The 112144-nt window shown below is 71.0% G+C and carries 106 protein-coding genes, 3 pseudogenes and 2 riboswitches (1 of these 111 only partly in view); of the genes and pseudogenes, 69 read left to right on the top strand and 40 right to left on the bottom strand.

From position 1 onward, the window contains the following. Window positions 1-72 precede the first annotated feature (72 nt). The gene (locus tag ACZ7OO_RS02930) at window positions 73-1227 is read left to right on the top strand and encodes a hypothetical protein (protein WP_471500851.1); all 1155 of its coding nucleotides are present in this window, start codon (window positions 73-75) and stop codon (window positions 1225-1227) included. A gap of 688 nt (window positions 1228-1915) precedes the next feature. Here ACZ7OO_RS02930 and ACZ7OO_RS02925 read toward each other — a convergent pair. Then, window positions 1916-2203, bottom strand: a complete 288-nt coding sequence (locus tag ACZ7OO_RS02925) for a chorismate mutase (protein WP_471500849.1) — start codon at window positions 2201-2203, stop codon at window positions 1916-1918. 286 nt (window positions 2204-2489) lie between these two features. On the opposite strand from ACZ7OO_RS02925, the gene guaA reads away from it, so the two are divergent. Continuing rightward, window positions 2490-4070, top strand: a complete 1581-nt coding sequence (gene guaA / locus ACZ7OO_RS02920) for a glutamine-hydrolyzing GMP synthase (RefSeq protein WP_471500847.1) — start codon at window positions 2490-2492, stop codon at window positions 4068-4070. A gap of 11 nt (window positions 4071-4081) precedes the next feature. On the opposite strand, the gene ACZ7OO_RS02915 is transcribed toward guaA, so the two are convergent. Then, entirely contained in the window at window positions 4082-4585 is a 504-nt protein-coding gene (locus ACZ7OO_RS02915) for a pyridoxamine 5'-phosphate oxidase family protein (protein ID WP_471500845.1), read from the bottom strand. A 139-nt stretch (window positions 4586-4724) separates the two neighbouring features. Here ACZ7OO_RS02915 and ACZ7OO_RS02910 point away from each other — a divergent pair, with 139 nt between their 5' ends. Further along, the gene (locus ACZ7OO_RS02910; protein WP_471500843.1) at window positions 4725-5519 is read left to right on the top strand and encodes a class II aldolase/adducin family protein; all 795 of its coding nucleotides are present in this window, start codon (window positions 4725-4727) and stop codon (window positions 5517-5519) included. A gap of 5 nt (window positions 5520-5524) precedes the next feature. Here ACZ7OO_RS02910 and ACZ7OO_RS02905 read toward each other — a convergent pair whose 3' ends face one another. Next, window positions 5525-6412 carry a DUF4429 domain-containing protein gene (locus tag ACZ7OO_RS02905; protein ID WP_471500841.1) on the bottom strand — a complete coding sequence of 296 codons (888 nt, stop codon included), beginning with the start codon at window positions 6410-6412 and terminating at the stop codon, window positions 5525-5527. A 188-nt stretch (window positions 6413-6600) separates the two neighbouring features. On the opposite strand from ACZ7OO_RS02905, the gene ACZ7OO_RS02900 reads away from it, so the two are divergent. Continuing rightward, window positions 6601-7878 carry a hypothetical protein gene (locus ACZ7OO_RS02900; RefSeq protein ID WP_471500839.1) on the top strand — a complete coding sequence of 426 codons (1278 nt, stop codon included), beginning with the start codon at window positions 6601-6603 and terminating at the stop codon, window positions 7876-7878. 153 nt (window positions 7879-8031) lie between these two features. Continuing rightward, window positions 8032-8562, top strand: a complete 531-nt coding sequence (locus ACZ7OO_RS02895) for a DoxX family protein (RefSeq protein WP_471500837.1) — start codon at window positions 8032-8034, stop codon at window positions 8560-8562. A 19-nt stretch (window positions 8563-8581) separates the two neighbouring features. Here ACZ7OO_RS02895 and ACZ7OO_RS02890 read toward each other — a convergent pair whose 3' ends face one another. Further along, on the bottom strand, window positions 8582-8791 hold the full coding sequence (locus ACZ7OO_RS02890) for a hypothetical protein (RefSeq protein WP_471500835.1): 210 nt from the start codon (window positions 8789-8791) through the stop codon (window positions 8582-8584). Further along, window positions 8778-10187 carry a PspC domain-containing protein gene (locus ACZ7OO_RS02885; protein ID WP_471500833.1) on the bottom strand — a complete coding sequence of 470 codons (1410 nt, stop codon included), beginning with the start codon at window positions 10185-10187 and terminating at the stop codon, window positions 8778-8780. Before ACZ7OO_RS02885 ends, ACZ7OO_RS02890 begins: the two co-directional genes overlap by 14 nt. Before the next feature lie 724 nt (window positions 10188-10911). Between ACZ7OO_RS02885 and ACZ7OO_RS02880 the strand changes: the two genes are divergently transcribed. After that, window positions 10912-12204: an ATP-binding protein gene (locus tag ACZ7OO_RS02880; RefSeq protein WP_471500831.1), complete on the top strand. Its 1293-nt coding sequence runs from the start codon at window positions 10912-10914 to the stop codon at window positions 12202-12204. Beyond that, window positions 12201-12914 carry a LuxR C-terminal-related transcriptional regulator gene (locus ACZ7OO_RS02875; RefSeq protein WP_471500829.1) on the top strand — a complete coding sequence of 238 codons (714 nt, stop codon included), beginning with the start codon at window positions 12201-12203 and terminating at the stop codon, window positions 12912-12914. Before ACZ7OO_RS02880 ends, ACZ7OO_RS02875 begins: the two co-directional genes overlap by 4 nt. A gap of 166 nt (window positions 12915-13080) precedes the next feature. Here the strand turns inward: ACZ7OO_RS02875 and ACZ7OO_RS02870 are convergent, their stop codons facing one another. Further along, complete coding sequence (locus tag ACZ7OO_RS02870; RefSeq protein WP_471500827.1) at window positions 13081-14139, bottom strand: C40 family peptidase; 1059 nt, start codon at window positions 14137-14139, stop codon at window positions 13081-13083. A 473-nt stretch (window positions 14140-14612) separates the two neighbouring features. On the opposite strand from ACZ7OO_RS02870, the gene ACZ7OO_RS02865 reads away from it, so the two are divergent. Next, window positions 14613-14966, top strand: coding sequence for a hypothetical protein (locus ACZ7OO_RS02865; RefSeq protein WP_471500825.1), 354 nt, complete (start codon window positions 14613-14615; stop codon window positions 14964-14966). Window positions 14967-15217: 251 nt separating this feature from the next. Here the strand turns inward: ACZ7OO_RS02865 and ACZ7OO_RS02860 are convergent, their stop codons facing one another. Further along, window positions 15218-16369, bottom strand: a complete 1152-nt coding sequence (locus ACZ7OO_RS02860) for a C40 family peptidase (RefSeq protein WP_471500823.1) — start codon at window positions 16367-16369, stop codon at window positions 15218-15220. An 8-nt stretch (window positions 16370-16377) separates the two neighbouring features. Continuing rightward, window positions 16378-16549, bottom strand: a riboswitch (cyclic di-AMP (ydaO/yuaA leader). Between the two features lie 323 nt (window positions 16550-16872). Here ACZ7OO_RS02860 and pcrA point away from each other — a divergent pair. After that, window positions 16873-19359 carry a DNA helicase PcrA gene (gene pcrA, locus ACZ7OO_RS02855; RefSeq protein WP_471500821.1) on the top strand — a complete coding sequence of 829 codons (2487 nt, stop codon included), beginning with the start codon at window positions 16873-16875 and terminating at the stop codon, window positions 19357-19359. A gap of 52 nt (window positions 19360-19411) precedes the next feature. Here pcrA and ACZ7OO_RS02850 read toward each other — a convergent pair whose 3' ends face one another. Then, window positions 19412-20884 carry a M23 family metallopeptidase gene (locus ACZ7OO_RS02850; RefSeq protein ID WP_471500819.1) on the bottom strand — a complete coding sequence of 491 codons (1473 nt, stop codon included), beginning with the start codon at window positions 20882-20884 and terminating at the stop codon, window positions 19412-19414. A 267-nt stretch (window positions 20885-21151) separates the two neighbouring features. Continuing rightward, complete coding sequence (locus ACZ7OO_RS02845; protein WP_471500818.1) at window positions 21152-22006, bottom strand: esterase/lipase family protein; 855 nt, start codon at window positions 22004-22006, stop codon at window positions 21152-21154. Window positions 22007-22322: 316 nt separating this feature from the next. Here ACZ7OO_RS02845 and ACZ7OO_RS02840 point away from each other — a divergent pair, with 316 nt between their 5' ends. Continuing rightward, window positions 22323-22739, top strand: a complete 417-nt coding sequence (locus tag ACZ7OO_RS02840; protein WP_471500816.1) for a cobalamin B12-binding domain-containing protein — start codon at window positions 22323-22325, stop codon at window positions 22737-22739. A gap of 165 nt (window positions 22740-22904) precedes the next feature. Here the strand turns inward: ACZ7OO_RS02840 and ACZ7OO_RS02835 are convergent, their stop codons facing one another. Both ACZ7OO_RS02835 and ACZ7OO_RS02830 read right to left on the bottom strand, forming a co-directional pair. Then, on the bottom strand, window positions 22905-24497 hold the full coding sequence (locus tag ACZ7OO_RS02835; protein WP_471500814.1) for a DUF5691 domain-containing protein: 1593 nt from the start codon (window positions 24495-24497) through the stop codon (window positions 22905-22907). A 100-nt stretch (window positions 24498-24597) separates the two neighbouring features. Further along, on the bottom strand, window positions 24598-25953 hold the full coding sequence (locus ACZ7OO_RS02830; protein WP_471500812.1) for an SWIM zinc finger family protein: 1356 nt from the start codon (window positions 25951-25953) through the stop codon (window positions 24598-24600). Window positions 25954-26085: 132 nt separating this feature from the next. Between ACZ7OO_RS02830 and ACZ7OO_RS02825 the strand changes: the two genes are divergently transcribed. From ACZ7OO_RS02825 to sucD, 7 genes are all read left to right on the top strand, one after another. Continuing rightward, the gene (locus ACZ7OO_RS02825; protein ID WP_471500810.1) at window positions 26086-27267 is read left to right on the top strand and encodes an ATP-binding protein; all 1182 of its coding nucleotides are present in this window, start codon (window positions 26086-26088) and stop codon (window positions 27265-27267) included. An 8-nt stretch (window positions 27268-27275) separates the two neighbouring features. Beyond that, window positions 27276-29885 carry a DUF5682 family protein gene (locus ACZ7OO_RS02820; protein WP_471501245.1) on the top strand — a complete coding sequence of 870 codons (2610 nt, stop codon included), beginning with the start codon at window positions 27276-27278 and terminating at the stop codon, window positions 29883-29885. After that, the gene (locus ACZ7OO_RS02815; RefSeq protein ID WP_471500808.1) at window positions 29882-31075 is read left to right on the top strand and encodes a VWA domain-containing protein; all 1194 of its coding nucleotides are present in this window, start codon (window positions 29882-29884) and stop codon (window positions 31073-31075) included. The genes ACZ7OO_RS02820 and ACZ7OO_RS02815 overlap by 4 nt, the downstream gene beginning before the upstream one ends. Window positions 31076-31233: 158 nt before the next feature. After that, window positions 31234-32238, top strand: coding sequence for a hypothetical protein (locus ACZ7OO_RS02810; RefSeq protein WP_471500806.1), 1005 nt, complete (start codon window positions 31234-31236; stop codon window positions 32236-32238). Window positions 32239-32494: 256 nt separating this feature from the next. Continuing rightward, entirely contained in the window at window positions 32495-32830 is a 336-nt protein-coding gene (locus ACZ7OO_RS02805; RefSeq protein WP_471500805.1) for a hypothetical protein, read from the top strand. Window positions 32831-33246: 416 nt separating this feature from the next. Next, window positions 33247-34425, top strand: a complete 1179-nt coding sequence (gene sucC / locus ACZ7OO_RS02800; protein WP_351693433.1) for an ADP-forming succinate--CoA ligase subunit beta — start codon at window positions 33247-33249, stop codon at window positions 34423-34425. Window positions 34426-34452: 27 nt separating this feature from the next. Continuing rightward, a complete protein-coding gene (gene sucD / locus ACZ7OO_RS02795; protein ID WP_352222980.1) occupies window positions 34453-35337 on the top strand; it encodes a succinate--CoA ligase subunit alpha in 885 nt (294 codons plus the stop codon). A gap of 109 nt (window positions 35338-35446) precedes the next feature. On the opposite strand, the gene ACZ7OO_RS02790 is transcribed toward sucD, so the two are convergent. Continuing rightward, window positions 35447-36289, bottom strand: coding sequence for an RNA polymerase sigma factor (locus ACZ7OO_RS02790; protein ID WP_471500803.1), 843 nt, complete (start codon window positions 36287-36289; stop codon window positions 35447-35449). Between the two features lie 96 nt (window positions 36290-36385). Between ACZ7OO_RS02790 and ACZ7OO_RS02785 the strand changes: the two genes are divergently transcribed. Then, on the top strand, window positions 36386-38005 hold the full coding sequence (locus tag ACZ7OO_RS02785) for a cell division protein PerM (RefSeq protein ID WP_471500801.1): 1620 nt from the start codon (window positions 36386-36388) through the stop codon (window positions 38003-38005). A 29-nt stretch (window positions 38006-38034) separates the two neighbouring features. Here ACZ7OO_RS02785 and ACZ7OO_RS02780 read toward each other — a convergent pair whose 3' ends face one another. Beyond that, on the bottom strand, window positions 38035-38775 hold the full coding sequence (locus tag ACZ7OO_RS02780; protein ID WP_471500799.1) for a hypothetical protein: 741 nt from the start codon (window positions 38773-38775) through the stop codon (window positions 38035-38037). A 371-nt stretch (window positions 38776-39146) separates the two neighbouring features. Here ACZ7OO_RS02780 and purN point away from each other — a divergent pair, with 371 nt between their 5' ends. Together purN and purH are read left to right on the top strand one after the other, a co-directional pair. Beyond that, complete coding sequence (gene purN, locus ACZ7OO_RS02775) at window positions 39147-39776, top strand: phosphoribosylglycinamide formyltransferase (RefSeq protein WP_471500797.1); 630 nt, start codon at window positions 39147-39149, stop codon at window positions 39774-39776. Continuing rightward, window positions 39773-41338, top strand: coding sequence for a bifunctional phosphoribosylaminoimidazolecarboxamide formyltransferase/IMP cyclohydrolase (purH, locus tag ACZ7OO_RS02770; protein WP_471500795.1), 1566 nt, complete (start codon window positions 39773-39775; stop codon window positions 41336-41338). Before purN ends, purH begins: the two co-directional genes overlap by 4 nt. Before the next feature lie 127 nt (window positions 41339-41465). On the opposite strand, the gene ACZ7OO_RS02765 is transcribed toward purH, so the two are convergent. Beyond that, on the bottom strand, window positions 41466-42065 hold the full coding sequence (locus ACZ7OO_RS02765) for an RDD family protein (RefSeq protein WP_471500793.1): 600 nt from the start codon (window positions 42063-42065) through the stop codon (window positions 41466-41468). A gap of 229 nt (window positions 42066-42294) precedes the next feature. On the opposite strand from ACZ7OO_RS02765, the gene ACZ7OO_RS02760 reads away from it, so the two are divergent. The 22 genes and pseudogenes from ACZ7OO_RS02760 to ACZ7OO_RS02655 all read left to right on the top strand — a co-directional run bounded on the left by ACZ7OO_RS02760 (window position 42295) and on the right by ACZ7OO_RS02655 (window position 63607). Further along, window positions 42295-43149, top strand: a complete 855-nt coding sequence (locus tag ACZ7OO_RS02760; RefSeq protein WP_471500792.1) for a bifunctional methylenetetrahydrofolate dehydrogenase/methenyltetrahydrofolate cyclohydrolase — start codon at window positions 42295-42297, stop codon at window positions 43147-43149. Beyond that, window positions 43139-43567 (top strand): DUF3017 domain-containing protein, encoded by a 429-nt coding sequence (locus tag ACZ7OO_RS02755; RefSeq protein WP_471500790.1) that lies wholly within the window; start codon window positions 43139-43141, stop codon window positions 43565-43567. Before ACZ7OO_RS02760 ends, ACZ7OO_RS02755 begins: the two co-directional genes overlap by 11 nt. A gap of 197 nt (window positions 43568-43764) precedes the next feature. After that, on the top strand, window positions 43765-44016 hold the full coding sequence (locus ACZ7OO_RS02750; RefSeq protein WP_471501259.1) for a hypothetical protein: 252 nt from the start codon (window positions 43765-43767) through the stop codon (window positions 44014-44016). Next, a pseudogene (locus ACZ7OO_RS02745) lies at window positions 43992-44105 on the top strand (DNA-binding response regulator); the annotation flags it as partial. The gene ACZ7OO_RS02750 and the pseudogene ACZ7OO_RS02745, both read left to right, overlap by 25 nt. Window positions 44106-44390: 285 nt before the next feature. After that, window positions 44391-44849 (top strand): helix-turn-helix domain-containing protein, encoded by a 459-nt coding sequence (locus ACZ7OO_RS02740; protein ID WP_471500788.1) that lies wholly within the window; start codon window positions 44391-44393, stop codon window positions 44847-44849. A 345-nt stretch (window positions 44850-45194) separates the two neighbouring features. After that, the gene (locus tag ACZ7OO_RS02735; RefSeq protein WP_471500786.1) at window positions 45195-46244 is read left to right on the top strand and encodes a helix-turn-helix domain-containing protein; all 1050 of its coding nucleotides are present in this window, start codon (window positions 45195-45197) and stop codon (window positions 46242-46244) included. Between the two features lie 327 nt (window positions 46245-46571). After that, complete coding sequence (locus ACZ7OO_RS02730) at window positions 46572-47561, top strand: malate dehydrogenase (protein ID WP_352222970.1); 990 nt, start codon at window positions 46572-46574, stop codon at window positions 47559-47561. Window positions 47562-48186: 625 nt separating this feature from the next. Next, on the top strand, window positions 48187-49947 hold the full coding sequence (locus tag ACZ7OO_RS02725) for a hypothetical protein (RefSeq protein ID WP_471500784.1): 1761 nt from the start codon (window positions 48187-48189) through the stop codon (window positions 49945-49947). Beyond that, window positions 49937-50287, top strand: a complete 351-nt coding sequence (locus ACZ7OO_RS02720) for a hypothetical protein (protein ID WP_471500782.1) — start codon at window positions 49937-49939, stop codon at window positions 50285-50287. Before ACZ7OO_RS02725 ends, ACZ7OO_RS02720 begins: the two co-directional genes overlap by 11 nt. A 511-nt stretch (window positions 50288-50798) precedes the next feature. Beyond that, a complete protein-coding gene (locus tag ACZ7OO_RS02715; RefSeq protein ID WP_471500780.1) occupies window positions 50799-51653 on the top strand; it encodes a hypothetical protein in 855 nt (284 codons plus the stop codon). 201 nt (window positions 51654-51854) lie between these two features. Next, complete coding sequence (locus ACZ7OO_RS02710) at window positions 51855-52019, top strand: hypothetical protein (protein ID WP_352222965.1); 165 nt, start codon at window positions 51855-51857, stop codon at window positions 52017-52019. A 23-nt stretch (window positions 52020-52042) separates the two neighbouring features. Beyond that, a complete protein-coding gene (locus ACZ7OO_RS02705; protein WP_471500778.1) occupies window positions 52043-52765 on the top strand; it encodes a DUF2637 domain-containing protein in 723 nt (240 codons plus the stop codon). Window positions 52766-52927: 162 nt separating this feature from the next. Beyond that, the gene (locus ACZ7OO_RS02700; RefSeq protein ID WP_471500776.1) at window positions 52928-54439 is read left to right on the top strand and encodes an aldehyde dehydrogenase family protein; all 1512 of its coding nucleotides are present in this window, start codon (window positions 52928-52930) and stop codon (window positions 54437-54439) included. An 84-nt stretch (window positions 54440-54523) separates the two neighbouring features. Then, on the top strand, window positions 54524-56050 hold the full coding sequence (locus ACZ7OO_RS02695) for a GMC family oxidoreductase (RefSeq protein WP_471500774.1): 1527 nt from the start codon (window positions 54524-54526) through the stop codon (window positions 56048-56050). Further along, window positions 56050-57285 (top strand): quaternary amine ABC transporter ATP-binding protein, encoded by a 1236-nt coding sequence (locus tag ACZ7OO_RS02690; protein ID WP_471500772.1) that lies wholly within the window; start codon window positions 56050-56052, stop codon window positions 57283-57285. Before ACZ7OO_RS02695 ends, ACZ7OO_RS02690 begins: the two co-directional genes overlap by 1 nt. Beyond that, the gene (locus ACZ7OO_RS02685; protein WP_471500770.1) at window positions 57285-59219 is read left to right on the top strand and encodes an ABC transporter permease; all 1935 of its coding nucleotides are present in this window, start codon (window positions 57285-57287) and stop codon (window positions 59217-59219) included. The genes ACZ7OO_RS02690 and ACZ7OO_RS02685 overlap by 1 nt, the downstream gene beginning before the upstream one ends. A gap of 2 nt (window positions 59220-59221) precedes the next feature. Then, window positions 59222-60172: an ABC transporter substrate-binding protein gene (locus ACZ7OO_RS02680; protein ID WP_471500768.1), complete on the top strand. Its 951-nt coding sequence runs from the start codon at window positions 59222-59224 to the stop codon at window positions 60170-60172. A 124-nt stretch (window positions 60173-60296) separates the two neighbouring features. After that, window positions 60297-61709 carry a condensation domain-containing protein gene (locus tag ACZ7OO_RS02675; protein ID WP_471500766.1) on the top strand — a complete coding sequence of 471 codons (1413 nt, stop codon included), beginning with the start codon at window positions 60297-60299 and terminating at the stop codon, window positions 61707-61709. A gap of 229 nt (window positions 61710-61938) precedes the next feature. Continuing rightward, window positions 61939-62187, top strand: a complete 249-nt coding sequence (locus ACZ7OO_RS02670; RefSeq protein WP_352222957.1) for a hypothetical protein — start codon at window positions 61939-61941, stop codon at window positions 62185-62187. A gap of 7 nt (window positions 62188-62194) precedes the next feature. Continuing rightward, window positions 62195-62560, top strand: coding sequence for a hypothetical protein (locus tag ACZ7OO_RS02665; protein ID WP_471500764.1), 366 nt, complete (start codon window positions 62195-62197; stop codon window positions 62558-62560). A gap of 96 nt (window positions 62561-62656) precedes the next feature. Continuing rightward, a complete protein-coding gene (locus tag ACZ7OO_RS02660) occupies window positions 62657-62962 on the top strand; it encodes a hypothetical protein (protein WP_471500762.1) in 306 nt (101 codons plus the stop codon). A 297-nt stretch (window positions 62963-63259) separates the two neighbouring features. Further along, complete coding sequence (locus ACZ7OO_RS02655) at window positions 63260-63607, top strand: hypothetical protein (RefSeq protein WP_471500760.1); 348 nt, start codon at window positions 63260-63262, stop codon at window positions 63605-63607. Window positions 63608-63692: 85 nt separating this feature from the next. Here the strand turns inward: ACZ7OO_RS02655 and ACZ7OO_RS02650 are convergent, their stop codons facing one another. The 3 genes from ACZ7OO_RS02650 to ACZ7OO_RS02640 all read right to left on the bottom strand — a co-directional run bounded on the left by ACZ7OO_RS02650 (window position 63693) and on the right by ACZ7OO_RS02640 (window position 65177). Then, window positions 63693-63974, bottom strand: coding sequence for a hypothetical protein (locus tag ACZ7OO_RS02650; RefSeq protein WP_471500758.1), 282 nt, complete (start codon window positions 63972-63974; stop codon window positions 63693-63695). 220 nt (window positions 63975-64194) lie between these two features. Further along, entirely contained in the window at window positions 64195-64485 is a 291-nt protein-coding gene (locus tag ACZ7OO_RS02645) for a hypothetical protein (protein WP_471500756.1), read from the bottom strand. A gap of 206 nt (window positions 64486-64691) precedes the next feature. Continuing rightward, a complete protein-coding gene (locus ACZ7OO_RS02640) occupies window positions 64692-65177 on the bottom strand; it encodes a hypothetical protein (protein WP_471500754.1) in 486 nt (161 codons plus the stop codon). A 464-nt stretch (window positions 65178-65641) separates the two neighbouring features. Here ACZ7OO_RS02640 and ACZ7OO_RS02635 point away from each other — a divergent pair, with 464 nt between their 5' ends. The 3 genes from ACZ7OO_RS02635 (at window position 65642) to ACZ7OO_RS02625 (ending at window position 67628) form a co-directional block, all read left to right on the top strand. Beyond that, window positions 65642-66367, top strand: a complete 726-nt coding sequence (locus ACZ7OO_RS02635) for a hypothetical protein (RefSeq protein WP_471500752.1) — start codon at window positions 65642-65644, stop codon at window positions 66365-66367. An 81-nt stretch (window positions 66368-66448) separates the two neighbouring features. Beyond that, window positions 66449-66724, top strand: coding sequence for a hypothetical protein (locus ACZ7OO_RS02630; RefSeq protein ID WP_352222949.1), 276 nt, complete (start codon window positions 66449-66451; stop codon window positions 66722-66724). Window positions 66725-66962: 238 nt separating this feature from the next. Continuing rightward, window positions 66963-67628 carry a chaplin gene (locus tag ACZ7OO_RS02625; protein WP_471500749.1) on the top strand — a complete coding sequence of 222 codons (666 nt, stop codon included), beginning with the start codon at window positions 66963-66965 and terminating at the stop codon, window positions 67626-67628. A 97-nt stretch (window positions 67629-67725) separates the two neighbouring features. On the opposite strand, the gene ACZ7OO_RS02620 is transcribed toward ACZ7OO_RS02625, so the two are convergent. Then, entirely contained in the window at window positions 67726-68223 is a 498-nt protein-coding gene (locus tag ACZ7OO_RS02620) for a carboxymuconolactone decarboxylase family protein (protein WP_471500747.1), read from the bottom strand. Between the two features lie 46 nt (window positions 68224-68269). Here ACZ7OO_RS02620 and pdxR point away from each other — a divergent pair, with 46 nt between their 5' ends. After that, window positions 68270-69697, top strand: a complete 1428-nt coding sequence (pdxR, locus tag ACZ7OO_RS02615) for a MocR-like pyridoxine biosynthesis transcription factor PdxR (protein WP_471500745.1) — start codon at window positions 68270-68272, stop codon at window positions 69695-69697. A 208-nt stretch (window positions 69698-69905) separates the two neighbouring features. Here pdxR and ACZ7OO_RS02610 read toward each other — a convergent pair whose 3' ends face one another. Together ACZ7OO_RS02610 and rocD are read right to left on the bottom strand one after the other, a co-directional pair. Beyond that, window positions 69906-70772, bottom strand: coding sequence for a DMT family transporter (locus tag ACZ7OO_RS02610; RefSeq protein ID WP_471501243.1), 867 nt, complete (start codon window positions 70770-70772; stop codon window positions 69906-69908). Window positions 70773-70873: 101 nt separating this feature from the next. Further along, window positions 70874-72079 carry an ornithine--oxo-acid transaminase gene (gene rocD / locus ACZ7OO_RS02605; protein ID WP_471500743.1) on the bottom strand — a complete coding sequence of 402 codons (1206 nt, stop codon included), beginning with the start codon at window positions 72077-72079 and terminating at the stop codon, window positions 70874-70876. A 103-nt stretch (window positions 72080-72182) separates the two neighbouring features. Continuing rightward, window positions 72183-72272, top strand: a riboswitch (ZMP/ZTP riboswitch). On the opposite strand from rocD, the gene ACZ7OO_RS02600 reads away from it, so the two are divergent. The 3 genes from ACZ7OO_RS02600 (at window position 72254) to ACZ7OO_RS02590 (ending at window position 75662) form a co-directional block, all read left to right on the top strand. Then, window positions 72254-73750: a glycine hydroxymethyltransferase gene (locus ACZ7OO_RS02600; RefSeq protein WP_471500741.1), complete on the top strand. Its 1497-nt coding sequence runs from the start codon at window positions 72254-72256 to the stop codon at window positions 73748-73750. It overlaps the preceding riboswitch by 19 nt. A 143-nt stretch (window positions 73751-73893) precedes the next feature. Beyond that, complete coding sequence (gene trpS, locus ACZ7OO_RS02595; protein ID WP_471500739.1) at window positions 73894-74907, top strand: tryptophan--tRNA ligase; 1014 nt, start codon at window positions 73894-73896, stop codon at window positions 74905-74907. 176 nt (window positions 74908-75083) lie between these two features. After that, the gene (locus ACZ7OO_RS02590; RefSeq protein WP_471500737.1) at window positions 75084-75662 is read left to right on the top strand and encodes a 2'-5' RNA ligase family protein; all 579 of its coding nucleotides are present in this window, start codon (window positions 75084-75086) and stop codon (window positions 75660-75662) included. Between the two features lie 11 nt (window positions 75663-75673). Here ACZ7OO_RS02590 and ACZ7OO_RS02585 read toward each other — a convergent pair whose 3' ends face one another. After that, on the bottom strand, window positions 75674-76429 hold the full coding sequence (locus ACZ7OO_RS02585) for a decaprenylphospho-beta-D-erythro-pentofuranosid-2-ulose 2-reductase (RefSeq protein WP_471500735.1): 756 nt from the start codon (window positions 76427-76429) through the stop codon (window positions 75674-75676). A 15-nt stretch (window positions 76430-76444) separates the two neighbouring features. Then, complete coding sequence (locus ACZ7OO_RS02580; protein WP_471500733.1) at window positions 76445-77845, bottom strand: FAD-binding oxidoreductase; 1401 nt, start codon at window positions 77843-77845, stop codon at window positions 76445-76447. A 150-nt stretch (window positions 77846-77995) separates the two neighbouring features. Between ACZ7OO_RS02580 and ACZ7OO_RS02575 the strand changes: the two genes are divergently transcribed. From ACZ7OO_RS02575 to ACZ7OO_RS02560, 4 genes are all read left to right on the top strand, one after another. Next, window positions 77996-78520: a phosphatase PAP2 family protein gene (locus ACZ7OO_RS02575; RefSeq protein WP_471500731.1), complete on the top strand. Its 525-nt coding sequence runs from the start codon at window positions 77996-77998 to the stop codon at window positions 78518-78520. A gap of 62 nt (window positions 78521-78582) precedes the next feature. Then, window positions 78583-79554, top strand: coding sequence for a decaprenyl-phosphate phosphoribosyltransferase (locus tag ACZ7OO_RS02570; protein ID WP_471501241.1), 972 nt, complete (start codon window positions 78583-78585; stop codon window positions 79552-79554). Continuing rightward, window positions 79551-79976 carry a GtrA family protein gene (locus ACZ7OO_RS02565; protein ID WP_471500729.1) on the top strand — a complete coding sequence of 142 codons (426 nt, stop codon included), beginning with the start codon at window positions 79551-79553 and terminating at the stop codon, window positions 79974-79976. Before ACZ7OO_RS02570 ends, ACZ7OO_RS02565 begins: the two co-directional genes overlap by 4 nt. Next, entirely contained in the window at window positions 79964-80869 is a 906-nt protein-coding gene (locus tag ACZ7OO_RS02560; protein WP_471500727.1) for a YihY/virulence factor BrkB family protein, read from the top strand. Before ACZ7OO_RS02565 ends, ACZ7OO_RS02560 begins: the two co-directional genes overlap by 13 nt. Here ACZ7OO_RS02560 and ACZ7OO_RS02555 read toward each other — a convergent pair. Further along, window positions 80817-82091, bottom strand: a complete 1275-nt coding sequence (locus ACZ7OO_RS02555; RefSeq protein WP_471500725.1) for a D-alanyl-D-alanine carboxypeptidase family protein — start codon at window positions 82089-82091, stop codon at window positions 80817-80819. The genes ACZ7OO_RS02560 and ACZ7OO_RS02555 overlap by 53 nt on opposite strands. A 91-nt stretch (window positions 82092-82182) precedes the next feature. On the opposite strand from ACZ7OO_RS02555, the gene ACZ7OO_RS02550 reads away from it, so the two are divergent. The 3 genes from ACZ7OO_RS02550 (at window position 82183) to ACZ7OO_RS02540 (ending at window position 84670) form a co-directional block, all read left to right on the top strand. After that, window positions 82183-82422 carry an SCO4848 family membrane protein gene (locus ACZ7OO_RS02550; RefSeq protein ID WP_471500723.1) on the top strand — a complete coding sequence of 80 codons (240 nt, stop codon included), beginning with the start codon at window positions 82183-82185 and terminating at the stop codon, window positions 82420-82422. 230 nt (window positions 82423-82652) lie between these two features. After that, window positions 82653-84209, top strand: coding sequence for an ABC transporter substrate-binding protein (locus ACZ7OO_RS02545; protein ID WP_471500721.1), 1557 nt, complete (start codon window positions 82653-82655; stop codon window positions 84207-84209). A gap of 59 nt (window positions 84210-84268) precedes the next feature. Further along, window positions 84269-84670: an ATP-binding protein gene (locus ACZ7OO_RS02540; RefSeq protein WP_471500719.1), complete on the top strand. Its 402-nt coding sequence runs from the start codon at window positions 84269-84271 to the stop codon at window positions 84668-84670. Window positions 84671-84706: 36 nt separating this feature from the next. Here ACZ7OO_RS02540 and ACZ7OO_RS02535 read toward each other — a convergent pair whose 3' ends face one another. Both ACZ7OO_RS02535 and ACZ7OO_RS02530 read right to left on the bottom strand, forming a co-directional pair. Further along, a complete protein-coding gene (locus tag ACZ7OO_RS02535; RefSeq protein WP_471500717.1) occupies window positions 84707-86140 on the bottom strand; it encodes a sensor histidine kinase in 1434 nt (477 codons plus the stop codon). Further along, window positions 86137-86826 carry a response regulator transcription factor gene (locus ACZ7OO_RS02530; RefSeq protein WP_352225187.1) on the bottom strand — a complete coding sequence of 230 codons (690 nt, stop codon included), beginning with the start codon at window positions 86824-86826 and terminating at the stop codon, window positions 86137-86139. The genes ACZ7OO_RS02535 and ACZ7OO_RS02530 overlap by 4 nt, the downstream gene beginning before the upstream one ends. 174 nt (window positions 86827-87000) lie before the next feature. Between ACZ7OO_RS02530 and ACZ7OO_RS02525 the strand changes: the two genes are divergently transcribed. After that, entirely contained in the window at window positions 87001-89409 is a 2409-nt protein-coding gene (locus ACZ7OO_RS02525) for an MMPL family transporter (RefSeq protein WP_471501239.1), read from the top strand. A gap of 1 nt (window position 89410) precedes the next feature. Here ACZ7OO_RS02525 and ACZ7OO_RS02520 read toward each other — a convergent pair whose 3' ends face one another. From ACZ7OO_RS02520 to ACZ7OO_RS02475, 10 genes and pseudogenes are all read right to left on the bottom strand, one after another. Further along, the gene (locus ACZ7OO_RS02520) at window positions 89411-89998 is read right to left on the bottom strand and encodes a Uma2 family endonuclease (protein WP_471500715.1); all 588 of its coding nucleotides are present in this window, start codon (window positions 89996-89998) and stop codon (window positions 89411-89413) included. Window positions 89999-90087: 89 nt separating this feature from the next. Continuing rightward, window positions 90088-90831, bottom strand: coding sequence for a TetR/AcrR family transcriptional regulator (locus ACZ7OO_RS02515; RefSeq protein WP_471500713.1), 744 nt, complete (start codon window positions 90829-90831; stop codon window positions 90088-90090). A 9-nt stretch (window positions 90832-90840) separates the two neighbouring features. Continuing rightward, window positions 90841-91335, bottom strand: a complete 495-nt coding sequence (locus ACZ7OO_RS02510; protein ID WP_471500711.1) for a thiol-disulfide oxidoreductase DCC family protein — start codon at window positions 91333-91335, stop codon at window positions 90841-90843. Beyond that, entirely contained in the window at window positions 91332-91739 is a 408-nt protein-coding gene (locus ACZ7OO_RS02505; RefSeq protein ID WP_352225184.1) for a hypothetical protein, read from the bottom strand. The genes ACZ7OO_RS02510 and ACZ7OO_RS02505 overlap by 4 nt, the downstream gene beginning before the upstream one ends. A 94-nt stretch (window positions 91740-91833) precedes the next feature. Continuing rightward, on the bottom strand, window positions 91834-92244 hold the full coding sequence (locus tag ACZ7OO_RS02500) for a VOC family protein (RefSeq protein WP_471500709.1): 411 nt from the start codon (window positions 92242-92244) through the stop codon (window positions 91834-91836). A gap of 102 nt (window positions 92245-92346) precedes the next feature. Beyond that, window positions 92347-93126, bottom strand: coding sequence for a succinate dehydrogenase iron-sulfur subunit (locus ACZ7OO_RS02495; RefSeq protein ID WP_471500707.1), 780 nt, complete (start codon window positions 93124-93126; stop codon window positions 92347-92349). After that, a complete protein-coding gene (gene sdhA, locus ACZ7OO_RS02490; protein WP_471500705.1) occupies window positions 93126-94880 on the bottom strand; it encodes a succinate dehydrogenase flavoprotein subunit in 1755 nt (584 codons plus the stop codon). Before sdhA ends, ACZ7OO_RS02495 begins: the two co-directional genes overlap by 1 nt. Window positions 94881-94899: 19 nt before the next feature. After that, a complete protein-coding gene (locus tag ACZ7OO_RS02485) occupies window positions 94900-95382 on the bottom strand; it encodes a succinate dehydrogenase hydrophobic membrane anchor subunit (RefSeq protein WP_352225180.1) in 483 nt (160 codons plus the stop codon). A gap of 5 nt (window positions 95383-95387) precedes the next feature. Beyond that, a complete protein-coding gene (gene sdhC, locus ACZ7OO_RS02480) occupies window positions 95388-95768 on the bottom strand; it encodes a succinate dehydrogenase, cytochrome b556 subunit (protein WP_071659649.1) in 381 nt (126 codons plus the stop codon). Window positions 95769-95957: 189 nt separating this feature from the next. Continuing rightward, window positions 95958-96531, bottom strand: a pseudogene (locus tag ACZ7OO_RS02475) (2-oxo-4-hydroxy-4-carboxy-5-ureidoimidazoline decarboxylase). Window positions 96532-96686: 155 nt separating this feature from the next. Here ACZ7OO_RS02475 and ACZ7OO_RS02470 point away from each other — a divergent pair. The 6 genes from ACZ7OO_RS02470 to ACZ7OO_RS02445 all read left to right on the top strand — a co-directional run bounded on the left by ACZ7OO_RS02470 (window position 96687) and on the right by ACZ7OO_RS02445 (window position 102533). Then, window positions 96687-98360: a beta-N-acetylhexosaminidase gene (locus ACZ7OO_RS02470; RefSeq protein ID WP_471500703.1), complete on the top strand. Its 1674-nt coding sequence runs from the start codon at window positions 96687-96689 to the stop codon at window positions 98358-98360. 100 nt (window positions 98361-98460) lie between these two features. Next, entirely contained in the window at window positions 98461-99225 is a 765-nt protein-coding gene (locus ACZ7OO_RS02465) for a DUF4328 domain-containing protein (RefSeq protein ID WP_471500701.1), read from the top strand. Between the two features lie 76 nt (window positions 99226-99301). After that, window positions 99302-99787: a hypothetical protein gene (locus ACZ7OO_RS02460; RefSeq protein WP_471500699.1), complete on the top strand. Its 486-nt coding sequence runs from the start codon at window positions 99302-99304 to the stop codon at window positions 99785-99787. 87 nt (window positions 99788-99874) lie between these two features. Further along, window positions 99875-100426, top strand: coding sequence for a hypothetical protein (locus ACZ7OO_RS02455; RefSeq protein ID WP_471500697.1), 552 nt, complete (start codon window positions 99875-99877; stop codon window positions 100424-100426). A 157-nt stretch (window positions 100427-100583) separates the two neighbouring features. Then, a complete protein-coding gene (locus tag ACZ7OO_RS02450; protein ID WP_471500695.1) occupies window positions 100584-100964 on the top strand; it encodes a hypothetical protein in 381 nt (126 codons plus the stop codon). 96 nt (window positions 100965-101060) lie between these two features. Then, a complete protein-coding gene (locus tag ACZ7OO_RS02445; RefSeq protein ID WP_471500693.1) occupies window positions 101061-102533 on the top strand; it encodes an MFS transporter in 1473 nt (490 codons plus the stop codon). Window positions 102534-102561: 28 nt separating this feature from the next. Here ACZ7OO_RS02445 and ACZ7OO_RS02440 read toward each other — a convergent pair whose 3' ends face one another. Beyond that, window positions 102562-103416 carry a helix-turn-helix transcriptional regulator gene (locus ACZ7OO_RS02440; protein ID WP_471500691.1) on the bottom strand — a complete coding sequence of 285 codons (855 nt, stop codon included), beginning with the start codon at window positions 103414-103416 and terminating at the stop codon, window positions 102562-102564. Between the two features lie 171 nt (window positions 103417-103587). Here ACZ7OO_RS02440 and ACZ7OO_RS02435 point away from each other — a divergent pair, with 171 nt between their 5' ends. The 3 genes from ACZ7OO_RS02435 to ACZ7OO_RS02425 all read left to right on the top strand — a co-directional run bounded on the left by ACZ7OO_RS02435 (window position 103588) and on the right by ACZ7OO_RS02425 (window position 105908). Beyond that, entirely contained in the window at window positions 103588-103803 is a 216-nt protein-coding gene (locus ACZ7OO_RS02435) for a tautomerase family protein (protein ID WP_471500689.1), read from the top strand. A gap of 402 nt (window positions 103804-104205) precedes the next feature. Next, window positions 104206-104871: an RNA polymerase sigma factor gene (locus tag ACZ7OO_RS02430; RefSeq protein ID WP_471500687.1), complete on the top strand. Its 666-nt coding sequence runs from the start codon at window positions 104206-104208 to the stop codon at window positions 104869-104871. Continuing rightward, a complete protein-coding gene (locus tag ACZ7OO_RS02425) occupies window positions 104871-105908 on the top strand; it encodes a hypothetical protein (RefSeq protein WP_471500685.1) in 1038 nt (345 codons plus the stop codon). Before ACZ7OO_RS02430 ends, ACZ7OO_RS02425 begins: the two co-directional genes overlap by 1 nt. Window positions 105909-106125: 217 nt before the next feature. Here the strand turns inward: ACZ7OO_RS02425 and ACZ7OO_RS02420 are convergent, their stop codons facing one another. Next, window positions 106126-107004, bottom strand: a complete 879-nt coding sequence (locus tag ACZ7OO_RS02420; RefSeq protein WP_471500683.1) for a L,D-transpeptidase family protein — start codon at window positions 107002-107004, stop codon at window positions 106126-106128. 97 nt (window positions 107005-107101) lie between these two features. On the opposite strand from ACZ7OO_RS02420, the gene ACZ7OO_RS02415 reads away from it, so the two are divergent. Both ACZ7OO_RS02415 and leuE read left to right on the top strand, forming a co-directional pair. Next, entirely contained in the window at window positions 107102-108682 is a 1581-nt protein-coding gene (locus ACZ7OO_RS02415; protein ID WP_471500681.1) for an acyl-CoA mutase large subunit family protein, read from the top strand. A gap of 45 nt (window positions 108683-108727) precedes the next feature. Then, entirely contained in the window at window positions 108728-109381 is a 654-nt protein-coding gene (leuE, locus tag ACZ7OO_RS02410; protein ID WP_471500679.1) for a leucine efflux protein LeuE, read from the top strand. A gap of 16 nt (window positions 109382-109397) precedes the next feature. Here the strand turns inward: leuE and ACZ7OO_RS02405 are convergent. From ACZ7OO_RS02405 to ACZ7OO_RS02395, 3 genes and pseudogenes are all read right to left on the bottom strand, one after another. Beyond that, window positions 109398-109565 (bottom strand): annotated as a pseudogene (locus tag ACZ7OO_RS02405) (pentachlorophenol monooxygenase); the annotation flags it as partial. A 30-nt stretch (window positions 109566-109595) separates the two neighbouring features. Continuing rightward, on the bottom strand, window positions 109596-110501 hold the full coding sequence (locus ACZ7OO_RS02400; RefSeq protein ID WP_471500677.1) for a class I SAM-dependent methyltransferase: 906 nt from the start codon (window positions 110499-110501) through the stop codon (window positions 109596-109598). A 172-nt stretch (window positions 110502-110673) separates the two neighbouring features. Continuing rightward, the gene (locus tag ACZ7OO_RS02395; protein ID WP_471500675.1) at window positions 110674-111783 is read right to left on the bottom strand and encodes an acyltransferase family protein; all 1110 of its coding nucleotides are present in this window, start codon (window positions 111781-111783) and stop codon (window positions 110674-110676) included. A gap of 262 nt (window positions 111784-112045) precedes the next feature. On the opposite strand from ACZ7OO_RS02395, the gene ACZ7OO_RS02390 reads away from it, so the two are divergent. Further along, window positions 112046-112144: the 5' end (the start) of a glycosyltransferase family 29 protein gene (locus ACZ7OO_RS02390; RefSeq protein ID WP_471500673.1), read on the top strand. Its footprint extends 1362 nt past the window's final position; 99 of the gene's 1461 nt are visible here — the first part of the coding sequence; its start codon is at window positions 112046-112048; the stop codon falls past the right edge of the window.

Raw genomic sequence — 112144 nt, 5'->3', positions numbered from 1 at the left:
GAAGACGGGCATGTGCACAGCCGGTTCCAAGGTTATTCTCGCCCCCGTCAAACGGCCGAACGAGAGAGTGTCATGTCTGACAGACGGTCCGAGCAGTCGTCGGGGGACGAACCGTCGTCGTCCTCCTCCATACCCGATGAGGTGTGGGAGCAGTTCATTCGCGACACCGAGCGCGACATCCGCAAGTCCGCTCCGAAGGAGCCCTCCGCACGGGCACGTGAGGGAACCGAGCGGCTCAAGGAGCTGCAGGAGCCCGAGGGTTGGCGGACCGGGCCCGCCTGGCAGGAAACTGACGGGCGGGCCGCCCGGCGCCGTAAGGTCTGGGCGGTCGTCGGCCTGCCGCTGGCGATCGCCGTGGCCGTCGTGGCCATGCGGCCCTCGCTGATCCCCGGCGACCCCTTCGGCTCGTCCTCCGGTGCCTCCTCCGGTACCGACACCGCGACCTCGCCGCTCCCCGCCGAGACCGCCGCCCCGACCGCGCCGCCCTCCGCGGTCGCCGCCGACACCCCCACCCTCGACCATCCGTTCGCCGGTTCCCCGGCGCTGCGCTGGGCCGACGGCGCGGCCGGCATCGTGCTGCCGAAGGCCACCGCGCTCGGCTCGATCCCCAAGGACCGCGTCGAACTGGCCCTCCAGCAGACCAAGAAGCTCCTGGTCGACGCCAACCTCGACCCCGAGGTCGTGGCCGGCGCCCACCCCGATGCCGCCCTCGCGGTGCTCGACCCCCGGCAGCCCGGCCTGCTCGACGAGCTCAACACCGCGCTGCGCACCCCGAGCAAGACCCATGACCCGCTGTCCCTCTTCAGCCGCTTCGACCCCGAGGACGTGCACCTGGCCGGCCAGGTCGTCAAGACGCGCGGCCGGATCACCTTCGCCAAGGGCAAGTACGAGGGCGTGGCCGTGCACGCCGACTTCACCTTCGTCTACCCGGTCGTCCGTGCCGACGGCTCCGAGGTCACCCGCACCATCGTGCGCCGCGTCATCGACACCGAACTCTCCGACCCCGTGCACTACCAGGTCACCCCCGGCCGCCTGACCCTCCTGGGCTACGACGAGGACGCCGGCAACTCGGCCTGCGACATCGACGACGGCTATCTGCACCCGCAGTTCCCGTCCCAGGCGCCCACGGGCAGCGCCGCCCCGACCGGCCCGTCGATCGACCCGTACGACCGGAGCCGGAAACTCGGGAACGAGCCGGAGGGGTGCGGCACGGTGAGCCGTACCTAGCTCCACGCAACTCTGCGCCGCTCTGAGCTCTACGGCGGTCTGCAGCGGTCTGCGGCGCTCTGTCTGCGGGCAGGCGAAGGGCCCCGCGGGACGGAGCCGCGGGGCCCTTCTTCCGTCAGCACCGACGTCAGGGCAGCGTCGGTGCCGGGGAGCGGCGCCGGGGGGTTGCGCCGCTGGTCTCTGTGCCCTGCACCACCGTCCGTGCCCCGGGTCGCCGCCCCGCGTACTCGGGACGTACGGCAGGTCTCGACCTTTGACGGACGGTCGGCACACGGCAATTCCGTTGCCTGAACCGGGACTTGGGAGCTGAGAAGGCCATGGGAGCCTTCTAGGCATCGTGCTGGATGCACGAGGCCTCCGCAACCGTTTGACCCAGCCCTTGTGCATTTTTGCAGTTTTCCGCCGGTCGGCCCCGGGCGTCCCCGGAGCCGACCGTCTCTGGTGTGACCGGGCTGCTGTCCCCTGCCGTCCGGTCACGTGACTGGAGCGAGGTCCCACGACGCACAGCACGATCCGTACGTCTCATCGCCCCAGTGAGCCACGCGTGGTTCTTTCGGGCCCGCCCCTGGCTGACACGGACACCCCGTCCAACGAAGCCGTTCGCGTGCCGGTCACGCGCCGTACGGGTGAGAAGGCCCCGAACTCAGGTCCACCCGACTCAGGTCCACCCGACTCAGGTCCACCCGACTCAGATCCGGCCGCGGCACAGTTCGAGGAGGGTCATGGCGAGGGAGGTGCCCGGCCTGCCGAGCGCCTGGCTGTAGTGGCCGAGGACCTCCATCTCCCGGGACAGGTTCACCCGGCGGCCGCCGGAGGTGATCCGGGCCTCCTGGATGACGGCCGAGACCGCCATCCGTTCCTGGATCAGGCCGATGATCCGGTCGTCGAGCGTGTCGATGCGCTCCCGCGCACCGGTGATCACGTCGGCGGCCTCGGCGGTACGGGCGCCGGTCCTCTCGGCGGGGCTGACGGTCATGTCGGGGCTCCTCGTTCTCGGAAGGCGGGAGGCCCCGGACCGGCACGATCCGGAGAAACACCAGGCGCCCCGGACCTTGTCGGCCCGGGGCGCCTGGGGAAGTCGCTTGTCAGTTGCTCAAGCGGCACGACCATGGCAGCCGGCGGACCGGGTGCCATAGGTAAAGAAGAAGGTCGTCTGCGTGAGCATGGGGCGAGTATGCCACATCACCTCGTCGGGGCGTCCCGCGCCCGCCCCGTTAGAATCGGTAACCACAGACCCCTGCCCCACCGCCGGAAGGCACCCCGTGTCATCAGCGACTCCCGCTGCCGCCACCCCCGACACCGTCCTGGTCGTCGACTTCGGCGCGCAGTACGCCCAGCTCATCGCCCGTCGCGTCCGCGAGGCCCGGGTCTACAGCGAGATCGTGCCCAGCACCATGCCGGTCGCCGAGATCCTCGCCAAGAACCCGGCGGCGATCATCCTCTCCGGCGGCCCCTCGTCCGTGTACGAGGAGGGCGCCCCCCGCCTGGACCGCGCGCTCTTCGAGGCCGGCGTCCCCGTCTTCGGCATGTGCTACGGCTTCCAGCTGATGGCACAGTCCCTCGGCGGCACGGTGGACAACACCGGCGCCCGTGAGTACGGCCGTACCGACCTGCATGTCGCCAAGCCGGCCTCCACCCTCTTCGAGGGCACCCCGGCCGAGCAGCACGTGTGGATGTCGCACGGTGACGCCTGCTCCGCCGCCCCCGAGGGCTTCGCCGTCACCGCGTCCACGGACGTCGTCCCGGTCGCCGCCTTCGAGAACGACGAGAAGAAGCTCTACGGCGTCCAGTACCACCCCGAGGTCATGCACTCCACGCACGGCCAGCAGGTCCTGGAGCACTTCCTGTACCGGGGCGCGGGCCTGCAGCCGAACTGGACCACCGGCAACGTCATCGAGGAGCAGGTCACCGCGATCCGCGAGCTGGTCGGCGACAAGCGAGCCATCTGCGGTCTGTCCGGCGGCGTCGACTCCGCGGTGGCCGCAGCCCTCGTCCAGAAGGCCATCGGCTCCCAGCTGACCTGCGTGTACGTCGACCACGGCCTGATGCGCAAGGGCGAGACCGAGCAGGTCGAGAAGGACTTCGTGGCCGCGACCGGCGTCCAGCTCAAGGTCGTGGACGCGGAGGAGCGCTTCCTGAAGGCCCTCGCCGGCGTCTCCGACCCGGAGCAGAAGCGGAAGATCATCGGCCGTGAGTTCATCCGGGTCTTCGAGCAGGCGCAGGCCGAGATCATCGCGGACGAGGGTCCCGAGGTCGCGTTCCTGGTGCAGGGCACGCTCTACCCGGACGTCGTCGAGTCCGGCGGCGGCACCGGCACCGCGAACATCAAGTCCCACCACAACGTCGGCGGCCTCCCCGAAGACCTGGAGTTCAAGCTCGTCGAGCCGCTGCGCAAGCTGTTCAAGGACGAGGTCCGGATGGTCGGCCAGGAGCTCGGCCTGCCGGAGGAGATCGTCCAGCGTCAGCCGTTCCCCGGCCCCGGCCTCGGTATCCGGATCGTCGGCGAGGTGACCAAGGAGCGGCTCGACCTGCTCCGCGAGGCCGACGCGATCGCCCGCGAGGAGCTGACCGCGGCCGGCCTCGACCGCGACATCTGGCAGTGCCCGGTGGTCCTGCTCGCGGACGTCCGCTCGGTCGGCGTCCAGGGCGACGGCCGCACCTACGGTCACCCGATCGTGCTGCGTCCGGTCTCCTCCGAGGACGCCATGACGGCCGACTGGTCGCGCCTGCCGTACGACGTCCTCGCGAAGATCTCCACCCGGATCACCAACGAGGTCCGTGACGTCAACCGGGTCGTCCTCGACGTCACCTCGAAGCCCCCGGGCACGATCGAGTGGGAGTAGGCGAGTAGGCCCTATCTGCGCCTGACGGTGCGCAGGGGTTCACCGGGCTGCCAGAACTCGACGACCAGATAGGTGTCGTCCTCGACGTGGGTCCGTACGACCTCCGTCAGCTCGGTACGGAAGAGGTGGAACGGCTCCGGCGGTTCCACCTCTTGCCTGTATGCCCCCTTCACCGCCGTGTCCACGACCTCGTACGCCCGTCCGGCGAGCCGTACGTCCCCGCCGCCCATGTCGGTGCCGTCCCCCGGATTGGCCTGGAGCGCGAACCGCGGGTCGCGCAGCAGGTCGAGCGCCTTCACCGAGCCCGGCATCATGCCGAGCCAGAGCCCGCCGTCCAGGAACCGGACCTCCAGGCCCGAGGTGCGGGGGGAGCCGTCCTTGCGGAGGGTGGCCAGGACGTGGTGGCGGTGCGCGGCGAAGCGTTCCTCGACGGTCCGCGCCAGGTCGGGCGCGGCGACGGCGAAGTCCGCCCAGTCGGCACCGGCTGTTCCACCCGTAGGAGCTGTGCGTGTCATACCAGCAAGTGTGCTGCCAATACCCGACATCTTCTGTCGTGATTTGCTCGCGCGCGTCATCTTTACAGAACAGCTCTGTTTTCCTGCGCTGACCGACGGTAACTTCCGCCCGTAACACAAACCCAGTGCTGGAGGACCTATGCACGGGCCGACTCCGCCCCTGCCGCTGCCCACCGATCAGCTCCGGTTCGCGATGCCGCCGATGCACGACTCGCTCGACGACGAGCGCCGGCATCGCAAGGAACGGCTCGCGGGCGCGCTGCGGATCTTCGGCCGGGCCGGATTCGAGGACGGGGTGTCCGGGCACATCACCGCCCGCGACCCCGAGTACGCGAACTGCTTCTGGGTCAACCCGTTCGGCATGCCGTTCAAGCACGTCACCGTCAGCGACCTCGTCCTGGCCAACCAGGACGGCCAGGTGATCGAGGGCCGCTACCACGTCAACCAGGCCGCCTTCACCGTCCACGCCCAGGTGCACGCGGCCCGCCCGGACGTCGTCGCCGTCGCCCACTGCCACTCCGTGCACGGCCGCGCCCTGTCCGCCCTCGGCGACCTGCTCGACCCGATCAGCCAGGAGAGCTGCGCCTTCTACGAGGACCACGCCCTCTACGACGCCTACACCGGTGTCGCCGTCGACGCCGAGGAGGGCCGCCGGATCGCCGGCGCCCTCGGCTCCCGCAAGGCACTGGTCCTGCGCAACCACGGGCTGCTGACCGTCGGCGACTCGGTGGACGCGGCCGCCTGGTGGTTCCTGTCCATGGAGCGGTCCGCGCAGGTCCAGCTGACCGCGAAGGCGGCCGGCCGGCCGCTGCTCATCGACCACAAGATGGCCGTCGCCACCCGCGAACAGCTCGGCGGCGACCTGGTGGCCTGGATCAACTACCAGCCCCTGTGGCAGGACATCAGCCGCGCCGAACCTGACCTGCTGAGCTAGAAGCCTCAGAAACTCCTGAGCACGGCCGCCTTCGTCATCGCGAACTCCTCGTCCGTGAGCACCCCGTCCCGGTGCAGCTCGCCCAACTCCCGCAGCCTGCGCAGCAGTATGTCGTGATGGTCGGCCGACTGACGCGGTACGGCCGCCGGGGGCCGGTCCCGGTCGGCGTACTCCGCGCCCGCGCGGGTCGAAGGATGCGGCAGCCGGGCCGTGACCGCCGCCGCGACCAGCGCCGTCAGCAGATCGCGGCGGGCACTGCCCCACAGGTCCAGCGCGTAGGGGTCCCGCTCCGCCGGCAGCTTCGAGAACACCGTCTCCCGGGTCACGAACCGCAGAAACCCGTCCTCGTAGCCCGAGTTGGGCAGCCACTCCACCTGCACCAGATCGCCGATGCCGATGATCCGCGGCCCGGTCGCCCGCTTGACCCGGTCGGAGATGTCCGCCCAGTCGATCCGCACCTGCGTACCGTCGAACGACACCGTGCCGTCCGAGGACCGCACCGACACCGGCACCGGCGGCCCCGGCAGCAGGTACGCCTTCGTCGGCTCCGTGGGGATCTGGTCCAGCAGCAGCGACTGCCGGATCTCCGCCACGACGTACTCCGCCACCCCGGAACGGTCCGCGTCCACCGTCAGCCGATACGGATCCGCCGCCTCCGGCAGCCGCCCGCCCGTCGCCTGCAGCAACGGATCCGCGCCCTCGCGCAGCCGCATCCGCAGCCGCCCCCGTTTGCGCTCCGGCTCGTACACCACCCCCGACACCGCCTCCAGGGGTACGGCGATCTCCCCGTACGTCTGCCGGAACAGCGGTACGGAGCGGTGGCGTCCCGGCGTGATCCGGACCGTGCTGCCGTCGAAGGCCCAGGTCCCGTCCCGCTGGATGATCTCGGCCATGGGGGAATTCTCGCAGCCGGGTCAATCTGTCGGCCGTACCTTCACCCGTCGTGACCAACCTGCTGAACGCGAACACCGTGGCGTAGGGCACAATTCGCTCTCGACACAAGGGAGTTGCACGGCGTCGTCCGGCCCCGGGGAGGGCCCTGCGCGTCGTGCCCCGGGCGTGGGGAAGGCGGGCGTCGGGCGTGGCGGTGCAGGAGGCGAGGCAGGACGCCGGTTCGGGTGTCCACAGGGGCGGCTGCGCGTGCGGGGACTGTCCGCACGGAGCACGCGAGGGGCACCGGCGGGCGGTCGCCGAATTCCTCCTCAAACGGGACGAGTTCGCGGCCGGGCAGGGGCTGCCCGCGGCGGTGGCCCACTCCGCCTCCGCCTCCCGACAGTGGGTCTCCGAGGAACTCACCCAGTCAGCCGACGTGGTCGCCGTACGCGGCCGCGCCGAGGGCGAGGCCTGGCTCGCCCGCCTCTGGCTGCGCACCGCGTACACGGTCTGGGCAACCGTGGTGATCCTCCTCCTCGCCCAGTCCCTCACCGCGATCGGCGCGGGCTGGACCGGCGCCCGCACCGCCGGACTGGTCGCCGCCGTGGTCGTGGCCCTGGCGCTGACCGCCGCCTCCTGGTTCCACCGCTCGCGCGGCGGAGTGCTCGCCCCCGTGATCGGCGAGGACAACCGCATGTCCACCTCCCGCACCGTGGCCGCCTCCTGGGTCCTCTTCGTCGCCTACGCCGTGCTCGTCCTGGCCGGCCGCCTGGCCGCCGCCTCCTCTCCCGCCGACCGGGACGCCCTCATCTCCGGCCTCGATCTCGGCCGCGGCGCCGGTGTGGTGACCGTCCTCGCCGTGGTCTGCGGCATCGCTGTCCTGGTGCGCCGGGTGGTCGGCCTGCGCATTCTCGGCCAGCGCCTGCAGAAGTTGCGCGCCGACCGCCCCCGCGCGGCCGACCTGCTCACCGACGACTCCGGCCGGGGCACCTTCGCCGACATCCAGTACGTCCTGATCAGCGCCGTCGCCCTCGTCTTCGCCGCCGTACGCCTCGCCCGCCGCCCCGACCAGCTCCCCGACCTCCCCTGGGGTCTCGCGACGGTGGTCCTGATCTCCGCCGCGACCTACCTCGCCGGCAAGTACGCCGAGGGCGGCCGCCCGGTCATCCTCTCCGTCGTCCGCGCCCGCGAGGCCGGTGACCTGGACGCCCCCATCCGCACGGGCGACGACATCGAGATCCGCGGCACCGGCTTCGTCCCGCCCGGCGCCCAGAGCGCCGACCGCCTCTCCCGCATGGTCGTCCGCGTCGGCGCGGTCAACGTCCACGTGCCCCTGGTCCCCGTCACCGGCGGCTTCAGCAACCCCACGGACAACGTCCTCACCGTCCCCGTACCCGCCGAGGTGGAACCCGGCTGGGTGGAGATCCAGGTGGTGACAGCGGCCGGGGCGGCCACGAACCGGTGCGTGGTCGAGGTGACCGAGTAAGGGGACCTGAGGAGGCGGGAGAGCCCGCGGTCGGGTGACCAAGACCGGCCGAAATTCGGAAAAACCTCCGGAGGAGGATTGAGCGGGTCGCGGTTGTCGTACGTATCGTCTGTTGAGGGGCCTGGGTACAGCGGCGAGAGGCGGCTACTGGCGATGACTCACGGCATTCGTACGGACACGCACTCCCCTTATCTCGATGGCGCTCGCGGTCTGCGGGACACCACCTCCCGATATGCCCTCCTTCCGTTGCGGATCTTTCTCGGTGTCACCTACATCTACGCCGGCCTGGACAAACTGACCGACAGCGCCTTCCTGAAGTCCGGCGGCTCCGGTTCGATCGGTGACACCATGCGCGCGGTCCGCGACTCCGCAGCGATCCCGGCCCTGGTCGACCTGGCCCTGAAGAACCCCGTCGGTTTCGGCACCGCCATCGCCATCGGCGAGCTCGCCGTCGGTCTCGGCACCCTCTTCGGCCTGCTGGCCCGCCTGGCCGCCCTCGGCGGCGCGCTGATCTCGCTCAGCTTCTGGCTGACCGTGAGCTGGGCCACGTCCCCGTACTACTTCGGCAACGACCTCGCCTACCTGATGGCCTGGCTGCCCCTGGTCCTCGCCGGCGCCCCCTACCTCTCCCTGGACGCGATGTGGCGTGCCCGACGGCGACACCGGTCCGGAGGTCTGCGCTAGCTCCCCTCTCTGCTCTGCTCTAGCTTCCCGATGCGCGGCGGCGCCTGCGTATCGCCCGGGTCAGGGTCGCGGTCACGCCCGCCAGGAAGAGGCCGACCACCATCAGCGGGATGACCGCGAACCACTCGGTGTCCCACCAGCCGCCCGCGTCACCGGCGTAGGAGATTCCCGCCGCCGTCAGGAAGACGCCCACCACCAGCCGTCCGGGCTGGAACTCATGCCGCAGCACGACTTACCTCCACCTGTCCCGCGCGGACCTGGAGATCCAGGTCGAGCGTGCCCGTGTTCTTCGCGCCGCTCGTCGGCGGCAGCGTCACGTCCTTGTGCCTGCCCGGCTCCACGTCCACGTCCTTCTTGTTGTCACCGGGCAACTGGATGTCGCCCACCCCCACGTCGATACTCATCCGCACGGTCACGTCCGCCGGCACGACGATCTCCAGCCGGCCCGCCCCCACCTCGGCGGCCGTCGACACCGTCTGCCCCTTGGCGATGCGTATGTGCCTCAGGTCCAGGGTGGCGACGCCCGTACCCAGGTCGTACCCCGACTGCACCTGGGCCGCCGTCGCCGGGGTCCAGGACGCGCGCGTCCAGTGGGTGCTGATGTCGGACGGCAGAGCCGTCGCCGCGGCGAGCAGGGCCGCCGTGACGAGCGCCAGAAACAGTGAGCCGGCCCCCGTGTGTCCCAGGAACGAGCTGACCGCCGTACCCAGGCCGAACACGATCAGCGCGCCCGCCAGGCCGGCCTGGAGGCTGGTACCCAGCGGGTGCGTGTCCCACGTCAGGCCCGAGCCCAGGCCACCCGCCAGCAGGGCGAACAGGAACATCCAGCCGCCGATCCAGCGCGGTCCGCGCGGCCTCGGCGGCGTGCTCTGCCGGGCGCGTATGTCCTGGCCGTGGACCCACGGGGTACTCAGACGGAAGTCGAGTCCCGGGACGTCCCGGCCGCGGGCGTCGGCAGGGCCCCACAGATAGCCGGTGCCCCCGACGTGCGTGCCGTCCTTGACGATCGGGTCGCGCCACCACGAGGGGTAGGTGATCGAAATCGGCGGTGCCTGGGCCTCGGGAGGGGCGTCGGCGACGGCCTGCGCGGCCAGCGGATCGGGGTCGGGGGCGCCCCGCCGCCGCGACCAGTACCCGGCGCCCGCCAGCAGAACGGAGAGGACGACGGCGAACGCCAGCACCCCGCCGTTCCTGATCATCGTCAGCAGCACTCCGCAGCCGACCAGCGCGAACAGCACGGCCGCCAAGGCCTGCCCGTCGACCCGGCCGGTCAGCAGCTTGCGGACCTCGTTCTCCTCCTCTTCCTCGTACGGTACGAAGAGCCAGGCGAAGCCGTAGAAGAGGAGACCGATGCCGCCGGTCGCGGCCAGCACGGCCAGGGTGATGCGGAAGATCACCGGGTCCAGGTCGGTGTGACGCCCGAGCCCCGCGCACACGCCCGCGATCATCTTGTGCCGGCGGTCGCGCCGGAACCGGGGGAGCGCCTCGGCGGCCGCTTCCGCGCCGGCGCCGGTGGCGTCGGCCCCCGTCGCGGCGGGCGCGGCATCCGACGGCCCGGGGCCCGGGGCGGGCCGCGGGCCGGGGCCGGGTCCCGGACCCGTCGCGGCGTGCTCGTGATCAGTCATGAGTCAATGGTGACGGCCGAGCCGCCGCAACGGCAGTCGGGATGACCCTGGCCGAACCCTGAAATCGGCCCGGAGACCGGGCCGGGAAGCATTCGAACCGCGCGTTGGCCTTGGACTCCGGTCACTCGGCGCCGGAGGCCGTTCTTTGGTCTCGGGTTCGGGGCATTCGCCGTCGGAGGGCGTGCTTTGGTCTCGGGTTCCGGTCATTCGACGCGGGAGGCCGTGCTTTGACCTCGGCCTCGGGGTCACTCGCCGCCGGAGGCCGCGCTTCGGCCTCGGACTCCGGTCACTCGCTGCCGAAGGCCGGGCCGGGGCTGGCCCTCGCCGTCCGAAGTTCCGGCGCTCGCCGCGGGAAGTCCCGGGGACTCACCGCGGAAAGAGGGGACTTGCCGCGGGAGGGCGGGAAGCGGGGGCCTCTGCGGGAAGACGCGCGTTCTGCGGGATAGAGGACACGGGACCGCGGGATGAGGGCGCGGGGCGCGGGACAAGGGCGTGTGCTGCGGGGCGCGGGCGCGGACGTGGGGCGCGGGATCAGCGCGTGCTGCGGGACGAGGGCGCGGGAGGGTGAGAAGCGGGGGGTCCGCGGAATGGAGCGGGCGTACTCGCGGGCAGAGGGCGCGTGCGACTCGGACAACAGGCCCACCGCGGGGAAATCCGAAGATCAGGGGAGTCTCGGGGGCCGACCCTGATGCTCGGGGACTCGCGGCGTGTGAACATCGGTGGCATGCCGGATGCCGCAGCAGTGCCCCTCGACGACCCGCGGCCGCCGCGCAAGCTCTACCGCAGCAGCGACGGCCGTTGGCTCGGTGGGGTGGCGCGGGGCCTTGCGGGGCATCTCGGCCTGCCCGTCGTGTGGGTGCGGCTGGTCTTCGTCGGCCTGTTCATGGCCAACGGCCTCGGCGCGCTGCTGTATGCCGCGTTCTGGTTCTTCGTACCCCTCGGTGTGGGAGGTGTCGGCGGCCAGAAACCGCCCTCCCTGGTCACCACCGAGAACTCGGCGGACGGCCGCCGCAGACTCATCGCCCGTAAGCCCGACAGAGGCCAGATCGTCGCGCTGCTCCTCATGGTCGTCGTGTCCATGGTTTTCGTGGGCAGCGTCAACCTCACCAGCGCCGCCAAGGCCTACCTCCTGCCCGCGGTCCTGGTAGCCGCCGGTGTAGCGCTGGTCTGGCGCCAGGCGGACAACGCCCGCCGGGCCCGCTGGGTCGAGGTCGGCAGTCGGCGTCGTACGCTCTCGCTGCTGCGCGCTGGCGTAGGCGTCCTGCTCGTCACCGCAGGGGTCTCGGGCGTCTTCGTCATGCAGGGCTCGGCCGCGCACATCGGGGCGGTGCTCCAGGCATCGCTCGCCGTTCTCGTCGGCATCACGCTGCTCGCCGGGCCGTATCTCGTGCGGATGACCCAGGACCTCTCCGAGGAGCGGCTGATGCGTATCCGCGCGCAGGAGCGCGCCGAGGTCGCCGCCCATGTCCACGACTCCGTGCTGCACACCCTCACCCTGATCCAGCGCAACGCGGAGAGCGCGAACGAGGTGCGCCGCCTCGCCCGCGCCCAGGAGCGCGACCTGCGCACCTGGCTCTACAAGCCCGAGGGCACCGGCAAGGACGAGGCCGACGAACCCGCCACCCTCGCCGACGCCGTCCGGCGCAACGCGGCGGAGGTGGAGGACAAGCACGGCGTCCCCATCGAGGTCGTCGTGGTCGGGGACTGCCCGCTCGACGAGCGGACGGGCGCACAGATGCAGGCCGCGCGCGAGGCGATGGTCAACGCGGCCAAGTACGGTGGCGAGGGCGGCGCCGTCCAGGTCTACGCCGAAGTCGAGGGCAGGACGGTCTTCGTGTCCGTCCGCGATCGCGGTCCTGGCTTCGACCTCGACTCGATACCCGCCGACCGCATGGGCGTCAGAGAATCGATCATCGGCCGTATGGAGCGCCACGGCGGCACGGCACGGTTGCGGTCCGTGCCGGGCGGCGGCACGGAGGTCGAACTGGAGATGGAGAGGGCGGAGAAGACGTCATGAGCGACGCGACCGAGGCGAACGGCCCGGCGGAAGGCACGGAGAAGGCCGGGCGTCGGGTGCGCGTGGTCCTCGTCGACGACCACCGGATGTTCCGTACCGGTGTGCAGGCCGAGATCGGACAGACCGAACAGACCGGCGTCGAGGTGGTCGGCGAGGCCGCCGACGTCGACCAGGCGGTCTCGGTGATCACTGCGACCCGGCCCGAGGTGGTCCTCCTGGACGTGCACCTGCCGGGCGGCGGCGGGGTCGAAGTGCTGCGCCGGTGTGCCCCGTTGACGGCGGACGCCGACCGGCCGGTGCGCTTCCTCGCGCTCTCCGTGTCGGACGCGGCCGAGGACGTCATCGGGGTGATCCGCGGCGGCGCCCGCGGCTATGTCACCAAGACGATCACCGGCACCGACCTGGTCGACTCGATCTTCCGTGTGCAGGAGGGCGACGCCGTCTTCTCCCCGCGGCTGGCCGGGTTCGTCCTGGACGCCTTCGCCTCCACCGACGCCCCGCCGGTGGACGAGGACCTCGACCGCCTCACCCAGCGCGAGCGCGAGGTCCTGCGCCTCATCGCCCGCGGCTACGCCTACAAGGAGATCGCCAAGCAGCTGTTCATCTCCGTCAAGACGGTCGAGTCCCATGTGTCGGCGGTGCTGCGGAAGCTGCAGCTGTCGAACCGGCATGAGCTGACCCGCTGGGCGACGGCGCGCCGCCTGGTCTGACCATCCCGTAGGCGTCCCAACGATCACACCGTTACGCCGTGCCCGACGGGAGGCAACTGGACGTCTATCCGGAAAGAGCGAGCTGGACGACCTCGGCCGTTGACTGTGGCTCGGAGGTATCGACGACGGCGCGTGATACCTGCCTCACCGTCAGGCCGACGAGCTGTCACGCCACCCGTGTCGCCCCCGCGAACGGCATCTCGTCGATGGGGGCGATCCGTACCGGCGCCGACGGGTTGGGGGCGTGGATCATCTCGCCGTTGCCGATGTAGATGCCGACGTGACTGATGCCGGAGTAGAAGAACACCAGGTCGCCCGGCTGGAGTTCGGAGCGGGAGACACGGCGGCCGGCGTTGACCTGGGCGTAGGTGGTGCGGGGGATGGAGACGCCGGCGGAGCGGTAGGCGGCCTGGGCGAGTCCCGAGCAGTCGAAGGCATGGGGGCCGGTGGCGCCCCAGACATAGGGGCTGCCGAGCTTGGCGTAGGCGTACGCCACGGCGGCCGCGGCACGGGAGTCGGGGGCGGCGATGCTGCCCGGGGCCAGGGTGGCGCGGGCGCCGGAGGTCGAGCGGGAGGCGCGTGAGGAGGCGCCGTCCGCCGTGACCGCCGCCCGTTGCTGGGGCGAGAGCCGGTCCAGCAGCCGCCGGGCCTCGCCGAGCCTGCCGTTGACGGCGGTCTTCTGCCGCTTCAGTTCGGCCTGCCGGGACCGCAGCGACGTCAGCTCGACGTGCGCCGCGCCGCGCAGCTGCTCGATCTCCCGCAGTTGCCGACGCACCCGTGCCACCGCGCCGGCCTGCCGGGCACCGGCCCGTTCGGCGAACGCGGCGTCGTCCAGGTATTGGTCGGGGTCGCTGGAGAGCGCCAGTTGCCACGCCGGATCGATACCGCCGTCGCGGTACTGAGCTGCCGCTGCCGAACCGAGTGCGTCCCGCGCGGAGTTGAGCTTCTCCTGCTTGCGGGCGGTCTCGTCCTGCAGCGCCTTGAGCCGCCGCTGGGCCGCGTCGACCTTCTCCCTCGCACCGTCGTACTTCTCCGTGGCGGCCTCGGCCTCCTGGTACAGCTGGTCCACCTTGGCCTTCACCTGCGCCGGTGTCAGCTGCGGCTCGGCGTGTCCGGTCCCGTCGAAGCCCGTCGCGGTGGCCGCGCCCGCCAGGGCGAGGGTGGCGGCCGTGCGGGCCGTATTGCCGCTGAGGGAGCGCTGTCGGGGCTTGCGGTGCGCTGCCACCTGGACTGGTCACGTCCTTTCGTACGACCGCCGTGTCGCCCGTACGCACACCAGGAGGAGCGCGCATACGGCCGCAGGGGTGCGGATTAGGCGTCCGGCGGCGGCCCGCACAGGGGGAGCGGGCCGCCGCCGGACTTTCTCGGCGGTGGTGTCCGACTGCCGCCCCTGGCCCGGGCGGCGGTGGGGAGTCGGTCACCTGGGGGAGGACGCTAGGCCGGAGTGTGTCGGCTCGGTAACGCGATGCACGGAATTGGCGTGGCCGGATCGTTACCCGACGGTATGTGACCGGGATTCCGGTCCGGAGTCGTCGGCTTCGCGGGGTGGGATGACCGAAGCGGCGGTTCGGGGGCGCGCGGGAGACACGGAGTGCTATGGGGTGCATAAATGCGATGCCGTGCAAGTGAGTAGCGGCGGGCGCCGAGGGAGGGGCCGGTGCCCGGTGCCCCATGGGGCCCTGATTAGGCTCCGGGGCCATGGACGTACTCATCCATCTCTTCGTCGGCCTGCACATCATCGGCATTGCCGCGCTCCTCGGCGGCTTCCTCACCCAGATGAAGGCGATGGGTCAGGGCACGGCCCGGTTCGTCCCCGGGATGCTGCACGGCGCGTTCACCATGCTCGCGACCGGTGTGATCCTGGTCGGCCTCAACGAGGCCGACGACCACCACGTCAACACGATCAAGATCGGCGTGAAGCTCGCGCTGCTGATCGTGATCCTCGGGCTCGTCTATGTGAAACGGGACGACGAGAAGGCGGAGAAGGGCGCCTTCGGCCTGGTGGGCCTGCTGACCATGGCGAACATCTTCATCGCCGTGCTGTGGACGTGACCCTCAGGAAGCCCTCCTGAGGGCGGCGCGAGTCGCGCCGCGTCGGCGGCCGCCGCCAGTGTGGACCCCAGCACGGCCGGCCACCGCCGTCGCCGCCACGGCGTGAGTGAGCCCGGCGTCGCCGCCTTCGCCACCCACCGCGAACGGTCCTCCAGCAGCCGTACGACGCACTCCGCGGCCAGCCCCGCTCGGGCCACGCAGGCCAGAGCCAGTGCGGCCCAGGCACGCCCTTCTAGCGCGCCCACGCCCCCTCAGGCCGGTCGCACCACGCTATGGATGATCGACTCGCCCCCGTAGTAGATCGACTCCTCCCGGACGTACGCGCCGGGCTTCGGGGCGTGGATCATCATGCCGTTGCCGATGTAGATGCCGACGTGGGTGACGTCGTCGTAGAAGACCAGGTCACCGGGCTGGGCGTCGGCGAGGGAGACCGTCGTGCCGGCGTTCACCTGGTCGTACGTGGTGCGCGGCAGGGAGACGCCGGCGGCCTTCCAGGCGGCCTGGGAGAGGCCGGAGCAGTCGTAGGAGCCGGGGCCGGTGGCGCCCCAGACGTACGGCTTGCCGATCTGCGCGCGGGCGAAGGCGATCGCCTTGGTGGCCTTTGTCGCATAGGAGGCGTCGGAGGAGGAAGAGGCGGAGGAAGAGGCGGAGCCGCCGGAGGACGGCGTCGATGACGACGAACCTTCCTGCTTCGCGGCCGCCGCCTGCTGCTTCGCGAGCTCCGCCGCCTTGAGCGCCGCCTCCGCCTGCTGCCTCTTCGCGATCTCCGCCAGCCGGGCCTTCTCCTGGGCCGTCAGCTGCGACAGCAGCTCCCGCGCGGAGGCCAGCTTCGTCTGGACGGTGGTCTTGGCGGTCTTGAGGTCGTTCTGGGTCTCGGTGAGCGTCTCCAGGCTCCTGGCGGCCTCCTGCCGCTTCTTCATGGTCGCGGACTGCTGTGTGGCGTAGTCGTCGACCGCGTCCTTCTGGCGCGAGGTCAGCCGGCTCATCAGCTGCGTCTGGTCGAAGTAGTCCTGCGGGCTGTCCGCGAGCAGGAAGGTCGCCGTGTCGGGCGCACTGGCCCCGGTCCGGTACTGGGCCGCGGCGAACGAACCCAGTTCCTCACGCGCCTTGTTGAGCCGGTCCGTCCGCTCGGCGACGTCGTCGAGCAGGGTGTCGACCTGCTTGCGCTGCCTGCCGGTCTTCTCCTTGGCCGCGTTGTACTTCTCGGTCGCCGACTCCGCCTGCCGGTAGAGGGCGTCGACCTTCTTCTCGACCTCCTCCAGGCTGGGCTTGCCGTCCTCGGAGGGCGCGGCGTTGGCCGTCTGGGAGAGCAGGGCCACGGAGGTGAGAGCGGCGGTGGCCAGAGCGGGGGTGCGTATGCCTACGCGCGTTGCGGACGGACGCGACTTGCGGTGCGACGCCAACGGGGGCGACTCCTTCCATGCTCCGCCTACCGAGTTAGCTGTCGGGTTCGGGCGGGTGGTTCGGAAGGGTTGCCCTACGGTTCGCTCCCGGTGGGAAGTCGGGACCGATTCACCCCAAGGTCGGTGTGGGTCCCCGGCTCCGGGTGCGCGGTGGCACCCTGGACTCGGCGGAGGCCGTGCGGCCCGGCGACGTTCGCCGGTGGGGGTCGTACGGCCTGGTCGGCACGCTAGCCAACTCGTGTGCTCTGTGTGAAGGTTGATGTGCGATATGCCCGATACATTTTCGTGACCTTGGTGTTGCTGCCCGGCCGGATCGGTTGATCAAGCGGGGTATGGGGTGACTTGTCCGGAGCGGTCGAGTGGCCCGCGCTCCCGGTGGGTGGGCGCGCGCATGCTCACGGCGTGTGATCGCAGACCGTGAGGGGTTGATTCTGTTGGGTGACCGGGGCGAGTTTCCGGGGTGGGGACCGGTTGTCGGTGGGGCGCCCTAGACTCGGAGAGCGATGAGCAGCCTCTTTGACGACAGCTTCCTGGCGAGCCTCCAGCCCCCGCGCGGCCACGAGGAGGAGTCCCCGCCGCCGCCCGAGGACGAGCACGTACCGGAGCCGATTCCGGACGATCTGTTCGGCGGGAAGTTCGACGCGCCTCCGGACCGTGACGCCTACTACCGCGACGGCGCCGCCCGCCCGGCCCTGGACCCGGCCGCGCTCCTGGAGGGGCTGAACGACAACCAGCGGGCGGCGGTCGTGCACGCCGGCTCCCCGCTGCTCATCGTGGCCGGTGCCGGCTCCGGCAAGACGCGCGTGCTCACGCACCGCATCGCGCATCTGCTCGGCGCGCGGAGGGTGCACCCGGGCCAGATCCTCGCGATCACCTTCACCAACAAGGCCGCGGGCGAGATGAAGGAGCGAGTCGAGCACCTCGTCGGCCCGCGCGCGAACGCGATGTGGGTGATGACCTTCCACAGCGCGTGCGTGCGGATCCTGCGCAGGGAGAGCAAGAAGCTCGGCTTCACCTCCTCCTTCTCGATCTACGACGCAGCCGACTCCAAGCGCCTGATGGCCCTGGTCTGCCGCGACCTGGACCTCGACCCCAAGCACTTCCCGCCCAAGTCCTTCAGCGCCAAGATCAGCAACCTCAAGAACGAGCTGATCGACGAGGAGGACTTCGCCGCCCAGGCGAGCGACGGATTCGAGAAGACCCTCGCCCAGGCCTACGCCCTCTACCAGTCGCGGCTGCGCGAGGCGAACGCCCTGGACTTCGACGACCTGATCATGACGACGGTCAACCTGCTGCGCGCCTTCCCGGACGTCGCCGAGCACTACCGCCGCCGCTTCCGGCATGTCCTGGTCGACGAGTACCAGGACACCAACCACGCCCAGTACGCACTCGTGCGCGAGCTCGTCGGCACCTCCGAGCACCCCGTCGACGTGCCGCCGGGCGAGCACGACCTCCAGCCCGCCGAACTGTGCGTGGTGGGCGACGCCGACCAGTCGATCTACGCCTTCCGGGGCGCGACGATCCGCAACATCCTCCAGTTCGAGGAGGACTACCCGAACGCGACGACGATCCTCCTGGAGCAGAACTACCGCTCCACGCAGACGATCCTCTCCGCCGCCAACGCGGTCATCGAGCGCAACGAGTCCCGCCGCCCGAAGAACCTGTGGACCAACGCCGGCGCGGGCGCGCAGATCACCGGCTATGTCGCCGACACCGAGCACGACGAGGCGCAGTTCGTCGCCGACGAGATAGACCGTCTGACGGACGCGGGCGAGGCGAAGGCGGGCGATGTCGCCGTCTTCTACCGCACCAACGCTCAGTCCCGTGTCTTCGAGGAGATCTTCATCCGCGTCGGCCTGCCCTACAAGGTCGTCGGCGGTGTCCGCTTCTACGAGCGCAAGGAGGTCCGGGACGTCCTGGCGTATCTGCGCGTACTGGCCAACCCGGAGGACTCCGTCCCGCTGCGCCGGATCCTCAACGTCCCCAAGCGTGGTATCGGCGACCGCGCGGAGGCGATGATCGACGCCCTCGCCCAGCGCGAGAAGATCAGCTTCCCGCAGGCGCTCAAGCGCGTCGACGAGGCGTACGGCATGGCCGCGCGGTCGACCAACGCGGTCAAGCGGTTCAACACGCTGATGGAGGACCTGCGTACGGTCGTGGAGTCCGGCGCCGGACCGGCCACCGTGCTCGAAGCGATCCTCGAACGCACCGGCTACCTCGCCGAGTTGCAGGCCTCCACCGACCCGCAGGACGAGACCCGGATCGAGAACCTCCAGGAACTCGCCTCCGTGGCACTGGAGTTCGAGCAGGAGTCCGGGGAGGGCGAGGCGTCGGGCGGGCTGTCCGACTTCCTGGAGCGGGTGGCGCTGGTCGCCGACTCCGACCAGATCCCCGACGAGGACGAGGACGGCTCCGGCGTCATCACCCTGATGACCCTGCACACCGCCAAGGGCCTCGAATTCCCGGTTGTCTTCCTGACCGGCATGGAGGACGGCGTCTTCCCGCACATGCGCGCCCTCGGCCAGATCAAGGAGCTGGAGGAGGAGCGGCGCCTGGCGTACGTCGGTATCACGCGCGCGCGGGAGCGGCTGTATCTCACCCGGTCGGCGATGCGCAGCGCCTGGGGGCAGCCGTCGTACAACCCGCCCTCGCGCTTCCTGGAGGAGATCCCGGCCGGGTACCTGGAGTGGAAGCGGACCGGGGCGATGGCACCGGTGTCCTCCGGGCCCGCGTCGGGCGTCGCGGCCTCGCTCTCCTCGACCCGCTCGCGGTCCTCGGCGTCGGGCGCGTCCGGCTTCGCCACCCGGCGGACCTCGGAGAAGCCGGTGGTCTCGCTGGCCGTCGGCGACCGGGTAACCCACGACCAGTTCGGCCTCGGCACGGTCGTCGCGGTGAAGGGCGCGGGCGGGAACGAGGAGGCGACGATCGACTTCGGCGACGCCAAGCCGAAGCGGCTGCTGCTGCGATACGCGCCGGTGGAGAAGCTGTAGCCGCACAGGGCTGAGCCCCGCTCCCACGAGCGGGGCCGGCTCACTTCACTGATCAGGTCGGGTCGAGCCCGTGGCTCCGCAGCCACGGCAGCGGGTCTATGGCGGAGCCCCCCGCAGGCCTGACCTCGAAGTGCAGATGCGGGCCGGTCGAGTTGCCGGAGTTCCCGGAGTACGCGATCGGATCCCCAGCCTTGACGGTCGTACCCGAGGCGACACGGTACGACGAGAGGTGGCAGTACCAGGTCTCCGTGCCGTCCTTCGCCGTCACGATCATCATGTTGCCGTAGGCGCTGTTCCACTTGGTGGAGACGACGCCGTCGGTCGCGGCCATCACCGTCGTGCCGTAGGAGACGGGGAAGTCGATGCCCGTGTGGACGGACATCCAGTTCACGCCGGCCTGGCCGAAATAGGCGCTGAGCCCTCGCTGCGTGACCGGGAGGACGTATTTGGGGCGCAGTCGCTCCTTGCGGGCCGCCGCCGCCGCCGCCTTCTTCTTCTCGGCCTCTTGCTGGGTCCTGAGGTCGATGCGCTCCTGGGTTCGGCTGGCCCGGTCGGCGAAGTCGTCGGCGCCCGCCGAGAGCGTCCTCAGCTGGGCGTCCAGCTTGCTGTTGGCTGCGGACGGTTTCACCGACTGCGCGTCCGAGGCGGAGGCGGTGGTGTCCTGGCCGTCGCCGCCGGTCAGGGTACCGACGGAGGCGGCCGCGATCCCGGCGACCCCCATCACACACGCCGAGGGCACGGCGACGGTGAGCAGTGCGGAGCGCTTGGGGGGCGTACGACGGCGGGAACGCGACCCCGCGCGGGCGCCGGCGCGTGTCGCGGCCGGAGCGGCCGGGGTGACCTCTTCCTGGTCCTCCAGCAGCGGCGTTACTGCAGGTAGCCCACCGGTCGCGGCCAACTCCGCCGCGTCCGCGGAGTCCTCCGTGAACTCCTCGAACCCGTCATAGGGAAGCTGCTCGAACATCTGGGTCGCCGACTGGTCGAAGGCGTCGGCGGGCTGTGGCTGTGGCTCGTGCTCGGGCTCCGCCGACTGTGCCGGGGTGCCGTCGGAGTTCCACTGCGTGGCGTCGTACGCGCCGGTGTCGAAGGCCTGGGTGCCCCACTCCCACTGCTGGGTCGCGCCGGCCATGCCCGACTGGTCGGGTTGGAGCCAGGCGTTCGCGTCCCAGTGGCCGCTGCCGTCGACGGCCGTCCCCTGTGCCGGGACGGTCCAGGCGGTGCTGTCGTAGGTGCCGGAGTCGTAGGCGGCGTGGTGCTGGGCCGCGTAGGGGTCGTAGTTCAGCGTCTGGTCGCCGACCGTCTGCCACTGCGTGGCGTCGTACGTGCCGGTGGCCTGGCCGTCGCCCGGGAGGTGGCCGAAGAGGGGGTCGCTGTGAAAGGAGGTGCCGGTAGCGGTGTGGTCGCCGTACGCGGTGAAGTCGCCGTACTGGGCTTCCTGGGTGCCGTACGGCGCGTAGTGCGCCTGGTCGGCGTCGGAAGCCGGGGCCGGGGTGGTCATGGTCCCCGACGGGTGACGGTCGTTCACCAACTTCTCTTTCGCCTCGACAACAGGGGCTGCCAGAGCAGTGCGGCGACTGTACCCGGCGGTATGCGGGCGCGACAATCTTCAGCAGGTTTCGTGGTTTCGGGAAACGGGCATTCGGCCGTGTTTCGGGGGACGACGGGCGCGGGTTTGGCCTTGTGTTCGAGGAGCGTTCGAGGTTTCAGGGGGCCAAGTCGGTGATGCCGGGAAGCCGTTGCCGGCCCGAACCGGCCTGAATACCCCGACCCGCCCGGCTCACCCGGTTCGTCCTCAGGCCACCGTCAGGCCGCCCGCGATCCGCTCCTCCGGGTGCACCTCATCGAGGGCCTGCCGTATGCCGGTCGCGACCGCCGGGTGGACGGGCAGGGCGAGGTGGCCGACGCCGGTCACCTGCACATTCGTCGCCATGAGGTCCGGGTGGTCGATACGGGCCGTCTCGACCGGCTCCATCAGCGAGTCGAGGTCGCTCCAGAAGCTGACGAACCGCGTACGGCAGCCGAGCGCGGGGCGGCCCAACTCCTCGATGACCTCCGAGCCGGGGCGCATCTGCCGCACGATCGGGTGCGCGTCGGCGAACGGCGCGACCCTGGTGCCGGAGTGCGGGGTGCCGAGTGTCACCAGGGTGCGTACGCGGTAGTCGCCGCCGAGGCGCTGGACGTAGTAGCGGGCGATCAGGCCGCCGAGGCTGTGCCCGACGATGTCGACCCGGCGGCTGCCGGTGCGCTGGCAGATCTCCTCTATGTGCCGGCCCAGCAGACCGGCGGCGGTGCGGATGTCGCAGGTCAGTGGCGAGTAGTTCAGCGACTCGACGCGCTGGCCGCCATGCTGGGCGAGGGTGCGGCGCAGCAGGACGAAGACCGAGCGGTTGTCGATGAACCCGTGCAGCAGCACGACCGGCGGGGTCGTCCGGACCGGGAGCCGGGCCGTGCCGTCACTGGGTGCGGGCGGCGCGGGGGAGCGGCGCTCCGGGGTGAGGCCGGTCGGATAGAGCAGCAGATGCCCGGCCAGGATCGCGGCTTCCAGCGCGGTCGATTTCAGCAGGGCCAGCGACAGGCCGGCGATTCTGCCGGGCACGAGGCGACGGCAGAGCGGGAGGAAGGGCTCCAGTACCCCGGTGACCTTCATCGGCCGACCTCCTGTCGGCGCTCGGGGGACGGCTCTGTCCCCCGTGTGCCCTCATGGGAGGCCGAGCGGAGGTGGCGAGGGTACGACGACGGGCCGCGTCGCATGCCCCTGTTGCCCCCGCGGACCACGCTGCGGCTCCCTGACGTGTCCCACTGTGTGTGATTTCCCCCTCGGTAACCTCCGCGAAACTGCCGGTTGCGGGATGCTGGAGATAACGTTCGTTCACTGGAGACGGGTGGCGGAACGCGCCAAATGTGCGGTACTTGTCGGTACGCACAGATGCTGGCGTGTTCTTTTCATGGTCATGGAGGCAGTGATGGGTGTGGCAGCCGGCCCGATTCGTGTGGTGGTGGCCAAACCGGGGCTCGACGGCCACGACCGCGGGGCCAAGGTCATCGCGCGTGCGCTGCGTGACGCGGGCATGGAGGTCATCTACACCGGGCTCCACCAGACACCGGAGCAAATCGTGGACACGGCCATCCAGGAGGACGCCGACGCGATCGGCCTCTCCATCCTCTCCGGCGCCCACAACACCCTGTTCGCCGCGGTCATCGACCTCCTCAAGCAGCGTGACGCCGAGGACATCCTCGTCTTCGGCGGCGGCATCATCCCCGAGGACGACATCGGCCCCCTCAAGGACAAGGGCGTCGCCGAGATCTTCACGCCGGGGGCGACGACGGCGTCGATCGTGGAGTGGGTACGGGAGAACGTCCGGCAGCCCACGGAGGCGTAGCCCGCGTTCGCGTCACCGAGGCCTGGCTTGACCCGACCCTCTCCGGCCGGCCAGACCCCGGCGGCTGGGCCGGGGCGGCCGGGATGCGCCCGAGCAGGCGGCCGTTCGCATCACCGCGAGGGTTCTTCGGGCACAGCCCCCAGGAGCCGTCTCGGCACCGGACGCTCAGGCGCCGGCCGGCCCCAGCTCCTCCATCATCACCGCCCGGAGCCTCAATGTCGTCGCCAGCCGCTGGAACGCCTCCGCCCAGTACCCGCCGGCACCCGGTGACGCGTCCTCCCCTTCGTCCGGCACCGCCAGCAACGCGTCCAGCCGGCCCGCTTCCGCGGGATCCAGACAGCGTTCGGCCAGGCCCATCACCCCGCTGAAGCTCCAGGGGTAACTCCCCGCGTCCCGCGCGATGTTGAGGGCATCCACCACGGCCCGGCCGAGCGGCGCGGACCACGGTACGGCGCAGACGCCGAGCAGCTGGAACGCCTCCGACAGGCCGTGTGCCGCGATGAACCCGGCCACCCACCCGGCCCGCTCCGCATCTTCCAGCGTGCCCAGCAGCTTTGCCCGCTCGGCCAGGGACACCGCGCCCGGACCGCCCGCCTCCGGCGCCGCCGGAACCCCGAGCAGTGCTCTCGCCCACTCGCCGTCCCCCTGTCGTACGGCGGCCCGGGACCAGGCTGCGTGCAGCTCGCCCTGCCAGCCGTCCGCGACCGGCAGCGCCACGATCTCCCCGGGCGTACGGCCACCGAGCCGCGCCGACCAGGTGCTGAGCGGGGCCGCCTCCACCAACTGCCCCAGCCACCAGGACCGTTCACCGCGTCCGGTAGGCGGTTTGGCCACCACCCCGTCCCGCTCCATGGCCGGGTCGCACTCCGGCGGCGCCTCCACCGCGATCACCGGGCCGTCCCCTGTGTGGTCGACGGCCACACACGCCCCGGCCCGCACCGCCATCCGCCCCGCCAGCGCCGAGCCCGGCAGCGCGGAGAGCAGTTCCGCCGCTGTCGTTCTCACGTTACGGCTCCGGTCCGACAACGCCTGCTCCAGGAACGGCTCGTCCCCGGCGGCCAGTCCCGTGCGCAGCGAGTCGAGGAACATCAGCCGGTCCTCCGCCCGCTCCGTCGCCCAGGTCCCGGCCAGCAACTCGCGCGCCGCCTCGGGCGTACGGGCCCGCAGCGCCGCCAGCAGCGCGACCCGTTCGGCGAACAACCCCTCCTGCCACAACCGCCGTATCGCCTCCGCGTCCTCGGGGCCGGGCAGGCTCGCGCCGCCGCCCGGGGCCGCGCGCAGGGCGAACCGCCAGTCCTGGTTGAGCCGGGCCAGCCACAGGGCGCGCGGCCCGGCGAAGGCCAGGGCGGCGGGCCGCAGGTCGGTACGGCCCCGGGCGGCGTCCAGCAGCGCGGGCAGCGTCTGCGGGGGCGCAGTGAACCCGCGCGCGTTGGCCGCCGCGAGCCACTGGGGCAGCAGCTCCATGAGGTCGGGCGAGGTGCCTCGGCGACCGCCGGTCCCGGCGCCGGGGCGGCCGGACAGCAGCACCGCCAGCCTGCGCGCAGCCGCGGCCGGCAGTGCGGGGCGCGGGTCCTCGGGAGCCCGTTCGGGGCGGTGCGCGGCCCGCGCGGGCCGCAGTCCGGCCCGTCGTCGTACGGTCGCCACGGCCGCCTCGTCCAGCAGGACCACCGGAGCCTCGCGCCCGGGCCCGCCGGTCGCGGGCGGACGCCGGTCCGTGCCCAGCAGGGCCGTCGTGACGAGGTCTTCCCAAGTGGTCACGGGGTTCCCTTTCTGCGAGTCGGCCGGGTTGTATGAGCCGGTGCTGTTGCGTGAGCTGGTGGGGTTCTGCGAGTCGGTCGGGTTCCGTGAGGTGGTTGGATCAGCACAGCGGTACCGCCTCGCCTGCTTGCTCCGGCCAGGCCGTCAGTGGTGTGAAGCCGCGGTGGCCGCACTCGCCGAAAACCGTGACCGGCGCTCCGCCGGAGAGTGCGACCAGCCGCCACAGACCGGGCCGGGAACGGGCGGAAGGGGAGATCGGAAGTGCCAATTCCTCATGTTCATCTGCCAGTTGCCAGGAGTCGCCGTCCGGGACGGGCACCACCGCGCCCAGTGTCACCGGCACCGACTCCAGCCACGGGTCCTCCCGCAGCGCCTCCCCGTACCGGGCCGCCACCTGTGCCGTCGTCATGCCGGGCGGCCGTATGGAGAGGGGCGCGGGCGCGGCGAACCGCTCGCCCAGGACCGCCCGGTGCCCGCCCGCACCGGGGTAGGCGGACAACTCCGCCTCCAGGGCGAGACCGACCGGCAGCGCCAGCTCGGGGGCGCGGCCGGCCGCGCCGTAGGAGAGGAGCAGTGCCGTACGGCCCGATTCGGCGCCGTGCAGCCAGATCCGGCGGGTCGTCAGCTTCGCGTCCGCCGTGTCGTGCTGGGCGAGGACCAGCCAGCGGTCTCGCACCGGCGGGCCGTCCGCCGAAGCGGGCAGGCCGATGCGGGAGCGGACCGTGGCGGCGAGGTCCTGCGGGAGCCGGTCACGGCGCAGCCAGCCCTGGTCGAGGAGGTGCAGCAGCGCACATTCCTCCAGCAGCCGCACCGGCCAGCCGGGCCCGGAGCCCGGTATCGCACCCAACTCCCGCACCCGGGCGGCCAGCCCGGGCGCCTGGGCGTCGACCATGCGGGCCGCCGTCTCCTCCCACAGCCCGTACCCCGTCTGCTCGGCCGCGGCCAGGCCGCCGCGCAGCAGGTCGGTCAGCCGCTGCTCCAGCTCCGTGGCACCCGCCGTGACCCGCTCGGCCCGCCGCTCCGCCCGCCGCCGGGCCGCCTCGGGATCAGCGGCGGCCGGGGAACTCCCGCCGCCCGCCGTGCGTTTGTCCTCTGCGCGCTTGCGCCGGCCCGCGATCCACTGCTCGGCCCAGTCCGGCGGCTCCGCCACCGTCGGCACCGTGTCGTCCTCGCCCGCCCACAGCAAGAGCAGCCCGAGGGCGTGCTTGCAGGGGAACTTCCGGCTGGGACAACTGCACTTGTACGCGGGCCCGGCCGGGTCCGCGATGTCCACGATCGTCTGGTACGGCTTGCTGCCGCTGCCCTTGCACAGTCCCCATACCGTCCCCTCCTCGCCACTCCCCGCCTCGGACCACGGCCCCGCCGCGCCGAGCTTGCTTCCCGCCTTGCGTGACGCGGAGTCAGGTGCCAGTGCCAGCACCTGGTCCGCACTCCAGCGCACCCCCTGCTGAGTCATGTCATCGAAGGTAGATCCCACCACTGACAATCGGCCCTGCGGGCGCGTTTATGCAGGTCAGAGCGATTGTCAGTGGCGTGGTGCACGGTGGACACCAGATCCGAACCGGCCGAGCTGGAGGGGGCCTCAGCCATGACTGTGTCCGTGGAACCGACTGATCCGACGATCGCCGTACCGAGTCAGAACGACTCCGCGAGCGGGGGCGGGGACGTGACCGGGGGCGCCACCGCGGCTCCGGAAGCCCTGCGACCGCACGCCGAGCACGCCTTCGCCGCCGAACTCGCCGCGCTGGCCGCGCAGGACGACCGGCCGCGTCCGGCCCGATGGAAGATGTCGCCCTGGGCGGTGGCCACCTATCTTCTGGGTGGCACCCTGCCGGACGGCACGGTGATCACACCGAAGTACGTCGGCCCGCGCCGTATCGTCGAGGTCGCCGTCACCACCCTCGCCACCGACCGCGCCCTGCTCCTGCTCGGCGTGCCCGGCACCGCCAAGACCTGGGTCTCCGAGCACCTGGCCGCCGCCGTCAGCGGCGACTCGACCCTGCTGGTGCAGGGCACGGCCGGCACCCCGGAGGAGGCGATCCGCTACGGCTGGAACTACGCACAGCTGCTGGCCAACGGCCCGAGCCGGGACGCTCTCGTGCCGAGCCCGGTCATGCGGGCCATGGCGGAGGGGATGACGGCGAGAGTCGAGGAGCTGACCCGGATCCCGGCCGATGTGCAGGACACGCTGATCACGATCCTGTCCGAGAAGACCCTGCCGATCCCGGAGCTGGGACAGGAGGTGCAGGCGGTCCGCGGCTTCAACCTGATCGCCACCGCCAACGACCGCGACCGGGGGGTCAACGACCTCTCCAGTGCCCTGCGCCGCCGCTTCAACACCGTGGTGCTGCCGCTGCCGGAGAGCGCCGACGCCGAGGTCGACATCGTCTCGCGCCGTGTCGACCAACTCGGCCGCTCGCTGGACCTGCCGGCCGTGCCCGAGGGAATCGAGGAGATCCGCCGGGTCGTCACCGTCTTCCGTGAGCTGCGCGACGGCATCACCACCGACGGCCGCACCAAGCTGAAGTCGCCGAGCGGGACGCTCTCCACGGCCGAGGCGATCTCCGTCGTGACGAGCGGCCTCGCCCTGGCCGCCCATTTCGGGGACGGAGTGCTGCGGGCCGGCGATGTTGCGGCCGGCATCCTCGGCGCGGTCGTTCGCGACCCGGCCGCCGACCGGGTCATCTGGCAGGAGTACCTGGAGACGGTCGTCCGCGAGCGGGACGGCTGGAAGGACTTCTACCGCGCCTGCCGGGAGGTGAGCGCGTGAGCGACTCCATGCGGCAGCGCACCGGGCCGCTGCTCCTGGGAGTACGGCACCACGGGCCCGGCTCCGCGCGGGCGGTGCGGGCCGCCCTGGAGGCCGCGCAACCGAAGGCCGTGCTGATCGAGGGGCCGCCCGAGGCCGATGCGCTGATCCCGCTGGCCGCCGACCCGCAGATGCGGCCCCCGGTAGCCCTCCTCGCGCACGCCGTGGACGAGCCCGGCCGCTCGGCCTTCTGGCCGCTGGCCGACTTCAGCCCCGAGTGGGTGGCCATCCGCTGGGCTCTGGAGCACGAGGTCCCGGCCCGCTTCATCGACCTGCCGGCCTCGCACACGCTGGCGTGGGGGAAGGCGGAGGAGGAAGCGGCGGCGCCGCCCGGCACAGAGGCCGGAGAGGCCGGTGAACCCGACGCCGAGCCCGGCGCATTGGACGCCGGGCAGCGGATGCGGGTCGACCCCCTCGCCGCCCTCGCCGAGGCCGCCGGTTACGAGGACGCCGAGCGCTGGTGGGAGGACGTCGTCGAGCACCGGGGCGGGACCGGGGAGCAGGAGAGGGACGTGCTCGCACCGTTCACCGCGGTGGCGGAGGCGATGGAGGTGCTGCGGGAGACGTACGGGGTCGGCGGGCGCGACCGGGACCCGGTGCGGGAGGCGTATATGCGACTCCAGCTACGGTCGGCTCAAAGGGAGTTCGGCGAGGATGTCGCGGTGGTGTGCGGGGCGTGGCATGTGCCGGCGCTGCGCGCACGGAGCACGGTCGGGGCCGACAAGGAGCTGCTGAAGGGGCTGCCCAAGGTCAAGACGGACATGACCTGGGTGCCGTGGACCAACCGCCGGCTGGCGCGGGCTGGCGGATACGGCGCGGGCATCGACTCACCGGGCTGGTACGGGCATCTGTTCCGGGCCCCGGACCGGCCGGTGGAGCGGTGGCTCACCAAAGTGGCCGGACTGCTGCGCGAGGAGGACCGGTTGGTCTCCTCGGCCCATGTCATCGAGGCGGTACGGCTCGCCGAGACGCTCGCCGTGATGCGTGGCCGCCCGCTGCCCGGCCTGGGCGAGACGACCGACGCGGTGCGGGCGGTGCTCTGCGAGGGCTCGGACGTTCCGCTTGCGCTGGTGCACGACCGGCTGGTGGTCGGGGATGTGCTGGGGGAGGTGCCGGAGGCGGCGCCCGCGGTGCCGTTGCAGCGCGACCTGGCCCGGGAACAGCGCCGGCTCAGGCTCAAGCCGGAGGCGCTGGAGCGGGAGTTGGAGCTCGACCTGCGCAAGGAGAACGACACCGGGCGCAGCCGGCTGCTCCACCGGCTGCGGCTCCTCGGCGTCGGGTGGGGCGAGCCGGTGCAGTCGCGGGGGAGCACGGGCACGTTCCGGGAGACCTGGCGGCTGCGCTGGGAGCCGGAGCTGGCGGTGCGGATCGCCGAGGCCGGGGTGTGGGGGACGACCGTCGAGGGCGCGGCGACGGCCAAGGCCGAGGCCGACGCGGTGCACGCGACCGCCCTCGCCGACGTCACCGCGCTCGCCGAACAGTGCCTGCTCGCGGGGCTCCCGGACGCGCTGCCGGTGGTGATGCGGGCGCTCGCCGACCGGGCCGCACTGGACGCGGACGTCGGCCATCTCGCCCAGGCCCTGCCTGCCCTGGTCCGTTCCCTGCGCTACGGCGATGTACGGGGCACCGACACCCGGGCGCTCGCCGAGCTGGCCGCGGGCCTCGCCGAGCGGGTCTTCGTCGGGCTCCCACCGGCCTGCACGGCCCTCGACGCGGACGCGGCGGAGGAGATGCGGGGCCATGTGGACGCGGTGCACACGGCGGTCGGGCTGCTCGGCGAGACGGCGACGGGTGCGGAGGCCGTGACGGCGACGGGTGCGGAGGCCGTGACGGTGACGGGTGCGGAGGCCGTGACGGTGACGGGTGCGGAGGCCGTGACGGTGACGGGTGCGGAGACCGCGACGGCGACAGACACGGAGACCGGCTCTGGCTCCGCCCCCGCCCCCGCCCCCGGTGCCGGTGCCGGTGCCGGTCCTCGCGTCACCCCCACGCCCACCCCCACCCGTGCCTCCACCCCCGGCCACCGTGACCTCCGTGGCCGCTGGCGGGCGGTGCTGCGCACGCTCTCGGGGCGGGACACCGTGCCCGGGGTGTTGCGGGGGCGGGCCGTGCGGATTCTGCTGGACGAGGGGGAGTTGGGGGCGGAGGAGGCGGCCCGGCTGATGGGGCTGGTGCTCTCGCCGGGGACCCCGCCGGCGGACGCGGCGGCCTGGATCGAGGGGTTCGTCGGCGGGAGCGGCGGGGGCGGAATGCTGCTCGTGCACGACGAGCGGCTGCTCGGGCTGGTCGACGCCTGGCTGACCGGGGTGCCTGAGGAGGCGTTCACGGACGTACTGCCGCTGCTGCGGCGGACGTTCTCGGCGTATGAGCCGGGCGTGCGCAGAACGCTGGGCGAGCTGGTGCGGCGGGGCCCGGGGGAGCGGACCCAACGGGCCGGACAGGCCGGCGGGACACCAGGGTTCGGCGCCGAAGCGGACACCGAGCGTGCCGATGCCGTCATGCCGGTGCTGCGGCTGCTGCTCGGCCTGGACGACGCGACGGCGGTTGACGACAACGACCTTGTGGGGGCGGCGAGATGACAGCGGACCTGATGGACGGCGGCACCGGAGTCGACGACCCGACGCGGGAGGCGCAGGAACGGCTGCGGCGCTGGCGGCTGGTGCTCGGGGGCGAGGCCGCCGACGGGACCGGATGCACGCTGTCCGGGCGGGACGCGGCGATGGACGGAACGCTGGCCGCGCTCTACGGGAAGGGGGACAGACCGCGGTCGGGGCGGGAGCGGTCGGCAGGGCTGGGGGCGTCCGCGCCGTCGGTGGCGCGCTGGCTCGGGGACATCCGGACGTACTTCCCGTCCTCCGTCGTCCAGGTCATGCAGCGTGACGCCATCGACCGGCTGGGGCTGGCCGCGCTGCTGCTCGAACCGGAGATGCTGGAGGCGGTCGAGGCCGATGTGCACCTGGTCGGCACGCTGCTCTCGCTCAACAAGGCGATGCCGGAGACCACGAAGGAGACGGCACGGGCGGTCGTACGCAAGGTCGTCGAGGACTTGGAGAAGCGGCTGGCCACCCGCACCCGGGCCACCCTCACCGGCGCCCTGGACCGCAGCGCCCGGATCAGCCGGCCGCGCCACCACGACATCGACTGGAACCGCACGATCGCGGCCAACCTCAAGCACTACCTGCCCGAGTACCGGACGATCGTGCCGGAGCGGCTCATCGGGTACGGGCGGGCGTCACAGTCGGTGAAGAAGGAAGTGGTCCTCTGTATCGACCAGTCCGGGTCGATGGCCGCTTCGGTCGTGTATGCCTCGGTGTTCGGGGCGGTGCTGGCGTCCATGCGCTCCATCGACACCCGGCTCGTCGTCTTCGACACGGCGGTCGTCGATCTCACCGACCAGCTCGACGACCCGGTGGACGTCCTGTTCGGCACCCAGCTCGGCGGCGGTACGGACATCAACCGGGCGCTCGCGTACTGCCAGTCGCAGATCACCCGGCCGACCGAGACCGTCGTCGTGCTCATCAGCGACCTCTACGAGGGCGGGATACGGAACGAGATGCTGAAGCGGGTGGCGGCGATGAAGGCGTCGGGGGTGCAGTTCGTGGCGCTGCTCGCGCTGTCGGACGAGGGAGCGCCGGCCTACGACCGTGAACACGCGGCCGCGCTCGCGGCGCTGGGCGCACCGGCGTTCGCGTGCACGCCCGATCTCTTCCCCGAGGTGATGGCGGCGGCGATCGAGAAGCGGCCGATTCCGGTGCCGGAGGCCGTGTGAAGGAGATCGCATCAAGTCAAAGAGGCCCTGTGAACAGGACATGAGTGCCCGTCGGTAAGAGGCACTTGCGCGACCGCGGGCAGGGCGTGCGAGGATCGACGCCGCGCTCCCTGCTTCCTCGCGTCCTCGTGCCGCCGCACGGAAGGAACCTCGCCGTCTTGCCCTCGTCAGCAGTGCTGCCCGGTGTCGCCGTGCGCGTGTCGCACACGGTGGCGGGGCGGCGTGCGCTGCAACTGGCGCTGCTGCTCGGCGGACTGCTCGCGCTCGGCCTCCTCTGTGGAGGACGGGCGCAGGCGGCCGAGGGGACGCAAACGGTGCCGTCGCCGTTGTTGTCGTCCGTGGTGAGCCGACTGGGCGTGGACAAGGTGGTCCCGCACAGCGAGCCGGTGCGGGACGAGAAAGCGACGCCCCGCGAGACGGCACGCCACCCGCGCGTCACCCACTCGGCGCCCACGACACCTGTGGCACACGTGGCACCCGTGGCACACGCCGCACCCGCACTACCCGCACTGCCCGCCGTGCCGGTGGCCCGGGTCGTGCCGGTGGTGGGGGAATCGGTTCGCTCGGTGACCGCGGCCGTGACTCAGGGGCTCGGTGACGTGGCGCAGCAGGTGTCGGAGTTGCCGGCGAAGCTGACCACGCAGCCCCTGCCCGTGCAGTTGCCCACGCTTCCGGCGCTGCCGGGTACGTCCAGCACCCTGCCGGTGTCGGAACCGCCCGCCGAGTCGCCCCCGGTGCCGGTCGCCTCGGCGCCCGGCACAACCGAGGCACGGCCGGCTGTCACGGACGGCGTACGGCAGCAGACCGCGCAGCAGACCGCCCGTACGAAGAAGCCGGCGACGACCGTGACGTCGTACGGGCCGCAGGGCACCACCGTCACCCCCGCCCCGGTCTCCGGGACGGCGGCGCACAGGCACACGCACACCGGGGGCCACGGTGCCCCCCACGCCGTGGACGCTCCCGGTCACCCCGCGCCCACCGGTGACCCGGACGGCGTGCTGGGCAAGCAGGCGGTCGACGGCGGTTCCTCCAGGCACGGTGACGCGTACGCCGTGACCTTCGACGACCGGGGGCCGCTGCGGCTGGTGCCCGGTGCCGCCGCGCGCGTGGACGCGGCAGGGACCCGGGACAGGTACCGGGACATCCTCGTCTTCCCCGGCTAGGACCGGCGACCGCTTTCCCTGCTCCCCGCCCAGACCTGCCGCGCGGGGGCGGAACAGGTCTGCCCGTCCGTTCGGACCCCTGCGGATCCCGTGCCTCGGATCCCCCTCCGCGGCATCCCACTCGGCATCCCCCGTGGATTCCCCTCCCACCGCTCCGGACGGCGATGTCCCCAGCCGCGCTTCCGGCCCACCGGAAGCCTCCCGGCTCTGCAGCTGCGTGACGTACGCACCGGAGCCCCGAAGGACTGACGTACGCATGAACAAGAACATCGGCAGCTCCCTCGTCATAGCCACCGACGACTTCATAGCCACCGACGACGCCGCACGCCGGCAGGAGGCGGGCCGGGCGGCCAGGATCCGCGCTGCGCAGGCCATCCAGGGGGCCCGGGCGGCACGGGCCGCACAGGCCACGGTCAAGGCCCAGGCCACCGCGAGGGCGCACGCCCAGGCCCTGCAGAGGCGGGCGGCGACCATGCTCGCGGCCACCGGCTCCGGTTCCGGCATCGACACCGGCACCGGCATCGGCGCCGTGTCCCTGACCTCGGAGTACGTCCCCGGGCCGCAGGCCAGGAGCTACTTCTACTCCGTCTGACTCCGGGGGCGCCCGGCCCGGACGGCCGAATGCCGTCGGTCCGTCCGGTCGGAATCCCTCGGTCCGGGCCGCCCGGTCCCCATTGGGGCGGGGACCGGCCGCCCGCCCCCCAGAAGGGGGCCTGAGGCCTCACCGGGCCAACCCCAGCCCGGTGAGGCCTCGCACATTGTCCGCAAGGCGGCACGCGGTGCCACCAGAACCCGCAATACCCGGCATCATGTGACAGGTATCACCGCTCAGGTGTGACCCCTGATTTAGAGACCCCCCGCGAGCGGCGATAATCTGCGAGACGGACATGCCGCGCGCTCGGACACCGTGTGCGCCTCCCTTGTGACACATTGCGGACGTCACGTTGCCCTTCGCGGCACGCCCACGCATCCAACGAACCGCGAGATCACTGATAGGGACGGAAGCGCGTGGACCTGTTCGAGTACCAGGCGAGGGACCTCTTCGCCAAGCACGATGTACCGGTGCTGGCCGGTGAAGTCATCGACACGCCTGAGGCGGCGCGCGAGATCACCGAGCGTCTGGGCGGCAAGTCCGTCGTCAAGGCGCAGGTGAAGGTCGGTGGTCGCGGCAAGGCCGGTGGCGTCAAGCTGGCCGCCTCCGCGGACGAGGCCGTCGCCCGGGCGACGGACATTCTCGGCATGGACATCAAGGGCCACACGGTCCACAAGGTCATGATCGCCGAGACCGCCCCGGAGATCGTCGAGGAGTACTACGTCTCCTTCCTCCTCGACCGTGCCAACCGCACCTTCCTCTCCATCGCCTCCGTCGAGGGCGGCATGGAGATCGAGGAGGTGGCGGCCACCCGTCCGGAGGCCGTCGCCCAGACCCCGATCAACGCGATCGACGGTGTGGACCTGGCCAAGGCCAAGGAGATCGTCGCCGCGGCGAAGTTCCCGGCCGACGTCGCCGATCAGGTCGCCGACATCCTGGTCAAGCTGTGGGACACCTTCATCAAGTCGGACGCCCTCCTCGTCGAGGTCAACCCGCTCGCGAAGGTCGTCTCGGGTGAGGTCCTCGCCCTGGACGGCAAGGTGTCGCTCGACGACAACGCCGAGTTCCGGCACGACTGGGACGAGCTGCACGACAAGGCCGCGGCCAACCCGCTGGAGGCCGCCGCCAAGGAGAAGAACCTCAACTACGTCAAGCTCGACGGCGAGGTCGGCATCATCGGCAACGGCGCGGGTCTCGTCATGAGCACCCTGGACGTCGTCGCGTACGCCGGTGAGAAGCACGGCGGCGTCAAGCCCGCCAACTTCCTCGACATCGGCGGTGGCGCCTCCGCCCAGGTGATGGCGAACGGCCTGGAGATCATCCTCGGTGACCCGGACGTCCGGTCCGTGTTCGTCAATGTCTTCGGTGGCATCACCGCCTGCGACGAGGTCGCCAACGGCATCGTGCAGGCGCTGAAGCTCCTGGAGGACCGCGGCGAGAACGTCTCCAAGCCGCTGGTCGTCCGCCTCGACGGCAACAACGCCGAACTGGGTCGCAAGATCCTCACCGACGCCAACCACCCGCTGGTGCAGCGCGTCGACACCATGGACGGCGCGGCCGACAAGGCCGCCGAGCTGGCCCACGCCGCCAAGTAAGCACTCAGGACGAGGACAGAACACACCATGGCTATCTGGCTCAACAAGGACAGCAAGGTCATCGTCCAGGGCATGACCGGCGCCACGGGCATGAAGCACACCAAGCTCATGCTGGGCGACGGCACCAACGTCGTGGGCGGCGTCAACCCGCGCAAGGCCGGTCAGAAGGTCGACTTCGACGGCACCGAGGTACCGGTCTTCGGCACCGTCAAGGAGGCCATCGAGGCCACCGGCGCCAACGTCTCCGTCATCTTCGTGCCGGAGAAGTTCACCAAGGCCGCGGTCGACGAGGCCATCGACGCCGAGATCCCGCTGGCCGTCGTGATCACCGAGGGCATCGCCGTGCACGACTCGGCGGCCTTCTGGGCGTACGCCGGCAAGAAGGGCAACAAGACCCGGATCATCGGCCCGAACTGCCCCGGCATCATCACCCCGGGCCAGTCGAACGTCGGCATCATCCCGGGCGACATCACCAAGCCGGGCCGTATCGGCCTGGTCTCGAAGTCCGGCACGCTGACGTACCAGATGATGTACGAGCTCCGTGACATCGGCTTCTCGACCGCCGTCGGCATCGGTGGCGACCCGATCATCGGCACCACGCACATCGACGCGCTCGCCGCGTTCCAGGACGACCCCGACACCGACCTGATCGTGATGATCGGTGAGATCGGTGGCGACGCCGAGGAGCGTGCGGCCGCGTTCATCAAGGAGAACGTGACCAAGCCGGTCGTCGGTTACGTCGCGGGCTTCACCGCGCCCGAGGGCAAGACCATGGGCCACGCCGGCGCCATCGTCTCCGGTTCGTCGGGCACCGCCCAGGCGAAGAAGGAGGCCCTGGAGGCCGCGGGCGTCAAGGTCGGCAAGACCCCGACCGAGACGGCGAAGCTGGCGCGCGAGATTCTCGCCGGCTGACGCCACGTACGACAGCTGAGCGTCGGCAGGCCCGTCCCCGGGGTGGGGGCGGGCCTGCCGGCGTTTCGGGAACCCGCGACCAGCCCCACCGGCCCGCGGCCGAACCCACTCACCTCGCCGTCGGTACCAGCCGCTCCGGGCCGTTCGCCGCTTCCTGCCGCAGCTTCGCGTGCAGTGCACGCTCCCCTGCCGACAACGGCCCCAGCCCCACCTCCGCCGGTACCCCGCTGATCGCCTGTGCCGGGCCGACCGGCGCCTCGTAGTGCGTCGGTGCCGTCCGTAGCGTGAGCGTCGTCGCCGCGACGATCGTCGCCGTGAAGGCGAGGGCGGACCGCGTCCAGAAACGTGTCCTGCGTTCGGCGTAGGTCCGCACGGCGGTCGGCCGGGCCGCCCGCAGGCTTTCCGCCGAGGCCAGTTCGGCCAGCCGGCGGTTCAGCGTGGCGGGGTCCGCCAGCTCGGGAACCTCGCCGGCGACCGCCCGCCGCGCGTGGGTCAGCCGCCGCGCCGCCGCCGGTGTGCTCGCCTCCGTCTCCGCCGCCGTCTCCGGCAGGTCGAGGCCGACACCGTCGTACAGCAGGAGCGTGCGGCGGTACGACGGCGGGAGTTTGAGGAGCGCGTCCAGCAGGGCGCGGTCGGCCGCGTCGGCCGGTGGGGACTCGGGCTGGCGGTAGCGCAGCCGGAACCGGTGCCAGGGGGAGAGCGCGCACTCGTGCGCCACCGCCCGCACCCAGCCGGCCGGGTCCCGGTCGCGGGCCACCTGCGGCCAGTTCTGCCAGGCGAGTTGGAAGGCCCGCTCGACGGCTTCCCGCGCCAGCTCCCGGCGCCCGGTGAGCAGATAGGTCTGCCGTACCAGGGCCGGGGCGCAGAACGCGTACAGCGCGTCGAAGGCCTGAGTGGGCGTCAGGACAGCGGACGGTACGGCCTCGTCGGCGTGGACAGGGCTCTGCGTCACCGGGCGCACCTTCCCTCGAAAAAACACATAAACATATATTGGGCGACACTTCGGTGGTTTGCCTGTTACGACGGGAAAGCGCGTGTCGTTGGCAGCATGGCCGTCGTGATTCGGATGCCCGCACACCGACCGCCGTCGGCACCCCCGCCGCGCCCGTTGCGCCCGTCGCTTCTGTCGCTCCTGCTCACCCGGTTGCGCGACCGTTCCCCCGGACTGGGCGCGAGCCTCCTGGGCGGCGCCATCGCGGCCGGGCTCGGACTCGGCTTCTTCTCCGTGCTGGTGATGGCGCTGTGGGTCAGTTCGCCGTATCCCGACAGCGGACCGGGCGGCGCGCTGCATCTCGCGGCGGCGCTGTGGCTCCTCGCCCACGGGGTCGAACTGGTCCGCGCCCACACCCTGTCCGGGGCGCCGGCCCCGGTCGGGGTGACGCCGTTGCTGCTGCTCGTGCTGCCGGCGCTGCTGGTGTACCGGGGGGCGCGGGACGCGGTGGACGCCTCGGACGGCGACGGCGACGACATCGACGCACCGCCGCCGGTCCAGGCCCGTACGGCGTGGACCGGGGTCGTCGCCGGCTACCTCGGCGTCGGCGGCTGCGCCGCGCTGTACGCGTCCGGCGGCGAACTGCGGCCCGCCTGGGGATGGGTGGCGGTGTCCGTGCCGCTGCTCGCGACGGCCGCGGCGGGCGCCGGGGTGTGGACGGCGTACGGCCGTCCGCGCGAGCCACTGCTGAGTCTGGCGGTGGCGCTCCCGGGGCCGGTACGGCGACTGCTCGTCGGCCGGGACACCCGGGTGCGGTGGGGTACGGCCGTCCGTGCCTCCCTGGCCGGGGTGGCCGTGTTCTTCGGGGGCGGGACGCTGCTGCTCGCGGTGTCGCTGGTGGCGCACGGTGACACGGCCCGGGCGTCGTTCCTGCAACTGACGGAGGGGTGGACCGGCCGGTTCGCGGTCCTGCTCCTGTGCCTCTCGCTGATCCCGAACGCGGCGGTGTGGTCGGCGTCGTACGCGGTCGGCCCCGGCTTCGCGCTCGGCGCCGGTCATGTCGTGAACCCTTTTGCCGCCGACCCGGTCCCGCTCCTGCCGCCCTTGCCGCTGCTTGCGGCCGTGCCGGCGCACGGGCCGGGAACGCCGCTGAACCTCCTGGCCGGGACGGTGCCGATGGCGGCCGGGGTGACGATGGCGTGGTTCGTGGTGGGCAGGGCGGCCCGGCGGAGCTGGTCCGCCGGGCGCACGGCCGGGGTGATGACGCTGGCGGCACTGCTGTGCGCGCTGTTGCTCGCGGCTCTCGCCGAGTTGGCGGGTGGCCCCCTGGGTGTCGCCACGCTCACCCGCTTCGGCCCGCTCTGGTGGCAGACGGGCGCGGCGACCTGCGCCTGGCTCCTCGTGGTGGGCGTGCCGGCGGCCCTGGTGGTGCGGGCCTTGCGGGGGCTGAGCCCGGCCTCGTTTGCGGCCTGGCTCGGGTTCGGGAAACGGAAGCCCGGGGAGGAACCGGCCGCGGAGAAGGAGAGCGAGGCCCCGGCGAGCCCGGCCCCCGCCGTGGTGGTCTCGCTGCTGCCCGACCAGGGCGACGGCGACACGTACGAGGCGCTGCCCGCCGAGCCCTACGAGATGCTGTCGGCCGACCCGCCCGCCACCTGGCAGGACGACGCGGCACGCAAGGCCCGGTGGGCGGCGCTGCGAGAGGCAGCCGAGCCGCCGGACAGCCCCGACGGAACCTGATGGTCCGACGGACCCTTCCGGCCGTCCCGTCAGCTGTTCGTGGTGCTCAGGAAGGTGCGCAGCTCCTGCGGCAGCAGGTGGTCGCAGGACTGCTTGGCCTCGCTGGTGAGGGCGTCCGTGACGCACGTGTAGTAGTCGCGGTAGACCATCTGGGCCGTGAAGGTCGCCGCCACCAGGCCCAGGGCAAGCGAGGCCGTGACCAGGCCGCTGATCGCCGCCGTCGTCTGCGGGCGGCCGGTGGCGGCCGTGGCCTCCTCGGGGCTGCGCGGCTTGGCGCGGAGCGCGCTGATACCCCAGTAGATGCCCAGGGCGCCCAGCAGCAGTGCCACGTACGGCCAGCCGAAGAGGGCGAAGAGGAAGGCCCACATCCCGCACAGGAGGGCGTACCGCGCCCGGCGCTGTGCCGGGTCCGTCGGGTCGAAGCGCAGACCCGGGCCACCGGGGCCGCCCTGACCGCCGTCGCCCGGACGCTCGTCGGGACGCTCGCCGAAGCCGCCGGACTGCCGGCCGGGCTGGCGGTCGCTCCACTGGCTGCCCCAGGGCGATCCCTTGTCGCCGTCACCGGCCGGGCGGCGGGGCTGCCACGGCTTGTCCGGCGTGCCCTCCGGCGGCGGGGCGAAGGGGTTGTCGTCCTGCTGGTCGCCCTTCGGCCGGTCCGAGGGCGCCTCCGGCGGCGAGGCCGGCCGCTCCCGCAACAGCACGGCGGAACGCGGCCCTCCCTGTACCGACTGCGGGGGGAGCATACGAAGTCCCAGGCTGCGGTCCGGCATCAAAGTGAGCGTCTTCCCCTAGATCAAGATGAACAGAGCGGATGGCTGAGCTGACGGCTGTGACTGGCTTACGGATACGACTGCATGGATACAGCTGATGGATACGGCTGATCGATACAGCGGACGAAACGGCTGGTTACTTCGTGAACGCGTCGTATCCCGCACGCGTTCCCGCCTCGGTACCTCCCAGACGCTACCTTCCGGCCACGCCCCCGTCCCGTGGGGGCCGTCCGGTGTGCCGGTATCGTTGCTGACGGTCGCCCGCTTCGTAGACTTCCCCGTATCCCGGGGCGCGAAGCACTCGTACGAATGTACAAAGCGTGTGCGAGTCCGGCCGCCGTACCGACGCTCCCCCGAGAAAGGGCCAAACCGTGGCCGCCAAGCCCGTGGCCAAGCGCCTCGTCGTGCTGGTCTCCGGATCCGGCACCAACCTCCAGGCGCTCCTCGACGCGATCGCCGAGAGCGGCGTCGAGGCCTACGGCGCCGAGGTCGTCGCCGTAGGTGCCGACCGTGACGGCATCGAGGGGCTCGCGCGCGCCGAGCGCGCCGGGATCGCGACCTTCGTGACCAGGGTGAAGGACTTCGGGACGCGGCAGGAGTGGGACCGGGCGCTGACCGAGGCCGTGGCCGCGCACGAGCCCGACCTGGTGGTCTCCGCCGGGTTCATGAAGATCCTCGGCAAGGAGTTCCTGGCACGGTTCGGCGGGCGGACGGTGAACACACACCCGGCCCTGCTGCCCAGTTTCGCCGGGGCCCACGGCGTACGGGACGCGCTCGCGTACGGCGTCAAGGTCACCGGCTGCACCGTCCACTTCGTCGACGACGGCGTCGACACCGGGCCGATCATCGCTCAGGGCGTGGTGGAGGTCCGGGACGAGGACGACGAGAGCGCTCTGCACGAGCGCATCAAGGAAGTCGAGCGAAGCCTGCTCGTCGAGGTCGTGAGGCGGATCGCCCGCAACGGCCATCGCATCGAGGGACGAAAGGTAGTTATCCAGTGACCGCCGAGAGCAACAAGCGGCCCATCCGACGGGCGCTCGTCAGCGTCTACGACAAGACGGGCCTCGAAGACCTCGCGCGCGGGCTGCACGGGGCGGGTGTCGAACTCGTCTCCACCGGCTCCACCGCCTCCCGTATCGCCGCCGCCGGTGTCCCCGTGACCAGGGTCGAGGAGCTCACCGGCTTCCCGGAGTGCCTGGACGGCCGGGTCAAGACCCTGCACCCCAAGGTGCACGCCGGCATCCTCGCCGACCTGCGCCTGGAGAGCCACCGGCAGCAGCTCGAAGAGCTCGGTGTCGAGCCGTTCGACCTCGTCGTGGTCAACCTCTACCCGTTCCGTGAGACCGTCGCCTCGGGTGCCTCGCCCGACGAGTGCGTCGAGCAGATCGACATCGGCGGCCCCTCGATGGTCCGCGCCGCCGCCAAGAACCACCCCTCGGTCGCCGTGGTCACCAGCCCCGAGCGGTACGCCGACGTCCTCGCCGCCGTCGCCGAGGGCGGCTTCGACCTCGCCACCCGCAAGCGGCTCGCCGCCGAGGCCTTCCAGCACACCGCGTCGTACGACGTGGCGGTCGCCTCCTGGTTCGCCTCCGAGTACGCCCCCGTGGACGACTCCCGGTTCCCCGACTTCCTCGGCGCCACCTGGGAGCGCGAGAACACCCTGCGCTACGGCGAGAACCCGCACCAGCCCGCCGCCCTCTACGTCGACGCCGACGGCGGCGGCCTCGCGAAGGCCGAGCAGCTGCACGGCAAGGAGATGTCGTACAACAACTACACGGACACGGACGCCGCGCGCCGTGCCGCGTACGACCACGACGAGCCCTGCGTCGCGATCATCAAGCACGCCAACCCCTGTGGCATCGCGATCGGTTCGGACGTCGCCGAGGCGCACCGCAAGGCGCACGCCTGCGACCCGCTGTCGGCGTTCGGCGGGGTCATCGCCGTGAACCGGCCGGTGAGCAGGGCGATGGCCGAGCAGGTCGCGGAGATCTTCACCGAGGTCATCGTCGCCCCGGACTACGAGGAGGGGGCCCTGGAGGCCCTCGCCAAGAAGAAGAACATCCGCGTGCTGAAGGCGCCGGGCGCCCCCGCCAACCCGGTCGAGGTCAAGCCCGTCGACGGCGGTGTGCTGCTCCAGGTCACCGACCGGCTCCAGGCGGAGGGCGACGACCCGGCCAACTGGACCCTGGCCACCGGCGAGGCGCTGAGCCCCGAGGAGCTCCGGGAACTCGCCTTCGCCTGGAAGGCCTGCCGGGCCGTGAAGTCCAACGCCATCCTGCTCGCCAAGGACGGCGCCTCGGTCGGCGTCGGCATGGGCCAGGTCAACCGCGTGGACTCCGCGAAGCTCGCCGTCGAGCGGGCGGGGGAGGAGCGGGCCCGCGGCTCCTACGCCGCTTCCGACGCCTTCTTCCCCTTCCCCGACGGCCTGGAGGTCCTCACCGCGGCCGGCGTCAAGGCCGTGGCGCAGCCGGGCGGTTCGATGCGCGACGAACTGAGCATCGAGGCCGCGAAGAAGGCGGGCGTCACGATGTACTTCACGGGGACACGGCACTTCTTCCACTGAGCATGACGACTGAGGACGGCGACTGAGGGTTGCGGCTGAGGGCCGCGACCGAACACCAGGGCCGTGTCCCCCTGCGCGGGGGACACGGCCCTTGGAGTGTGCGGGAGCCGGCCGGTCGCTCAGTCGCTCAGTTGCTGCGGATCACGATCGTGCCGCACACCTTGTCGGCGAACGTCTGGCGCTTGGCGTCCCACGCCGGCCACAGCCACCCCAGGTAGCAGGCGAGGCTGTCCAGGAAGTGGGCGATACGGCGCACGAAGGCCATGCCGACGCCGATCGGCTGGCCGGTGGCCTCCTTCACCAGGCGGATGCCCAGCGCCTTCTTGCCGACCGTCTGGCCGGTGCGGCCCTCCTGGATCAGCTGCCAGATGGCGACGGCGATGATGGCCAGGAAGCCGATGAACAGCAGCGCCTTCACCTTGGCGCCGACGAGCACCAGGATGTACGGCACCAGGAAGACCAGGCCGTCGACGAGCGTGCCGAGGAAGCGCTGACCCCAGTTCGCGTACGGCGGCGTCGCGCCGTAACCCTGCTGCGGGTAGCCATAGCCACCCTGCTGCGGGTAGCCGGGCTGCTGCTGGGGGTAGCCGTACCCCTGCTGCGGCGGCACGCCCTGCGGGGCCTGCTGGTAGCCGGGCTGCTGCTGCGGGTAGCCGTAGCCGGGCTGACCCTGCTGCGGGTTCTGCGGCTGCTGACCGTAAGGGTTGTTGGGCGAGCCGAAACTCATGGCCGATTTCCTCCGTTGGATCTGCGGGGACGACGCGGATTGGGACGGAGGTACGTCATGATCTGAGCGGTTTGCCCCCCACCGGACCGCGATACTGCGCCGCTCATCGTTTAGTAACCGCGAGTTGTTGTCCAGTCCGATTCGCGAGGTGTTGTGCAAGTGCAACATCATTGATCATGACCGCACACCCGATTGGAACCGGGAGACCGGCATCCGCGAGGATGGAGCCATGACCGCCCAGATTCTCGATGGCAAGGCCACCGCAGCCGCGATCAAGTCCGATCTGACCGCCCGCGTGGCGGCGCTGAAGGAGAAGGGCGTCACGCCCGGCCTCGGCACGATCCTGGTCGGGGACGACCCCGGCAGCCAGAAGTACGTCGCCGGCAAGCACCGTGACTGTGCGCAGGTGGGCATCGGCTCCATCCAGCGCGAGCTGCCCGCCACCGCGACCCAGGAGGAGATCGAGGCCGTCGTCCGCGAGCTCAACGACGACCCGGCCTGCACCGGCTACATCGTCCAGCTCCCGCTGCCCAAGGGCATCGACGAGAACCGCATCCTGGAGCTGATGGACCCGCACAAGGACGCGGACGGCCTGCACCCGACGAACCTCGGCCGCCTCGTCCTGAACGAGCCCGCGCCGCTGCCCTGCACCCCCAACGGCGTGCTGACCCTGCTGCGCCGCTACGGCGTCGAGATCAAGGGTGCCGAGGTCGTGGTCGTCGGCCGTGGCGTCACCATCGGGCGCCCGATGCCGCTGCTGCTCACCCGGCGCAGCGAGAACGCGACGGTGACCCAGTGCCACACCGGCACGCGCGATCTGTCCGCCCACCTCAGGCGCGCCGACATCATCGTCGCCGCGGCCGGCTCCCCGCACCTGATCCGCCCCGAGGACGTCAAGCCGGGCGCGGCCGTCCTCGACATCGGTGTCTCCCGCAACGCCGACGGCAAGATCGTCGGTGATGTGCACCCCGGCGTCGCCGAGGTCGCCGGGTGGCTCTCCCCGAACCCCGGTGGTGTCGGGCCGATGACCCGGGCGCAGCTGCTCGTCAACGTGGTCGAGGCGGCGGAGCGCAGTGTCGGCTGACGGCGGTCACGGGCAGGATGCGGGGCGCCGCGCGACCCGGCGCTTCCCGCTGTTCACACGGGACACGGCGCGCCCCGAGGGGGGCGGCAGGGCAGCGTCGGGGGATCTGCCGGCGCCGGCCCGGCAGTGGCCGCTGCTGGTGGTGCTGGCGACCGTCGCGGTGGGGTTGCTGCTGACCTCGCTGGACCAGTTCCGGGTGGGTGCGCTGCTGATCGGGGCCGCGCTGCTCGCCGGGGCGGTGATGCGGTGGATACTGCCGAGCGTGGGGATGCTGGCGGTGCGGTCCCGGTTCACGGACATCGCGACGTACGGAGTGCTGGGGCTGGCGATCGTGCTGCTGGCGTTGATGGCGCAGCCCCAGCCGTGGCTGGTGATCCCGTATCTGAAGGACACGCTGCACTTCACGATGAAGAACTAGCTGAAGAACTGGCTGAAGAAGTGGCCGAAGAGTGGCCCGCACCTCCCCCGGTGGGTGCGGGCCTTCCCCTTCCCCCTGGATCAAAGTAGGGATCCGGAGTCCCCGGCGAATCCCACTCCCGATTGAAACCCCTACAACTTCCGCGGTACTCCCGGTGGTTGACTCCCGGCCCCGGACCCGGGCGTTACGCTGCGGCGATGCGACCGCGCAACCCGCCCCCTCTCGCCGTCGACACGCTGATCGCGTGCGGGACGGTCGCGACGGCCGTGTTGCTCGGGCGGGAGCCGCCCACCCAGGGCTGGCCGCAGCTCGACGCGCGGGCGTATGTGCTGATCGGGCTGGCGCAGCTGCCCGTCGCCCTGCGGGGGCGGTGGCCGGTCGTGGTCTTCGCCGTCATGCAGGGCGCCTCGATCGCCTATGTCAGAAGACCCACCTCAACCGCACGATGACCAAGCTCGACCTGGGCAGCCGGGCGCAGGCGGTGGTGGTGGCGTACGAGACGGGACTGGTGACACCGGGCGGCCCGGCCGACCGGTGAGCCGACCGGCGGACCGTTGTGCAGATCGGTGGGCCGTTCGCAAGGCCGCTGTCCGAAAGGCGGCCCGTCCCCTCCCCCGAGCAGGACGGACCGCCGTCGGGTTTCAGCCTTCCCACCGCGGGGCGGCTCTTCAACGGCTGTCCGTCGGCTGTGGCACAGAGGTGACAGTTCCGCCACGGACCGTCCGCACTGCCACGGCCTGCGGGAACCGTCGGACCGCCCACCGTCGTCACCCGGTCTGAACTGGCAACGAACTGGCAACGCGAGAAGCCGCGGAGGTGTGTGATGGGCGGCTGGCAGCCGCTGCCGGAGGGACTGCCGGCGGAGGTGCGGCACTTCGTGGAGCAGCTGCGGCTCCTCAAGGACGAGACCGGCCTCAGCCTGGTCGCGCTGGGCGCCCGCACTGCGTACAGCAAGTCCTCCTGGCAGCGCTACCTCAACGCGGTACAGCCGCCGCCGCGGCAGGCCGTCGTCGCGCTGTGCCGGGTCGCGGGCCTCACCGGCGCCGACGCCGAACGGCACACCGTGCGCTGGGAACTGGCCCTCCAGGCCTGGCCGCGCCCGGCCAACCTGCCGGAACGACCGCCCGGCGCCGGGGAGTACGAGGACGATCCCACCCTCCCCTGGTGGGACCGCCCGGAGGAGCCGGCGCCCCGCCCGCACGGCCGGCTGCTGCTTGCCGCGGTCCTGCTGCTGCTCGTACTGCTCCTTGTGACGGTCGTCGGTGCCGTGGTTCTCGGGTGAGCTGAGTGCCCTGTGACCTGCGAGGTCACGGCCGGATGACCGGTGTGCCGATGCGTTGACAAGTTCGCGGATATGTCACGAAGCCGACTCACAAGCGGGCTAACGTGTCCAATCGGGGCGAGCCGAAGGCCCGTTGGACCGCGCCGCTGTCGGCGTGCGACGGTGCACGTCGGCCGGTCAGTGCTCCTGTGCGCCCCCTGCCCGGGGACTGGGTTCCGGGGGTGCCGCGGTCCGCTGGGTAGGCCAGAACGGGGACCGGCGCGGGGCACCACGCGCAAGGGGAACGCGGGGGAAGACACGGCACCGAGCCGGGGGAAAGACGACCGGGGGAAGAGGGGGGAAGCAATGCCTCGTTGGAAGGCCCTGCCGGATGAACTCGATCCGCAGGTCAGGGAGTTCGCGACCCAGCTGCGGCGGCTCGTGGACCGCAGCGGGCTGAGTGTGGCGACACTGTCCGACCGCACCGGCTACAGCAAGACGTCCTGGGAGCGGTACCTGGGCGGGCGCCTGCTGGCGCCCAAGGGCGCGATCGTCGCGCTCGCCGAGGTCACCGGCGCCAATCCCGTCCATCTCACGACCATGTGGGAGCTGGCCGAACGGGCCTGGAGCCGTTCGGAGATGCGCCACGACATGACGATGGAGGCGATCCGGATCTCCCAGGCGCGCGCCGCGCTGGGGGAGTTCGGGGGGCCACCGGTCACGTCCACGTCCACGACCACGGCCGGGGGCAAGACGCCGCGCCGGGCGGGCAGCGCCGTCGCGACATCGGGGATCGCCGGGCCGGCGGGTGTCTCGCCCACCATTCCGCCCCAGCCGACGGCACCCGACGCCGACCGCCGGGAGGGAACGGGGTCCCGTGGGCCGGCCGCGCCCGGGGGACCGACGGCCCCCGGCGGCGGCAGGCGGCGGCTGACGATGTTCCTCGCGGGGGCCGTCGGCGTGGCCGTGATCGTCGCCGGCGTCTTCTTCTTCACCGGCAACAACGGCGGCGACGGGAAGAAGAACGGGAGTGCTGCCACCTCCTCCGCCCCGTCCACCAGCGCCGGCACCGAACTGCCGGCCGGCGTGAAGTGCGCGGGCGCCGGCTGCACCGGCAAGGACGCCGAGGCCATGGGGTGCAGCGGCGACCTCGTGACCACCGCGAGGACCGCCACGGTCGGCGCCACCACCCTGGAGGTCCGCTACAGCAGCACCTGCGGCGCCGCCTGGGGCCGGATCACGGGCGCCGCCCAGGGCGACTCGGTGCGGGTCACGGCCGGCACCGCCTCGGAGACCGGCGACATCACGGCCGTCGGCGACACGATCGCCTACACGCCGATGGTGGCGGTACGGGACGCGGCTGAGGCCAAGGCCTGCGCGACGCTGGCCTCGGGGCAGACGGGATGCACGTCGTAGAGACACACGTCGCAGAAACCCGGCGTGCCCAGGAATGCCGCGGCGTTTCCTGGGCACGCGAACCGTACCCCCCACGGGAGTCCGGATTCCGGTTCCCCCGGTTGGCGGCCGCTCCGTCTCACCTCTCCCGGACGGGCGGCCGCCTCTTCTGTCATGCCGCTTGCAGGGTCACGTCTGTGGGGTGAGCCACACCCACCCCTCCCCGTCCGGCATCCGGAATGCGCGATAGCCTGAGCGGTGGATCTCTTGATGCCGAGAGATCGATCATTTCTACGTCCGCACCCCAGGGCAAGGACGCCCACCGCCAGCTGTCATACGGAGAACGCCATGACCCGCACTCCCGTGAACGTCACCGTCACCGGCGCGGCCGGCCAGATCGGTTACGCCCTGCTCTTCCGCATCGCCTCCGGCCAGCTGCTCGGCGCGGACGTGCCGGTCCGGCTCCGCCTCCTGGAGATCACGCCCGCGCTGAAGGCCGCCGAGGGCACCGCCATGGAGCTCGACGACTGCGCCTTCCCGCTCCTCCAGGGCATCGACATCACCGACGACCCGAACGTCGCCTTCGACGGTGCCAACGTCGCTCTCCTCGTCGGCGCCCGCCCCCGCACCAAGGGCATGGAGCGCGGTGACCTCCTGGAGGCCAACGGAGGCATCTTCAAGCCGCAGGGCAAGGCCATCAACGACCACGCCGCGGACGACATCAAGGTCCTGGTCGTCGGCAACCCGGCCAACACCAACGCGCTCATCGCGCAGGCCGCCGCGCCGGACGTACCGGCCGAGCGTTTCACCGCGATGACCCGCCTCGACCACAACCGCGCGCTGACCCAGCTCGCGAAGAAGACGGGCTCCACGGTCGCCGACATCAAGCGCCTGACCATCTGGGGCAACCACTCCGCCACCCAGTACCCCGACATCTTCCACGCGACCGTCGCCGGCAAGAACGCCGCGGAGGTCGTGAACGACGAGAAGTGGCTGGCCGAGGAGTTCATCCCGACCGTTGCCAAGCGCGGCGCGGCCATCATCGAGGCCCGCGGCGCCTCCTCGGCGGCCTCCGCCGCCAACGCCGCCATCGACCACGTCCACACCTGGGTCAACGGCACCGCCGACGGCGACTGGACCTCCATGGGCATCCCGTCGGACGGCTCCTACGGCGTCCCGGAGGGCCTGATCTCCTCCTTCCCGGTCACCACCAAGGACGGCAAGTACGAGATCGTCCAGGGCCTGGAGATCAGCGACTTCTCCCGCGCCCGCATCGACGCCTCGGTGCAGGAGCTGGCGGAGGAGCGCGACGCGGTCCGCGCCCTCGGCCTCATCTGAGCCTCCCGCACCCACGGGCCCCACTCCGGTTTCGTCCGGAACGGGGCCCGTTCCCGTTTCCGCCGCTACCGTCGGAAGGAGTACGCGGTGGAGTGAATCGGGGGTTCGCGATGAGCGACAGGAACGGCGGGAACGACGAGAACGGTTGGCCCGGGAACAACACGGGGAGCGAGCCGCCGGAGGGCTCACGGCGGGCGGAAGAGCCGGGACACCAGGAGTGCTCCGCGGCTCCGGCCTGATCGGTCTGATCAGCTCCTCGAGCGTGCCCCTGGCCACCGCCCTCGGCCTGGTCCCCTTCGAGGTGCCGCTCGACCTCCCCCGATCAGCATCGGGCCGGCCTGGCACCCGCGCCATGACGCCGACCCGGCGCACGCCTGGCTCCGGCGCCGTGTACGGGAGTTGATCATCGGTGGGCGCGTGGGGGAGGGCCCGCCGGCCGAGTTCTGACCAGCGGCGTCTTCGGGTAATTCCGGTTCACCGGTCACGGCCGTCCCTCTATGCTGATGGTTTGTCAACTGGACGTCTGACAAAGCACTTCAGCACGCACTTCCAGCACGCACTTCCAGCAACGCCGTACCAGCAACTCGCGGTCGGCAACGCACTTCACACGCATCGGGGGATCGGCGTGAGCACTGCTTACGTGCCGCACCAACCACAGGCGGGGCCGCCCGCCGGGCCACCGCCCGCGCTGCCGCCCACACCGCCGTACGCCAGCGAGGCCACCCGGCTGCTGTGCGCGGGCACCTACCTGGATTCCGCGTACCGGGACCGGGTCATCGAGGAACTCCACCTCAACGAACAGCGGATCGCGGCGCCCTCGCTCGGCTTCGACGCCGCCCGGGTCCTCGCTCATGCCCTGCGCGCCCGCCGCCAGGAGCTGCTGTGGGCCGCGGCGATCCTCGGTCTGTGGGTGGTGGGGCTGCCGCTCAGCGGCGGGCTGCTCGTGTTCTTCCTGGTGCCGGGTATCGCGCTCGCCGTCGCACCGTGGATCAGGGGCCGCGCCGCCCGCCCGCCGCTGTACCGGGTGATCGCCGCCTTCATGGTCCGCTGGTGGGGCCGGTCCTTCTACGCGGTCGCCCTGATCGCGACCCTCGTCGTCGCGTTCGGCGGCGGCTCGGACAACGGCCCCTCGTACGACTCGTACGGCTCCTACGACGGCTCCTACGGCTACAGCTACTCCAACTCGACCAGCTTCGGCGATCTGCTCGCCCCGGGCGTCGGCGACTTCGGCGGCCTGGTGGAGGCCTGGCACGCCTGGCTCACACTCGCCGTGTTCGCCGGTGTCGCCCTGTGCGCGCACGCCCAGCGCACCCAGTTCAGCCGGGCGCTGGCCGGCGAACTCTCCCCGCAGCGTTTCCCGGACGCGGCGAGCGACCCCGCCGAGAAGGCGGAGAACCCCCGCTTCCAGCGGCTCAAGCAGCGCATCCGGATCGAACAACACGCACCGCTGATCATGTACAACGAGGCCGACCCGTTCTGCGGAGCGGGCGCCGCCTACGACACATGGGTGCTCGCCGTCGAACTCAAGCCCGACGAGCTGAAGAAGGAGCAGCAGCTGCTCAGCAACCGGGCGATCCTGGAGAAGGTCCGCCCGCTGCTCGAACAGCTCCGCGTCCCCGCCGAGTACGCCGGACCCGGCAACCGCGACCGGCTGCGCCAGCTGGAGATCGACGAGTGCGTGTTCCTGCCCGCCGAGGGGCTGCTCGCCCGGGACCAGGCGCCGTACACCCCGCAGGCCTTCGAGGAGCATCGGGCGCGGGCCGTCGAGGAGGGCGCCGAGAAGCGCAGGCACTTCCTGCGCATCCGCGTCGGCGGCTGGGAGGAGGAGGTGGTCGTCACGGTGTTCGTGCGCATCCACACCCAGGGCCGGATGCTCGTCCTGGAGATCGCCCCGCACGTACTGACCCCGGTCCGCGCGGACTTCAAGGGCGCCGACCGCGCCGCCCACCGGTTCCGGAACAACAACTGGGCCGGCAAGGCGGCCGTCGCGATCGCCCTGGTCCCCGGCTCGGTGGGCCGCTCCCTCGGCCAGCTCGGCCGGGGCGCGATGCATCTCTGGCGGCTGCTGACCGGCGGTCACGCGGGCGCGCTGCCCGAGGGGCCGGCGCTGTCCGTGCGCGAACTGGGTTCGGTGGACGTCGGCTCCCACTTCCAGGAGATGGACGTCGTCCGGTACCTGCGCAGCATCCAGGACCGGGTGGCGAACGGCGTACGGGCCGCGCTCGCCGAAGCCGGTTACGAGACCGGCGAGTTCGTCCAGAAGACCGTGAACAACAGCACCAACGTGAGCATCGACCGGGTCGAGGGTTCCACGTTCGCCTTCGGCAGCCATGCCACCGCCACCAGCCACACGACGCAGAAGGGGTCCGACAGCAATGGCAAGTGACGAGCCGCAGGTCACCCTGGGGAACATCTCCGGGAGCACGTTCGCCATCGGCAGCCACGCGCATGCCGAGAGCCATCACCACGGCGCCCCTGGCTCTGCGGCCGACGAGGAACTCCTCGCCGCCGTACGGGAGTTGCGCGCCGACCTGGAGCGGGTGCGGGGCACCGGGCAGACGGCGGCGCTGGGCACGGCGCTCGCCGAGACCGAGGACGAGATCGCCCGCACAGGCCAGGCGGGCCCCACCCGCCGGGAACGCCTGCGCGAGCTTCTCACCGACTCGCAGACGCTGCTGAGCGTGCTGGCCTCGGCGGGCACGCTGGCCGGGCTGCTGGGGATGTGAGAGGAAGCCGATGAGCAACGGGGGCAACGGGGGAGAACGGCACTGGAACGAGGACACGCAGCGGTGGGAGGCCGACGTCCGGCCCGCCGCCGCGGCAGCCTCACCACACCCTCCGGCGGGACCGGAGGTCCAGCCGACGCCGACGCCGGCACCGGTTCCGGAGCGGGAGTGGTGGTCGGACGGGGGCAGTGACTGGGCGGCTGCAGCACCGACGCCGCCCCAGCCGCCCGGGCCGTCCGTGCCTGGTCAGCCAGGCGGGGTGTTCGTCCCCGGCCACCCGCCCGTCGCGCCGACACCGACGCAGCCGCTCGGGGTGTCAGTGCCGACGCCCCAGCCGTCCGCAGCGTCGACGCCGGCGCAACCGTCTGTGCCCGCTGAGCCGCCCGGGCCGGCGCCTACGACGCCGGTGCCGTCGGTGGCGGACGGCGGCACGGCTTGGCCGCCCGCCCCGGGCCAGGCTTCTGCCTCCGGTGAGGTGCTCGCTGCGCCGGCGCAACCGTCCGTGGCGTCCGTGCCTGCTGAGCCGCCCGGGCCGGCGCCCACGACGCCGGTGCTGCCGGTGGCGGACGGCGGCACCGTCTGGCCGCCCGCCCCGGGCCAGGCGCCCGTCTCCGGCTGGTCGTTCGTCGAGCAGCTCCCGGCGCCCGTGCTCTCCCGGCGGCGGGACCGCAGACTCGTATGGTCCGTCGTCGTCGGGGCCGCTGTCGTCGGCGTGGCCACGAGCCTGGTTCTGACGCTGGTGGTCCACAAGGGGGACGGCCACAAGCCCGCCACGGCCGCCGCCTCCGTCACCCCGACCTCCTCCGCGCGGCCCGGGGTGGTGTCGGAGTCGCCCTCGGACACCGGCTCCCCGTCCCCGTCGGCCTCCGCGCCCCCGGCCGGATACGAGCTGCGCGACGACACCGAGGGCTTCCGGATCGCCGTTCCCGACGGCTGGTCGCGCGCCACCGTCGACTCCTCGTACGGCATGGCCGTGGTCAGCTACCGAAGCCCCGACCGCGAGCACCGGTTGCAGGTCTACCAGGTCGCGGAGGAGTCCCCGGCCGCCTCCCACGAGCTCTACCTCTCCGCCGAGACCCCCAAGCCGGACGGCTTCCGGGAACTCGGCCTGACCGACCTCGGCGACGGCCGCTTCACCGGCTCCCGCCTGGAGTACCTGGCCGGCACGATCAGCGGCGAGCCGGACATCGGCACCTGGCATGTCTTCGACGAGCGGTTCGTCGCGCCGGACGGCAACATCTACGCCGTCGCGTCCTACGGCCCCGACTCCGACGGCCGTGACGACGAGCTGGCCTACCTGACGACCGCGGTGGACTGGTTCTGCCCGCCGGACACGGTCTGCGACACGGATCCCGCCGCGGACTGAGCGCCGGTCCCCCGCCGCCCCCGCCGGTCACATCGTCGTTCATTTAATTTCCGTATTCGCGGAATGTATCCGTGCGCCTATCCACAATTTCTTCAATTGCGCGACGATGGGCATTCTATAGCTTCTCTTCCGGGTGACGTGAATCCCCCGAATGCCCCAAGTCCCGCCCCGGGTCGCGGTCGTTAGGTCACCGTGATGCGATTGGACTGGCGTGCCGCAGAAGATCATCCGACGACCGTGCTCCGCTGGCCCGGCGGTATGGATATCACCTCATGCTCGGACCTGCTCGATGATTTCCTGAAGAGAATCAACGCGATGGAAAATGAATATCGGCGGACGATGGCGGATCTGTACGGAGCGTCCTGAGGCAGGGTGCGGAGGTTTTACCGATGGACGGGATGCAGCATGACGCCGGTCTCTATGACCACACCGGTCTCTACGACCACCCTGGTCTCTACGACCACACGGGTCTTTATGACCCCCACGCGGGTCTCTACGACCACGGCTGGGGCGCCCCGGAGCCGGGTGTCCCTCCGAACGACTGGGACCCGGTCGAGGAACTGGCGCAGATGCTGTCCACACCGACCGGTGTGAGTACGGCTCCCACCCTGCTGGACGTGCCGGCCCCGCGCAGGGGCAGCCGTCGGCGGCCCCGCCAGGAACCCCATCTGCTCGACGGCGGCCGGCGCGTCACGCACATCACGTTCCTGATCGCGACGGTCTCGCTGTGCGCGGTGTGCATGCTGACCTGGTCCGTCTGCTACTCCTACGAGCAGCTGCGCGGGATCGCCTCGTCGGTACTGCCCGCGGGGCTGGCGCAGTACTGGCCGCTGACGGTGTACGGGCCCTGGTTCGTGGCGGCGCTCTCCGTCCTGCGGGCCACCGCTCAGCGCCGCAGTGCACGCCGGTCCTGGTGCGTGGTGCTGGCTGCCTCCGTCCTCGCTGTGGCGTTGTGCGCCAGCCACTCGTCACATGCGCTGTTGTCGTTAGTGATCTTCGGGATTCCGCCGGTGACCGCCCTGGTGTGCTTCTGGGAACTCGTCGGTCAGATCTCGACCAAGAGCAGGCCGCGGCACGCCACGCGCACCGAACCGTCGAGTTCCACGCCGTGAGAGTGGCTTTTGTCCCCTTCCGTCCGACTGTTCAGTGATGCAGCACACTTTCGGCCATCGATTGCGCATGCAATCCGAGAACGAGGGCATGCGCTGACGGTCCCCGAGTGTGACTCCTCTGTCACACAGGGCACTGAACAGGAACGGAAGGCAATACCGATCATGGCGGACCGAAAGGCAGAAGCGACCATCCATGCCGGAGGCGAGTGGCTGGAAGCCGTCTCCGGCGTGACACGCGAGATCATCGACCCCGCGGACGGCCTGCCCTTCGCCGTGGCCGCCGAGGGCGACGAGAAGGACGCGGAGACGGCGGTGGCCGCCGCCCGGCGCGCCTTCGACACCGGCGACTGGCCCCGCACCCCCGTCGCCGAGCGGGCCGCCCTGCTCCGCCGGGTGGCCGACCTGCTCGTACGCGACCGTGAAGAGCTCGGCCTCCTGGAGAGCCGGGACGCGGGCAAGACCGTTGAGGAGGGCCGTGTCGACATCGACTGTGTCGCCGATGCCTTCCGCTACTTCGCCGACCTGGTGGCGGCGGAGGGCGCGGGCCGGGTGGTCGACGCGGGCTCGCCCGACATCCACAGCGTCGTCGTCCACGAGCCCGTCGGCGTCTGCGCCCTGATCACCCCCTGGAACTACCCCCTGCTCCAGGCGAGTTGGAAGATCGCCCCGGCGCTGGCGGCCGGCAACACCTTCGTGATCAAACCGAGTGAGATCACCCCGCTGACGACCGTCGCGCTGGTCGAGTTGCTGGTCGAGGCCGGGCTGCCCGCGGGGGTCGCCAACCTCGTCACCGGCCCCGGGCACAGCGTCGGCGCCCGGCTCGCCGAGCACCCCGACGTCGACCTGGTCTCCTTCACCGGTGGCCTGGTCAGCGGCACCAAGGTCGCCCAGGCGGCCGCCGTGTCCGTCAAGAAGGTCGCCCTCGAACTCGGCGGCAAGAACCCCAACGTCGTCTTCGCCGACGCCTGCGCCACCGAAGAGGGCTTCGACACCGCCGTCGACCAGGCCCTCAACGCCGCCTTCATCCACAGCGGCCAGGTCTGCTCGGCCGGCGCCCGGCTGATCATCGAGGAGCCGCTCAGGGAACGGTTCGTCGCCGAACTCGCCCGCCGGGCCGCCCGGATCCGCCTCGGACGCGGCACCGCGGACGGCGTCGAGTGCGGCCCGCTGGTCTCCGAGCAGCAGCGCGCCAAGACCGAGGCGTATGTGGCGTCGGCGCTCGCGGAGGGCGCGGTGCTGCGCTCGGGCGGCAAGCGCCCCGAACCCTCCGCCGACCGGCCCGCCGCCGGCTACTTCTACGAGCCGACCGTCCTCGACCAGTGCCACCGGGAGATGAAGGTCGTACGCGAGGAGGTCTTCGGGCCGGTCCTCACCGTCGAGACCTTCCGCACCGAGGACGAGGCGGTCGCCCTCGCCAACGACACCGAGTACGGCCTGGCCGGTGCCGTCTGGACCGCCGACGCGGGACGCGCCCGTCGGGTCGCGGGGCGGCTGCGGCACGGCACCGTCTGGATCAACGACTTCCACCCCTACCTCCCGCAGGCGGAGTGGGGCGGCTTCGGAAAGAGCGGAACCGGCCGCGAGCTGGGACCCGCCGGACTCGCCGAGTACCGCGAGACCAAGCACGTCTACCAGAACCTCGCACCGCGCCCGGTGCGCTGGTTCGCCGGCTGAGCCCCACCCGGCCGCCGTCCGCGAGAAGTCGCTACGCGAGGAGCCTCACAGAGGTCTTCGGAAGCCTTTTGGAGCACCCCCCTCATGTCCCACTCCCACATCTACGACTACGTCGTCATAGGCGGCGGAACAGCGGGTTCCGTCATAGCCTCCCGTCTCACCGAGAACCCCGATGTCACGGTCGCCGTGATCGAGGGCGGCCCCAGCGACGTCGGCCGCGACGACGTCCTCACCCTGCGCCGATGGATGGGTCTGCTCGGCGGCGAGCTGGACTACGACTACCCGACCACCGAGCAGCCACGCGGCAACTCGAACATCCGGCACAGCCGGGCCCGCGTCCTCGGCGGCTGCTCGTCCCACAACACGCTCATCGCCTTCAAGCCGCTGCCCTCCGACTGGGACGAGTGGGAGGCGGCCGGCGCCAAGGGCTGGGGCGCGGTCCCGATGGAGGCGTACTACGCCCGCCTCCTCAACAACATCGTCCCGGTCGACGAGAAGGACCGGAACGCCATCGCCCGAGACTTCGTCGACGCGGTGCAGGAGGCGCTGGGCGTCCCGCGCGTGGAGGGCTTCAACGACAAGCCGTTCACCGAGGGCGTCGGCTTCTTCGACCTCGCCTACCACCCCGAGGACAACAAGCGGTCCAGCGCGTCGGTGGCCTACCTCCACCCGGTGATGGACGAGCGGTCCAATCTGACGATCCTGCTGGAGACCTGGGCGTACCGGCTGGAGCTGAACGGCACCCGCGCCGAGGGCGTCCATGTCCGCACCAAGGACGGCGAGGACCTGCTGATACGGGCCCGCAACGAGGTCGTGCTGAGCGCGGGCGCCGTCGACTCCCCGCGTCTGCTGCTCCACTCGGGCATAGGCCCGGCCCAGGATCTCGAAGCGCTCGGCATCCCGGTCGTGCTCGACCTCCCGGGCGTCGGCGAGAACCTCCTCGACCACCCCGAGTCGGTGATCGTCTGGGAGACGAACGGCCCGATCCCCGAGAACTCCGCGATGGACTCCGACGCGGGCCTGTTCGTGCGCCGCGACCCCGATCACGCGGGCCCGGACCTGATGTTCCACTTCTACCAGATCCCGTTCACGGACAACCCGGAGCGACTGGGCTACCGGCGGCCGGAGTTCGGCGTGTCGATGACCCCGAACATCCCCAAGCCCCGCAGCCGCGGCCGCCTGTACCTCACCAGCGCCGACCCGTCCGCGAAGCCCGCGCTGGACTTCCGCTACTTCACCGACGAGGACGACTACGACGGCCGCACTCTCGTCGACGGCATCCGTATCGCCCGGGAGATCGCGAAGACCGAGCCGCTGGCCGGCTGGCTGAAGCGCGAGGTGTGCCCCGGGCCGGAGATCCTGGGCGACGCCGAACTCAGCGAGTACGCCCGCAAGGTCGCGCACACCGTGTACCACCCGGCGGGCACCTGCCGGATGGGCTCGGCAGACGACCAACAGGCCGTGGTGGACCCCGAGTTGCGGATCCGCGGTCTGGACGGAATCCGTGTCGCCGACGCGTCCGTCTTCCCGACCATGCCGGCCGTGAACCCGATGATCGGAGTGCTGATGGTCGGCGAGAGGGCCGTGGACCTACTGAAAGGCGGTGCGTGATGAGTAGTACGACCCCTGTGACGACCCCTGTGACGACCCCTGTGACGACCCCTGTGACGACCTCTGCCGAGACCCCTGTCTTCTCCGTCGACGGTCTGTGGAAGGTCTTCGGTCCGAAGGCCGGACGCGTCCCCGCGGACCCCGAGCTGACCGGGCTCGCTCCCGCCGACCTGCGGTCCCGTACCGGCTGTACGGCCGCCGTCCGCGACGTCTCCTTCGACGTGCGCAAGGGCGAGGTCTTCGTCGTGATGGGCCTGTCGGGTTCCGGGAAGTCGACGCTGGTCCGCTGCCTGACACGCCTCATCGAGCCCACTTCCGGCACGATCGTCATCGACGGCGAGGACGTCCGTGCGATGGACAAGGGCCGACTGCGTGAACTGCGCCGCCACCGTGCGGCGATGGTCTTCCAGCACTTCGGGCTCCTGCCGCACCGGTCCGTCCTCGACAACGTGGCGTACGGCCTGGAGATCCAGGGCGTCGGCAGGTCCGAACGACGCAGGCGGGCCGCCGAAGTCGTCGCCAAGGTCGGCCTGGAGGGCATGGAGCAGCGCCGCCCCGGCCAGCTGTCCGGCGGCCAGCGGCAGCGGGTCGGCCTGGCGCGGGCGCTCGCCGTCGACCCCGAGGTCCTCCTCTTCGACGAGCCGTTCAGTGCGCTCGACCCGCTGATCAGGCGGGACATGCAGGAGGAGGTGGTCCGCCTGCATCAGGAGGAGGGCCGCACGATGGTCTTCATCACCCACGACCTGAACGAGGCGCTCAAGCTCGGCGACCGTATCGCGCTGATGCGGGACGGGCGGGTGGTGCAGCTCGGTACGCCGGAGGAGATCGTCGGTTCCCCGGCCGACGACTACGTCCGCGAGTTCGTGCGGGACGTGCCGCGCGAGCAGGTGCTGACGGTCGGCTCCGCGATGCGGGCGGTCGAGGAGGGCGACTCCGGGACAGGGCCCGTGGTCAGCCCGCGGGCGACGGTCGCCGAGGCGATCGACGTGGTGGCGGGCTCCGGTGTCCCGGCAAGGGTAGTGGAGGGGGAGCGGTGCGTCGGGGTCGTGGACGCGGACGCGTTGCTCGGTGTCGTGGCGAAGGCGGATGCGGGCGGTCGTCCGGCCGCGGGCGGTAGCGGGCCGGTCGCGCCCACGCGGCGGAGCCGCACATCTCAGAGCCCCGCACCCCTGGGTGGAGATCAGCACCGTCCAGTGAAGCCCCCGGCCCCCCGTACCAGTTCGGAGGGCATCTGATGGCGACGATCACTGTCCCGAGCCCCCGCCGAGCAGCCCTGCCCGCCAGCCAGGCCGTACGCAAGCTTCTGGTGCTGGCCATGGCCGCCGCGATCCTCGTCCCCCTCGCCAACTCCCACTGGACCACCTCCGCCTGGCCCCACAACCTCACCGTCGACCTGACCTCACCCCTCACCTCCGCCAGCAACTGGGTCATCGACAACCGCGACACCCACCCCCTCTTCCTGTACTTCCTCGGCTACATCAGCAACGCCGTCGTCCTCACCGTCCGCGCCGTCTACCTCACCCTCCTCGCCGCGGGCTGGCCCGGCGTCACCGTGCTCGCCGCCGTCGTCGCGCACCGCGTCGCCGGTGTCCGGCTCGCCGTCGGTACGGCCGCCGCCTTCCTCGCCTGCGGTGCCCTCGGCATGTGGGTGCCGACGATGCAGACCCTCGCGCTGATGGTCGTGGCCGTCCTCGCGTCCGTCGCCGTCGGCCTCGTCCTCGGCCTCGGTGCCGGTCTCTCCGACCGGCTGAACCGCGCCCTGCGCCCGGTCCTCGACACCATGCAGGTGCTCCCCGCCTTCGCCTATCTTCTCCCCGTCGTCCTGGTCTTCGGGATCGGCGTCCCCGCGGCCGTCCTCGCCACCGTCGTCTACGCGGCCCCGCCCATGGCCAGGCTCACCGCCCTCGGCCTGCGCGGCGCCGACCCCGAGGTCCTGGAGGCTGTGGAGTCACTGGGCGCCACCCGCGGGCAACGGCTGCTGACCGCCCGTATCCCGCTCGCCCGCAAGGAACTCCTGCTCGGCCTCAACCAGACGATCATGATGGCGCTGTCGATGGCGGTCATCGCCTCCGTCATCGGCGCCGGCGGCCTCGGTGACCGCGTCTACCAGGCCCTCGCCTCGGTCGACGTCGGCGCGGCCCTCGCGGCCGGCATCCCGATCGTGCTCCTTGCGGTCGTGCTGGACCGCATCACCGCGGCGGCGGGTGACCGGGGCGACACCCGCCCGTCCCCGGTCGGCCTCCTGTACGCCCTCGCCGCCACCGTGGCCGTGGCCGTCGCCGCCCGTCTCCTCGGCGGCCTCGACTGGCCCGCCGGGTGGACCCTGAACTTCGCCGAACCGGTCAACCGTGCCGTCGACTGGATGACCGCCCATCTGTATTCGGGCGTCCCGGTCGTGGGCGGCACCGCCGACTGGGCGGCCCACTTCACCACCTGGATCCTGGACCCCGTCCGATCGGGCCTGCAGTGGCTGCCCTGGTGGTCGGTGCTGCTCATCGTCGCCGCCCTGGCCTGGCTGATCGGCACCTGGCGCACCGCGCTCACCGCCGTCCTCGCGATGGCCGCGATCGGTGTGCTGGGAGTGTGGGAACCGTCGATGGACACGCTCTCGCAGGTCCTCGCCGCCGTCGCCGTCACCCTCGTGCTCGGCTTCGCGACCGGTATCGCGGCAGCCCGCAGCGACCGCGTCGAACGCGCCCTGCGCCCGGTCCTGGACGTGTTCCAGACCATGCCGCAGTTCGTGTACCTGATCCCGGTCGTCGCCCTGTTCGGCGTCGGCCGCGCCCCGGCCGTGGCGGCCGCCGTCGTCTACGCGTTGCCCGCCGTCGTACGGATCACCGCGCAGGGCCTGCGCCAGGTCGACCCGGCCGCCCTGGAGTCGGCGCGGTCGCTCGGCGCGACCGGCCGTCAGCAGCTCTGGCAGGTCCAACTGCCGCTCGCCCGTCCCGCGTTGCTGCTCGCCGTCAACCAGGGCGTGGTGCTGGTCCTCGCCGTGGTCATCATCGGCGGCCTGGTCGGCGGTGGCGCCCTCGGCTACGACGTCGCCTTCGGTCTCGCCCAGGGCGATCTGGCGACAGGACTGGTGGCCGGTGCCGCCATCGTCTGCCTGGGCCTGATGCTCGACCGGGTCACCCAGCCCACGGAGCGCCGTACGAGGAAGGGAGCATGACCATGCGCCGTACAACCCTGGTGGCCGCCGTCTCCGTGCTCGTCCTCGCGACCGGGTGCGGTGCCGCCGACATGACCAAGCAGGCCTCGCCCTTCGCCAACGCGCAGGGGTCCAGGACCGTGACCCTGTCCGTGCAGTCCTGGGTCGGCGCGCAGTCCAACGTCGCCGTCGCCCAGTACATCCTGGAGCACCGACTCGGCTACCGCGTCGACACCGTACAGGTGGACGAGGTGCCCGCCTGGGACGCGCTCAGCCAGGGACGCGTCGACGCGATCCTGGAGGACTGGGGGCACCCGGACCAGGAGAAGCGGTACGTCGACGACAAGAAGACCATCGGCCGTGCCGGGGACCTCGGAGTCACCGGGCACATCGGGTGGTTCGTGCCGACCTACCTGGTGAAGCAGCACCCCGACATCACGAACTGGAAGAACCTCGACAAGTACGCCTCGCTGTTCCGCACCGCGGAGAGCGGCGGCAAGGGGCAACTCCTCGACGGCTCACCGTCGTACGTCACCAACGACAAGGCGCTGGTGAACAACCTGAAGCTGGACTTCCAGGTCGTCTTCGCCGGTTCCGAGGCCGCGCAGATCACCCAGATCAAGCAGTTCGCCAAGGAGAAGAAGCCCTTCCTGACCTACTGGTACTCGCCCCAGTGGCTGTTCAAGAAGGTACCCATGACGGAGGTGAAGCTCCCGGCGTACAAGGAGGGTTGCGACGCCGACGCGGCCAAGGTCGCCTGCGCCTATCCGCACACACCGCTGCAGAAGTACCTCAACGCGGACTTCGCCAAGAGCGGCGGCAAGGCGGCGGCCTTCCTCAAGAAGTTCAAGTGGACGACCGAGGACCAGGACCAGGTCTCGCTGATGATCGCCGACCAGAAGCTGAGCCCTCAGGAGGCCGCGAAGAAGTGGGTGGACAGCCACCCCTCGGTGTGGAAGAAGTGGCTGCCCTGAGCAGCTCCCGTCAACTCGTTCGAGGTGTCACCCGTCCCGCTGAAAAGCCGGCGACACAGCGGCCATCGCTCGCGCACGGCTCCGCCTTGATCAAGCTGGTGTCTTCTGTGAAGGAGACGCCCACGTGCGAATTTCTGACATTCAACGCTGCGAGGTCCGGCCCGGACGGCTAGTCGAGTGGACGTTCAGCCCGGCGGCCATCGCGGCCGCGACAGCGCTGCCGCCGGATCCGCGGCCGCCGGCGTACATCCAGGAGTCGCACATCAGAACGGCGCGGGCGGTGCGCGAGGGCGGGTTGTTCGTACCGACCTGGCTCGGCACGGCGTTCGACCTGCCGGGCCGGGCTGACCTCGACGCGCTGGAAGAGGCGTTGCGGGGCTGGACGTTGCGTCACGAGACGCTGCGCAGCGGCTTCAGGTGGGCCGGCGACGACATGCACCGGTTCACGCTCGACGAGAACGACGTGGCGCTGCACCGTGAGGTGGTCGGCGACTTCGCCGACGCGGAGGTGCTGAGCCGGTACCTGCAGGACCGGTTCGACGTCGCGGCGGACGCGCTCGGCTGGCCGAACCTCATCTACGCGGCGGTCGTCCGCGACGACTCCACCAGCGTGTACATGGCCTTCGACCACACCAATGTCGACGCCTACTCCCTTCAGGCGCTGCCCGCCGAGATCCACGGGCTGTACACAGCGGGCGTGACGGGGCGGCCCGTCACCGGTAGGCCGGTGGGAAGTTACGTCGACTTCTGCCGGCACGAGCGGGCGAACGCGGACGGGATCGACGACACACACGCGATCGTCGCGCGCTGGCGGGAGTTCATCGGCCGGTGCGACGGAAAGCTTCCGGAGTTCCCCGTCGACCTCGGTCTGCAACCCGGTGGCGCCCTGCCCGCCCAGAAGCTGATCTGCGAGCCGCTCGTCGACGCGGACACCGCCGCCGCCTTCGAGGCGTACTGCCGGCCCTACGGCGGCAGCCTGGTGGGCATCCTGGCCGCGACCAGTCTGATCGTCCACGAGATCGGCGGGGAGCCGGTCTACCGTACGGTCGTGCCGTTCCACACCCGACTGAAGTCCGAATGGTCGGACTCGGTGGGCTGGTACGTCGGCGGCGCACCGATCGAGGTGCCCGCGGCACGGGACTTCGAAGGCGCGCTCGCCGCGGTCCGCGCCGAGTTGCGGGCCAACCGGTCGCTGGCGCGTATTCCGCTGGCCCGCGTACTGCGTCTGCTCGGTGCGGACTTCCGCCCGACCTCGCCCGACATGTACTCGATCGTCTCGTACGTGGATGCCCGCCTCGCCCCCGGCTCGGCGGGCTGGACCGAGACGAAGACGTACGGGCTGATCCGGGTGTCGTACGGCGACCAGGTGTGTGCCTGGGTCAGCCGGTTGCACGAGGGACTGTGGTTCGCCTGCCGCTACCCGGACACCGAGGTCGCCTACAAGAACGTGCGGCGGTATGCCGAGGGACTGCGGGACCTGATTGTCTCCGTGCCGGCGAGCGACGGCATTCGGGCCGCACAGCCGGAATTCCTCTGACCCAACTTCCCTTCTGATACGACCGTATTGGTACCGGCGGCCACGAGTGGTGAACGGCAACCCATTGACCAATACGGTCAATTGGCGTCCGCGTGGTGATTTCGGCGGCCTATATGCCGCATGGGAACACGGATCTTCCGTGCGGCAAGTCGCGTGCGGCTACTGCTAGTGTTTGCGCGGTCACGCTAGGCAATCGGTCTCGATGTACAAGCAAAGAATCGAGGGTTCCATGCGCAAGCTTCAGAAGGTCGTGATCGCGGCGGTGGCGGCGGCCGGCGGCCTGTCCGCCATCGGTGCCGGCACCGCTGTCGCCGACAGCCCCGACAACAACGGGCTGCAGGTGTCCGACCTCTTCCGTCCCTACCAGGAATGCAGTCCGCAGACGGTGGCCGAGAACGACGTCCCGATCGGTGTGCTCGGTCTCGCGGGCACCACGGACACCACCTGCGGCCAGTACAACACCGCTTTCTCGGGGTGACCCTGACATGTTCAACAGGAAGAAGATCGCGGCTCTCTCGGTGCTCGTCGGCGGCCTCGCCGTCACCTGCACCGGCATCACCCAGGCGTATGCCGGAGGGGGCCCGGGGGCCTGCGCCAAAGACGTCCTGGGCAACCTCACCTGCACCCAGCGGTTCAAGGGTGAGCTCCCCGAAGGTGAACTCCCGCCCCATCAGGACACCTGCCAGACAGTGGAGCCCGTGACGGTGCCCGCCGTCCTGGGCAACGGCAGGGCGCGGCTCGGGCCCGAGGTGACCTGTTCCCCCACGACATGGGGATCGAACGGCACCCGCGAGGACCGGCATGCGGCGCAGTGGAGGGCGACGGCCCGAGGCGAAGACGACGCGACATGACCGAGTGTAGATCCTGAATGACTACGAAATGTGTGTATATGCTCACATTGCGTAGTCGAGCCGGGCTGTCCTGCCCGGATAAGAAAGGGTCAAATCATGCGTAAGTTTCAGCGTGCCGCGGTCGTAGCGGCGGCGGTCGCCGGTCTGTCCATCGTCGGTGCCGGGGCCAGCTTCGCCGCCGGTGGCGAGGACGCGGGCCAGGGCGTCACCGCAGTGGCCAACTCGTCGGCCAACGCCGTGGCCGTCGGCAGCGGTTACTACGGCCCGCAGGCGCAGCCGCAGGGTCAGCCGGAGGAGCAGAAGTCCGGTCCCGAGGAGGGCCCCGAGCAGGGCCCCGAGCAGGGTCCCGACCAGGGCCCCGAGCAGGGTTACGGCCAGCAGCAGGGCGGCGAGGGCGAGTAAAGGCGTACCGAGAGCTCGTCCTCTCGGCGCCGGCACGGCGCACAGACCTCCTCCGGAAGCCCGGGGAACATCGCACGAACTCAGGGGTCCGTTCAGCGGCTTGCTGAGCGAGACCCCGCGGCGAAGGCAGCCCGGACGCACCGCTCCCTCGGGGCATGCGTCCGGGCTGCCGCCATCCTGTCGTCGGCGGAGGTCGGCAACGCGCCAGGCGCAGGATGCTCTGTTTCGACCTTCTCGGGCCCGGGCGCACGTCGGCAACGGCGCGCGCCCGGGCCTCTTTTGCAAAGGAAGCAGCACATGATCACTCGGCAGAAGATTGCCACCGTCACGGGGCTCGTCGGGAGTCTCGCAGCGATCTGCGTCGGCGCCGGACACGCGTACGCAGACGGACACTCCAGCGACTGCAAGACCAGCGCGCAGGGTGACACTGTCTGCATTCGCAAGTCGGAGATCCACGCCGACAAGGACGGCACGCAGATCATCAAGCAGACGCAGGACTGCTCGACGACCGACCGGCCGAACGTGGTGTATCCGGAGGGCGGACTGGCCTTCGGTGCCGATTCCACGACCGCTGGGCCCGTTGTGGACTGTTCCAACAGGGCGGAGCTGCCCAAGGGCTTCAAGAAGCCGCACATCGAGTTCTGAGCGCCACTGACGACTCCCTGAGCGCAATTGACAAATCCCGGTGCCCCGGCCGACGGCCGGGGCACCGGGATTTTGTCGTTTCGCCTTACTGGAAGCTGTTGTTGCAGCCCATGTCCGACCCGAGGTGGCTCTGCTGCGCACCCGCGTTGCCCTCGCCGTTCAGCAGGTTGCCGCCCAGGCCGTTGAGGATGCCGACCTCGCCGAGGACATCGGCGTTCAGGTCGTGCGACGTGCAGGTGCTGCTCTGCCGGATGTCGAAGCTGTCGCCCTTGCCCCCGCCCTGGCCGGCGTGGGCGGCGCCGGCACCCAGGAGCCCGATGCTCCCGAGTGCGGCGAAGAGGACGGCAGCCGTGCGTACCTTGTGCATTTCATCTCCGGTGAGGTGAGGTGGAGGCGATCTGTGGAAGATCGGTATCCGTTGACCTGAAGGTTGATACGAAATAACCGAGATAATGCAGCGGCGCGCCGAATTCGATTAAATTTCGATACCTCTGAGGTCTGTCGGCACACACAAATGGTCCCGGCGCCTGCCTGAAGCCCGGCACCGGGACCATTTGCCAACCGACGTTTCCGCGCCGATCAGATTTTCAGAACGCGCTGTTGTTGCAGCCCATGGTGGAGCCGATGTCGGTGGCCTGGGCGCCCGGGTTGCCCTCGCCGTTCAGCGCGTTGCCCAGGAGGCCGTTGAGGACGCCGACCTCACCGAGGACGTCGAGGTTCAGGTCGTGCGACTTGCAGTGAGAGCTCTGTGTGATGTTGAACTTGTCTCCGTGCTCGCCGCCCTTGCCGCCGCCCTGGTCGGCATGGGCCGTGCCGCCGACGAGTCCGATGCTGCCGAGTGCGGCGACCAGGACGGCAACGTTGCGAAGCTTACGCATGTCATCTCCGGGGAGTGAGTGGGTGCGATCTGTGGGAGATCGACTTATTACAGTTACGGGAGATTAGTACGTAATACGCCAAAAACGGCAACGGCGCGCCGCTCCCGTGATCACGAGGTAAAAGCACCCGAAAGCCGTATCGCGTGTGAACGGACCCGTCGATCGCGACTCTCGACAACTCCCCGCCACGCCGCGACGTTTGGCCGTCATCCCTGCTGCGCGTGGGCGAGCGAGTTCGACTGGCTGTTGGCCTGGGAGCAGTCGACACCCCGCGTCTGGGAGGCCGCGAGCAGGGCGACCGGGACGTTCGCGTCGAGCAGGTTCTGCGGGCTGCACTCCTGGGACGGACGGAACATGTTGGTCTGGTTCACCTGGGCGCCCTGTCCCTGTCCCGGCTGCGGGGCCGGCGCGGAAAGCTGCGGGTTGATCTGCGGGTTCAGCTGAGGGTTGATCTGCGGGGCGACCTCGGTGCCCCGCTCCGGGGGCGCCTGCTGCGGGGCCGGCGAGCCGTAGGACTGCGCGGTCGCCTGGGCGTGGGCGGCCGCGGCGGCCTGCGCGTCCGGCTGTGAAACGGGAGGCGGCACAGCCCCGTTGTAGGCGGCGGGAGTGACGGCGGAGCTTGGGGCGGCGCCGACGGCGGTGAGGCCTCCGGCTGCTGCGACGACGAGCGCGACCCTACGAAGCTTGCGCATGGAATTCTCGGCCCTTCATTGACCTGTGCACGGAATCTGATGAAATGCTGATGAGGCAGCGCAGTTGTCGCTGTTCCTGCTGCCCGGTTCGGCTGCGATGACCCATCGTTCTTGCCCCGTGGGGAACGAGATGCGAGCAGGCCCAGAAACGGTCGCCGGGTAGTGGTCACCCATTTGCCGCAGGTGTGTGTGGATGGTGAAGTCCGGCCCGCTGCACGGCAAATGGGTGACGGGCTTTTGGATGCCGTGACCGCGGCCTGGCAATCCTCGTTCCGACGGGGAGAAGACAGCGACCGTGGACCTGAACAGGGCGAGGCAATCGCTGTCGGCTCGGATGCGAAGTCCGCGTGCTTCTCGGAACTACCGCTGCTGGCGGTGCGGTACGAGTATCACACCGACTGCACGCGTGACCGCGCTGAATGCAATGGACTTCCCTATTCAGGTATCGAAGGGCCGAGGGTTTCATGCGCAAGCTTCACAAGGCCGCGCTCTTTGCAGTGGCGGCCAGCGGACTGTCCGCACTCGGCGGCGGCGTCAGTCATGCCGCTCCCATCGCACAGGGCAGTCCCGCCCCGGCGCCGGCTCCCGAGCAGTTCGCTCCCCAGGCGGCCCCGGCACCTCCTCCCCAGGCGGCCCCGGCGCCCGCTCCCCAGCCGTACCCGCAGGCCGCCCCGGCACCCGCTCCCCAGCCGTACCCGCAGGCCGCCCCGGCACCCGCTCCCCAGCCCGCCCCGGCCCCGCCGCAGACCGGTGGATACGCCTCCAGCACGGCTTCGTCGCAGGGAGTTGCCCAGGCCGACGCCGCACCGTACCCGCAACAGGCCGCCCCGCAGTACCCGCAGCAGGCTCCCCCTCCGTACCAGCAGCAGGCCGCCCCGCAGTACCAGCAGCAGGCCGCTCCGCAGTACCCGCAGCAGGCCCCCCCGCTGCAACAACCGGCCCAGGTGGTGCCCCAGGTCATGCCGCAGGTGATGCCGCAGGTGGCCCCGCAGGTAGCCGTACCCCAGGGATTCGCCCCACAGGCCCCGGCGATCGTCGCCCCGCAGATGAACCCCCAGGTCAATCCGCAGGTGAACCCGCTCCTCAGCCCGCAGCTCGGGTCACCGGGCGTACCGCAGCTCTCCCCGGTCGGCCTCGGACAGGTCGCGGCACCTCCCCTCGGCCAGTTGGGGCTTCCCCGACTCGGCTGACGGCCGCGCCGGTGAACCTTCGCACTCCCACTCGATCTGTCGCAGATTCCAACCGCTAGACCACCAGACAATGGAGAACCCATGCGCAAGTTCCAAAAGGCAGTCCTCGTGGGCGCCATGCTCGGCAGTGTCGGCTCCTTCGGCGGCAACACCGCCTTCGCGCACGACGACACCGGTCGCGACCTCGACATCACGCAGGCCACCGAGTGCCGTTCGCACGACATGAACATCGAAGTGATCGGCAGTGTCGGCGCGCTCACCGGTCTGGCGGGCAACCTGCTGAACGGCGAGGGCAACCCGGGTGCCCAGCAGAGCCACCTCGGTTCCGACATGGGCTGCAACAACCAGGCGCTCTGACACCTCCGTCGCTGCTTGCCCGGCTTGTGCCGCCACCGGCCGACGCGCATCAGCCGTCGGCCGCGTCGATCCGCCGGGTCACGCTCCAGGCTGGTGCACCCATGGCGTCCTGGGACTGGCCAAGTGCCCGAAAAAATACTATTTCTTCAGTTCTGCTTGGATTTCGCCGATCGCGGGTGAGTGCCCGCGACGTGTCTGGAAGGGCAGGGAACCCATGAAACGGGCTACCCGAAACAGTGTGATCGCCTTCGCCGTCGCGTCTGGTGCGATGGCGGTTGCGGGCCCGGCATGGGCCGACTCCGCCGCGGACGGTTCCGCGTCCGGCTCGCCCGGGCTGGTCTCCGGCAACGACATCCAGTTGCCGGTGAACATCCCGGTGAACGTGTGCGGGAACACCGTCGACGTGATCGGGCTGCTCAACCCGGCGATGGGCAACCGCTGCGTCAACGAGGGCGGCAAGGCCAAGGAGGCCAAGGAGGCCAAGGAGAAGGAAGGGGCCGCAGCGGTCGGCAGCGCCCACGACTCGCCGGGCGTCCTCTCCGGCAACAGCCTCCAGCTTCCGGTCGATGTTCCCCTGAACGTCATCGGCAACAGTGTGAACGCGGTGGGTGTCGGCAATCCGGTGTTCGGGAACGAGGGCGTCAACACCTCGGACGACCACCCCGACGAGCCCGTCCGCTCCACACCTCCGCCGCCCGTTCGCCACCAGCCGTCACACCCGGCCAAGGCCCAGCCGATGCCGAAGCCGCCCGCCACCGTCGTGCGGCAGCGGACGACCGGCACACTCGCGCACACCGGAACGGGCAACCCCTGGGCGCCGGCCGCCGCGAGCCTGGCCTCGCTGACGGCGGGAGTGGTGCTGTACCGGCGCTTCCGCCCGAGGACGGTCAGCCACGTGGGGTGACCCCGGCCGCCCCGTCCGACGGAGCGCGGCGGCGATCCCCCCGGACCGCCGCCGCGGCTCACTGCCGGAGCCGCGCCCCGCAGGGCGCCGGCCCTGTTCAGGCGTGCTGCCCCGGTGTGTAGTGCCCCGGCACCAGACGGCAGGTCACCCCGAACCGGTTCCACGCGTTGATCACCGTGATCGCGGCGATCAGCTGCGCGAGTTCCGCCTCCTCGAAGTGCCTGGCGGCCCGCTCGTAGACGTCGTCGGGCACGAAGCCGTCCGTCAGGACGGTCACCGCCTCCGTCAGCGCCAGCGCGGCGAGTTCCTTCTCGGTGTAGAAGTGCCCGGACTCCTCCCAGGCGCTGAGCTGGATGATCCGCTCGACGCTCTCGCCCTGCGCGAGCGCGTCCTTGCTGTGCATGTCCAGGCAGAGCGCACAGCGGTTGAGCTGCGAGGCGCGGATCTTCACCAGCTCCAGGAGCTTCGGGTCGAGGCCCTTCCGGGCGGCGGTGTCCAGCCGGACCATCGCCTTGTACACGTCGGGCACCAGCTCCGACCAGGGCAGACGGGGGGAGTGTTCGGGTGCGTACTCTGTCAAGTGTTCTGTGGTCATATCTTGACCCTAGGAGCCAGGCAGCCCAGGGGTATGGTCCATTTCCATGGAGAAACCATGGGCCACTCTGGGTATCGACCTCCATCTGGAACCGGCCGGTCCGGGCCTGCGCCGGGGCCTGACCGACGCCCTGCGCGAGGCCGTCCGGGGCGGCCGGCTGGTCCCCGGCACCCGGCTGCCCTCGTCCCGGTCCCTCGCCGCCGACCTGGGTGTCGCCCGGAACACCGTCGCCGACGCCTACGCCGACCTGGTCGCCGAGGGCTGGCTCACCGCACGCCAGGGCTCCGGCACCCGGGTCGCGGCCAGGGAGCCGGCGATGCCGCCGGGCCGGCGAAAGGCCACGGCGACCGCCGGTACGACCGCCGAGCGCCCCGCCTACGACCTGCGCGCCGGCTGCCCCGACCTCTCCGCCTTCCCGCGCACCGAGTGGCTCAGGGCGGCCCGCCGCGCCCTCACCACCGCACCCAACGAGGCCTTCGGCTACGGTGATCCACGCGGCCGTGTCGAACTGCGCACCGCGCTCGCCACCTACCTCGCCCGCGCCCGGGGGGTGCGCGCCGACCCCGAACGGATCGTGATCTGCGCCGGGTTCGCGCACGGTCTGAGCCTGCTCGGCCGGCTGCTGCGGGCCCGCGGGGCGGACACGGTCGCCGTGGAGTCGTACGGCCTCGACGAGCACTGGCGGCTGCTGACGACGGCCGGACTCCACACCTGCCCGCTGCCCTTCGACGAACTCGGCACGGACATCAGGGAGTTGGGCCAGGGTCCGGCCGCGGTGCTGCTGACCCCCTCGCACCAGTTCCCGATGGGCGCGCCGCTGCACCACGACCGGCGGGCGGCCGTCGTGGACTGGGCGCGACGCACCGGCGGCATGGTCCTGGAGGACGACTACGACGGCGAGTTCCGCTACGACCGCCGTCCCGTCGGTGCCCTCCAGGGCCTCGCCCCCGACGAGGTGGTCTACCTGGGCACGGCCAGCAAGTCCCTGGCGCCCGGCCTGCGGCTGGCCTGGATGGTGCTGCCGCCGGGCGCGGCCCGGGAGGTGACGGCGGTCAAGGGTGACGTGGACACCTGCGGTGCGCCGGACCAGCTGACCCTCGCCGAGTTCATCACCTCCGGCGCCTACGACCGTCACGTCCGCGCGTCCCGCTCCCGCTACCGGCGCCGCCGGGACGCCCTGGTCGAGGCCCTCGCCGAGCGCGCCCCCGCGATCCGGGTCACCGGCATCGCGGCCGGTCTGCACATGGTGCTGCGGCTCCCGCCCGGCACCCAGGGCCGGGTGATCCGGGCCGCCGCCGAAGACGGCCTCGCCCTCGACGGCCTCACCCCGCGCCACCGCCACCCCGACGCGGCCACCGCACCGCCGGACGCGCTCGTCCTCGGCTACGGCACCCCCGCCGACCACGCCTGGTCGGGGGCGCTGGACATCCTGTGCACGGTGCTGTCGGACCCGGCCGTGATCGGCGTCGAATGACTTCAGACCGTGTCCGCCGCAACACCCGGCGCGATGACACCCCGAGTTCAACGCCCGGCAACGCGCGGAGAGGTGTCCGCCAAGAGGAGCTCCACCTGGCAGTTCTCGATCCGCCCCGCCGGTCGCCGACCTGTGCGGCACCGACGAACAGCGCCGGGACGAGACCGTCGGCGTCGCCCTGGAGGACAGTTCCCGCCTCGGGACGGGATCACGGCCGCGCCGGACCGACCGGCTCGGGCGCCCCGGGGTCCGCGTCATCCTGCGCCCCGGGCGCCTCCCCGAACCGGGCCAGTGCCAGCGCCCCCGCGACGGCCACGGTGAAACCGAGCACCCCGAGCCAGGCGAGTCCCTCGCGGGTACGGTCCCCGAGCCACACCACCCCGACGGCCGCCGGGCCGATCGTCTCGCCGATGACCATGCCCGCCGTCGCCGTGGTCACCGAGCCGCGCTGGAGCGCCGAGGTCAGCAGCAGAAAGGCGCCACCGCCCCCGACAAGCAGTGCGTAGGTCGCGGGGTTGGTGAGCAGTCCGGCCGGCCACAGGGTGTCGATGAGCCGCACCGACACCTCCACCACCCCGAACCCGAATCCCGCCCCGAGGCCCAGCAGCAGCGCCCGCCACCGCCCCGACAGCCGCCCGCCGACGAGCCCGAGCAGCAGCACGCCCACCGCGGTCGCGAGCATGGCGTACTTGAGCGCGTCGGACCCGGCCCGGTCGCCCTCCGGCCCGGATGCCAGCCCCAGCATCGCGAGCCCCGCGCACACCACCCCGACCGCACCCCACTCCAGCCCGCTCAGCCGTACCCGCAGCAGCCGCGCCGCGACCACCGCGGTCACCGCGAGGCTCGACGCCAGGGCCGCGCCCACCGCGTAGATGGGGATCGACCGCAGCGCCAGGATCTGGAACACGAAGCCGAGGCCGTCGAGCCCGAGCCCGACGATGTACCGCCACTGCCGCACGGCCCGGAGCAGCAGCGCCGCCTCCCCGCCCGTGCCGTCACCGGCCGCCCGCGCGGCCACCGCCTGAAGGACCGTCGCCGTACCGAAGCAGATCGCGGCCGCGAGAGCACACACCATTCCAAAGAGCACAGAGGGACTGTAGGTGAAGCCGCACTCGTGCCGGCGCCGGACGTCCGGCCGGTCGCCTGCCTGGGGAGCGGGCTCCCGGTCGCACCCCTTCAGGCGCTCAGGACCCCCCACAACTGCTCAACTCCCCATTCCAGATCCTCCTCCTCGATCACCAACGGCGGAGCGATCCGCACCGTCGCCCCATGTGTGTCCTGCGCCAGCACCCCCCGCTCCATCAGCCGTTCCGACACCACCCGCCCCGACCCCACCCCCGGATCGATGTCCACCCCCGCCCAGAGCCCCCGTCCCCGCACCGCCGTCACCCGCCCGCTCCCGGTGAACTCCGAAAGCCGCCGATGCAGCACCTCCCCCAACTCGGCCGCCCGCTCCTGGAACTCCCCGGTCCGCAGCATCGCGATCACCTCCAGCGCCACCGCACAGGCCAGCGGATTCCCGCCGAAGGTGGACCCGTGCTCCCCGGGCCGGAAAACCCCCAGCACCTCGGCCCGTGCCACCACCGCCGACACCGGCAGCACCCCGCCCCCCAGCGCCTTCCCGAGGACGTACACATCCGGTACGACCCCCTCGTGCTCGCACGCGAAGGTCCGCCCGGTCCGCCCGAGCCCCGACTGGATCTCGTCCGCGATGAACAGCACATCCCGCTCGCGCGTCAGCTCCCGCACCCCCGCCAGATAACCCTGCGGCGGCACGATCACCCCGGCCTCGCCCTGGATCGGCTCCAGCAGCACCGCCACCGTGTTCTCGGTCAACGCGCCCCGCATCGCGGTCAGGTCGCCGTACGGCACGATCTCGAAACCGGGCGTGTACGGCCCGAAGTCCGCCCGCGCCTCCGTATCTGTCGAGAAGCTGATCACCGTCGTCGTACGGCCGTGGAAGTTGCCGCCGGCGACCACCACTTTCGCCATCTCCGCCGGCACCCCCTTCACCCGGTACCCCCACTTCCGGGCGGTCTTCACGGCGGTCTCCACGGCCTCCACCCCCGTGTTCATCGGCAGCACCATCTCCATCCCGCACAGCTCCGCCAACTCCGTGCAGAACGCGGCGAACCGGTCGTGGTGGAAGGCGCGTGACGTCAGCGTCACCCGCTCCAGCTGCGCCTTCGCCGCCGCGACCAGACGGGGGTGGCCGTGCCCGAAGTTGAGCGCCGAGTAGCCGGCCAGGAAGTCCAGGTACCGGCGCCCCTCGACGTCCGTCATCCAGGCCCCGTCGGCCGTGGCGATCACCACCGGCAGCGGGTGGTAGTTGTGCGCGCTGTACGTGTCGGCGGTGGCGATGAGGGCTTCCGTAGTGGTCACGGGGACTCCAGAGAACGCGGCGAGGTGCCCCCTTTACTACCCTCTGCCCCCGCCCGGCTGGTGGACGTCAGCGCCCTCGGATCCGGCGTGCCGGGTAGGGTGACCAGCGGGCCGTGACTGGCGCGCTGGGATGGGACCGACCATCGGGGAGCGGCCCGTGCTGGATCGAGTGCCGTGCGCCTGGGCCGAACCGTGAATGCCGAACGCCATGTCCGGAGGTCCCGAATGTCCGAGCCCCTCTCCACCGAGTCCACCGCGTACCGCGCAGCCCTCGAGGTGATCCGCGCGGTCGAGCCGCGGGTCGCCGACGCCATCGGCCAGGAGGTCGCCGACCAGCGCGAGATGCTCAAGCTGATCGCCTCCGAGAACTACGCCTCCCCGGCGACCCTGCTTGCGATGGGCAACTGGTTCAGCGACAAGTACGCCGAGGGCACGGTCGGCCGCCGCTTCTACGCCGGCTGCCGCAATGTCGACACCGTCGAGGCGCTCGCCGCCGAGCACGCCAAGGCGCTCTTCGGTGCCCGGCACGCCTACGTCCAGCCGCACTCAGGCATCGACGCCAACCTCGTCGCCTTCTGGGCCGTACTCGCCGACCGCGTCGAGGTCCCCTTCCTTCAGAAGGCGGGCGCCCGCCAGGTCAACGACCTCTCCGAGGCCGACTGGGCCGAGCTGCGGCAGGCCTTCGGCAACCAGCGGATGCTCGGCATGTCCCTGGACGCGGGCGGCCACCTCACCCACGGGTTCCGCCCGAACATCTCCGGCAAGATGTTCGACCAGCGCTCCTACGGCACCGACCCGGCGACCGGCCTGATCGACTACGACGCGCTGCGCGCCCAGGCCCGCGACTTCAAGCCGCTGATCATCGTCGCCGGCTACTCCGCGTACCCCCGTCTGGTGAACTTCCGGATCATGCGCGAGATCGCCGACGAGGTCGGCGCGACCCTGATGGTCGACATGGCGCACTTCGCGGGCCTGGTCGCCGGCAAGGTCCTGACCGGCGACTTCGACCCGGTCCCGCACGCCCAGATCGTGACGACCACCACCCACAAGTCGCTGCGCGGCCCGCGCGGCGGCATGGTCCTGTGCGACGACTCCCTCAAGGACCAGGTCGACCGCGGCTGCCCGATGGTCCTCGGCGGCCCCCTCCCGCACGTCATGGCCGCCAAGGCCGTCGCCCTGGCCGAGGCCCGGCAGCCCTCCTTCCAGGACTACGCCCAGCGGATCGTCGACAACTCCCGCGCGCTGGCCGAGGGCCTCATGCGCCGGGGCGCCACGCTGGTGACCGGCGGCACGGACAACCACCTCAACCTGATCGACGTCGAGACGTCCTACGGCCTCACCGGACGCCAGGCCGAGTCGGCCCTCCTCGACTCCGGCATCGTCACCAACCGCAACGCGATCCCGGCAGACCCGAACGGCGCCTGGTACACCTCCGGCATCCGCATCGGGACCCCCGCGCTGACCACGCGCGGCCTGGGCACGGCGGAGATGGACGAGGTGGCGGGCCTGATCGACCGCGTCCTGACGACGACGGAACCGGGCACGACGAAGTCGGGCGCGCCCAGCAAGGCCGCCCATGTCCTGGACGAGAAGGTGTCCCAGGAGATCGCCCAGCGAGCGACGGACCTGGTGGCGGGCTTCCCGCTGTATCCGGAGATCGACCTGGGCTGACCACCCGGTCAGGGACAGCGCCCCCTCAGGGGCGCGGGGCTGGTTCCGATATGCGGCTACCGCCGCGTGGGCGCGACCAGCCCCGACGATCCGCGGTTCCCCACACACCGAAACCACCCGAGCTCTCTGAGACAATGGTGAACATGGCCTCAGATCGACCCCGCGTGCTCTCCGGCATCCAGCCCACCGCCGGCTCGTTCCACCTCGGCAACTACCTCGGCGCCGTCCGCCAGTGGGTAGCTCTCCAGGAGTCCCACGACGCCTTCTACATGGTCGTCGATCTGCACGCGATCACGATCCCGCAGGACCCCGCCGACCTGCGCGCCAACACCCGCCTCGCCGCGGCGCAGCTGCTCGCCGCCGGCCTGGACGCGGACCGCTGCACCCTCTTCGTGCAGAGCCACGTCCCGGAGCACGCCCAGCTCGCCTGGGTCATGAACTGCCTCACCGGCTTCGGCGAGGCCAGCCGGATGACCCAGTTCAAGGACAAGGCGGCGAAGCAGGGGGCGGACCGCGCGAGCGTCGGCCTGTTCACGTACCCGATCCTCCAGGTCGCCGACATCCTGCTCTACCAGGCCCACGAGGTGCCCGTCGGCGAGGACCAGCGCCAGCACGTCGAGCTCACCCGCGACCTCGCCGAGCGCTTCAACGCCCGCTTCGGCCAGACCTTCACCATCCCGAAGCCGTACATCCTCAAGGAGACGGCGAAGATCTACGACCTCCAGGACCCGGCGATCAAGATGAGCAAGTCGGCGTCCACGCCGAAGGGCCTCATCAACCTCCTCGACGAGCCGAAGGTGACGGCGAAGAAGGTCAAGAGCGCGGTCACCGACACCGACACGGTCATCCGCTACGACGTGGTGAACAAGCCGGGCGTCAGCAACCTCCTCACCATCTACTCCACCCTCACCGGCAAGTCGGTCGCCGAGCTGGAGCAGGAGTACCAGGGCAAGATGTACGGCGCGCTCAAGACCGACCTCGCAGACATCATGGTCGACTTCGTGACCCCGTTCCGGGAGCGCACCCAGCAGTACCTGGACGACTCGGAGACGCTCGACTCGATCCTCGCCAAGGGCGCGGAGAAAGCCCGCGCCGTCGCCGCGGAGACGCTGGCCCAGGTCTACGACAGGGTGGGCCTCCTGCCCGCCAAGCACTGAGCGGAGCGCCGGGGGCGTTCAAGGCGCCCCGGGGAGCGCACGGGAGCGCTGCACATCACTTCGGCCACGGCTGCCCGGAAGGCGGCCGTGGCCGTACAGTCGATAGCCGGACGGCCGGGTACGACCCGACACGTGTCCGACCACCACGACCGACCACCACGACGACAGGAGATGACGTGGGGACCGTAACGATCGGCGTGTCGATCGCGGTCCCGGAGCCCCATGGCAGCCTGCTCCAGGAGCGGCGCACGGGCTTCGGCGACGCCGCGGCCCACGGCATCCCCACCCACGTCACCCTGCTGCCGCCCACGGAGATCACCGACGGCCGGTTGGCTGCCGTTCAGGCACACCTCAGCGAGGTCGCCGCGGTGGGCCGGCCTTTCCCGATGCGGCTGTGCGGTACGGGCACGTTCCGGCCCCTGTCGCCGGTCGTCTACGTCCGGGTGGTCCAGGGGGCGGACGACTGCGCCTGGCTCCAGCAGCGGATCCGGGCCGCGTCCGGGCCGCTGGACCGCGAGCTGCAGTTCCCGTACCACCCGCATGTGACGGTCGCTCATGCGATCGACGAGGCGGCGATGGACCGGGCGTTCGCCGAGCTGGCGGACTATGAGGCCGAGTGGCCCTGCATGGGGTTCGCGCTCTACGAGCAGGGTCGCGACGGCGTCTGGCGGAAGCTGCACGAGTACCCGTTCGGAGGCTCCGTCGTGCCGCCTCAGGCGGGGCACGTGGACCGCGGGACGATCGCGAGTCGGTAGCCGGACAAGACCTAGATCGGCAGCCGTCGGAACACCGACCGCGGTGCGTGCCGCAGGGCCGCCATCACCACCCGCAGCGCACCCGGCACCCACACCATCTCCGAGCGCCTGCGCAGGCCCGTCTCGATCGCCGTCGCCACCGCCTCCGGGGTCGTGGCCAGGGGCGCCTCCTCCAGCCCTGCCGTCATCCTCGACCGCACGAACCCCGGCCGTACGACCATCACGTGCACGCCCGTCCCGTGCAGCGCGTCGCCCAGGCCCTGGGCGAACGCGTCCAGGCCCGCCTTGCTCGAGCCGTAGATGAAGTTGGAGCGCCTCGCCCGCTCCCCGGCGACCGAGGACAGAACCACCAGTGAGCCGTGGCCCTGGGTCTGCAGGGCGCGTGCGCTGACCAGGCCCGCCGAGACGGCGCCCGTGTAGTTGGTCTGCGCCACCCGCACGGCCTTCACCGGCTCCCGCTCGTCGGTCGCCTGGTCGCCGAGGACGCCGAAGGCCAGCAGGACCATGTCGATGTCGCCCTCGGTGAAGACCTTGCCGAGGACGGTCTCGTGGGACTCGGGGTCGAGCGCGTCGAAGGCGACGGTGTGGACGTCGGCGCCGAGGGTGCGCAGCTGCTCGGCGGCCCGGTCCAGCGCGGGGGAGGGGCGGCCGGCCAGCCAGACGGTGCGGGTGCGGCGGGCGATCAGCCGGCGTGCGGTGGCCAGCGCGATCTCGGACGTACCGCCGAGGACGAGCAGGGACTGGGGCATTCCGAAGGCGTCCTTCATGACAGCTGACAGCTCCTAGAGGCCGAGGCGGCGGGACAGGTCGGAGACGAACACCCCGTGCGGGTCCAACTCCGCGCGCAGGGCACGGAAGTCGGCGAGCCGCGGGTACATCGCGGCGAGCAGGTCGGGGCGGAGCCGGGCGTCCTTGGCGAGGTAGACGCGGCCGCCGGCGCCCGCGACCTCCTCGTCCAGTTCGTCGAGGAACGCGCCGAGGCCGGGCAGGGCGGCCGGGATGTCGACGGCGAGGGTCCAGCCGGGCACGGGGAAGGAGAGCCAGCCGGGGTCGGCCTCGCCGAAGCGCTTGAGGACGGCCAGGAAGGACGGGCAGCGGCGTTCGGAGATACGGGCCACGATCCGGCGCAGGGCGTCCTCCTGGCCGTATCCGACGACGAACTGGTACTGCACGAACCCGCCGCGGCCGTAGACGCGGTTCCAGTGCGGGACGCCGTCCAGGGGGTGGAAGAACGCGGAGACGCGCTGGAGTTGGCCGGTACGCGCGCGTGGCGCCTTGCGGTACCAGAGCTCGTTGAAGAGGCCGACGGTGGTGCGGCCCAGGAGGCCTTCGGGGACGAACGCGGGGGCGGCCGGGAGCCGACGGGGGCGGAAGGCGAGTGGTGCACGCCCGGCGCGTGAGTCTTCGCCGAGCGCCTCCCGTGGCGCGTGGTCGCCCCGCGTGAGCACCGCGCGCCCGGTCGCCGCCCCGCGCGCCAGCAGGTCGATCCAGGCGACCGAGTAGCGGTAGCGGTGGTCCGTGGTGGTCAGGCGGTTCATCAGGTCGTCGAGGTCGGTGGCGCGTTCGGTGTCGACCGCCATGTACGACGTCTCGACCGGGAGAAGGCGGACGGTCGCCGTGAGGATCACTCCGGTCAGACCCATGCCGCCGGCCGTCGCGTCGAACAGCGGGGTGCCGCGGCTCACCGTGCGGACCTGGCCGTCGGCGGTGAGGAGTTCGAAGGACAGCACGTGACGGGAGAACGATCCCGAGACATGGTGGTTCTTGCCGTGGATGTCGGCGCCGATTGCGCCGCCCACCGTCACCTGGCGGGTCCCCGGGGTCACCGGGACGAACCAGCCGAGCGGCAGCAGTACCTCCGTCAGGCGGTGCAGGGAGACCCCCGCGTCGCACAGGAGGGTGCCGCCGTCGGCATCGATGGCGTGGATGCGGTCGAGGCCCGTCATGTCGAGCACGGCACCGCCGGCGTTCTGCGCCGCGTCCCCGTACGCGCGCCCCAGGCCCCGCGCGATACCGCCGCGTGCCCCGCAGTTCCGGATCGCGTCCGCCGCCTCCTGGTAGGTCCGGGGGCGGATCAGACGGGCGGCGGTGGGGGCGGTGCGGCCCCAGCCGGTGACGGGGACGGTGGTTCCGGGGGGTGCGGACTCGGCGGGACCTGCGGGCCCGCCAGGCTTTCCAGGCATGAGGACGACCGTATCGCTGCCGTATGGGTGTTATGAGTGCTATTGGCGATTGGTTACGGAATATCACCTGACTCCCCGAAACGGGTGATTATCGGAATGTCGCTCAATATGGTCGCAGCTTTGGCGTGGCCAAGGGGAACAGTGAGTCCAATGGACGACATGGACCACCGGATCCTCTCCGCGCTGCATGCCTGCGGTGCCGATCCACGCGTCGCGTCGGCCGCGCGCGGTCTCTCCCTCGCCGGCGAGCACGGCGCGCTCTGGCTCGCGGCGGGCCTCGCCGGAGCCGCCGTGGACGGCGCGCGGCGCGGCGCCTGGTTGCGTGGCACGGCGCTCGTCGCGGGCGCGCACCTCGGCAGCATGGGCGTCAAACGGATCGTGCGCCGTGCGCGCCCCGCGCATGTCCGGCCCCGGGTGCGTACCGCGGGCCGGCACTCCTTCCCCAGTTCGCACGCCACCTCCGCCGCGGCCGCCGCCGTCGCCTTCGGGATGCTCGGCGCGCCCGCCCTCGCGCCCCTGGCGGCCGCCATGTGCCTCTCCCGGCTGGTCGTCGGCGTGCACTACCCGACGGACGTCGCGGCGGGCGCGGCCCTGGGGGCGCTCACGGCGCGCGCCGGGGCGCGCTGGATGCGCGGGGGAGTGCCAGGTACCTCGAATGCGGGGAGGCGGGTGTGACCGAGACCGCGCACGCCGCCACGGAAGCGACGGCCGACGGCACCGAAGCGGCGGCCGACGGCATTGCGGAAACGAATCTGCACGACCGGCGCGGCCACCCTGCCCGACCGCAGGGACCGGCGCACGGCCCGACACGCGCGCGTGTCACCCCCGGCGGTCTCCTCAAGGGCCTGCTGAGGACCACCCGCCCCAAGCAGTGGGTCAAGAACAGCCTCGTGATCGCCGCCCCGGCCGCCGCCGGCCGGCTCTTCTCCGCGCACGCGCTGCTCACCCTCACCGTCACCTTCGTCCTCTTCACGGCCTGCGCCGCCGCCGTCTACCTGATCAACGACGCCCGTGACGCCGACGCCGACCGCGCCCACCCCACCAAGTGCCGCCGCCCCGTCGCCGCGGGGCAGGTCCCCGTCCCCGTCGCCTACGCGGCAGGAGGCGTCCTGGCCGTCCTCGGACCGCTGCTCGCCACCCGGCTGACCCCGCCCCTCGTCCCGGCCCTCCTGGTCGCCTATCTGGGCATGCAACTGGCGTACTGCGTCGCCCTGAAGCACGTCCTGGTGGTCGACCTCGTCGTCGTCACGACCGGCTTCCTGATGCGGGCGGTGATCGGCGGGGTCGCGCTCGGTATCCCGCTGTCCCGCTGGTTCCTGATCACCACCGGCTTCGGCGCGCTCTTCATGGTGTCGGCCAAGCGCTACTCCGAGGCCGTGGAGCTGGCCGGAAAAGCGGGCGCCACGCGCGCGTTGCTCACCGAGTACACCACCGGCTACCTGCGCTTCGTCTGGCAGCTCGCGGCCGGGGTCGCTGTCCTCGCCTACTGTCTGTGGGCACTGGAGGGCCACCGCACCCCCGCCGCCGGCCTGCTGCCGTGGCGTCAGCTGTCCATGGTCGCCTTCATCCTGGCGATCCTGCGCTACGCCGTCTTCGCCGACCGGGGCACCGCCGGCGAACCCGAGGACGTCGTCCTGCGCGACCGCGCCCTCGCCCTGATCGGCCTGGCCTGGCTCGCGATGTACGGGCTCGCGGTGGCCCACTGGTGAGCGCGCACCCGCGCGAGCTGATCGGCTTCGCCACCGTCGGCCTGCTCGCGTACACCGCCGACCTCACCCTCTTCAGCTGCCTGCGCGGCCCGGCCGCCCTCGACCCGCTCACCGCCAAGTCCCTGTCCTTCCTGGCGGGCTGCACGGTCGCCTACCTCGGCAACGCGCGCGGTACCTACCGCCACGCGCGCGTGCCCGGGGCGCGCCCCTACGCCGTCTTCGTCGCCGTGAACCTCGCCGGTGCCCTGGTCCAGCTGCTCTGCCTCGCCGTCAGCCACTACGGCCTCGGCCTCACCTCACAGCGCGCCGACACGGTCTCCGGCGCGGTCATCGGCATGGCGCTCGCCACAGTTCTGCGCTTCTGGGGTACCCGCACATTGGTATTCCGCGCAGGGGGCAGAGTCGGATCATGGACTGGTTGAGAAAACTCCCCGTCGTCGGCCCGCTCGTCGGCTGGCTGATGGGCACGCACGCATGGCGGTCGTACGAGCGGCTCGACCGGGTGAAGTGGAGCCGGCTGGCCGCCGCCATGACCTTCATCAGCTTCGTCTCGCTCTTCCCGCTGCTGACCGTGGCCGCCGCCGTCGCCGCCGGCACGCTGAGCGAGTCACAGCAGCATAGCCTGCAGAACAAGATCGCCGACCAGTTCCCGGGGATCTCCGACCAGTTGGACATCAACTCCCTGGTGCAGAACGCCGGCACCGTCGGTCTCATCGCCGGTGCCGTCCTGCTGTTCACCGGCATCGGCTGGGTCGGCCAGATGCGGGACTGTCTGCGCACGGTGTGGGAGCTGCCGGACAAGGACAAGAACCCGATCGTCGCCAAGGCCAAGGACGCCGGCATCCTGATCGGCCTCGGCGGCGCGCTGCTGGTCACCCTCGTCGTGTCCACGATCGCCTCGGCGACCGTCGGCTGGACGGCGGGACAGCTCGGCATCGACAGGCACAGCTGGGGCAGCCTGCTGCTGCGCGTCATCGCCTTCGTCGTCGCGGTGGTCGCCGACTTCCTGGTCCTGCTCTACGCCCTCACCCTGCTGCCCGGGGTCGAACCGCCACGCCGCCGACTGCTGGTCGCCGCCCTGATCGGCGCGGTCGGCTTCGAACTCCTCAAGCTGCTGCTCAGCGGCTATATCCAGGGCATCGCAACGAAGAGCATGTACGGCGCGTTCGGCGTCCCGGTGGCCCTGCTGCTGTGGATCAACTTCACCTCGAAACTCGTCCTGTTCTGCGCCGCCTGGACGGCGACCGAGAGCAGCACCGAGATCACGGACGAGTCCGCCGCCGCACCAGATCCGGCAGTGGCCAACGGCGGTTGACCAGGAACGCCGCGCCCACCAGCAGCACCAGCGCCCCGCCCGCGATCGCCAGCGCGACCCCGACCCCGCTGGAGCCGTCGGCGGACGACGCGGCCACCGTCCTCGACCCGGCACCCTTCCCGGACCCGGACCCGGACGCCGACGCGGCCGTCCCCGGCTGGGCACTGGAGTCCACCGCCCCCTTCGGCGGGACCAGCACACCCACCGGAGTCACCTTGCCGACCGCCTGGAAACCCCAGTCGAACAGCTTGGCGGTCTCCTTGTAGACCTCGTTGTGCTCCTTCTTCTCCGGGTTCATCACGGTGACCAGCAGCACCTTGCCGCCCCGCTCCGCGACCCCGGTGAAGGTGGCGCCCGCGTTGGTGGTGTTGCCGTTCTTCACACCCGCGATGCCCTGGTAGACCGGCACGTCGGTGTCGCCGCTCAGCAGCCGGTTGGTGTTCTGGATCTCGAAGGACTTACGGACCGACTTGCCCTTGGCGTTCTTCGTCGTCTCGCCCGGGAACGCGGCCCGCACGGTCGAGCAGTACTCCCGGAAGTCCTTCTTCTGCAGCCCGGAACGGGCGAACAGCGACAGGTCGTACGCCGACGAAACCTGCCCGGCCGCGTCGTACCCGTCCGGACTCACCACATGCGTGTCCAGCGCCTGGAGGTCGTCCGCGTGGGACTGCATGTCCCGGACGGTCTGGTCGACACCGCCGTTCATCGCGGACAGCACATGCACGGCGTCGTTGCCGGAGCGAAGGAAGACGCCGAGCCAGAGGTCGTGGACCGTGTAGGTCTGGCCCTCCTTTATCCCCACCAGGCTGGAGCCTGCGCCCATGCCCGCGAGGTCGGTCGGCAGCACCTTGTGCGGGGTCGACTTCGGGAACCGCGGCAGCACGGTGTCCGCGAACAGCATTTTCAAGGTGCTCGCCGGGGGCAGCCGCCAGTGCGCGTTGTGCGCGGCGAGCACCTCTCCCGACTCGGCGTCGGAGACGATCCAGGAACGCGCCGTGATGTCCTTCGGCAGCACCGGCACCCCGGCGGCCAGATCGACCTGGGTGCCGGGCTGCCCCAGCCGGGCGCCGCCGACCGTCGACATGTGCGCCGGGGGAGTGGCCGACGGACTGGCCGAGGGGGTGGGCGCGGCGAGCGCGGGCGGCGCGGTGAGCGACAGGGACAGCAAGGCGGCGGAGGCGACCAGCAGAGATCGGCCGGCACGGGGCTTCGGTGCGAACACGGACGAGAACGTACCTGGCACGGAGGGCGAAGTCCCGTCACCGACCCCACCCCGGACACGGAACCGGACAGCCGACGGCGATACTGAACCCATGAAGCTCAGTCGCCCGGTGTCCTGGTTCCTGCTCGCGTTCGGAGTGTGGTCTTGGTTCATCTGGATCACTTTCATCAAGAATCTGGTCAAGGACGGCAGCGGGCTTGCCTTCGACAACGGCCACCCCACGGCGTACTTCTGGATCCACCTGACGCTGGCCGTCGTTTCCTTCGTACTGGGGACGGTCATCGGGGTCATCGGGTTGCGTGGAGTACGCGCACTGCGCCGAACGTCATAGGGGCAGGCGCGTCGTCGAAGCAGGCCTGAACGCCGGGTGTCTGTGGAGGAGCTGTGAAATCCGGCGGAAACAAGCACTCGGTAAGTTCTTCCTCATCTAGTCAGATCACACTTCCCCCACAAGAAACACCTGTGGTTAGGTGAGCCGCGTCACTTAGGGGAGTGGCACTGGTGGAGGGCCTGGGCAGGGCCTGGAACGGATCCGTGAGGGTCCTGGGGAGGGCACCAACCATGCGATCTGTTCGCATGCGGATTCTCGTGACGCTTCTCGTACTGGCGATCGCGGGGATCGGCGGCTGGCAGCTGCTGCCGTCGCAGGAGAACAAGAACAAGACGATCACGGTCGGTACGACCGACGCCGTCACCTCGCTGGACCCGGCAGGCGCCTACGACGCCGGTTCCTGGGCGTTGTTCAACAACGTCTTCCAGTCGCTGCTCACCTTCGAGCCCGGCGGTGTCGAGCCGGTCCCGGACGCGGCCGAGAGCTGTAAGTTCACGGACACCGGTCTGCAGACGTACCGCTGCGTCCTCCGGGACGGGATCACCTTCCCGAGCGGCCGGGCGATGACCGCCGAGGACGTGAAGTACTCCTTCGACCGGGTCAAGAAGATCAACTCCGACGTCGGTCCGGCCTCGCTGCTCTCGACGCTCTCCTCGGTCACCGCCTCCGGCAGGACCGTCACCTTCCACCTGTCGTCCGCGGACGCGACGTTCCCGTTCAAGGTGGCCACCGGCGCCGGTGCGATCGTCGACAAGGACAAGTACCCGGCGAACAGCCTGCGCACCGACAACTCGGTGGACGGCACCGGCCCGTACCGCCTGGCGTCGTACACGAAGGGCAAGCAGGCGTCCCTGCAGCCCAACGACCACTACAAGGGCGACATCAGCGGCACCGGCCGGCCCGTCGAGCTGGACTACTACCCCGACTCGGCGAAGCTCAGCAGCGCGTACAAGACGAAGCAGGTCGACGTCGCCACCCGCACGCTGCCGCCGGCCATGGTGTCCAAGCTCTCGCCGAGCGACCCCAACCAGCGGGTGACGGAGGCCGACAGCGCCGAGACCCGCAACCTCTACTTCAACACCCGTAAGAACTCGGCCCTGCACGACGTTCTCGTCCGCCGTGCGCTGGCCTGGCTTGTCAACCGCGAGGAGCTGGCCGCCACCGTGTACGACGGGACGGTGGAGCCTCTGTACTCGCTGATCCCGGCCGGCCTCACCGGCCACACCACGTCCTTCTTCGACCAGTACCCCACGCCGAGCGTCGCCAAGGCGAAGGCACTGCTGGAGCAGGCCGGCGTCTCCACCCCGGTCGAGTTCTCCTTCGGCTACGGCATCGGCCACGGCGCGGGCGCCGAGGAGGCCGCGGCGCTGAAGAAGCAGCTGGAGGCGGGCGGCCTGTTCAAGGCCGACGTCAAGGGATACGAGTGGACCGACTTCCAGAAGTCCTGGGCCACGGGCAAGATGGACGCCTGGGCGGTCGGCTGGGTCGCCGACTATCCCGACCCGGACACCTTCGGCGCCTCCCTGGTCGGCAGCGACTCCGTGATGAGCACCGGCTACAGCAACAAGGCCGTCGACAGCCTCATCCTGCACAGTCAGCAGTACGCCGACCGAGCCCGCGTCGACCAGGACTTCCGCACCATCCAGACGGACGTGGCTAACGACGTGCCGCTGATCCCGCTCTGGCAGCGCACGGACTACGTCGTCAGCAGCGAGGACGTGGGCGGCGACCAGTACCTCACGGACAGCACGGGCGTGTTCCGGCTGTGGAGTCTGGACTGGATCTGACGGGCGGGCACCCGACGCAGCACCATGTGACGGAGGTGTGCGTGGGGTGAGGAGCAGACGTGCTGAGACGCAACTCCTTCCGGCTGCCCCGGCACCCGGCGTCCCCGGGCCTGGCCCGGCACCGGGTCCGGGACCATCTGGGCGAGTGGGGACACGGCCCGGACGAGCCGGCGGTCGGTGACGCCATGCTGCTGGTGTCCGAGCTGGCCACCAACGTCGTACGCCACGGCCCGCTGCTCGAGCGGGAGTTCGAGGTGGCGGTGACGGCACTGGCGGACGGCTCGTGCCTGATCGAGGTCTCCGACGAGGGCCGGGTGGAGCCCCGGCTCCGGATCGTCGGGGACGACGACGAGACGGGCAGGGGGCTGCACCTGGTGGAGACGATCGCGGCGGCGTGGGGGGTATGGAGCAGGGGCACACACGGAAAGACGGTGTGGGCGCTGGTTCTGGCTGATCCTTGAGAGCGCCTCCAGCCGTAGGCACCCCGCACCCGAAAATCAACCGCACCTCAACGTCACCGTCACGGCCAGCCCCTCTCCGGGCGCGGTGTTCACCGCCACCTCCCCGCCATGCGCGTCCACCACCCCCTGCACGATCGCCATCCCCAGCCCGCTCCCCTGCGCGCTCCCCACCCGGAAGAACCGGTCGAAGATCCGCGCGGCGTCCTCCTCCGCCAGCCCCGGCCCCTCGTCCGCCACACACACTCGCACCACCCCGTCCGACCGCTCCACCCCCAGCCGTACCGCCGCCTCGACCGGTGTATGGGTACGGACGTTGGCCACCAGGTTTCCCAGCACCTGCCTCAGCCCCGACTCGTCGGCCCGCACCAGCACCGCCCCCTCGGCGGTCACCGCCACCGGCCGCCCCGGCTGCTGTGCCCGCAGATCCTCCGCCGCGTCCCGCACCAGCCGGCTCACGTCCACGTTCCGGAACCGGATCTCGGGCCGCTGGTCGAGCCGCGCCAGCAGCAGCAGTTCGTCGACGAGCCGGCCCATCCGGTCCACCTCGCCGTGCATCCGGTCCCAGGCCCGCCGCCGCTCCGCGGGCTCGCGAAGCATCCCCTTGTCGTACAGCTGGAGATAGCCGCGGATGGCGGCGAGCGGCGTCCGCAGCTCGTGCGAGGCGTCGGCGACGAACCGGCGCAACTGGGCCGCGCTGCGTTCGCGGGTCCGGTACGCCGTCTCCACCTGGTGCAGCATGGAATTGAGGGCCAGCCGCAGCTGCTCGACCTCCTCCGTCGGGTGCTGGCTCGAGGGCACCCGCCGGGTCAGATCCCCCTCGGCTATCGCCGACGACGTCTCCACCATGTCCTCCAGCGGCAGCATCCGGCGTCGCACGCTGAACATGGTCAGACAGGCCAGCAGCGCGAGCAGCACCGTGCCGACGGCGAAGTCGAGCCGGAGCGCCTTCGCTATGCCCTCGTGCAGCAGCTCGGTCGAGGTGGCCAGCAGGATGTAGGGGCCGTCGGCGAGCCGGGTCGCCGTCACCCGGTACATCGCGCCGTGCACGGTGACATCGCCCGGGTCGGGGGCCGCGGCGAGGGCACGCGGGTCGTGCACGGCGGCCGCCAGGCCGCGCTGGGCTTCGGTCGGCGCCATGTCGAAGACCTCGACGGCGCTGCCCTTGGTGTCGACCACGGCGAAGATCGAGCCCGGTGCTGGGTCGGACTGCGCCGGCACGACCCGGTCGCGGATGACGCCGAGTGCGCCCAGCGAGTCGACCTGCCGCAGGGTGAGCCCCGAACTCCCCAGCGAGGTACGCATCTTGAGCAGCGAGGAGTCCACCTGGTCGAGCAGGTACAGCCGCATGCCCGTGATGCTGACCGTGGTCGCCACCACGATGCCGACGGCAAGGAGGCCCACGTTGGCCAGGGTCAGCTTGCCGCGCAGCGAGTGCATGCCGTGCCGGTGCCGGCGCTTCCCGACGTTCATGCCAGGCCGTATCCGACGCCCCGCCGGGTGGTGATCACCGGCGCGCCCAGGGTGTCCAGCTTGCGCCGCAGATAGCTGATGTAGGTCTCCACGACGGTCGACTCGGACGGCGCGTGCTCGTACTGCCAGACGTGCCTGAGCAGTTGCTCCTTGGGGACGATCCGGCCGCCGTTGCGCACCAGGAAGCGCAGCAGCGCGTACTCGGTCGGGGTCAGCTCGACCGTGCGGCCCGCGCGATGCACCGAGTACGTCGTCTCGTCCAGCTCCAGGTCGCCGTAGCGCAGCGGCGGGCGCTGCTGGATGACGTCGGCCGGGCGGGTGCGGCGCAGCACCGCGCCGATGCGGGCGACGACCTCGTCGATGTTGAACGGCTTGGTGATGTAGTCGTCGCCGTAGCCGAGCGCGCCGACTATCTCGGCGGGCGCGTCCCGCGCGGTCAGGAAGACCAGCGCCAGGTCCGGCTGCCGGGCGCGCAGTTCGCGGGCCAGGGCCCGGCCGTCGCCGTCCGGCAGCATCACGTCCAGCAGGGCCGCGTCCGGGCGGGTGCGCTCGGCCAGCGCGAGGGCGTCCCGGACCGTAGCGGCCGTCATCACCTCGAACCGGTGGTAGCGCAGGGCGATGGCGAGGACGTCCGCGATGCTCGGCTCGTCCTCCACGATCAGCACGGTGCTGCCTGGAGCCGTCATGCCCCCAGTATCGGCGCGACCACCGACAGCCGGGGGCTCACAGCTTTGGAGTTCCTTGAGAGTCGTGCGCGCCGCGTGTCCGGCGGGCGTCCCGCCACCAATCCTGTTGCCCAGGACCTGGGGGACCAACCGACCGAACTGACTTCGATCAAGGAGCTGTTGAGCGTGACGGCATTGGCACGGTGGTGCTATCGGCACCGGCTGGTGGTCCTGTTGCTGTGGGTGGGGGCGCTGTTCGGCGTGGGCTTCTCGGCCTCGACGGCGGGCACGAACTACGCGAACGTCTTCTCCCTCCCCGACACGGACTCCAAGAGCGCGTACGACCTGATGCAGAAGGCCTTCCCGAACACCTCGGGCGACACGGACACCGTGGTCTGGAAGGTCACCGACGGCTCGGTCAAGGACCAGGCGGTCCGCAGCCGCATCCAGCCGGCCCTCGACACGATCGCGAAGCTGAAGGGCGTCGGCGCGGTCACCAGCCCCTACGCCGGCACCGGGGGCGCCGCGCAGATCAGCCAGGACGGCAGGATCGCGTACGCCCAGCTCACCTTCGTCCAGCGGGCGAACGAGATCCCCAAGGACGTCGTCCAGAAGGTCGTCGACACCGCCCAGAACGCCGAACGCGGCGGACTCCAGGTCGAGTTGGGCGGGCAGGCCATCCAGCGCGTCCAGGAGCCGCCCCAGGGCCTCTCCGAGATGGTCGGCATCATCGCGGCGGCCGTCGTCCTCTTCCTGGCCTTCGGTTCGTTCTTCGCGATGACCCTTCCGATCGCCATCGCGGTCTTCGGGGTGGGCATGGGCCTGTTCTCCACCCAGCTCCTCAGCCACACCACGAACATCCCCGACATCGCCCCGCTGCTCGCCTCCCTGATCGGCCTCGGCGTCGGCATCGACTACGCCCTGTTCATCGTCACCCGGCACCGCAAGGGCATCCTGCGCGGCATGGACCCCGAGGAGTCCGCGGTCACCGCCCTCAACACCTCGGGCCGGGCGGTGCTGTTCGCGGGCGGCACGGTCTGTATCGCGCTGGCCGGCATGCTGGTCACCAGGCTCCGCTTCCTGGACGGCGTGGTCATCGGCACGTCCCTGACGGTGGTGCTCAGCGTCCTGGCCGCCACGACCCTCCTGCCCGCCCTGCTCGGCATCCTCGGCCCCCGCGTCCTCAGCCGCCGCCAGCGCCGCAGGCTGGCCGCCGAGGGCCCGGAACCGGAGAAGGCGAGCGGCCTGGCCGCCCGCTGGTCGGTGAACGTCGAGAAGCGCCCGAGGCGTATCGCCGCGCTCGCCGTGGTCGTCATGGCGATCCTCGCCATCCCGGTCCTCTCCCTCCGTCTCGGCGCCACCGACCAGGGCAACGACGACGCGTCCACGACCACCAGGAAGGCCTACGACCTGCTCGCCGAGGGCTTCGGCCCCGGCTTCAACGGTCCGCTCCAGGTGGTCAGCGCGGGCGGCGACACGGCGCAGCTGGTCCAGGGCATCAAGGCGACCTCCGGAGTCGCCCAGGTCGCCGCGCTCCCGCCCGCGCAGGGCGTGACCGTCATCCAGGTGGTCCCGACGACGTCCCCCCAGTCCAAGGAGACGGATGACCTGATCGACACGCTCAGGGACCAGGTGATCCCGAAGGCCGGGGCTCAGGCCCATGTGGGCGGCGTGACGGCGGTCTCCAAGGACTTCGCCACGGTCACGGGCGACCGTCTGCCGTTGTTCATCGCCACGATCATCGGCCTGGGCTTCCTGCTCCTCCTGATCGCCTTCCGCTCCCTGGTGGTCCCGCTGACGGCGGCGGTGATGAACCTGATCGCGGCGGCGGCCTCCTTCGGCGTCCTGGTCGCGGTCTTCCAGTGGGGCTGGGGCCTGGACCTGCTGGGCCTCGGCAAGGAGGGCCCGATCAACGCGTTCCTCCCGGTCATCATGCTGTCCCTCCTCTTCGGCCTCTCGATGGACTACCAGGTGTTCCTGGTGAGCCGGATGCACGAGGAGTGGGTGCACACGAGGGACAACGCGCGGGCGGTCCGGGTCGGCCTGGCCGAGACCAGCCGGGTCATCAACAGCGCCGCCCTGATCATGGTCTGTGTCTTCCTGGCCTTCGTCCTGAGCGGCGACTCGGGCGCGGCGATGGCGGGCGTGGGCCTGGCGGCGGCGGTGGCGCTCGACGCGTTCATTCTCCGTACGGCGCTGGTGCCGGCCGCGATGCATCTGCTCGGCACGTCCAACTGGTGGCTGCCGGACTGGCTGGAGAAGCGGCTGCCGCACCTGGCGGTGGAGCCGTCGGAGGAGGCCGCCCCGGAGCCCGCCGAGCCGACCGGCCCGGCCACGGCGATCCACGGCTTCGTGCGTACGGCGGACGGCGACCCGGTGGAGGAGGCGTCGGTGACCCTGATGTCCAAGGGCGGGCGCCAGCTGGACCGCGTGACGTCCCTGGCGGACGGCTCCTACATCCTGTCGGTGCCGGCGCCGGGTGCGTATCTGCTGGCGGTGACGTCATCGTCGTACGGCTCGAAGGCCCGGCACGTAACGGTGACGGAGGGGCCGCTGGTGTACGACGTGGAACTGGCGGAGGGGGAGGTGGACGCGGTCAACTGACTCAGGCCAACCCGGCCTTGAGGAGGCGCTCGACATCCAGCACGACCTTGCCGCCCACGGAATCGGGGAGCGTGACCAGCTCCCCGGGAATGTGGATCCCGTGGGTGGCATATCGGCCGCCCGTCGGTTCGGTCAGCACATGGATGCGCTGGTGCTTCCGGTCGACGATGACGTAGATGGGAATCCCGGCCTTCGCGTAGTAGGTGACCTTGGTCTGCAGGTCTGTCTTCCAATTACTGGACGTGACCTCCATGACCAGACGGAAGCAGGTCGGGTCGTAGCAGCTGTTCTCCACCAGGTGGTCTCGGTAGTCGTCGTCGACCACCGAGAGGTCGGGGATTGCATAGTCCTCGGGACCGCTGGGCAGCCAAAGGCCAATGCCCGGGAGCGCTCGCACCAGGCCCAGATTCATGAATGGGGCTGCGAACAGCATCAACGCTTCGGAGTGAGGGCCATCCGGCGCTGGGCTCACGAGGATCTGGTCTCCGATGATCTCGACGCGAAGGCCCGGAATGCTCTCCATGATGTGGTTCGCTTCGGCGATCTGCGACCACTCCTCGTGCGGCCGCTCGACAGCTGCTGCGGCCATCAGACGCCTCCCATGGCTGGTGTCGAGGAAATCATCGTAGGCAGCCGAGCCCCCCACTGTCCCCTTCGAACCGCTTCACCCGAAAGTGATCACTCGCCCCGGCGCCCCTTGACCGCCGGATCCGGCAGTACCCCCGTCATCCCCGGCAGGAAGTCCGTGAACAGTTCGTGCACCTCCAGCACCAGCGGCCGTAGCACCCGGAACCGTGCGAGCGAGACGCCTCGCGCGGTCAGCCGGGCCCCGCGCTCGGCGAGCCGGTAACTGCGCTCGCGCCCCTCGGTCCGGTCGAAGATCCAGTACAGGACGAGGCCCATCTGCGAGAGCCACATCAACTCGGGCAGGACGTCCCGGAGTTCGGCCGCCACCTTGGTCTTCGCCCCGGCCAGCACCTCCCGGTGCACGCTGATCGCCTCCACGCGCGCGTGCTCGCTCTCCGGGGAGAAGGGGCTGAGCGGGCTGTCGGGGTCGGCGGCGTTCTTGAAGAAGTGGACCGCGAACTCGTGGTACGGCCGGGCGATGTCCAGCCACACCTTGAGGACGCCCGCGAGCCGTGCCTCCAGGTCGGTCTCCCGGTCCAGGACCTCGCGGACCGCCACCCGGTGCTCGGCGGCGAGCTGGTCGTAGAAGCCCTGGATCAGGTGTTCCTTGCCGGCGAAGTAGTAGTACGCGTTGCCGACGGAGACCCCGGCCTCCGTGGCGATGGCTCGCATGGTCGTCTTCTCGTAGCCGCGCTCCCGGAACAGCCGCATCGCCGTCTCCAGGATCAGCGCGCGGGTCTGCTCGGACTTGCTCGGCGTATCGGCCTCGACGGGACCGTCGTTCTTCGCGGACACGGACAGAGCCTAACGAGTGGCGCAGACGTCGCCGGCACAGCCCGGAGGGTCGTAGATCCACCCGAGTCCGGGGTCGTACACCCAGCCGTCCTGACGCCGGTAGACCTTCCCGCCCCACTGCGCGCCCCGCCACCGGGCGGCGGCGAGCACGGCGCCCCGGGCCAGCCGGGCCCCGGCCGGTGTGCTCAGCCTGTGAGCGAGCGGTCGCTGCTCCCGCAGCGCCCACAGGACGACGATCCAGGCCGCGGTGTCCCGGTAGACCTGCCCGGAGTCGCCGACGACGGTGACCTCGTCGAGGGTGGCGGAGTGGTCGAGTTCCGGGAAGCGGGCGCGGGCCTCGTCCGACGCCGCCGGGACCAGGGTGAGCGGCACCAGCTGCGGCTGCCGTACGAGCCAGTCCCGCAGATGGGTGCAGAGGGTGCACTCGGCGTCGTAGAGCACGGTGAGCCCGCGGACCGGGACGCGCGTGGCGCCCCGGTCGTCGGTGGCCGGCACGGTGCTCACGCCCCGGCCGCCGGCGCGGTCCAGCCCTGCGGCGGGACGGGCGGGAGCTGCTCCTTCTCCATGACCCCGCGCCGCCGTATCCGGTTGAGGACGTACACGTTGCCGAGGTGCATCACGCCGAGCACCAGCAGGACGACGCCGAGCTTGGCCGACAGGGCCTCGAAGATCTCCCGGGTGTCGTCGACGGTGTCGCTGGTGTGCAGGTACAGCGCGACGAAGCCGAGGTTGACGAGGTAGAAGCCGACCACCAGAAGGTGGTTGACGGCGTCGGCGAGCTGGTCGTTCCCGTGCAGTACGTCGGAGAGGAAGATCCGCCCGTTGCGGCTGAGCGTGCGGGCCACCCAGATGGTGAGTCCGATGCTGACGAGCAGGTAGATGACGTAGGCGATGACCGTGCGGTCCATGCCCCACCCCTTCTTGAACGCGTTCAAAACGCTGACAGGGATGACTGTAGACCTGCCTTTGAACATGTTCAACTCGGTTGCGGAGTGGCCCGGTTCACGCCCGCCGCGCCAACTCCGGCCGCTTGCTGTAGTCGGTGAACCCGAGGACGTTCCCCCAGGGGTCGGCGATCTCGACGGTCCACCCGGTGGCGACGGAGAAAGGCGCGTCGAGCACGGCGATCCCGGCCTCCGCCAGTCGCCGCGCCGCCACCCGAGCGTCCGGCACCTCGAGCCACAGCCGCGGCGCGGCCCACACCGGCGTCCGCTGCCCCAGCCCCGCCTCGGCCCGCAGCAGAATCCCGGGTGTCTCACCGCCGACCTTCAGCAGGGCGATCCCGCCCTCGTCGAACCGGAACCCGACCGTGAACCCGGCCCTTTCGTAGAAGCCGACGGCATCCGCGAGGTCTCCGACGGGGAGCAGCACGTTGTCGAACCCGAGCAGTTCGTACGACTCGTCATCTGACATACCGTCAGGTTAGATCCGTGCACCCGCACCGGCGGCCGACACGCGGAAGGGCCCCGCTCCTTCCCGGGAGCGGGGCCCTTCCACGTCGCGGCGGAGCCGGGATCAGAAGCGGCGCGTGATCAGCGCTCGCTTCACCTCCTGGATCGCCTTGGTGACCTCGATGCCGCGCGGGCAGGCGTCCGTGCAGTTGAAGGTCGTACGGCAGCGCCAGACGCCGTCACGGTCGTTCAGGATCTCCAGGCGCTGCTCGCCGGCCTCGTCACGCGAGTCGAAGATGAAGCGGTGCGCGTTGACGATGGCCGCCGGGCCGAAGTACTGGCCGTCGTTCCAGAAGACCGGGCAGGACGACGTGCACGCGGCGCACAGGATGCACTTCGTGGTGTCGTCGAAGCGCTCGCGGTCCTCGGCCGACTGCAGACGCTCACGCGTCGGCTCGTTGGTGTCGTTCGTGATGAGGAACGGCATCACGTCCCGGTACGCCTGGAAGAACGGCTCCATGTCGACGACCAGGTCCTTCAGGACCGTCAGGCCCTTTATGGGCTCGACCGTGATCGGCTTCTCGGGGTTGATGTCCTTGATCAGCGTCTTGCAGGCAAGGCGGTTCTTGCCGTTGATCCGCATCGCGTCCGAGCCGCAGATGCCGTGCGCGCAGGAGCGGCGGAAGGTCAGCGTGCCGTCGACGTCCCACTTGATCTTGTGGAGGCCGTCGAGGACGCGCTCCTTCGGGTCGATCTCCAGCTGGAAGTCTTCCCAGACGGCGTCCGCCGAGACCTCCGGGTTGAAGCGGCGGATCCGGAAGGTGACCGTGATGTACGGGGAGTCGGCGAAGCCGGGCTCGGGCTGGCCGGCCGCGTCCGACTTGTCCAGAACAGGGGTTGCCATCAGTACTTACGCTCCATCGGCTGGTAGCGGGTCTGGACGACCGGCTTGTAATCGAGACGGATGGACTCGGTGCCGTCGTCGCCCACCTCGCGGTACGCCATGGTGTGGCGCATGAAGTTGACGTCGTCGCGGTTGGGGTAGTCCTCGCGGTAGTGACCGCCGCGCGACTCCTTGCGGGCCAGGGCGGAGACCGCCATGACCTCGGCCAGGTCCAGCAGGTTGCCGAGCTCGATGGCCTCCAGCAGGTCGGTGTTGAACCGCTTGCCCTTGTCCTGGATCGAGACGTTCAGGTAGCGCTCGCGGAGTTCCGCGATCTTCTCCACGGCCGTCTTGATCGTCTGCTCGGTGCGGAACACCATGACGTTGGCGTCCATGGTCTCCTGCAGCTCCCTGCGGAGCGTGGCGACCCGCTCGTTGCCCGTCGAGGTGCGCAGCTGCTCGATCTGCGAGACGACGAACTCGGCCGGGTTCTCCGGCAGCTCCACGAAGTCCACCGTGTGGCTGTACTCCGCGGCCGCGATGCCCGCCCGACGGCCGAACACGTTGATGTCCAGCAGGGAGTTCGTGCCCAGGCGGTTGGCGCCGTGCACCGACACACAGGCGACCTCGCCGGCCGCGTACAGGCCCGGGACGACCGTGGTGTTGTCGATCAGGACCTCACCCTCGACGTTCGTCGGGATGCCGCCCATCGCGTAGTGCGCGGTGGGCTGGATCGGGATCGGGTCCGTGTACGGCTCGATACCGAGGTAGGTCCGCGCGAACTCGGTGATGTCCGGGAGCTTGGCGTCCAGCTGCTCCGGCGGGAGGTGGGTGAGGTCGAGGTAGACGTGGTCGCCCTCGGGACCGCAGCCGCGGCCCTCACGGATCTCCGTGTAGATGGACCGGGAGACGACGTCACGGGACGCCAGGTCCTTCATGACCGGCGCGTACTTCTCCATGAAGCGCTCGCCGTCCTTGTTGCGGAGGATGCCGCCCTCACCACGGGCGCCCTCCGTCAGCAGGATGCCCATCCGCCAGATGCCGGTCGGGTGGAACTGGAAGAACTCCATGTCCTCCAGCGGCAGACCCCGGCGGTACACGGCGGCCTGGCCGTCGCCCGTCAGAGTGTGCGCGTTGGAGGTCACCTTGAAGAACTTGCCGCAGCCGCCGGAGGCGTAGATGACGGCCTTCGCCTGGAAGACGTGGATCTCGCCGGTGGCCAGCTCGTAGGCGACGACACCCGCCGACTTCTTGACGCCGTCGACCTCGGTGATCAGCTGGTCCAGGACGTAGAACTCGTTGAAGAACTCCACGCCCTCCTTGACGCAGTTCTGGTACAGCGTCTGGAGGATCATGTGGCCGGTGCGGTCGGCCGCGTAGCAGGACCGGCGGACCGGCGCCTCGCCGTGGTTGCGGCTGTGACCGCCGAAGCGGCGCTGGTCGATCGTGCCGTTGGGCGTCCGGTTGAACGGCAGGCCCATCTTCTCCAGGTCGAGGACGGCGTCGATGGCCTCCTTCGCCAGGATCTCGGCGGCGTCCTGGTCGACCAGGTAGTCACCGCCCTTGACCGTGTCGAAGGTGTGCCACTCCCAGTTGTCCTCCTCCACGTTGGCCAGCGCGGCGGCCATACCGCCCTGCGCGGCGCCCGTGTGGGAGCGGGTGGGGTAGAGCTTGGTCAGGACCGCGGTGCGGCTGCGCTTCGTCGACTCGATGGCCGCGCGCATGCCCGCGCCGCCGGCGCCGACGATGACGGTGTCGTACTTGTGGATCTTCATGATTCTCGCAGCCCCGTGCCTAGCGGATGTTCGGGTCGAAGGTGAAGATCACCAGCGTGCCCAGCAGGATGGTGAACACCGTGGCGGTGTAGAGCAGGCCCTTCAGCCACAGCCGGGTGTTCGCGCGCTCCGCGTAGTCGTTGATGACCGTGCGCAGGCCGTTGGCGCCGTGCAGCATCGCCAGCCAGAGCATGAGGAGGTCCCAGACCTGCCAGAACGGCGATGCCCAGCGGCCGGCGACGAACGCGAAGCCGATCTTCGACACGCCGCCGTCGAGCACCAGCTGGATCAGCAGGTGGCCGAGGACCAGGACGACCAGCACGACGCCGGACAGACGCATGAACAGCCACGCGGCCATCTCGAAGTTGCCCCGGGTGGACTTCGGGGACTTCTTGGTGCGCTTGCGCGGGGCCTCGATCAGCGGGGCCGGGTTGTCGACGTTGAAGACGGGGGCGCCCTCGACGGGGCCGACGCCGGCTGCGGTGGTTTCAGTGGTCGACATCTGCGTCAGCTCCCGAACAGGACACGAGCGGCGTGGCCGAGAACGGGGTAAACGGCCCCGGCCATCAGGACGACCCAGACACCGACGACCGTCCAGAGCATCTGCTTCTGGTAGCGCGGGCCCTTCGACCAGAAGTCGACGGCGATGACACGCAGGCCGTTGAGCGCGTGAAAGAGGATGGCGGCCACGAGGCCGTACTCCAGCAGCGCGACGATCGGCGTCTTGTACGTGGCTACGACCTTGTCGTAGTCCTCGGGGGAGACACGGACGAGAGCGGTGTCCAGCACGTGAACGAACAGGAAGAAGAAAATGAGGACGCCGGTGACTCGGTGAGCCACCCAGGACCACATTCCTTCCCGGCCGCGGTACAGCGTTCCAGCCGGCACGGAAGTCCCTCCGGGAGCGGGGATTGGGGCCGCGCCGGCTTGGTGTCGGTCGGGCCCGGCCGGGTACGGTCCACCGGCCCCCAGCATCGTAGCGATGCGCTGCGGCCGGGCTTACGCCGGGCCTACCGGTGTGATCAAAGTGGCACGCGTATGGGTTAGCCGGGCGGCATCCGGGGGCGGGAGGTTCGGTTATTTGCCGGGTGCGGGTTGTTTGTGGTCGGTCGAGCCCCGCGGCGGAGCCGCCGATGTAGGCGGCCCCGAGCCCCTCAGTTTCTCCATCAGCCGTCCTCTGGCCAGGCGCCGTAGCTCATCCGCCGCCACGATCCGTTCCTCCTCCGGATCGTTCGTCAAACGTGATCGGATACCTTCCAGGACGCGGTCCAGGGATTCCCCGTGTGGCGTTTCGCCCAGCGAGATGACGAACACGTGTCCGAATTTTGCCTCGTAGGCCGCGTGGGCCGCGGTCAGGGCCGTGTGGGCCGCCGAGTAGGTGTCCTCGGGCAGCTCGGGGGAGGGACTCTCCCGCCAGGGCCTCGGAGAGGTCCGCCGGGGACAGGTCGTACGCCGCCTCGTCCGCCGCCGCCAGAAGGGACTCCACGTCCGGGTAGGGGCGGTGGTCGGCGAGCCGACGGGACCAGCGCAGGCTGCGCAGGCAGTGCAGGAGCAGGCCGCCGACCTCGTCGTCGGGCGCGGCGTTGAAGGCGTCCAGCGCGGTGGGGAGGTGGGGCAGACGGTGGGCGGGCAGCGTGGGTCCTCGCGTCACATGCGGTGTGGCAGGGGATGCTGTGAGAGCTGTGTCGTCGACGCTATCGAGGACGTTCACGGCGTGTCCGTTGGTTGCCTGAATCTCACCCGAACGGGAGAGTTTCCGAGCGAGTGCATGACGCCTGTGCGGTGGATGGGTCGTACGTTGGGCCGGTGAGCCAGCACAAGCGCAGGCCCCCGGCACAGCAGGTCGCACGGAGACGGACGGTGATCGCCGCAGCCTTCGTCGCGACCGTCGTGCTCGGCACCGGCATCGGCGTATGGGCCGCCACCTCGGGCGGCGCCGGAAAGACCGCGGCCGGATCGGCCGCCCGACAACCGTCCGCGAGCAGTCCGGCCGCCTCGTCCGCCGACCGGGCAGCGGCGGCGACCCCGACCCCCACGCCCACCCGCAGCTACCCCCTCTCCCAGGCCCCCCGCACCATCCCCGCCGTACGCTCCCACACCGCCGCCCGCGGGCCCGGCTGGCGCCCCCAGAAGGGCGAGCGGGTCGTGGTGAGCAACGCGGCACTGGTCGACGAGGGGCGGCTGACAGCGGCTGAGCTGGGGCTGTCGTACGCCGGCCAGAAGCGGGCGAACGAGGACGTCAAGGCGGGCGACCTGCGGCTCGACCTCGGCGGTACCGGGGACCCGGAGTCGTACACCATGACCGTGAGCGGCGGGTCGGTGCGGATCAGCGGGCCCGGTGACGCGGGCGTCTTCTACGGCACCCGGACGCTCAAACAGGAGGTGCGGGGCAGCGGCAGCGCCCCGGAGGGGGTCGTGAAGGACCAGCCGGCCAAGCCGCAGCGCGGGTTCATGCTGGACATCGCGCGCAAGCCGTTCACCGCCGGGTGGATCGAGAACCGGATAAGGGAACTGGGCGATCTGAAGTTCAACCAGCTCGGGCTGCACTTCTCCGACGACCAGGGGTTCCGGATCGAGTCCGCCACCCATCCCGAGATCGTCTCGGCGGACCATCTGACCAAGGCACAGGTCAAGGAGATCGTCGCCCTCGCGGCCAGCCGGCACATCCAGGTGGTGCCCGAGATCGACTCGCCCGGACACCTGGGCGCCGTCATCGCCGCTCACCCGGATCTGCAGCTGCGCAATGTGCGGGGCGTCGCCACCAAGGGCGCCATCGACATCTCCCAGGACGACTCGGCGAAGATCGTCGACGATCTGCTCGACGAGTACGCCGACCTGTTCCCCGGCTCCTACTGGAACCTCGGCGGCGACGAGTACCAGGCCCTCACCGTCGCCGACCCGCAGGCCTCCTACCCACAGCTGGCGGCCGACGCCCGGCAGGCGTACGGCGCCTCGGGCACCGTCGCCGACCTCACCACCGGCTGGCTCAATGACCGCGCCGACACCGTCCGCGCCCACGACCGCACCATGCGGGTCTGGAACGACGGCTTCTTCCGGGGCACCTCCGTGCAGCCCGCCAAGGACCTCCAGGTCGCCTACTGGACCGGCAAGGAGATCGGCGCCCGGCAGCCGGTGGAGTACCTGAGCGCGGGGCGGAAGGTCCTCAACTACAACGACGAGTTCCTCTACTACGTCCTCGGGCAGCCCAACACCTTCGTCTACCCGACCGGCCAGCGGATCTACCAGCAGTGGACCCCGCGGGTGCTGCGCGGCACCACGGCCGTGCCGGCGGCGTACGACCCGCAGATCCTCGGCGGCTCCTTCGCCGTCTGGTGCGACCTGGCCAACTCCCAGACACAGGACCAGGTCGCCGCCGGCATCCGGATGCCGCTGCGGGCCACGATCCAGAAGCTCTGGGACCCGGGCGCCCCGACCGTGTCCTGGACCGACTTCAAGAACCTGGCGGGCAAGCTGGGCTGACACGCGACGAGAGGTGGACGTGCGGCGGTGGCGGGCCGTATGTTCCGCTTCCGCGCGCGGACCAGGGGAGGGTCCCGTGCCCTGTCCCGGGGGAACCGTCTTGATCTGCGCCCGCTGTCACCACTTCGCCGCCGCGCCCGGCGCCGCCCTGTGCCACCGCTGTCTGGGCGCATCGCCCGAGCCCGCCCCGGTCTTCGGCAGCACGCCGGGGCTGTGGCTGCGCTCTCCGGTCGGCCTTGGCCGGGCCGCCGTCGTGCTGCTCGGCGTGGTCATCGCCGCCGACCTGTTCGCCGTCTGGGCGGGCTTCTTGCAGTACGACGCCGTGGGTGACCTCATGGACGGCGAGGGCGGCGCCGGAGTGTTCCGGCGGGCCGACCGCGCCTACAGGCTGGTCGGCCTCGCCGCCGGCGGCCACTCCGTCGCGATGGTCGCCTGCGTGGTCGTGTACCTGTGCTGGTTCCAGCGAGTACGGGCCAACGCCCAGGTGTTCGACCCGCTCGGCCAGAGCATGTCGCCGGGCTGGGCGATCGGCGGCTGGTTCGCGCCGGTCGTGAGCCTTTGGTTCCCGCGCCGGATCACCCTCGAGATATGGGACGCCAGCAGCCCGTGGGGGACGACCCGTTCGCACCTGCTGGTCAACGTCTGGTGGCCGATGTGGCTGGTCTCGCTGTTCTTCGGCCGCATGGCGAAGGGCGACTACGACGACGCCGAGGGCGCGGCCTGGGTGCACGCCGTGACCGGGGAGATGCTCATCGCGGACTTCATCGACATCGCCGCCGCCGTCCTCGCGATCCTCGTCGTGGTACGCCTGACCCGGATGCAGCACGAGAAGGCGCTGGCGGGCGCCGCCCCGGTCGCGCTCTGATCCGCTGCCCGCACACCTCTGGCGAACTCGCCTTTCCCTGTGGTGTATTCGGCCCGCAACGAGTGGGGGGACGGACATGGGCCACCGGGGGTATTTCGTCGTCGGCCGGGGTGAGTCGCCGCCCGGCCGGGGCACCGTGCGGACCGTGGCGCCGGACGGCTGGCGGGTCTGGGAGTACGACAGCCCCGATGCCGACGTCGGCAGCATGAACGCCCTCGCCGCGCGCACCGGTTCGCCCGCGCTGTTCGGCTATGTGATGGACGGCGCCTGTGTGGTCGTCGAGGCGGCGGCGCCGGAGAGCGGCGGCTGGACCACCTGCCTGGGCCGGGGGGCCGCGGCCCGCCTGCTGGGGCTCGACGAGCAGGGGCTGTCCCTGGAGGACTACTTCCTCGAACCGCGCGACGCCGCCGGCCGCGCCGTCGCCTGGGCCGCCGAGGCCGGGCACACCGCGGACCCCGACGAGCTCCTCGCCGTACTGACCGCCGACCCCGACCCCTCGGCGCTGTTGGCCGAAAACCCATTCTTCCGGCTGCTCGATCTGCTGGGTGTCGTACCGCTGTGACACTCCCGGGCCCTTGCACGCAGTAAGGGGAGGTGCGGGCTCCGTACAGGTCGGCGCCTTGGTACATACCGTTGTGGGAGGCGTTGGATGAGCCTGGTGGAGCTGATCGCTCAGGCCGATGAACGCGGTCTGGCCGCCAGCGGACTGGCTTGTTTGGACCGGTGTGTGCCGCTGCTCGGCGGTGACGACCTGGTGCTGCGGCCGCTCTGGGCCAGCCTTGCCGACGGCTCCGGATGGGACGCGGGTCTGGAGAAGGCCCGGGGCGTGCTCGGCACCGGCGAGGCCGGGGCCGAGACCGAGGCCGAACTGCTCGCCCGCCGCATGCTCGACGCCGCGCCCGAGCACGGCGCCCCCGGCGAGGTACGGCGGTGGGCCGACGCCTGTTCCGTCGCCTCGCTGCGGATCCACCGGCTGCTCGACCCCGCCGAGGACCCGGCACCCTCCGTCGACACCCGCCGCGAGGGCGGCACCGAGGGCATGTCCCCGCTGGTCGCCGCCGAACTGCGCCGCCAGGTCATCGTCCTCGAACTGCTCGCCGGCCATGGCGCGGCCGGGCTGCGCCGCGCGCTGGACGTCTCCACCGAGGGCCGCCGGGTACTGCGCGCGGTGGTGTCACGCCGGGCCCGCGGGCGCGGCTGAACCGGGCCCGCAAGACCGACCTGAGAGCTTCCTGTGGGTGCGGTGCGGCGGAGCTGCGGCGGACTTGCGGGGGTCTTGCACCCGTTGCCGAAACACCCCGAACCGGAGTGACAAAGCCGCTGCTGACCTCGCTTTTCTCTATGTGACAGCCCACTACGTGACAGCACAGCAGCAGACCAGGCCGCACGCCGCCACGAAACCGGCCCGCTGGGCGGCGGACGCGGTGGCCATGATGCGCGAGGGCGCGCGGGTCCGGCTCGACTACTCGGCACAGAGCCTGTGGCGGGTCGACCGGATGATCGAGGAGATACGCCGGGAGGGCGCGCCGTACGACGCCGTACGGGAGATGCTGCGCGGCCTCGGGGCCTACGCCGGCGAGGTGATCGCCCGTCAGACCGGCGCCGAGTGGTGGTCGTCCGGCGGCGACCACTGGATCCGCACCCCCGACGGCCGGCTCTGGGATCCCGTCGACGAGGCCCGGCGGTGTTACGGCGGCCATGGCTCGCTGCGGCTGCTGTGCCGGGACGCCATGGGGTAGGCGGGGACAGCCCTGGACAGCGGGGGACTTGGCAAAAACCCCGCAATAGGAGACGCGGGCGTTCCCAAGTGGGGTGGGTGGGAGCACGATTGGCCCATGGCCGACAACCGACGCTGGTGGGCCCTGGTCGTCATCGCGCTGGCCCAGCTGATGGTCGTACTCGACATGACCATCGTCAATATCGCGCTTCCCTCCGCCCAAGCCGATCTGCACATGTCCGACGGCAACCGGCAGTGGGTGATCACCGCCTACACGCTCGCCTTCGGCGGACTGCTGCTGCTCGGCGGCCGGATCGCCGACCTGGCCGGGCGCAAACCGGCGTTCATGACCGGGCTCGTCGGCTTCGCGGCCGCGTCCGCGCTCGGCGGCGCCGCGGCCAACGAGGGGATGCTGTTCGGAGCGCGGGCCCTGCAGGGCGTGTTCGCCGCGCTGCTGGCACCGGCCGCGCTGTCGCTGATCGCGACGACGTTCACCGACCCCAAGGACCGCGGGAAGGCCTTCGGCATCTTCGGTGCGATCATCGGCGCGGGCGCCGCGGTCGGACTGCTCGCGGGTGGCTTCCTCACCCAGTACCTGGACTGGCGCTGGTGCCTGTACGTCAACGTGCCGATCGCGCTGGTCGCCTTCGCCGGCGCCTGGGTGCTGCTGCCTGGCGGCGGCCGTCACCCCGACGCCCGTCTCGACGTGCCGGGCGCACTGCTCGGCTCGGGCGGGATGCTCGCCCTGGTCTACGGCTTCTCCGAGGCGGAGTCACGGAGTTGGCACGACTCCCTGGTCCTGACGCTGCTCGTCGGCGGGGTCGCCCTGCTCGGCGTCTTCGGTCTCTGGCAGACGCGTGCCCCGGTCCCGCTGCTGCCGATCACCGTCGTACGCGACCGGCAGCGCATCGGCGCCTACCTCACCGTGCTCCTGGTGACCATCGGCATGTTCGGCGTCTTCCTCTTCCTGACGTACTACATGCAAGGCGTCCTCGGCTACTCGCCCGTGAAGACCGGCGTCGCCTATCTCCCCATCACCGTCGGCATGGTCACCGGCTCCACGCAGATCGCCGCCCGGCTGCTGCACAGGGTCCCGCCGCGCCTGCTGCTGGTGCCCGGGCTGCTGGTCGCGGCCGGGGCGCTGGCACTGATAGCCCAGGTCGGGGTCGAGCCCGCGTACGCCTCGCACATCCTGCCCGGCATGCTGATGCTCGGCCTCGGCATGGGTACGGCGATGATGACCTCCGTCTCCCTGGCCACCGGCGGGGTCGCCCCGCGCGACTCGGGCGCAGCCTCGGCCACCTTCAACACCGCCCAGCAGGTGGGCGGCTCGATCGGCACGGCGCTGCTCAACACCATCGCCGCGAGCGTCACCACCCGGTACGCCACCGCCCACGCGGCCGGCATCCCCGACCGGCGGCTGCTGGCGGCGAAGGCCACGGTGCACGGCTTCAACGTGGCCACCTGGTGGGCGATGGCCGCGCTGCTGCTGGGCGCGCTCGTGGCCGGCGTGGTCGTGAACGCGGACCGGGCACCCGCCCCGCGGGACGCGCAGGAGCGGACGCCGGAACCGGTGGACTCGGCGACCTGAGCCCGCCTCCCCGCGGTGACGGCGCCCCTCAGGCGGGCGTCGAGGCCGTCATGTCCTGTGTGCCGATGACGGAGAGCAGACTCAGCTGGGCCGCGCCCTCGCTGCCGGGTGGGGCACTGAACCACAGCAGGCGCTGGCGTCCGTCCTCGCTGAACAGACTGTGGCAGTCCAGTTCGACGACGCCCAGGGCGGGATGGACGATGCGCTTGTGATCGGCTCGACGCAGGGCGACATCGTGGGTGTCCCAGAGGGCGGCGAACTCCCGGCTGCGTTCGCGCAGTACGGCCACCATCCGGCTCACCTCCCGGTCGCCGCCGCGCCGGGCGGCGACTGCCCGGAGGTCGGCGACGAAGACCCGGGAGTGGTGGGCGTGGTCCTCGGGCGGATACAGGCTCCGGGTCCCGGGCTCGGTGAACCAGCGGAAGACGAGGCTCGCCCGGGGACCGCGCAGCGCCGGGGCCCTGCCTACGAGGGCGGCGGCCAGTGGGTTCTGGACGAGGGTTTCGTGCAGGTCGGTGATGACCTGGGCCGGCGTGGCGGTGAGCTGGTCAAGGAGGCCGAGCAGACCGGGCTGGACATGCGCGGTGGGGCCGTGCGCGGCCGGGGGAACGGGCCGGTCGGCGAGGTGGAAGAGATGGTCGCGTTCATCGCCGTTCGGCCGCAGCGCCCGGGCCAGCACAACCAGGACCTGGACCGAGGGCTGGGCGCCGCGCCCGCGCTCCAACTCCGTGTAGTAGTCCCCGGACAGCCCGGCCAGCTGGGCGACCTCCTCGCGCCGCAGCCCGGGCACCCGGCGCCGCGGGCCGGTGGGCAGGCCGACGTCCGACGGGCGGATCCGGTCGCGCCGGGACCTGAGGAACGCGGCGAGTGCGGAGTGGTTCACGTCTCCCATCGTCGCGCGTACCGGTCGACGCGAGCCAGGGGACGGCAACCCCTGGGTGGGGACAGCCCTGGCTGGGGCGGCCCCGCCGAACCACTCTGAAGCCACGAGCGGGACACCGCACCGGCGCCCCGCAGGCAGCTTCCCGTCACCACGTACCGAAAGACAACCACCATGCCCTTCGCGAACTTCAAGGTCCCTGCCGGAAGCCTCGACGAGAAGCAGAAGGAGACGATCGTCACCCGGACCACCGAGCTTTACGTCGAGATCTACGGCGAGCGCGCCCGGGCCAACACCATGGTCCTGGTCGAGGAGGTCACCGACGGCGGCTGGGGCATCGGCGGCAACGTCCTGACCCTGGCCATGCTCCGGCAGCCCACGCAGGACTGACCCCGCGAAGGGATCCCGGCAGGCGTCGACTCGAAGGGGCCCGCAAGCCAACTGCCGCAATCTGTCGGCGCGTTGACACCGAAGCAACGGCCGGGGCCGCCACCCCCCACAGGAGAGGCCCCGGCCGTCGCGCGGCACGGACCGCGCGGCGGCCCGTACTCTGTTCAGCGCCATGAGTGCGTTTTCTGTCACACCCCAGGCGTCACGAGTCGGTTGCACTCTGTACGGACGTGGACGGCGAGCGGTTTCAGGTCGTAACGTGCCTTTCGCGCCGGGCCGCGGAGGACGCATGACCACCGCAACCATCTGCGTCCCGATTGCCGCAACCATCAATTGAGGAACCACGACGGCGAGGACCACGTCCGCGAGAGCGGCGCCGGATTAGGCGCAAAGAGGGATCGGGTGCTGGGGGACGACGCGGAGTTGACCGCCGCGGTACGTGCGGCACAGGACGGGGACGAAACCGCGTTCCGCATCGTCTATCGCGCGGTGCAGCCCCGCCTGCTCGGATACGTCCGCACGCTGGTCGGTGATCCGGACGCCGAGGACGTCGCATCCGAGGCCTGGCTCCAGATAGCCCGCGACCTCGACCGGTTCGAGGGCGACGCGGACCGGTTCCGCGGCTGGGCCGCCCGAATCGCCCGCAACCGCGCCCTCGACCACATACGGATGCGCGGCCGGCGCCCCGCGATCGGCGGCGACGAGACGGAACTGACCGGCCGGGCCGCCGAGTCGGACACCGCCGGCGAGGCCATCGAGGCGCTGACCACCGACTCCACCCTCTCTCTCATCGCCCGGCTGCCACAGGACCAGGCCGAGGCGGTCGTCCTCAGAGTCGTCATGGGCCTCGACGCCAAGACCGCCGCCGAGACGCTCGGCAAACGCGCCGGCGCCGTCCGCACGGCCGCCCACCGAGGCCTGAAGAAACTCGCGGAACTGCTCGGCGCGGACCCGGAGCAGGCGGGGGACGTGCTCGACGCGCTCCCGCCCCAGCGAGAACCGAAGGATCGTGCGGTGACGTCCGCCACTGTGACGCGTACGCGTTCGCGGACGCAGAAGGACATGTGATGGCCGACGAGCAGGACAAGTGGCTGGACCGGGTGACGGCGGAACGTCTGCTGCGCGGTGAGTCGCTGGAAGCCGTCGATGACTCCGCCCGTGACCAGGCAGAACGCCTCGCCAAGGCGCTCGGCGCGATCTCCGTGCACACCGTGCCGGCCGCTGCCGAACTCCCCGGCGAGGAAGCCGCGCTGGCTGCCTTCCGCAAAGCGCGCGAATCCGCCGAGGACGAGCGGACCGCCCTGGTACGGCAGCCGGGCAGGTTCGGACGGGCCTGCGACGCGGGTCTCTTCCGCATCGACGCCGGACCCCCGTCGCCCCGTGTCCCGGCCTGGACCCGCCCCGCGCGGTTCGCCCTCGCCGCCGCACTGACCGCCGGCATGCTCGGCGGGGTCGCGGTGGCCGCCGGCACCGGGGTGCTCCCGACGCCGTTCGACGGCAACCGCCCCGGACCGGGAGCCTCCGTCTCGCCCGCCGGCACCCCCGCACGCCCCCAGGGCTCGCCCTCGACCGAGTCCCTGCTCGGCGGTGAGACCGGTGCACCCTCCTCCGGTGCCGCCTCCCACGCCTCCGGACAGCCCTCGCCCGGCCCGTCCGGCAAACCGAAGGACCAGGGCAACGGGTCGGCCGGCACCTCCGGGAACGGGCGGAGCCGTGCGCTGGCGTACTGCCGGGGCGTCCAGGACGGCAAGTCCCTGGGCGCCGAGCGCAGGCGTGCCCTGGAGGGCCTGGCGGGCGGCGCCGGACGGGTCGACAAGTTCTGCAAGGTCCTCCTCGGCACCGGCGCGGCCGACAAGACCGGCATCTCCGGCGACGACAAGGGCGACGGCAAGGGCGGCCAGAACGGCGGCCAGGGCGGCAGCGGCGACGGCCAGGGCGACAACGGCCAGGGCGGTGACGACGGTCGGCCAGGCCGGCGCGGAGGCGGCGGCCGGGGCAACGACCACCACCAGGACGGTGTGGCCTCACCCCTCCCGACGGCCTTCACGCCCCTGCTGCCGAACCAGCCCGCCACCTCGCCCGACCCCACATACAGCGCACTTTGACCTTTACACACCGCTGTGACCTGCGGTTTTGAAACTCGCTCAATTTTCTTCCCGCAGAGTGTGACGTTTTCGGCGGCGGCGGCGCAGTACAGAGTGAGCCGACTGGTCATCGGCCGTCGCACAGAGCCGGGGTTCCCCCCGTACCCGTGGCTCGTGCATCGGCGCGGGCGGGACACGTTCCCCCGGTCCCGCCCGCGCCCCGCTCACTTTCCGGCACTCACCAGTAGACGACGACCTTGTCGCCGTTGCGCACCTGCGCGAAGAGAGCCGAGACCGCCGCCTCGTCCCGCACGTTGACGCAGCCGTGCGAGCCGCCCGCGTAACCCCGGGCCGCGAAGTCGTACGAGTAGTGCACCGCCTGGCCGCCGCTGAAGAACATCGCGTACGGCATCGGGGAGTGGTAGAGCGTCGACACATGGTGGCGTGACTTCCAGTAGATCTGGAACACGCCCTCACGGGTCGGGGTGTACTGGGCGCCGAACCGCACCGACATCGTCGACACCGTGCGCCCGTCGATCATCCAGCGCAGTGTCCGGCTGGTCTTGCTGATGCACAGCACCCGCCCGGTCAGGCACCGCGGGTCGGGCGCGGCGGCCGGCTGACCGCCCATCAGGTACAGCTCCCACTTCCCCGGTACGCGCGTCATCCTCAGCAGCCGCTGCCAGGTCACGGCGTCGGTCTCACCCGTCTGCGGCAGCCCGCGCTTGCCCTGGAAGCCTTTGACGGCCTGCGCGGTGAGGTCGTCGTACGTCCCCGTCGGCCCGTCGAACAGCCAGGCGGCCTGGCGCAGCCGGGCCTGCAGCTCACGCACGCCGGTACCGGAGTCGCCGCGGGTGAAGACGATGTGCGGCGGGGTGGTCTCGACGACGGACCGGGTCTGGGCAGGCGTCCTGCCGGGTTTGTCGTCGGGTGTGCGACCGGGTGTCCGGCTGTGCGGAAGATCGACATGGACGGGCGAGTCGTTTCCCTTGCCGTCCGCGGCGTCCGGCGGCCGCACGGTGCAGCCGCAGAGCGCGGTGAGCGCCACGAGTACGGCGGCCGAGGCGAGCGCGCCGGCGGGCCGCCCCACGATCCCTGAATACCCCGAGACCTTCATGCCGAGGATGCTTCCCCGCGTGACCGCCGCCGAACAACGGGGCATGGTGGGAAGAGAGACGCATCGGCGTACTGACGCACCCCGGAGGGCGGTCACCATGGTCCGTGAGTCGGAGTCAGGGCTGCCCGTCGAGCCGGTCTACGGCCCGGCGGCGCTCGCGGGCTGGGACCCGGCCGAGAAGCTCGGCGACCCGGGGGCGTACCCCTTCACCAGGGGCGTCTACCCGACGATGTACACCGGCCGCCCCTGGACCATGCGCCAGTACGCCGGCTTCGGCACGGCGGCCGAGTCCAACGCCCGCTACCGCCGGCTGATCGCCCACGGCACCACGGGCCTGTCCGTCGCCTTCGACCTGCCCACCCAGATGGGCCATGACTCCGACGCCCCCCTGGCGCACGGCGAGGTCGGCAGGGTGGGCGTGGCGATCGACTCGATCGACGACATGCGGGTGCTGTTCGACGGCATCCCCCTGGACCAGGTGTCGACATCGATGACGATCAACGCGCCGGCGGCCGTGCTGTTGCTGCTGTACCAGCTGGTGGCGGAGGAACAGGGGGTGAGCGCGGACCGGCTGAACGGCACGATCCAGAACGACGTCCTCAAGGAGTACATCGCGCGGGGAACGTACATCTTCCCGCCCAAGCCCTCCCTGCGTCTGACCGCGGACATCTTCCGGTACTGCCGGGCCGAGATGCCGAAGTGGAACACGATCTCGATCTCCGGCTACCACATGGCCGAGGCCGGGGCCTCCCCCGCGCAGGAGATCGCCTTCACGCTCGCCGACGGCATCGAGTACGTGCGCACGGCGGTCGCGGCCGGTATGGACGTCGACGACTTCGCACCCCGCCTGTCCTTCTTCTTCGTGGCCCGTACGACGCTGCTGGAAGAGGTCGCCAAGTTTCGTGCGGCGCGCCGGATCTGGGCGCGGGTCATGCGGGAGGAGTTCGGGGCACGGAACCCCAAGTCGCTGATGCTCCGCTTCCACACCCAGACGGCGGGCGTCCAGCTGACCGCCCAGCAGCCGGAGGTGAACCTGGTCCGGGTGGCCGTCCAGGCCCTGGCCGCGGTCCTCGGCGGCACCCAGTCGCTGCACACCAACTCCTTCGACGAGGCGATCGCCCTGCCGACGGACAAGAGCGCGCGGCTGGCCCTGCGCACCCAGCAGGTCCTGGCCCACGAGACCGACGTCACGGCGACGGTGGACCCCTTCGCCGGTTCCTACGCGGTGGAGCGGATGACCGACGACGTGGAGGGAGCGGCCGTCGACCTGATGCGCAGGGTCGAGGAACTGGGCGGCGCGGTGGCGGCGATCGAGGCCGGTTTCCAGAAGGGCGAGATCGAACGCAACGCCTACCGCATCGCGCAGGAGACGGACGCCGGGGAGCGGGTGGTGGTCGGCGTCAACCGCTTCCGGCTCGACGAGGAGGAGCCGTACGAGCCGCTCCGTGTGGACCCGGCCATCGAGGCCCGGCAGGCGGAGCGGCTCGCGCGGCTGCGCGCCGAACGGGACCAGCCGGCCGTCGACTCGGCCCTGGCCGCCCTCAGGAAGGCCGCGGAGGGCGACGACAACGTCCTGCACCCGATGAAGGCGGCCCTGAGGGTTCGGGCGACGGTGGGGGAGGTGTGCGACGCGCTGCGGGAGGTGTGGGGCGTGTACGTCCCGGCGGACGTCTTCTGACCCGCGGCACCTGCGTTGTCAGACGCCCGTGCGAGACTTCCTCGCATGTTCGGCGTCATCGATCTCCCCACCTATCTGGCAGGCCTCGTCCTGATCGTCCTGCTGCCCGGCCCAAACTCCCTGTACGTGCTCTCCGTCGCCGCCCGGCAGGGCATACGGACCGGTTACACGGCCGCCGCGGGCGTGTGGTGCGGCGACACCGTGCTGATGACGCTGTCCGCGGCCGGCGTGGCCTCGCTGCTCCAGGCCAACGCCGTGCTGTTCGGGATCGTGAAGTACGCGGGTGCCGGATACCTGACCTGGCTGGCCTTCGGCATGCTGCGGGCGGCCCGGGGGATGTGGCGGACGCGGAAGGAGAAGGCGGCGGCGCAGCCGGCACCGGCCGTCGCCCCGGCACAGGAGCGGCCGTACCGCCGTGCCCTGGTGATCAGCCTCTTCAACCCGAAGGCGATCCTGTTCTTCGTCGCCTTCTTCGTGCAGTTCGTGGACCCGGGGTACGCCTACCCGGCGCTGTCCTTCGTCGTCCTCGGTGCCTTCGCCCAGCTGGCCAGCTTCCTGTATCTGACCGCCCTGATATTCGGCGGCACCAAGCTGGCCGCCGCCTTCCGTCGCCGCAAGCGCCTGGCGGCGACGGCCACCTCGGCGGCGGGGGCGCTGTTCCTGGGCTTCGCGGTGAAGCTGACGCTGGCGAGCGCGTGAGGGACGCGCGCACTCCTTACAGCGCGTTCCGGGCCCCGGGGCGCCGGGCGTACTCCGCCAAGCCCCGAACCGTGTCCCCCGCCCAGCCCACACAGCCGTCCGGGCGGACGAGGAACACCCCCGGGCCGTAGGACTCCGGGGCCCGGAGCCGGCGCACCCGGTCCGGGACGGTGTGCACCGGCTCCGGAGCGCGGGCGCGACCAGCCCCGCCGCCCTACCGCATCGCCTTCCGAAGCGCCCGCGTCAGCACGGGCGGCAGCAGGTCCACAGCCACCCGCCGCACCCGGCTCCGCCGAGGCGCCACCACCGGCGCCGCAGGCGCAGGGGCCGGTTCGGGCGCCTCCGGCGCGTCCGGCACATCCGCGTACCGGGACAACGGAAACTCCGGTGCCTCCATCCCCTTCGACTTCAGCCGTATGATCCGGTGCCCCGCGGCCTCCTGCATGCTCAGATGACAGTCGGTCCGCCCCCGCGCCATCTCGATCAGCTCCTCCTGCACCGGCCCGGGGTCGCCCCATGTGCCGTACAGCTTCTGCGTGCTGATGCAGACAGGGCTCAGTCCGCGGTTGAGGACCGCCTCCCACGTCGCTATGGAGACCCCGGGCGTGTGCTCGGAGCGGAAGTCGTCGAGGACCACGATCCCGTCCGGCAGCAGCAGGTCGTGGGCGGCTCCTATGTCGCCGTGCACGTGCTCGTACAGATGCGAAGCGTCGACGTGCACGAACCGGCAGCTGCGGGGCGGCACTTCGGCGGGAACCACGGAGCTGGGGCCCTGGAGCACGCGGGGCAGCTCGTCGTGGAAGGCGAGGTAGTTCTCCTCGAAGAGGCGCCGGGTCAGCTTGCTGTACGACTTGGTCGACTCCGCCCGGTTCGCGTCGTCGGGCGCGTCGCCCTCGAAGAGGTCGCACACCGTGAAGGACTCGCCGGGCCGCAGGTGCCGGCCGGTGAAGATCGCGCTCTTGCCCATGTACACCCCGACCTCCAGGAGGTCGCCGCGCATGCCGACGGCCTCCTGGCGGCCGAGGAACCAGTCGAAGAGCACCTGGTCGAGCACGGGGAACCAGCCGGGCACGTCGTCGAGACGGCGGGGCAGTCGGGTCGTTTCCTGGGTGGTGGCCATGCGGAGGAGGCACTCCCTCGATACGCGATCGGCAGCCTGTGGGAATTCTGCGCGGTGGCTGTGTACCGGCAGACTCCACGGTGCCTTCCCGCCGTTCGATTCCGAAATCAACGGAGAGATGAACGATGGGCCAAGACCTTTCCAAGTTAACGAAAGATGAATTCGGGTTGAATCACGAGTTTTTCAAGGCCCTTTTCAATCTCGGACCGAACGGTGTCTCCACAAAGCGGTGGATCAGCCAGGCGAGCCCGAGCATCGCGAGCACCGTCACCGCCAGCGTGGGCCACGGCGGCAGCCCCCAGCCCCGGTGCAGCACCCGGATCACGAACCAGCCCAGGTGCTCGTGCACCAGGTAGAAGGGGTATGTCAGCGCCCCGGCCGTGGTCAGCCAGGGCCAGGCCGCCCGCCGTGTCCAGCCCGCCGCCACCGCCGCCACGGCGCCGTAGGCCAGCGTGACGACGAGCATCACCACGTACGGGTTCCGGGGTGAGCCGGCGTGCCACAACCCCTCGGTGGCCATGCGCAGTCCGAGGATCCAGGAGAGCGTCACGATGCCCCAGGGCAGCAGCTGGTTGCCGAAGCGGTGGACGAGGTAGAGGGCCAGGCCGCCGATGAAGTACGGGGCGTACTGCGGCATGACGACCAGCTCGGTCCAGGGGCCGCCGGCCGAGGTGCTGAGCACGGCGGCCAGGGTCCACACCGAGCAGAACAGCACCACCCTGCGGTAGGTGACGCCGGGCAGGACGACGAGCAGCGCGAACAGGGCGTAGAAGCGCACCTCCACCCAGAGCGTCCAGCAGACGCCGAGGACGCGGGGTACGCCCATCGGCTGTTGCAGCATCGTCAGGTTGACCAGGAACTCGTCGAGCCGGACCGCGTGGACGACGGCCGGCAGGACCAGGGACGCGCCGGTGACCAGCACCAGGGCGACCCAGTAGGCGGGGTAGAGGCGGGCGACGCGGGAGCGGAAGAAGTCGCCGAGGGAGCGGCCCCAGCTGCTCATGCAGATCACGAAGCCGCTGATGACGAAGAAGAACTCGACGCCGAGACAGCCGTAGACGGCCGCCCGGGACAGGGTCGGGAAGACATGGGCGGGGTTCTGGTGCCAGGACGCGGAGACGACTCCGCCGCGCCCTGTGTAGTGGTAGAGGCAGACCATCAGCGCGGCCAGGAGCCGCAGTCCGTCGAGGGCCAGAAGTCGGGAGCGCGGTCGTCCGGGTGAGGCCGGGACGACGGCGATCTTCGCAGGCGAGAGCTCTTTTGTGGGGGTCGCGAGAGACATGGTCAGAGACGCCTACCCGGTACCGGGCGGTTAATCATCCGATCTGTTCGTCAGGTCCCCGGGACGTGGGAAGCCCAATACCGTCACCTGGGGGAATCATAGGAAGAGCCCGGTAAACCTCCTAACCATTCTCTTACAAGTCGGGGTTTGTTAACCATATAGTCGTTTTGGCTTTCTAGTTTCTCCATCCAACCCCCCGGCGCGGTTCAACCCACCACACACAGCGTTTACACAAGCTTTGCTTGGTAAAATCAGGAGAGTTATGACGAGGGTCCAGAACAGGCGGGCACCTGCGCGCGGAGGGGAGCTGGACGACTGCCTGCACGCCTGCGCCGTGCACAGTGGCAAACTCGTCGGCAGT

This window comes from Streptomyces sp. NPDC111744 (genome assembly GCF_055634995.1).
Note: the sequence above shows the minus strand (reverse complement) of the source record. Positions and strands in the feature narration are given on the sequence as shown.

What these genes read in the sequence shown, in the direction of transcription:
- ACZ7OO_RS02930 (WP_471500851.1), top strand. Translation starts at nt 73, where the DNA reads ATGTCTGACAGACGGTCCGAGCAGTCGTCGGGGGACGAACCGTCGTCG.
- ACZ7OO_RS02925 (WP_471500849.1), bottom strand. Translation starts at nt 2,203, where the DNA reads ATGACCGTCAGCCCCGCCGAGAGGACCGGCGCCCGTACCGCCGAGGCC.
- ACZ7OO_RS02915 (WP_471500845.1), bottom strand. Translation starts at nt 4,585, where the DNA reads ATGACACGCACAGCTCCTACGGGTGGAACAGCCGGTGCCGACTGGGCG.
- ACZ7OO_RS02910 (WP_471500843.1), top strand. Translation starts at nt 4,725, where the DNA reads ATGCACGGGCCGACTCCGCCCCTGCCGCTGCCCACCGATCAGCTCCGG.
- ACZ7OO_RS02905 (WP_471500841.1), bottom strand. Translation starts at nt 6,412, where the DNA reads ATGGCCGAGATCATCCAGCGGGACGGGACCTGGGCCTTCGACGGCAGC.
- ACZ7OO_RS02895 (WP_471500837.1), top strand. Translation starts at nt 8,032, where the DNA reads ATGACTCACGGCATTCGTACGGACACGCACTCCCCTTATCTCGATGGC.
- ACZ7OO_RS02885 (WP_471500833.1), bottom strand. Translation starts at nt 10,187, where the DNA reads ATGACTGATCACGAGCACGCCGCGACGGGTCCGGGACCCGGCCCCGGC.
- ACZ7OO_RS02880 (WP_471500831.1), top strand. Translation starts at nt 10,912, where the DNA reads ATGCCGGATGCCGCAGCAGTGCCCCTCGACGACCCGCGGCCGCCGCGC.
- ACZ7OO_RS02875 (WP_471500829.1), top strand. Translation starts at nt 12,201, where the DNA reads ATGAGCGACGCGACCGAGGCGAACGGCCCGGCGGAAGGCACGGAGAAG.
- ACZ7OO_RS02865 (WP_471500825.1), top strand. Translation starts at nt 14,613, where the DNA reads ATGGACGTACTCATCCATCTCTTCGTCGGCCTGCACATCATCGGCATT.
- pcrA (WP_471500821.1), top strand. Translation starts at nt 16,873, where the DNA reads ATGAGCAGCCTCTTTGACGACAGCTTCCTGGCGAGCCTCCAGCCCCCG.
- ACZ7OO_RS02845 (WP_471500818.1), bottom strand. Translation starts at nt 22,006, where the DNA reads ATGAAGGTCACCGGGGTACTGGAGCCCTTCCTCCCGCTCTGCCGTCGC.
- ACZ7OO_RS02840 (WP_471500816.1), top strand. Translation starts at nt 22,323, where the DNA reads ATGGGTGTGGCAGCCGGCCCGATTCGTGTGGTGGTGGCCAAACCGGGG.
- ACZ7OO_RS02830 (WP_471500812.1), bottom strand. Translation starts at nt 25,953, where the DNA reads ATGACTCAGCAGGGGGTGCGCTGGAGTGCGGACCAGGTGCTGGCACTG.
- ACZ7OO_RS02825 (WP_471500810.1), top strand. Translation starts at nt 26,086, where the DNA reads ATGACTGTGTCCGTGGAACCGACTGATCCGACGATCGCCGTACCGAGT.
- ACZ7OO_RS02820 (WP_471501245.1), top strand. Translation starts at nt 27,276, where the DNA reads ATGCGGCAGCGCACCGGGCCGCTGCTCCTGGGAGTACGGCACCACGGG.
- ACZ7OO_RS02815 (WP_471500808.1), top strand. Translation starts at nt 29,882, where the DNA reads ATGACAGCGGACCTGATGGACGGCGGCACCGGAGTCGACGACCCGACG.
- ACZ7OO_RS02805 (WP_471500805.1), top strand. Translation starts at nt 32,495, where the DNA reads ATGAACAAGAACATCGGCAGCTCCCTCGTCATAGCCACCGACGACTTC.
- sucD (WP_352222980.1), top strand. Translation starts at nt 34,453, where the DNA reads ATGGCTATCTGGCTCAACAAGGACAGCAAGGTCATCGTCCAGGGCATG.
- ACZ7OO_RS02785 (WP_471500801.1), top strand. Translation starts at nt 36,386, where the DNA reads ATGGCCGTCGTGATTCGGATGCCCGCACACCGACCGCCGTCGGCACCC.
- ACZ7OO_RS02780 (WP_471500799.1), bottom strand. Translation starts at nt 38,775, where the DNA reads ATGCCGGACCGCAGCCTGGGACTTCGTATGCTCCCCCCGCAGTCGGTA.
- ACZ7OO_RS02765 (WP_471500793.1), bottom strand. Translation starts at nt 42,065, where the DNA reads ATGAGTTTCGGCTCGCCCAACAACCCTTACGGTCAGCAGCCGCAGAAC.
- ACZ7OO_RS02760 (WP_471500792.1), top strand. Translation starts at nt 42,295, where the DNA reads ATGACCGCCCAGATTCTCGATGGCAAGGCCACCGCAGCCGCGATCAAG.
- ACZ7OO_RS02750 (WP_471501259.1), top strand. Translation starts at nt 43,765, where the DNA reads ATGCGACCGCGCAACCCGCCCCCTCTCGCCGTCGACACGCTGATCGCG.
- ACZ7OO_RS02740 (WP_471500788.1), top strand. Translation starts at nt 44,391, where the DNA reads ATGGGCGGCTGGCAGCCGCTGCCGGAGGGACTGCCGGCGGAGGTGCGG.
- ACZ7OO_RS02735 (WP_471500786.1), top strand. Translation starts at nt 45,195, where the DNA reads ATGCCTCGTTGGAAGGCCCTGCCGGATGAACTCGATCCGCAGGTCAGG.
- ACZ7OO_RS02730 (WP_352222970.1), top strand. Translation starts at nt 46,572, where the DNA reads ATGACCCGCACTCCCGTGAACGTCACCGTCACCGGCGCGGCCGGCCAG.
- ACZ7OO_RS02720 (WP_471500782.1), top strand. Translation starts at nt 49,937, where the DNA reads ATGGCAAGTGACGAGCCGCAGGTCACCCTGGGGAACATCTCCGGGAGC.
- ACZ7OO_RS02705 (WP_471500778.1), top strand. Translation starts at nt 52,043, where the DNA reads ATGGACGGGATGCAGCATGACGCCGGTCTCTATGACCACACCGGTCTC.
- ACZ7OO_RS02700 (WP_471500776.1), top strand. Translation starts at nt 52,928, where the DNA reads ATGGCGGACCGAAAGGCAGAAGCGACCATCCATGCCGGAGGCGAGTGG.
- ACZ7OO_RS02695 (WP_471500774.1), top strand. Translation starts at nt 54,524, where the DNA reads ATGTCCCACTCCCACATCTACGACTACGTCGTCATAGGCGGCGGAACA.
- ACZ7OO_RS02690 (WP_471500772.1), top strand. Translation starts at nt 56,050, where the DNA reads ATGAGTAGTACGACCCCTGTGACGACCCCTGTGACGACCCCTGTGACG.
- ACZ7OO_RS02685 (WP_471500770.1), top strand. Translation starts at nt 57,285, where the DNA reads ATGGCGACGATCACTGTCCCGAGCCCCCGCCGAGCAGCCCTGCCCGCC.
- ACZ7OO_RS02680 (WP_471500768.1), top strand. Translation starts at nt 59,222, where the DNA reads ATGCGCCGTACAACCCTGGTGGCCGCCGTCTCCGTGCTCGTCCTCGCG.
- ACZ7OO_RS02670 (WP_352222957.1), top strand. Translation starts at nt 61,939, where the DNA reads ATGCGCAAGCTTCAGAAGGTCGTGATCGCGGCGGTGGCGGCGGCCGGC.
- ACZ7OO_RS02665 (WP_471500764.1), top strand. Translation starts at nt 62,195, where the DNA reads ATGTTCAACAGGAAGAAGATCGCGGCTCTCTCGGTGCTCGTCGGCGGC.
- ACZ7OO_RS02660 (WP_471500762.1), top strand. Translation starts at nt 62,657, where the DNA reads ATGCGTAAGTTTCAGCGTGCCGCGGTCGTAGCGGCGGCGGTCGCCGGT.
- ACZ7OO_RS02655 (WP_471500760.1), top strand. Translation starts at nt 63,260, where the DNA reads ATGATCACTCGGCAGAAGATTGCCACCGTCACGGGGCTCGTCGGGAGT.
- ACZ7OO_RS02650 (WP_471500758.1), bottom strand. Translation starts at nt 63,974, where the DNA reads ATGCACAAGGTACGCACGGCTGCCGTCCTCTTCGCCGCACTCGGGAGC.
- ACZ7OO_RS02645 (WP_471500756.1), bottom strand. Translation starts at nt 64,485, where the DNA reads ATGCGTAAGCTTCGCAACGTTGCCGTCCTGGTCGCCGCACTCGGCAGC.
- ACZ7OO_RS02640 (WP_471500754.1), bottom strand. Translation starts at nt 65,177, where the DNA reads ATGCGCAAGCTTCGTAGGGTCGCGCTCGTCGTCGCAGCAGCCGGAGGC.
- ACZ7OO_RS02635 (WP_471500752.1), top strand. Translation starts at nt 65,642, where the DNA reads ATGCGCAAGCTTCACAAGGCCGCGCTCTTTGCAGTGGCGGCCAGCGGA.
- ACZ7OO_RS02630 (WP_352222949.1), top strand. Translation starts at nt 66,449, where the DNA reads ATGCGCAAGTTCCAAAAGGCAGTCCTCGTGGGCGCCATGCTCGGCAGT.
- ACZ7OO_RS02620 (WP_471500747.1), bottom strand. Translation starts at nt 68,223, where the DNA reads ATGACCACAGAACACTTGACAGAGTACGCACCCGAACACTCCCCCCGT.
- pdxR (WP_471500745.1), top strand. Translation starts at nt 68,270, where the DNA reads ATGGAGAAACCATGGGCCACTCTGGGTATCGACCTCCATCTGGAACCG.
- ACZ7OO_RS02610 (WP_471501243.1), bottom strand. Translation starts at nt 70,772, where the DNA reads ATGGTGTGTGCTCTCGCGGCCGCGATCTGCTTCGGTACGGCGACGGTC.
- trpS (WP_471500739.1), top strand. Translation starts at nt 73,894, where the DNA reads ATGGCCTCAGATCGACCCCGCGTGCTCTCCGGCATCCAGCCCACCGCC.
- ACZ7OO_RS02585 (WP_471500735.1), bottom strand. Translation starts at nt 76,429, where the DNA reads ATGAAGGACGCCTTCGGAATGCCCCAGTCCCTGCTCGTCCTCGGCGGT.
- ACZ7OO_RS02580 (WP_471500733.1), bottom strand. Translation starts at nt 77,845, where the DNA reads ATGCCTGGAAAGCCTGGCGGGCCCGCAGGTCCCGCCGAGTCCGCACCC.
- ACZ7OO_RS02575 (WP_471500731.1), top strand. Translation starts at nt 77,996, where the DNA reads ATGGACGACATGGACCACCGGATCCTCTCCGCGCTGCATGCCTGCGGT.
- ACZ7OO_RS02560 (WP_471500727.1), top strand. Translation starts at nt 79,964, where the DNA reads ATGGACTGGTTGAGAAAACTCCCCGTCGTCGGCCCGCTCGTCGGCTGG.
- ACZ7OO_RS02550 (WP_471500723.1), top strand. Translation starts at nt 82,183, where the DNA reads ATGAAGCTCAGTCGCCCGGTGTCCTGGTTCCTGCTCGCGTTCGGAGTG.
- ACZ7OO_RS02545 (WP_471500721.1), top strand. Translation starts at nt 82,653, where the DNA reads ATGCGATCTGTTCGCATGCGGATTCTCGTGACGCTTCTCGTACTGGCG.
- ACZ7OO_RS02535 (WP_471500717.1), bottom strand. Translation starts at nt 86,140, where the DNA reads ATGAACGTCGGGAAGCGCCGGCACCGGCACGGCATGCACTCGCTGCGC.
- ACZ7OO_RS02530 (WP_352225187.1), bottom strand. Translation starts at nt 86,826, where the DNA reads ATGACGGCTCCAGGCAGCACCGTGCTGATCGTGGAGGACGAGCCGAGC.
- ACZ7OO_RS02520 (WP_471500715.1), bottom strand. Translation starts at nt 89,998, where the DNA reads ATGGCCGCAGCAGCTGTCGAGCGGCCGCACGAGGAGTGGTCGCAGATC.
- ACZ7OO_RS02505 (WP_352225184.1), bottom strand. Translation starts at nt 91,739, where the DNA reads ATGGACCGCACGGTCATCGCCTACGTCATCTACCTGCTCGTCAGCATC.
- ACZ7OO_RS02500 (WP_471500709.1), bottom strand. Translation starts at nt 92,244, where the DNA reads ATGTCAGATGACGAGTCGTACGAACTGCTCGGGTTCGACAACGTGCTG.
- ACZ7OO_RS02495 (WP_471500707.1), bottom strand. Translation starts at nt 93,126, where the DNA reads ATGGCAACCCCTGTTCTGGACAAGTCGGACGCGGCCGGCCAGCCCGAG.
- sdhA (WP_471500705.1), bottom strand. Translation starts at nt 94,880, where the DNA reads ATGAAGATCCACAAGTACGACACCGTCATCGTCGGCGCCGGCGGCGCG.
- ACZ7OO_RS02485 (WP_352225180.1), bottom strand. Translation starts at nt 95,382, where the DNA reads ATGTCGACCACTGAAACCACCGCAGCCGGCGTCGGCCCCGTCGAGGGC.
- ACZ7OO_RS02460 (WP_471500699.1), top strand. Translation starts at nt 99,302, where the DNA reads ATGGGCCACCGGGGGTATTTCGTCGTCGGCCGGGGTGAGTCGCCGCCC.
- ACZ7OO_RS02455 (WP_471500697.1), top strand. Translation starts at nt 99,875, where the DNA reads ATGAGCCTGGTGGAGCTGATCGCTCAGGCCGATGAACGCGGTCTGGCC.
- ACZ7OO_RS02445 (WP_471500693.1), top strand. Translation starts at nt 101,061, where the DNA reads ATGGCCGACAACCGACGCTGGTGGGCCCTGGTCGTCATCGCGCTGGCC.
- ACZ7OO_RS02435 (WP_471500689.1), top strand. Translation starts at nt 103,588, where the DNA reads ATGCCCTTCGCGAACTTCAAGGTCCCTGCCGGAAGCCTCGACGAGAAG.
- ACZ7OO_RS02425 (WP_471500685.1), top strand. Translation starts at nt 104,871, where the DNA reads ATGGCCGACGAGCAGGACAAGTGGCTGGACCGGGTGACGGCGGAACGT.
- ACZ7OO_RS02420 (WP_471500683.1), bottom strand. Translation starts at nt 107,004, where the DNA reads ATGAAGGTCTCGGGGTATTCAGGGATCGTGGGGCGGCCCGCCGGCGCG.
- ACZ7OO_RS02415 (WP_471500681.1), top strand. Translation starts at nt 107,102, where the DNA reads ATGGTCCGTGAGTCGGAGTCAGGGCTGCCCGTCGAGCCGGTCTACGGC.
- leuE (WP_471500679.1), top strand. Translation starts at nt 108,728, where the DNA reads ATGTTCGGCGTCATCGATCTCCCCACCTATCTGGCAGGCCTCGTCCTG.
- ACZ7OO_RS02400 (WP_471500677.1), bottom strand. Translation starts at nt 110,501, where the DNA reads ATGGCCACCACCCAGGAAACGACCCGACTGCCCCGCCGTCTCGACGAC.
- ACZ7OO_RS02395 (WP_471500675.1), bottom strand. Translation starts at nt 111,783, where the DNA reads ATGTCTCTCGCGACCCCCACAAAAGAGCTCTCGCCTGCGAAGATCGCC.